This is a genomic window from Streptomyces sp. NBC_00440 (assembly GCF_036014215.1).
Lineage (GTDB): Bacteria > Actinomycetota > Actinomycetes > Streptomycetales > Streptomycetaceae > Streptomyces.
The window spans coordinates 7,748,135-7,863,477 of the sequence record NZ_CP107921.1 but is presented as its reverse complement, the minus strand read 5'-3'; the positions used below and the strand labels follow the sequence as shown (position 1 = coordinate 7,863,477).

The following is a 115,343-nucleotide window of genomic DNA, read 5'->3' as shown; positions in this document are numbered from 1 at the left end:
ATCCGACCAGGTCCTCGGGGAACTGGAACGCCACCACATCATGGCGCGCCGACGCGGCGCCCGGGTCACCTACTTGGTGGCGCGCCGCACCTCCGGTGCCGCTCTCGGCCTGCTCCCCCTCTATCAGTTCTCGCGCCCCTACGAGTCGTCCCTCGCCCCGGAGAGCATCTTCGAAGGCGAGGTGCCTTCGACCGGCTCCCGACTGTGTTCGGCCGGTGGTGCCGGCGGCTACCGGAATCATCTGTTCCTGAGGTCTCCGCTCACGCCCGCGTGCGGCGCCGACGCCGCACGCGCGTTACTGTCGGCTGCCCGGGAGGTCGCCTCGACGGCCGGCTGTCCGCAGGTCCTGATCCCGGACCTCGACCCGGCACAGGCACGCTGGCTGGCGGAACTTGAGACGGACGCCATCGCGGTCGCCACCCGCGACAAGGCCGTGATGCCGATCGGATGGGGCCACTTCTCCGAGTATCTGGCCGCTCTGCCGCGCAAGCGCAGATGGCAGGTCCGCCAGGAGCGCCGCGCCTTCGCGGACAGCGGGATCGTCGTACGCGACGAACCACTGTCGGCGGTCGCCGCCGAGGTCGCCCCGCTGCTCGCGCAGACCCAGCAGCGCCACGGTGACACCGCCGGCCCTCACGAGGCGGAGTTCTACCTGGCCATGCTCGCGATGACGTCCGGTTCCGAGGTACGCGCGCTGGTAGGACACCTGTCCGGGAGACCGGTGGCGTTCTCGGTGGTCCATCGCCTCGGCGGTACGTGGACGATTCGTGCGGTGGGCCGCGACTACGCAGCACCGGACCACGGTCAGTACTTCAACTTGACCTATTACGAACCCATTGCCCGCGCCATCGCCGACGGCGCCACACTGATCGACTTCGGTGCCGGATCCCTCCGCGCCAAACGCTTCCGCGGCTGCCGGCTCCAGCCCCTTCGATCCCTGCTCATCGAGACCGCACCGTCCCGAGGACGGTGATCGGTCGCCTGTTTCGGCGACAGGACCGATCCCCACCCGGGCCGTAGCTTCCAATCCATCGCACGTCGTTGGTCGAGGAGGCCTCTGTGGACGATGACGACAAGATCGCGGTGGTCGGGGTCGCAGCGAAGGTCCCCGGCGCGTCTTGCGTCGACGCCTACTGGCTGAACCTCATCCGGGGCAAGGAGTCCGTGGCAGCGCTGAGCGACGAGCACCTGCGCGACCACGGTGTCTCCGAGGAGCTGTTGACGAACGCCGCGTACGTCAAGGCGGCCGCCCTGGCGCCGGACGCCCAGTACTTCGACGCCGGCCTGTTCTCCATGACCCCTCGGGAAGCGCAGACCTGCGACCCGCAGATCCGCCTGTTCCTCGAAACGGCCCACGCCGCCATCGAGAACGCCGGCTACGACCCGACCACCATCAGCGCGGGAACCGGAGTCTTCGCCTCAGCCGGCGCGCCGCTCTACCACGAACACCACCTGCGCCCTCAGAAGGACGCCCTGGGTTTTCCGCTCGCCGATGTATCGACCCTCAACCTCGGCGGCTACATCGCCACCATGGCTTCGTACAAGCTCAACCTGCACGGACCCAGCATGACCGTGCAGACCGCCTGCTCCAGCACCTTGGTCGCCTTGCACCTGGCATGCCAGTCGCTGCGCACCGGGGACTGCGACACCGCGCTCGTCGGAGGGGCCAGCATCGACTTCCCGTACGGGCACGGCTACCTCTGGTCGGAAGGCGGAGTCCAGTCCCGCAGCGGCCACTGCCGGCCCTTCGACGCGGCGGCCGACGGCACCGTGTTCGGCGGGGGCGCCTGTGCCGTCCTGCTGAAGAGGCTTCCCGACGCGCTCGCCGACCACGATCACATCCGCGCCGTGATCCGCGGGAGCGCGATCAACAACGACGGGTCCGACAAGGTCAGTTTCGGCGCGCCCAGCGCGGCCGCGCAGCGGGCGGTCGTGAGCGAAGCGCTGGCCGTGGCCGACGTACGGCCGGGCGACATCTCGTACGTCGAGGCGCACGGGACCGGCACCGTCGTGGGAGATCCGATCGAGATCAGCGCGCTGACCGACGCCTTCACCTCCCTCGCCGAGGAACCGCTCCCGGTCGGCAGCTGCTCCCTCGGGTCGGTGAAGGGCAACATCGGGCATCTGGGGCCAGTGGCCGGCCTGGCGGGATTCATCAAGGCGGTACTCGCGCTGGAACACGAGCAGCTGCCGCCCAGCATCAACTACCGGTCGCCCAACCCCCGGCTCGGCCTCGGATCCTCGCTGTTCCGCGTACAGGACCGGCTCACCGCCTGGCCGCGGGACCCCCGGCAGCCACGCCGTGCGGGCGTCAGTTCCATGGGCATCGGCGGCTCCAACGCCCACGTCGTACTGGAGGAGCCCCCCGCCGTCCCCGCCGCCCTGCATCAAGGGGAACCGCGTCTGGTGGTCTGGTCGAGCCCCACCGCGGAAGCCGAGCGGGCCGTCCGCGCCGGCCTCGCCGATGCCTTCCTGCAACTGGGCGAAGAGGTGTTCGCGGATGCGGTCGCGACTCTGCAGCACGGCCGCCGGACCCACCCGGTCCGAGCGGCGGCCGTATGCGTCGGCGCGCACGACGCGGCCACCACCATGACGGCGGCCGAGACCGGCCGGATCCTGGTCTCGCGTCGGCCGCGGACGAGCCCGCCCTCTGTCTGTCTGCTGTTCCCCGGCCAGGGTTCCCAGCATGTGGAGATGGCGCACGGCCTCTACCGGAGCGTGCCGGGTTTCGCGCGGGCATTCGACGAGTGGCTCGACCGACTGGATGCCCCTGACCTGCCGCTGCGCGACTGCTGGCGCGGTGCCGCCGGGCTCGACATCACCGGGACTTCCCTCGCCCAGCCTCTGCTGTTCGCCGCCGAACTCGCCCTGGCGCAGATGTGGCAGCAGGCGGGCGTTCGCCCCGCCGCCCTCCTCGGCCACAGTCTGGGCGAGCTGGCGGCCGCCACTGTCGCCGGGATCCTCGAACCGGACGCGGCCGCCACGCTCGTCCTGGCCCGCGCCAGGGCGATGCGCGATCACCCGGCCGGTGGCGGCATGCTCGCTGCCGCGACCGGTGCGGACGCGCTCCGCGACGTTCTCACCGGGACGGTCACCGTGGCCGTGATCAACCGGGCGGATCAGGTGGTGCTGGCCGGGTCCGACGACGACCTCGCCGACGTGGCCGAGGAGCTGACCGACCGCGGTGTCGCACACACCCGGCTGCCGACGTCGAGTGCCTTTCACACGCCTCTGCTCCGGGACGCCGCCCGGGCGTTCGAGAAGGCCTTCACCGGCGTGACCCTGTCGCCGCCGGCCCTGCCCGTCTACTCGGCCGCCACCGGACGCCTCATCTCCGCGGACGAGGCCGTCGACCCGGCCTTCTGGGTGCGTCAGCTCGTGGAACCCGTACAGTTCGCCACCGCCCTCGACGCGCTGGTGGAGACCGGGCCCGGCGTGCTTCTAGAGGCCGGTCCAGGGCAGGTACTCACCGAGCTGGCCCGCCGCCACGAGCGGGCCCGGGACGCCTCCGTCGCCGTGGTGCCGACGCTGCCGAGGCGTGGCGGGACGGCTGCGGCCGACGATGCCGATCCAGACATGACCGCCCTGCTGACCGCCGCGGCCCACCTGTGGGTGGCGGGTACCGATGTCTCCTGGGAGGCTGTCGGGCAGGCTCCGCTGCGCCACCGGATCCCGCTGCCCGGCTACCCCTACCAGCGAAAGCAGCACTGGGTCGAGGCGCCGCAGGCAGCTGACCTCGTGACCGGGCCGGATCCGACCGCCGAAGCCCACGCCGCGCCACCGCCGACTGCCACGGGACCCGGCACCGGCACCGACACGGGTCGGCCCAGCCCGTTCTCGACCCTGCGCTGGACCTCCTCCGCTCTGACACCACCCCCTCTCATCCGCGCGGGGGCAACAGCCGTCGTCCTGCTCCCTGCCGCCGCAGACCGCGCGAACGACGTGGTGGCCGCGCTCGAACACGCCGGGACGCACACGATCCGGATCCGTCCGGCCGACGCCTACCGCCACAACGGTGACGAGTTCGGCATCCGCCCCGGTGCCACCGCCGACATCGAGCGGGTCTTCGCCGCGCTGGCCCGCCACGGGACCGAGGCCGACCTCCTGGTACATGCCATCACGGCTGCTCCATGGCCGCCGGCGTCGACGGCCACCGTCCGACAGCAGCTGGACGACAGCTTCTTCAGCGCCCTCGCGCTCGCCCAGCACGGTCTGCGGACCGGCACCACGGGCCGCGTCCCCGAGCTCATCACGCTCACCTCGGGCGCGGTCGACGTCTCAGGAGCCGACCCGGTCGACCCGGTGAAGGCGAGCGTCCACGGGGTCATCCGCACCCTGGCCGCCGAACTGCCGCGGCAACGCTGCAAGGTCATCGACTTCTCCGCCAACACTCCCGTCGACGCACTGAGCGATGAACTCTGCCGTGCCGGTGAGGACCTCGTCGTCGCGCTGCGCGGGCGTCACCGCTGGGTGCCCCGGGAGACACCGCTGCCCCTGCCCGCGAACCAGGCACCGGCTCTTCGTTCCGGAGGTGTGTACGTCATCACCGGAGGGATGGGCGCACTCGGCCTGGCGACTATGCGCAGCATCGCCGCGACCGGCATCCGGCCACGTATCGCGCTGCTGGGTCGCACCCTTCCCGCCACCGAAGAGCCCGTGGACACCTGGTCGGCCGACGTCACGACCGCCGTACGGGACGCCACCGCGCTCGGGGCCGAGGTGCGCCTGCTCGCGTGCGACGTCGGTGACCCGCGGCAGGTCCGGCGCACGCTCGACATCGTCGCGGCCGCCTTCGGGCCGGTCCAGGGGCTGCTGCATCTCGCGGGGGTCGCGGGCAACGGGATTCTGCAGGTCCGCGATCCTGAGCGGGCCGCCGATGTGCTCCGCCCCAAGGTGCACGGGACGCTCGCCCTCGCGGAGGCGCTCGCCGGCCGGCCGGCACTCGACTGGATCGTGTTCTTCTCAAGTCGTGCCGCCGTCGACGGCCTCGTAGGCGGCGGCGACTACGCCGCAGCGAACGCGGTCATGGACCTGTGCACGCGCCTCGACCGGTTCCCCGCGGACCGGGTGCTGAGCATCAACTACCCGAGCTGGACCACCGTCGGCATGGCCAGCCGACCCGACGGCGCGCCCGCGGCCGGCACACTGCACTGGACCACCACGCTCGATGCCGAGAACACCTGGGCGCTCGACGAGCACCGGCTCGACGGCACTCCCATCCTGCCCGGAACCGCCCATATCGACCTGGTCATCTGCGCGTTCGGCCGGACCGTGCCGGAGGGCACCGACCGTGCGCTGGTGCTCTCCGATGTGGCTTTCGTCGCGCCCTTGACCGCGCGGCGGCCGAGGCGCGTGACAGTCGTGTTCGCCGCCGACGGTGCGCGCCACCGCTTCGAGGTCCGCTCCCAGCCCGCGGACGACACGACCGCGCGGTGGGTCACGCACGCCACCGGACGGATCGAACGCCGGAGTGCCGAGGCGCCCGCCTGCGATCTCACGGCACTGCGCAAGGCCACCCGTCCGACGGAAGGATCCGCTGTCGGGGCCTTCGCACTCGGAGCACGCTGGGACTCCGTCGTGGAGGTCCGCGACAGTGCGCACGAGAGGCTTGTCGAGCTGCGGCTCCCCGCGCAGTTCACCGACGATCTCCGCACGCATCCGCTGCATCCGGCACTGCTGGATCTGGCGACCTCCGCGCTGCGGGGGTGCCCGGGTCCCGGCCCCGAGGACCGGGCCGACGAGGCGTATCTGCCCTTCCTCTACCGTGCGCTCACGGTCTTCGCCCCGCTTCAGCAAGAGGTCTCGGCCCGCGTCCGGCGGAAGGAGAGCCACCACGGACAGCTCGTGGCGGACATCGACGTCATCGGCGCCGACGGCATCCTCCTCGTCTCCGTGGAAGGCTTCACGATGCGGAGGATCGACCGGACCGCGTTCGACGCCGACCACGGTGGCCACGAGGCTGACACCCAGGACCACGCCGGCATCGACCCGTCCGTCGGAACCGACATCCTGATGCGTCTGCTCTCCACGAGGACCTCCGAGCAGATACTTGTCCGCCCGCACCGGAACGGCCGACCGGTGCCCGTACCGTCCACCGCAGACCCCACGACCGGACTGCCGACTTCCGAATCCATGCGCGCGGAGTCTTCCCGGCCACGACCGAAAGCAGAGCCCGTAAGCGCGCCAACGAGGCCCACGGCACCGGCCGTTGAGTCCCCCACCGATACGCCGGACTCGACCTCGGACCGCCTTCGCGGCCTGTGGACGCGCACCCTGGGGCACGACCAGTTCGCACCCGACGACGACTTCTTCGACCTTGGGGGCAACTCGCTGACCGCGATTGAACTGATGGCCCAGATCCGGGAGGCGTTCGACATCGAGCTGACCGTCGGGTTCCTCTTCGAAGCCCCCACCTTGGCCGAGCTCGCCGAGGTCATCGACCAGCGGGTGCGGTGATGACAGCCGCGCCGCACACCTCCACCGCCCCCGGGGCGCCTTCGGCGGATCCCGCACACCGCCTCACACTGCACGCCGACTGGTCGCTGTGGCGGCTGGCCGCCCTGCGCAGCGCCGGCATGCCGATCTCATGGCTCGACGGTTTCGCGGTACCCGACTGCGCGGACGACGAGTCCGACACCCGCAGCCGCGAGACCTCCGCAGCGGCCGTACGCTCGGTCGTCGCGCAACCCGCCTTCCTCGAAGCTGTCACCTGGCAGAACCCGGCACTCATCCGGAACTGGATGGGCCGCTTCGCCGCCGATCTCGCCGCGGACGGAGACGGACGTCTCTCCCGCAGGGACCAGCGCGAAGCCCTCGTCGCCTTCCTCGCACAGCGCTACTGCGCGAAGAACGAGACCATCGGCTTCTTCGGCCCCGTCGCCTGGGCCCGGTTCACCGACGACCAGGCCGGGGTCACGACACGCGGCACGGCCGGGCTGCGCAGCCGCACCCTCTTCCGCGAGCACTGGGCCGTCGACGCGATCGCCCGTGCCTTCGCGGAGCGGCCGGCCCTCCACACCCACCTGATCGCCCGGCGGCACCCGGCGTGCTCCTTCGACGGCGGAGTGCTGCGCCGGCCGCGACGCCGACCGCAGCCCCTGGACCCCGACGAAGCCGCCCTGGCCGCCGCCCTCGACCGCCCGCGCCGGGTGGGTGAACTGCTCAGCGCCTACGGACCTCCCGAATCGGCTCCGGCCACCGCGCGGGCGCTGGAGCGGCTCACGGCGACCGGAGCGGTCCTCGTCGGATTCCCGGTGCCGGTCACCGATCAGCCGGAAGACGCACTGCGCGCACACCTCTCACAGATCCCGGACGAGAAGCTGCGCGACAGCCTGCTGGCCGAACTCGCCCCCCTCGACGAAGCCGTCGACGCCGTCGCGGCCACGGCCGGCGACCCGGTGGCGCTGCGCGGCGCACTGGACCGGCTCGGGGCAGAGTTCCGGTCCCTGACCGGGGTCGGCGATCAACGCGCCAAGCCCGATCGTGACCTCGGGCGGTGCATCGTGTACGAGGACTGCCGACGGGACCTCGACGTCGACATCGGCACGGACCTGATCAAGGATCTCCGTGCCCCGCTCGGACTCCTCCTGGACACCGCCCGCTGGCTCGTGTGCGAGAACGGAGCGGAGCTGGAGCGAGACCTCGCGGCCCGCGCGGAATCCCTGCACGCCGCCTCCGGACGTCCGGTAGGACTGTGCGACCTGGTGATGGCCTCCGGAGACATCCTCAGCGGACTGCCCGGCAGCGCGGTCTCGCGGGTCGCCGCGGACTTCCGGGCCCGCTGGGCGGAACTGCTCGCCACCGCCACCGAATCCTCGGCGTCCTCGGTCCGGCTCAGCACCGCGGTGACGGCCCCGCTGGTGCGCCTGCTGTTCCCTGCCGGCCCGGTCCGGTGGCGCGCCGCCCGGCAGCACAGTCCTGACCTGATGCTCCGCGCTCGCCCCGGCCGCCGTCCGCAATGGGTGCTCGGCGAACTGCACCTCGCCGTCAACACGCTGGAGAACCGCGCCTTCGCCACCCAGGCCGACGATCGTGCGGAGCTGCTCACGGCCACCGCGGCCGACTTCCCCGACGGCCGCTTCGTGCCCGTGTACCCGGCCGCTTCACCAGCGGTCACCTCACGCACCTACCCACCGCCTGCTCTCGACCTTCCCGAGCTCTACCAGTACTGGTCCTGGACCGCGGACGAGGGGCATCCCTCGGGCAGCACCGTTCTGCCCGGCGCCGGTCTGCTCGTCGAACAGGACGACAGCAGCCGACTCGTCGTCCGCCCGGCCGACGGCAACTGGCGGGCGCCGCTCACCGAAGTGCTCGGCGAATTCCTCACCGCAGTCGTCGCGAACCAGTTCAGCATCCGGCCCCTGGCCGCCCATCAGCCCCGCCTGCTGCTCGACGACGTGGTCATCGCACGGGAGACCTGGCATCTGCCGGTGTCCGAGCTCCCGTATACCGTCGACAACGACTACCGGCACCGCGCGCTGCGCCGGCGGTTGCAGGAGCTGGGCATGCCGCGCTGGGTGTTCGCCCGGACCCCGGACCAGCCGAAGCCCTACCTCGTCGACCAGGACGCGCCGCTGTCCCTGCGCAACCTCGCACGTGGCCTGCGCCGGAGCGCCGCCTCCGAGGCCTCCACCGCCGTCACCTTCACCGAGATGCTCCCCGCCCCCGACGAACTGTGGCTCGCCGGACCCGACGGCCGGCCGCACACCAGCGAACTGCGCGTCGTCGTCCACGACGACGCCCAGGTCACGTCCCCGCTGACCACGCCAGATCGGACGGCCTCCGCATGACCGCATTCTCGTCAGCCTGGTTCAGCGACGTGGTCAATCCGGACGGGGACGGACCTCTCGTGATCGCGCTGCCCTACGCCGGTGGCTCGGGGCGCGCGTTCCGTCAACTGCACCCGTACCTGCCCGGCGACAGCGTTCTGGTGATCGTCGACCTGCCAGGACACGGCCCCCGGCTGTCCGAACCCTGCCTGCGCGACGCGGACGACGTCGTCACCGGGCTGCTCGGGGCGCTGGAAGAACTCCCGGCGGAACGGTTCATCCTCCTCGGATACAGCATGGGCGGGTGGCTCGCCTACGAGGCGGCCGCACGACTCACCGACGCGGGAACTCCCGCCATGGGCCTCGTCGTGTGCGGCACTCGCGCTCCCCAGACCGGGATCGGGCACCCTTCGGTCACGACGCACCCCCCTGGCCGGGACTTCCTCCGGGCCGCCGTCGAGATGGGGCTCGCCGCCCCGGAAATGCTCAAGGTCCCGGGCATGGCCGAACTCTTCGCCGAGCCTCTGCACGCGGACTTCGCGGTCGTGCAGAGCTACCGCCACCGGCCGCGCCCCGCGCTCCCCGTGCCGAGCTGCGTCGTCGGCTTCGACTCCGACTGGCTGGTGCCCGAGCCGTCACTCCGGGCCTGGGACGACGTGTGCGCGCATCCGCTGCACCGCCGCGTCGAGGGCACCCATCTCGCCCTGCACGAGGACGAAGCGGCGTTCGGCGCAGCGGTGGCGGCAGGAGTGGCGCACATCATTGCCTCCTGTCCGCCGCGGCCGGTCGCCTCGGGCAGGCCGGCCCCGGCTCGGCGGCCCGGCGAGGGGGACCCCGCGGAGCGGCCCGTCCCCGACGGCGTCACCGCGGTGGGCCTCGTGGCGCAGACTGCGCGGCGGGCACCGGACGCACCGGCCGTCGTGGACAAGGGCCGCGTCGTCTACACGTATCAGGAGCTCCTGAAGCTCTCGGCGCAGGTCGCCCGGCTTCTCCACGAGCAGCGCATCGAAGCGGGCCACCATGTGGCGTTCATCGGACGGCGCGATCCGGGATCCGTCGTCGCGATCCTCGGCATCGCCCTGGCGGGTGCCGCGTTCGTGCCCATCAGCGACAAGTGGCCGCTCGAACGGACGGCGTACGTCCTGCGCTCGACCGGGGTGCGCTGCCTGCTCGGTTTCGCCGACGACCTGGCCCTGTTCGAGCAACTCGGTGCCGCCTGTCCCGATCTCACCGACGTCGTACTCCTCGATGTCGCCACGGAAGACCCGCCACGGCCACACCCCACCCGACCGCCCACCGAACAGGCCGCAACCGAAGCGGACTTCACGGAGGTCGCCGACCGCGTCATCGCCGAAGAGCCGCGCACCGTCCTGCAGATCGGTCTGGGGCAGGGCGAACTGCTGAAGCGTGTCGCACCTCATGTGGACCTGTTCACCGCCGTCGACGCGGACCACGACGCGATCCGCACGGCCACCGCATGGGCCCAGGACCACGGCGTGTTCGCCGATCTCCAGGTGGGCCACCCGGACCACCTCGGTGAACTGGTGTCGACCACCGTCGACGTGGCCGTCCTGCCCGCGGGTCCCTCCCCAGCACTGCTGAGCGCCGTCGCCGCCGTCGTGCGGCCCGGCGGTGCCGTACTCCTGCCGGGTCCCGCACCGCACGAACCCGGCTCCGCCTGGGCGGTACAGCCCCCGGCGCAGGACTGTCACACGACTGTGCTGCGCCGGACAGACCTGCCACCGGATACGGCGGGAGGACCCACCCAGCGCGTGCACACCAGGTGGCACCTCGCCCGGCAGCCCGATTCCCCGCCACCCGTCTCGGCGGGTCCGGGCGATGTCGCCTACGTGATCTACACTTCCGGCTCCACCGGCCATCCCAAGGGCGTCGCGGTCAGCAACAGCGCACTGCTCACCACACTCTCGGGCTCCGCCGAACAGTTCGCCGTCCAAGCCGACGACACACTCCTGCAAGTGACGTCGTTCTGTTTCGACCTCTCCGTCTTCGACGTCTTCGGGGTACTGTCCGCAGGGGGCGCCCTGCGCATCGCCGACGACACCGAGATCGACGAACCTCGCCTGCTGGCAGCGGTGTTGCTCGGCGAAAAGATCACCGTGTGGAACTCGGCCCCCTCGATGTTCTCCTGGCTCCTCCTGTTCCTCACCGGAAGCGAGGCGCCGCCCGAGCAGCGAACGTCGCTGCGCCTGATGCTGCTCGCCGGCGACTGGATCCCGGTGTCCATGCCCGACGAGACGCGTGAAGTGTTTCCCAAGGTGCGGATCGTCAATCTGGGCGGCGCCACCGAGACCGCGGTCTGGTCGTGCTTCTACGAGATCGACTCCGTGGACCCGGAGTGGGCGAGCATTCCCTACGGGCGCCCGCTGAAGGGCTCGCACTACTACATCCTCGACGAGCAGCGACAACCCGTCGTGCTCGACGAAGTCGGCCAGATCTACGCGGCCGGGGACTCGCTCGCGCTCGGCTACCACGGCGACCCCGCGCAGACCGCGCGGAGCTTCGTCCCCGACCCGTTCCGGCCCGGGCAGCGTATGTACGCCACCGGTGACCGCGGCCGCTGGCGGGCGGACGGGCAGATGCAGTTGCTGGGCCGGATCGACCACCAGGTGAAGATCCGCGGATACCGCGTCGAACTCGGGGAGATCGAGGCCGTGATGGCCAGTGCGCGGAATGTTCGCTCGGCCGTCGTCGTCACCTGCTACCGCGGCGGCAACCGGACGCTCGCCGGCTTCTACACCTGCCGCGGATCCGGGACATCCAGCGCCGAGATGCGCGAGCTGCTGGCCTCCCGTCTCCCGCCGTACATGATCCCGGGCCATCTCGACCACCTGGACGCACTCCCCCTCACCACCAACGGCAAGGTCGACCGGGACGCGCTGGCGCGGCGCGTGCTCCAGGTCGGTTCTGCCACCTCCACCGGAGAGCAGCAGTGACCGGCCCCGACAGCGGTCTCGCCCGCCGGCTGCACGCCATCTGGACCGACCTGCTCGGCGGCTCCGACCCGGATGCCGGATTCCTCGAAGCGGGCGGACACTCGGTGCTGGCGGCCCGGCTCATCGCCCGTATCGGCACCGAGCTCGACGCCACACTCAGCCTCGCCACTCTCATCAGGGACAACCCTTCGTTCCATGACCTCGTCGCTCTTGTCGAACGGACCAGGCGCGATCCCTCTCCTGCCGGACCACGTCCCGCCGCCCCGGAGCCGACCGCCGACAACCACCCGGGACCGGCGCCCATCTCTCCCGCCATGCGCAGAATCTGGACGTGGCACCAACTCCACCCGGACTCCCCCGCCTACAACGTGGTCCGGGTCCTCACGCTCGACGCCCAGCTGCAGCCGGCGACACTCCGCGCCGCCCTGGCGGACCTCGCAGAGCGTCATGACGCCTTGCGTTGCCGCGTCGTCGAACCCGCGCCCGCCCGCGCCGAGATCGTCATCGACGAGGCAGTCCCGGTACCACTCAAGATCGACGTCGTGCACGGCACATCACACGACGACGTCGCCTACCAGGTCGACGCCGCACTGCGCCGGACCGCCGACCGGCCGATCCCCCTCGACACCGCACCCCTGTGGCGGTGCGGCCTCGTCTGGTCGCCCGGCACCGGGCGCACCTGGATCGCCCTGGTGATGCATCACCTCATCAGCGACCTGCGCTCCTCGGACATCGTGCTCAACGACCTTGCGACCGCCTACGCCGCACGCCAGGACGGAACCGCACCGCAGTGGCCGCGCCCGGCCCCCGGTCTCCTGCCCCACCTGCGCCGCCAGGCCGGCCACGCCGACTCCGCGCGGTGGCAGGCCGACCTCGACTGGTGGGGTCAGCGGCTGGCGGCCCGCGCCCGCATCCCGCTGGCCGGGCCCTCGCCATACGCAGCCGGACCTGACGAGCACCGGGCCACCACCCACACCTTCGACCTGCCGGCCCGGGCCGCCCGCGCGGTGGACTCGATGGTGCGCGGCGCCGGAATCACACCGGCGGTCTTCTTCCTGACCATCGCCACCACGATCCTCGCGGCACGCTCCGGAGGCGACTCGGGTGTGGTCGGAGTGCCGAGCCTGCGGATGGCGGAGCCCTCCGACGAACGGACCGTGTCCTTCCTCCTCGACACCTTGCTGCTGGACCCCGGCGATCCCGCCGCGGACCGGCGCACCGTCGTCGAGGCATGTGCGGCGACACGCCTCACGCTCCTCGACGCCGTGGACCACGCGACGCCCACCTACGACGAGATCCTCGACCGCCTGCATCTCCCCCGCACGTCCCGCAGTCCACTCATCCGGCTCTGGTTCAACGACCTCACCGGGGCAGCTCCACCGGCGCGGTTCGCCGACCACGCGAGCGCGGAATACGACCTCCCGCCCGGATGGGCACTGTTCGACCTCAGCCTGTACGTCAAACGCACGGCCGACGGCTACCGCCTGCACCTCGCCGCCCCGCAGCGATCGGCGCACCACGACGTCGTCGATCTCACCGATCTCGCCGAGCAGGTGGCACGGGTCTGCTCAGCTGCCGCAGCCGACCCGCAGGGCCGGCTCGCCGACCTCTTGCCGCCGGCGCGGAACGACGCACACCGCACCGAACCACCCGCCCCCGGCCACGTACCGTCGACGGTCGAGCTCCTCACCCGTACGGCGGCCGAACAGCCCACCGCCCCGGCTCTCGACACCGGCGGCGGAGTCGTCGACCGGCGCACATTCGATGACGCCGTCACCGCCCGCGCCGCCCAGGTGCGGGCAACGGCCGATGCCGGAGACCTCGTCGTCCTGCCCGCCCGCCGGGACCGTCTCTTCGTCGAGCGGCTCCTCGCCTGTCTGCGTGCCGAGGTCACCCCCGTACTGATCGATGCCGCGTGGCCGAAGGCACGCCGCGACGCAGCGGCTCAGGGCAGCCGCGCCTCCCATGGGTTCCCCGACGACGACGGCCCCCTGCAAGCCCTTCCCGCCCCGCCCCCGCAGGCGCACGGCCTTCCCGCGCCGGCCCATGTGCTTTTCACCTCCGGCACGACCGCCGACCCGCTCCCGGTACTCGTACCGACACCGGTCACCGACGCCGCGATCGCCGACCTCGCGGACCGGCTCGGAGTAGGCGGCGAAGACCGCATCGCCCTGCTCAGCGGACCGGCCCACGACCCTGCCCTGCGCGACATCGGCCTCGCGGTCAGGACGGGAGCGTGCCTCTGCCTGCCCACGCCCAGTGAGCAGGCCGACCTCACCACGCTGGCCCCGTGGCTGCACACCCGGAGGATCAGCGTCCTCAGCGCGACCCCGAATCTGCTGGCCCTGGCCCTCGGTGCGGCTCGCAGCCCCCAACTCCTCCCCCACCTGCGCCTCGTCATCTGCGGGGGCGCCCCGCTCACCACCGCAACGGCGGCACTGATCAGGTCGCGGGCGCCGAAAGCCGTCATCGTCAACGGCTACGGATGCGTCGAGACCCCGCAACTGGTGGTCGCTCACCGCCTCGATCCCGACGACCCGCTCCCCGACACCTCACACATACCCATCGGTCGTCCGCTGCCCGGCAGAAGGGTCGAGCTCCGCACCGCGGACGGGCGCCGGTGCGCCGACGGAGAGCGCGGTGAACTCTGGGTCGGCGAACCGTGGATCGCGTCCGGCTACCTCACCGACGCACCCGAGCGGTTCGTCACCGGCTCCCGCCGCCTGGTGCGCACCGGCGACCTCGCGCAGCGGGACTCGACCGGGCTGCTCCACCTGGTCGGCCGCCTCGACCGGCAGGTTCTGGTCAATTCCCACCGTGTCCTGCTGGACGAGGTGGAGGCCGCGGCACGCGGCTGCCCCGAGGTCGCGGACGCGGTGGCCGAACTCGTCGGCGACGAGGGCCACCAGGCGCTGCGACTGTGGGTGCAACCCATGGCTGCTGGGTCGCGTCCGCAGGAGGCGGCCGTGCGCACGCATCTCACCGAAGTGCTCGCCGCGCCGGCCCTTCCCGCCACAATCACCTTCGTCGACCGGCTTGACCTGTCCGCGAACCTCAAGCCTGCCGCCCCAGGCGCGGGAGCACTCACCACCTCTTCCCCCATGTCACTCGACGCCCGGCTCCACGACACCGCGGCCGCGGTGCTCGGCCACCCCGTCCCCGCCACGGCCAACTTCTTCGACGCCGGCTTCACCTCGATCACGCTCCTGCAATTCGGGGCAGAACTGAGCACCGTCCTCGGTCGGCGGGTGGAACCTCTCTGGCTGTTCCAGCACCCGAACCTGCGGGCGCTCACGGTCGCTCTCGACCTCACCGCCCACCCTCCTGCCGGGGCCGACGACTCCCGTCACGTCACTCCGCCGCCTCACCACCCCAGAAGGCCCGGACGGCAGGAGAGCCGCGAGCGACTGCGTGACGCCCGGCGCCGGGCCAGGCAGCAGCCCCCCACGTCCACGGACCAGTGACCGGAGGCCGGTTGGTGAGGGTGGATCAGGTGACGCTCAGACTCGGCAGTCTGACGGAGGTCGCCGTATCCGGGCGTCCGGCACCGGGGCCACTGCCCCGACCGGTGCGGCGCGATTGACTTCGCAGCATCAGGCACGCCTCCCGGACAGGAAGGCAGACCCCACCTACTGGTTGCTGGTGCGGGCACCCGTGTCGCAGAGTTCGAGGACGACCTCGCCGGCCTTCGGCTCCCCGCCGCCATCGGCACCGACGACGGGACGCACGTGGGCACCCACCCACACGAGGTGCGGTGCGGCGCCCACGACGCGGCACCGGAACACGAAGCCCTCCGGGAACCGGACGACGGACTCGTTGCGTGCCACCTCGGTGTACCGGTGCACGACGGTGGACCGCACCACTACCCCGTGGCCGTCACTGCGCTCCGCATCCATATCGCTGGACGCGCACACCGGACACAGAAGCCTCCGGAACGAAGCGGTGCCGCACCAGCGGCAGCGCTGATACGACAACCCGGCTTCCTGTTGCGCCCCCGACGGGGCACTCATCTCTGACTGGGACACAGCTCGGCCCTCCGCACTCGACGGATGCGCCCGCATCGCGCGCCGGCGCATCCGCACCATATGGCACTGAGTGCCGAGCAGTAAAGGTACTGAGTGCCAAATATGGTCAGTCCTCGCCGAGAGCCGACTCGATCCTCTGCACCACACGCCACATGGGCGCGTCCTTCGAGGCGACCACGACGACGATGTCCTCGCCCGCGGACCGGTCGCCGGCCTCCTCTCCCACCTCGGCCCAGGCCCGGCGTACGAGCCCGAGCGCATGGTCCACCGCCGCCTCGGGGTCTCCCTCTCCGCCCGAACGCAGCCATGAACGCAGGCCGTTGTTGTGCGCGGCGACCACCGCGGCGGCAATCACCTCGGCCCGCAGCGCACTGTCCGGGGCACCCTCGTAACGGGCCCTGAGGTATCCCGCCATCGTCCGCTCGTAGCGGCGTACCACTGACAGCTCATAGGTGCGCAGGCCTGGGACCTCACGAGTGAGGCGGTAGCGCTGGAGGGAGAATTCCGGGTTCTTCGCATACAGCCGCAGCACGAGCTTGGCCCCGTCGCACACCACCTGCACCGGGTCGCCGTCGGCCGCCTCCAGGAGTGCGGTCATGTCGGCGAGACAGCGCTCGTGATCGGGAAAGACCGCGTCCTCCTTGGAGGGGAAGTACCGGAAGAACGAGCGCCGTCCGACTCCCGCCCGAGCCACGATGTCGTCCACGGTCGTCTCTTCGAAACCCCGCTCCAGAAAGAGCTGGAACGCCGCCTCGGCCAGCACCTCCCGCATGGATGCCTTCTTGGCTGATCTGCGCACCTCGGTCATGCCGGGAACCTAACACCAGGCGGCCCGGAGAGCACTGCGTACCTTTACAGAGGGTACTGAGTGCCATATGTTCTCTTCAGATGGTGCCCCCAGCTAGGAGAGCCGGCGTGAGCTTGAGGATCGTTGTCTGTGTGAAGTACGTGCCCGATGCCACTGGTGACCGGCATTTCGCCGATGACCTGACGCTGGACCGTGAGGATGTCGACGGGCTGCTGTCGGAGCTCGACGAGTACGCGGTGGAGCAGGCGCTCCAGATCGCGGGCGAGGCCGACGACGCGGAGATCACTGTTCTGACGGTGGGTCCTGAGGATGCGAAGGACGCGTTGCGCAAGGCGTTGTCGATGGGTGCGGACAAGGCTGTTCATGTCGAGGACGACGATCTGCACGGTACGGATGTGATGGGTACGTCGCTGGTGCTGGCGAAGGCGATCGAGAAGACCGGGTATGACCTGGTGGTCTGTGGGATGGCGTCGACGGACGGCACGATGGGTGTGCTTCCGGCGCTGCTGGCCGAGCGGCTCGGGGTTCCGCAGGTGACGCTGCTGTCGGAGGTGTCGGTCGATGGCACCACGGTCAGGGGCCGTCGTGACGGTGACACGGCCAGTGAGCAGCTGGAGGCGTCGCTGCCGGCTGTGGTGTCGGTGACGGACCAGTCGGGTGAGGCCCGCTACCCGTCGTTCAAGGGGATCATGGCGGCGAAGAAGAAGCCGGTTCAGTCCCTGGATCTGGAGGATCTGGACCTGGAGGCCGGTGTGGTCGGTCTGGAGGGTGCGTGGACCCGGGTCGATTCGGCGGCGCAGCGTCCGGCGCGTACCGCGGGCACGATCGTCAAGGACGAGGGCGAGGGCGGCAAGCAGCTGGCTGAGTACCTCGCGGGCCAGAAGTTCATCTGAGGCCCTCCCGTCCCCCTCATCCGCCCTCTGACTCATCCGCCCCTGATTCTTCGTATGCGCAGGAGAGCAATCCCATGGCTGAAGTTCTCGTCTATGTCGATCACCTCGACGGTGTTGTCCGCAAGCCCACTCTGGAGCTTCTGACGCTGGCGCGCCGGATCGGTGATCCGGTCGCTGTCGCGCTGGGCGCGGGCGCCCCCGACACGGCTACCGTGCTTGCCGAGCACGGTGCGGTGAAGGTCCTGACCGCTGAGGCTCCCGAGTTCGCCGACTATCTGGTCGTGCCGAAGGTGGACGCCCTGCAGGCCGCGTGTGAGGCGGTGTCGCCGGTCGCGGTGCTGGTTCCGTCCTCGGCCGAGGGCAAGGAGATCGCTGCGCGTCTCGCGGTGCGTATCGGCTCCGGGATCATCACTGATGCCACCGATCTGGAGGCCGGTGACGGTGGCCCGGTCGCCACGCAGTCGGCGTTCGCCGCGTCGTTCACGACCAAGTCCCGTGTCTCCAAGGGCACTCCGGTGATCACGGTCAAGCCGAACTCGGCGCCGGTCGAGGCGGCCCCGGCCGCGGGCTCGGTGGAGGCGCTGAGCGTGTCCTTCGGTGAGAAGGCCACCGGTACGAAGGTCGTCTCGCGTACTGCGCGGGAGTCGACCGGGCGTCCGGAGCTGACCGAGGCCGCGATCGTGGTCTCGGGCGGGCGTGGGGTCAACGGTGCGGAGAACTTCCACATCATCGAGGCGCTCGCCGACTCGCTCGGTGCCGCTGTCGGTGCTTCGCGCGCGGCGGTGGACGCGGGCTGGTACCCGCACTCCAACCAGGTCGGCCAGACCGGCAAGTCGGTATCCCCGCAGCTCTACATCGCCAACGGTATCTCCGGCGCGATCCAGCACCGGGCCGGTATGCAGACCTCGAAGACCATCGTCGCCGTCAACAAGGACGCCGAAGCCCCGATCTTCGACCTCGTCGACTACGGCATCGTCGGCGACCTCTTCCAGGTCGTCCCGCAACTCACCGAAGACATCACCACCCGCAAGGGCTGAATCCTCACCGACACGGGCCGCCGCGGTCCGTGTCGGTGAAGTCCTGCCGGACGTCCATGTCGTACCGGGCGCCCGGCATCACGGCGGCCCGTCAACTGTCGCAGGTGCCCCGGTCCGTGGCCTCCAGGGCGAAGTCGGCCACCAGGTTCTGCTCGTCCACGGCGAAGCGGTAGCGCTCACCGGGCGTGCCGCCGGGGACGGGGGTCTCGAAGATGAAGTCGCCGACCTTCGTCAGCCGCGGGTAGGCGGCCTTGACCCGGGCCAGGCCGGTGCCCATGGTGATCCCTTCGGGCGTACGGATCAGGTTCGTCCCGGTGATCACCACCACCCCCTTGCGGGGCTCGATGAAGACGCCGCCGCCCAGGTTCGGCTTCCCCTCACTGGCAGCGAGGCGGTAGAAGTCGCAGCCGGAAGTGGTCTGCTTGTTGACCAGCAGGCCGGTCTTCTCCGCATCGCGTTCGGACTGTCCGAGCTGGATGCCCTTGTAACCGTCCGGGCCCAGGACGCCGCCGGGCGCCGTGGCCGTCCCGGACGTCCCTGTCGCGGCCGTGGCCGTCGCGGTGCCGAGTGTTCCGAGCAGCAGCAGACCGGCTGCCACCGCGGTCGCGGTCCTGGTGAGGCGCTTCATCGTGAGAGCTCCGTCCATCTCGGGGCGCGGGCCGTGCGGCCGTGCACGACCGTGTCGCCGGTGACCTGTGCCGGAAGGAGTCCGGGGGCCCGGCGCGCAGCGGACACCATCTGCTCAGTATGGGCACGACTGATCACGTGATAGTGGCATTTAGGCCATCCGGAAGCCGGGGCCGATGAGGGGTCGTGGACCGAGCGGCCGGTGGAAACCGGCGATCCGGCCCGATCGGAACCAGAGGCTCTAGACTGTCTGGTGCAACTGGTTCGCCCCGTCCGCCAGGCGGGATGCGTCGTAAGAGGGAACCCGGTGGAATTCCGGGACTGCCCCGCAGCGGTGAGTGGGAACGACCGCCGTCATACGCACTGGGCCCGGCCGGGTCTGGGAAGCGACGGCCAGTAGGTGGATGCCCTTCCGAGGGTGACCGCGCCCGCAAGTCCGAAGACCTGCCTGTTGCCCGTGCGCGACCGATCGCGTGCGGATACCCCGGTGACCTCGTGGGCGGGTCGGCGTACATACCGGCGGACGGCCGTGCCTCGTGGCACGCGCGGACCGCCCGGTTCGTCACCCCTTCGCGCTCGCGTCCCGTCTCCGGGATCTCAAGGAGTCATCTCGCGAAGGAGATTTCCGTGACAACGAAGCCCGCAGCCGCGGCAGCACGGGCCACCGTGTACGGCTACCCCCGACAGGGCCCGAACCGGGAACTGAAGAAGGCCATCGAGGGCTACTGGCAGGGCCGCACCAGCGCCGACGACCTCCGCGAGACCGCCGCAGGTCTGCGCCGGTCGAACTGGCAGCGTCTGGCGGAATCCGGCATCCATGAGGTGCCCACCGGTGACTTCTCGTACTACGACCATGTCCTGGACACCAGCGTGATGGTCGGCGCGGTCCCGGAGCGGCACCGCAAGGCCGTCGAAACCGACGCGCTCGACGGTTACTTCGCGATGGCACGCGGGACCCAGGAGCTGGCGCCGCTGGAGATGACCAAGTGGTTCGACACCAACTACCACTACCTGGTACCCGAACTGGGCCCTGACACGGAGTTCGCCGCGGACTCCACCCAGCAGACCGGGCAGCTCAAGGAGGCGATCGCCCTCGGGCTCGCCGCCCGTCCCGTACTCGTCGGCCCGGTCACCTATCTGCTGCTGGCCAAGCCGGCACCGGGCGTCGCAGCGGACTTCGAACCGCTGACCCTGCTGGACCGGCTGCTGCCCGTCTACGCCGAGGTGCTCGCCGATCTGCGGGCGGCGGGCGCGGAGTGGGTCCAGCTGGACGAGCCGGCTCTCGTCCAGGACCGCACCCCCGCAGACCTGAACGCCGCCGCACGCGCCTACCGTGAACTCGGCTCGCTCACCGACCGTCCCAAGCTGCTGGTCGCGTCCTACTTCGACCGCCTCGGCGATGCGCTGCCCGTCCTGGCCAAGGCCCCGGTGGAGGGCCTCGCGCTGGACTTCACCGGGGCAGCCGCGGCCAACATCGGCGCGCTCGCCGCCGTCGGCGGACTGCCCGGCAAGCGCCTGGTCGCCGGCGTGGTCGACGGGCGCAACATCTGGGCCAACGACCTGGAGAAGTCGCTCACCACGCTGGGAACCCTGCTGGGGCTGGCCGACCGGGTGGACGTCTCCGCCTCCTGCTCGCTCCTGCATGTACCGCTCGACGCGTCCGCCGAACGGGACATCGACCCGCAGATCCTGCGCTGGCTCGCCTTCGCCCGGCAGAAGACCGCGGAGATCGCGACCCTCGCCAGGGGAATCACTCAGGGAACCGGCGCGATCACCGCCGAACTGGCCGTCAACCGGGCCGCCCTGGCCTCCCGGGCCGACTCGGCGATCACTCGCGATCCTGCCGTACGGGCCAGGACCGCCGCGGTCACGGACGCCGACGCGCACCGCCCCCAGCCGTACTCCGAGCGGGCCGTCGCCCAGCGCGCCCACCTCGGGCTGCCGCTTCTGCCGACCACCACCATCGGCTCCTTCCCGCAGACCGCGGAACTGCGCACGGCCCGCGCGGACCTGCGGAACCGGCGCATCGATGCCGCCGGCTACGAGGAGCGCGTCAAAGCCGAGATCCAGCATGTGATCGCCTTCCAGGAGAAGACGGGCCTTGACGTCCTGGTGCACGGCGAGCCGGAGCGCAACGACATGGTCCAGTACTTCGCCGAACGGCTGACCGGCTATCTGGCCACCCAGCAGGGCTGGGTGCAGTCGTACGGGACCCGCTATGTCCGCCCGCCGATCCTCGCCGGCGACATCTCCCGCCCCGAACCGATGACGGTCCGCTGGACGACGTACGCCCAGTCGCTGACCGGCCGCCCCGTCAAGGGCATGCTCACCGGCCCGGTCACCATGCTCGCCTGGTCCTTCGTCCGGGACGACCAGCCGCTCGGCGACACCGCACGCCAGGTCGCCCTCACCCTCCGCGACGAGGTCAACGACCTTGAGATGGCAGGGACTTCGGTCATCCAGGTCGACGAGCCGGCCCTGCGCGAGACACTGCCGCTGCGGGCCGCCGACCGGCCCGCGTACCTGGACTGGGCCACCGAGTCCTTCCGGCTCACCACCAGCGGCGTCCGCCCGGACACCCAGATCCACACCCATATGTGCTACGCGGAGTTCGGCGATATCGTCCAGGCCATCGACGACCTCGACGCCGACGTCATCAGCCTGGAGGCCGCCCGCTCCCACATGCAGGTCGCCCGCGAACTCGCCGAACACGGCTACCCGCGCGAGGCGGGACCCGGCGTGTACGACATCCACTCCCCGCGCGTGCCGAGCGCCGAGGAAGCAGCAGCCCTCCTCCGCAAGGGCCTTGAGGCCATCCCGGCCGAGCGGCTGTGGGTGAACCCGGACTGCGGGCTCAAGACCCGCGGCTGGCCCGAGACCCGGACGTCGCTGGAGAACCTCGTCACCGCCGCCCGCGCGGTCCGTTCCGAACTGGCCACCGGGGGCGCCTGACCGGACACGGGGCCGGGCCGGACACCCTGCTGTCCGGCCCGGCCCCGGCGTACGGGCGCGCGGCTTCTCCCGGCACCCCCACAGGTCAGGCGGCGGAGCGCTCGCCGGCCGGGCGGCGGCGCAGGACGGGCTGCTCGATGGCGGGAGGGTTGTAGATCGCGTCCAGCGTCCCGATGTCCGTGCCCGGGGGCACGATGGCGTCGATCCGGTCGAGGATGTCGTCGGTCAGGGTGGTCCCGGCGCCGGCGAGCAGGTCGTCCAGGTGGTTCATGGTGCGCGGGCCGATGATCGCGGAGGTGACGCCGGGGTGGGAGATCGCAAACGCCGTCGCCAGATGGGTCAGCGGCATTCCGGCCTCCTCCGCGAGCGGGATGAGCTGCTCGACCACGTCGAGCCGCCGCTCGTCGACCAGGTGCTTGAAACCGAAGCCGGCCCGATGGGTGTCGGCCCGGTGGCCCTTGCGGTAGCGGCCGGTGAGCATGCCGCCCGCGAGCGGGCTCCAGACCAGGGCGCCCATCCCGTACCGCTCGCAGACCGGCAGCACCTCGCGCTCGATGCCCCGGTTGAGGATCGAGTACGGCGGCTGTTCGGTGCGGAACCGCTCCAGGCCGCGCCGCTCGGCGACCCACTGCGCCTCGACGATGTCCGAAGCGGGGAAGGAGGAGGCTCCGATGGCGCGGACCTTCCCCGCGCGTACCAGGTCGGTGAGGGCCGAGAGGGTCTCCTCCACGTCGGTGTCCGGCGCGGGCCGGTGGATCTGGAACAGGTCGACGTGATCGGTCTGCAGCCGGCGCAGCGAGTCATCGAGTGCGCGCACCAGCCAGCGCCGTGAGTTGCCCCGCTGGTTGGGGTCGTCCCCCATCGGCAGGTGGGCCTTGGTGGCCAGTACGACGTCGTCACGGCGCCCCTTGAGGGCCTTGCCGACGATCTCCTCGGACTCGCCTCGTGCGTAGGCATCGGCGGTGTCGACGAAGTTGATGCCCGCGTCCAGGGCCTTGTGGATGATGCGGACGGAGTCGTCGTGGTCGGGGTTGCCCAGGGCTCCGAACATCATCGCGCCCAGGCAGTAAGGACTGACCTTGATTCCGGTCCGTCCCAGTGTGCGGTACTTCATGGTTCTCCTCCGGGGTTGGGACGTCCGCCGCAGCGCGATACGCTGACATAAGCGGAACAGCGTTCCGCCGAAAACAATACGGAACGTCGTTCCGGTTGGCAATCCGGCCGGCAGAAGGAGCACTCATGAATGACGGCCCGACGACAGGAGAGGCAGCGGAAGAGGCGACGGAAGAGCGGCCCCGCCAGCCGGTGCGCGCCGACGCACAGCGCAGCATCGACGCCCTGCTCGCCGCGGCCGCGGAGGTGTTCTCCGCCTCCGGCGTGGACGCCCCCGTCCGGCAGATCACCGCCAGGGCGGGAGTCGGCGCGGGCACCCTCTACCGGCACTTCCCGCAGCGGTCGGACCTCATCGCCGCCGTCTTCCGCAAGGAGGTCGACGCCTGCGCGGCCGCCGCCCCCGCCCTTGCCGCCGAGCATGAACCGGTCGAGGCCCTGACCAGGTGGCTGCAGCGCTTCGCGGGCTTCATCGCCACCAAGCGCGGACTGAGCGCCGCCCTGCACTCGGGAGACCCGGCGTACGACAGCCTGCCGTCCTACTTCCAGCGACGCTTCGAGCCCGCGCTCGGAGAGCTCCTGGACAGCGCGGCGAAAGCCGGCGAAGTCCGCTCCGACGCCAACCCCTGGGACCTGCTGCGCGCCATCGGCAACCTGACCGTGCCCGTCGGGGACGACAACGACGGCCATACGCAGCGCATGATCGCCCTGCTGGTCGACGGGCTCCGCTACGGCACGTCGAACAGCTGACGACTCACAGCCGCGGGGCTGCGGCCGCGTCAACCACCCTTCCACTGTTGGAGGTTCGACCAAGGCCTACGGGAATGGGGCAGGGCCCCTTTGGGCGGTCGGCCAGAATCCGGGGCCGGGCATTTACATGCTCGCAGCGCTTCCGCCACTGTGTGACGCACCGTCAGTCAGTGGAGAGATCCGCTGTCCCCCCACCCGCACGGACGGAGGCGCCGCGATGGCCGAAGGCCCCGCGCCCATGACGACTTCGACGTTCCCGCCATCGATGTCTCGCGCTGGGCCGAGGGTGGCGCGACGGAGCGCGCCGCACTCGCCTCGGCCGTCGACGCGGCAGCCCGAACGGTCGGCTTCATGCAGATCACCGGCCACGGCATTCCCGCCGCGGCCGGGCGGGGTCTGGCCGACGCCATGGATGCCTTTTTCGCCCTCTCCCAGGAGGAGAAGCGCACGCTGGTGGCACCGCCCGAGATCAACCGGGGCTACACGCCGCCCAGAGCGGAGAAGCTCAGCCTCAGTCTGGGAGTGACCTCGCCGGAGGACCTCTTCGAGGCCTTCAACGTCGGCGTGGACGGCGCCGGGCACACCGGCGGGGCCCTGCCGGCCACGCATTTCGCCGCGAACCGCTGGCCCCATCCGCGTCGTGTCCCCGGCTTCCGGGCGGCCGTGGACACCTGGTTCCGGCACGCGGGAGATCTGGCGCGGCTGCTGACCGGGGTATTCGCTCATGCGCTGGGGCTCGACGAGAACTTCTTCCGCCCCTACACCGACCACTCCGTCGACGTGCTGCGTATGAACAACTACGCGCTGCCCGCCGGGGAGACGCGTGTGGACCGGGGCAGGATGGGCATGGGCGCGCACACCGACTACGGCATCGTCACCGTGCTCTGGGCCGACCAGGTGCCCGGGCTCCAGATCCTCGGCGCCGCCGGGGAGTGGCACGACGTACTGCCCGCCGAAGGGGCGCTGCTGGTCAACCTCGGTGACGCACTGGCCCGTTGGACCAATGACCAGTGGCGCTCCACGCTGCACCGGGTGCTGCCGCCGACCGATGCCGAGGGGCGGCTGGTGCGCCGCAGGTCCGCCGCCTACTTCCACGACGGCAACCACGACGCCGTGATCAGCCCGCTGCCCGGCTGTGTTCCCGCGGGCGCCGAACCGCTCTACCCTCCGGTCACCATCGGCGACCACATCACGGCCAAACTGGCGGGCTCACGGGCACTGCGCCCTCACGACGACGCCGAGCGGGAGAGCGCACGGCTGCTCGCCGCCACCGAATCCGCCACCGGATCGGCCACCGGATCCGCTACCGCGTCCACCGCCGATTCCGCCTCCGGACCGGGCGGCCTCGCCGGCGATCGCTGACCCACCCGCGGACGGGCGCCCGGCGAAGGCCGCCCGCCGGGCTGCGCATGGAGAGGTCCCGTACCGTGGAAGAGCCCTGCACGCCACAGCCCCACCCCGTCGACCAACGCCCGGCGTGGGGTGCGCTCCTGTTGCTGGGTGCCCAGCATGTGCTGGTGATGTACACGGGGTCCATCGCCGTACCACTGCTGTTCGGCGCGGCGACCCATCTGTCGCACGCCACGGTGACCCTCCTCATCGACGCCGATCTGCTGGTGGCCGGGGTCGTGACGCTGCTGCAGAGCGTGGGGGTGGGCCGGGTCCTCGGCGTGCGGCTGCCGATCGTGGCCGGTGCGGGCTTCAGCGCCGTATCGCCGATGATCCTCATCGCGCAGCAGTACGGCATGGCAGCGGTCTACGGCGCGATGCTGGCCGGAGGTGTGTTCGGCGTGCTCGTCGCGGCACCCTTCGCCCGTCTCGTGCGCTACTTCCCACCGCTGGTCGGCGGCACCGTGATCACCGTCATCGGGCTTTCGCTGCTGGGCGTGGGCACCCAGATGGTGGCCGGCGACGACCCGTCGGCCCCCGCCTACGCGGCGCCCGTACGGCTGCTGCTGGCCGGCGGGGTGCTCGCCCTGATCGTCGTGGTGATGCGGCTCTCGCGTGGCTTCCTCGGCCAAGTCGCCGTACTGGTGGGCTTGGTGGCGGGCACCGTCGCCGCCGTCCTGCTCGGGCAGGCCCACTTCTCGGAAGCTGCCGGAGCCTCCTGGGTCGGGCTGCCGGAGCCGTTCCACTTCGGCGCTCCGCACTTCCCGGTGGCCGCGGTGGTCTCGATGTGTGTGGTCATGCTGGTGATCTTCACCGAGTCGACGGCGAGCATGCTCGCGGTGGCGGAGATGACCGACCGCTCCCTGACCACCGGTGACCTCGCCCGCGGGCTGGCCGCCGACGGGCTCTCCGGGGTGCTCGGCGGGGTCATGAACTCCTTTCCGGACACTGTCTTCGGGGAGAACCTGGGGCTGGTCGAGATGACCCGGGTCCGCAGCCGCTGGGTCACCGCCGTCGCCGGAGCCCTGCTGATCGTGCTGGGCTGTGTCCCGCGACTGGGCTCCCTCGTGGCCATGCTGCCCGATCCGGTGGTGGGCGCTGCGGCGCTGGTGATGTTCGCCATGGTGGCCGGCGTCGGGATCCGCATCCTGCGCCACGTCGACTTCGAGGGCACATCGAACCTGCTGATCGTCGCCGTCTCCCTGGTCGCCGGGATGGTGCCGGTGACCGCACCGCACATCTACGACCGGCTGCCCGCCGGTGCGCGCATCGTCTTCGGCAGCGCCATCACCTGCACCGCGGTCTGCGCTTTCGGCCTGAATCTGCTGTTCAACCACGTGCCGCGCCGCCGTACCGGCCACCGGACCGCCCCCTGATGCCCACCCAAGAACACCGAAGCACCGGAGCACCGAAGAGAGGAACGACCGTGCCGGCCAACCGACTTGTCATCGAGAACTGCGCCCTCGCCACCATGGACGCGAGCGGCACCGAGTACACCTCCGGCCACATCGTGGTCGCCGGTCACCGTATCGAGTCGGTGGGGCCGGGACCCGCGCCCGCGGACCTGACGGACGTCGTCCGGCGCATCGACGGCGACGGGCATCTGGTGACCCCCGGGCTGGTCAACACACACCACCACTTCTACCAGTGGATCACCCGCGGTCTCGCCCAGGACTGCAACCTCTTCGACTGGCTGGTCAGCCTCTATCCCGTCTGGTCCCGGATCGACGAGCCGATGGTGCACGCCGCGGCGCAGGGCTCACTGGCGGCCCTGGCGCTGTCCGGGGTCACCACCGCCGCGGACCACCACTACGTCTTCCCTCGCGGCGCCGGTGATCTGCTCGGTGCCGAGATCCGCGCCGCAGCGGACATGGGCGTACGTTTCTCGCCCACCCGCGGCTCCATGGACCGGGGCGCGTCGGACGGCGGGCTGCCGCCGGACTTCGCGGTGGAGAGTACGGAGGAGGCGCTGCTCGCCACCGAGGCGGCGATCGACCGCTGGCACGACCCGTCCCCCGCTTCGATGCTCCGCGTCGGTGTCGCACCCTGCTCGCCCTTCTCGGTCTCGTCCGAGCTGCTGCGTTCAGCTGCAACGCTGGCCCGTTCCAAGGGTGTTCGGCTGCACACCCACGGCAGCGAGACCCGCGAGGAGGAGGAGTACTGCATGTTGCGGTACGGCATGACGCCGACCGAGCTGCTGGCGTCCACCGGGTGGCTCGGCCCGGACGTGTGGATGGCCCACTGCATCCATATGTCCGACTCCGACATCGCCCGCTTCGCCGACACCGGTACCGGCGTCGCGCACTGCCCGTCGTCCAACGCGCGGGTCGCCGCCGGCCTCGCCCGCGTCCCCGACATGCTCACGGCCGGAGTCCCGGTGGGGCTGGGCGTGGACGGCTCCGCGTCCAACGAATGCGGCCAGCTCGGCTCCGAGCTGCGCAACACCCTGCTGATCAACCGTCTGGGCGACCACCGGGAGAAGGCGCTCACCACCCGCCAGGCACTCCGGATGGGCACCATGGGAGGTGCGCGGGTACTGGGCCGGGAGGACGAGATCGGCTCGCTCGAAACCGGCAAGCTGGCGGACCTCGCGCTGTGGAAGCTCGACGGTCTGCTGCACTCCTCCATCGCCGACCCGGTCGCCGCCCTCGTGCTCGGCGCCCCGGCCCCGCTGACTCTGCTGCTGGTCAACGGCGAGCCGGTCGTGGAGGACGGCCATCTCGTCACCGTCGACGAGGACGCCGTCGCCCGCGACACCCGCACACAGGCGCGGCGTCTGGCCGGGCTCGCCGGACTCGGTACACCGGCACGGAGCACCTAGCCTCAGCCGGTGCCGGTGCCGGTGCCGGTGCCGGTGCCGGTGAGATGGGCGTAGACGACGACGTTGCCGAGGTAGTGCTGGTGCTTCTTGTCGAATCCGCCGCCGCACGTGATGAGGCGCAGTTCCGGCCGCGAAGCCGCGCCGTAGACCTGCTTGTTGGGGAAGGCCTTCGCCGGGTAGGCCTCGATCGCGTCGATGGTGAATACGGCGGTCACCCCGTCGGTCCGTACGACGTGAACGGTGTTTCCCTTCTTGAGCGATCCCAGACCGTAGAAGACAGCCGGGCCATGCCGGTTGTCGACGTGGCCGGCGATGACGGCTGTGCCCGTGGCTCCGGGGCTGGTCCCGTCCTTGTACCAGCCGGCGAGATTGCGGGCGTTGTTTGACGGGGCCGCAAGGCTGCCGTTCGCCTCCAGGCCCAGCGGCATCAGCGGTGCGTCGACCCGCAGCGCGGGAATGCGCACGCGCTCGGGTACGGAGGGCGGCAGCGGCGCGACCGCCGGCGAAACGGAACCGTCCCCGCCGGGTGGGCGGCCTGCGGCGGCGAACCCCTGGGCGGCCCCGGGTTGGGGCGGTGGTCCCGGTGTCCGCAGGCCGTTGCTGATCAGCGCGACCGCCAGACAGACGGCCAGGGTGACCAGCATCGCTACGCCGCCGCGGCGCACCGTGCCGGTGGTCTCCGTGGGTGGGGGGCGGACGCCGGCCGGGACGTATCGGTCCACGTTTTACCTGCCTGATGACGTACGGGCCGGAGCGCGCGGCGCCTCCTGTGCCCCAGGAGTGTGTCCCAGGGCTGTGTCCCAGGGCTGTGTCCCAGGCTGCGCCGGGGCACAGGAGGCGGTGTGGCTGTGTCCGGCGGACGGACCCTGGTCAGCGGTGGCTGTCGCCGCGGCGGCGCAGGAGCAGCGAGCCTGCCGCGACGGCGGCGAGCAGGCCGGCGCCCAGCACGATGTCCGTGCTGTTGACGCCCTGGCTGGTGCTGCCGCTGCCGGTGCGCATGGTGCCCGACGGTATCTTGGCGTCGGGGCAGACACGGGCGGCCTCCGAGGCCAGCGCGTTCGCGTTCGACTGGAGCTTGTCGACGTTGTCCTGCTCGGCCTTGCCCGGGTGGCCGCCGTCGGCGAGCTGGTCCTTGTAGTCCTTGAGCGCGGCCTGGTACTCCGCCTCGGCCTTCTGGGCGTCCGATGTGGCCTTCGAACAGGCTGCGCCGGTCTGCGGAGCGTGCACCACCGCGGCGTGGGCCGAGGGCGCGGTCAGTGCGACGGCCGCGGCGAGAGCGGCCGTACCCAGAAGCGTGTGTATACGACGCATGATCCAACCTTCCGCGAGTACGGATGCGGCACCGGTGCGCCACAGACGATCGGGTCCGTACCCACAGAACCGATCACAGCGCAGCCACCGCCGCGAATCTCGCTGACCACCCATCAGGCGCAACGGCCTCCCGTGGGGACCACACCAGCACCAGGTCGATCGTCGCAGTTCAGAGGGGTGCGCAGAGCCCGGTGAGGACACCGGCAGCAGCCCGGCCGAACGGGTGACCACACGGCCGGCGGGGCATGGACGACGCGGCGACGGGTGCGGGGCCGTCGGCGGTACGAGGGTGGGGACGGCAGCGCCGTGACATACGGGGGTGGGTCTCACACCTCACCGGGACGGGGCTCCCACCGGGGTGGCGGGATACGTGAGGGGTGGTGCCCCCGCCCGGCGGACTCCGCCGCCTGCCGTTGGGGTGCATTGCGGATGGCCGGTGGCGTGGCGCACGAGGGAGCGGAGCGCAGGTTCCTAGGGTCGCCGCCTACGGACCGCGGCCGGCACACGGACTGGCCCGACCACCCCCCGGCCGCTGTCAATTGACGGAACGTCACACAGGTGATGCGTCCTCGCCCTTCCGTGTCTGCGGCGCGAGCGGGGTCGCAGTCCCTGCCGACCGGTACGGCACCGAGCCGACCGTCCAGAACGGATGGGTGTGTCATGAACCGCTCTTCGCTGCCTTCTTCCCCCGACCCCTCATCTGCCCCGCACGACCCCTTCACCGCGCGCAGGCACTTCGACCGGAGCGTGCCCGGTGACCCGCACGCAGGAGAACACTCCACCCGCAACAGACATCGGCCGCGGTGGCGGCCGATGACAGCGACGGCCGGAATCCTGCTGTTGTGCACGGCCGGACTCGGCTCAGCGCATTCGGCGGAGGCTGCTGTGACCGCGGCCCCCGCGCCCGGGAGTGCGCCGCTGTACGTCTCCGACTACACCGCCGGCAAGGTGCTGCGGCTCGCCGCGGACGGCGGTTCGCAGACGGAGGTCCCGGCCACCGGGCTGACCCGCCCGACCGGGATGACTCTCGACGCCGCGGGCAATCTCTACATCGTCGACACGGGCGACAACAGGGTGGTGCGGGTGCCCGCGGACGGCGGACCGCAGACCGATGTCCCGACCACCGACCTGAACCGTCCGATCGGGCTGGCACTCGACCGGGCGGGCGACCTCTTCATCGCCGACAGCTTCAACGACCGGGTGGTCGAGGTACCGGCGGACGGCGGATCCCAGCGGACCGTTCCCACCACCGGGCTGCTCCACCCGAGCGGGCTGGCCCTCGACGCCGCCGACAACCTCTACGTAGCCGACTTCAGCAACGACCGGGTGGTCGAAGTGCCGGCCGACGGGAGCGGGCAGACCACCGTCCCCGCTGTCGGACTCTCCCAGCCGACCGGCCTGGCCTTCGACACCCGCGGGGCTCTCTACATCGCCGACTCGGGCAACGACCGGGTGGTGAAACTGCCGGCCCGGGGCCGCCGGCAGGTGACCGTCCCCACCACCGGTCTGCGCGGCCCGCAGGGGCTGACGCTCGACGGTGCCAGGAATCTGTTCGTCGCCGATTTCGGCAACGACCGTGTGATCGAGGTGCCCGCCGACGGCCGGCGGCAGACCACCGTCCCCTTCACCGGCCTGAGCACCCCGGCCGGCGTAGCGGTACCGCCGTCCCCGGCGCCGCCCACCAACGTCAGGGCTGTCCCCGGCTTCGGGCGGGCCACGGTGTCGTTCGCCGGGAGCGTCTCGCCCTCGGTGAGCCGCTACACCGTGACGGCCATCGACCTCACCCGTTCCTCCCACGGCGTCCGTACCGCGCCGGGCCGGGACACTCGCATCACGGTCACCGGCCTCACCCCTGGTGACACCTACCGGTTCACGGTCACCGCGACCAACGCGGCCGGGGCCACCAGCCGCGCGTCCGCCCGGTCCGAAGCCGTCACCATCCTCCCGGCGGCCCGGCGCATCGCCACCCGGCTCAGGGCCGAGCCCGCCACCGCAGTCCAGCACCTGCGACCGCCGGTCCTCCGGGTCAAGGGGCTCTCGGCCACTCTGACCAGGGCGGACGGCGTACCGGTGACCGGCCGGACCGTCTCGTTCACCAACACCGCCAGGACCCGGAAGCTCTGCTCCGCGGTCACCGACCGCAAGGGCGTGGCGCGATGTGACGCCACGGTCCGGGACCGGACCCGTGGGGCCGGCGGTCTCGCCGCCGACCTGCGCTGCCACGGGTACCTGGCGACGTTCGCCGGAACCGCCGCGTACCGCCCCAGCAAGGACACCGCACCGGTGCGCTTCGAGCACCGTCGCTGACGCCTCTCCCTCCCCTCCCCCGGCACCGCGCCGGGGGAGGAACCGCTCGTCGTCGACGAGCCGACCGCCGGGCGCGGGGACACACTGGCCGGGCCGGATCGAGCAGAACGGTCAACACCGTACGGAGACAGGAGCCAGAGATGCCCCGGACCCCCGACACCGCACACGGTCCGGCGGACGCCGGTCGCCGCTCGGTCCTGCTGAGCGCGGCGGCGCTCGCACTCACCGCCTCCGGATGCTCGGGCCCGGCCACCCGCAGCCCGCAGCTCTCGGCCCCGACCGCCTCGGGATCCGCCCCGGGAAGCGCCACACCGTCGGCTGCCGCACTGCCGCACACGACGCCCTGGCGGCCGAACGCGGCGGACGTGGACCCCCAGGTGAAGCTGCGCGCCGTGCAGCTCATCGAGGCACTGGGCACCTGGCGGCCGGGGGGCGGCCGCGTGGCGAAGGCCCGGGCCAAGGTGACCGCGCTCGGGCTGCACGGCGCGCTCGCGGATCAGGCCGGGCCGTTGCTGTCCGGTGCCGACGAAGCCGTCCTGCAGGTCATCGACGCGCAGTACGGCGGCATCCTGACCAACTCCGCCAGCGTCCTGGTCGTGTGCAGGCAGTGGACCCGCTCAGGCGGCGGGCCGGTGACCGCCGGCGGTACGACGGTGGACGTACGGCTCAGCCGGGCGCAACCGCGCTGGTCGGTCACGGCGCTCCACCCGGCCGCCCCGGGACCGGCCTCGTCCGCGCTGTCCGACACGGCCCGCAAGATCCTCGCCGACCACCGCATCAGCCTGCCACCGGCCTCCGCGGCCGACATCCGCAGCGGCGCCGTCCACCCCACCGCGCTCACGGCACTGCTCCGGCTGGCGGGCAGTTACCGCATCGATGTGAGCGTCGTACGCTCCGGGCATCCACTGGATGTCTTCGGCACCAGCCGGCCCAGCGACCACCCGCTCGGCCGTGCCTTCGACGTATGGCGGATCAACGGCCGGCCCGTGGTCGCCGCGTCGACCCCGCGCTCGCTGATCGAGTCCTTCATGCGCGACGCCGCGGCGGCCGGTTCGTACAACGTCGGCGGCCCCGTCCAGCTCGGGGGCGGCGCCACGGCGAACCAGTTCTTCTCGGACGCCACGCACCACGACCACGTCCACGCCGGCTTCAACAGCTGAGCCGAGCCGACGGGCCGTCACCGGGCCCCGTTTCGGGGCCACTTGAATCCCGCACGACCCGTGTGTGCGTGTCAGTCCAGGGAGTCCGCGAGGCGATCGAGGGCGACGACCGTTTCGGACGGCAGACGCACGCTTCCGGCCGCGATGTTGTCGTCCAGGTGGTCCGGATCGGAGGTCCCCGGGATGAGGAGGGTCTGCGCGTAGTGGGCCAACTGCCAGGCCAGGCCGACCTGGGCGGGCGTCACTCCGAGAGAAGCCGCCGCCTGCACCACGGCGGGGTGCTCGGTCACCTTGGGGACACCGGGAAAGGCGGAGCCGAGCGGGAAGAACGGCACCCACGCGATCCCGTGCTCCCGGCACAGGTCCAGCAGCGGTTCGCTCGACCGGTCGAGGACGCTGTACGCGTTCTGTACGCAGGCGATACCGGCGGGCAACGCCTGGCGCAGTTGCCCGGGGCCGACACTGCTCAGCCCGATCGCGCCGATCTTGCCCTCGTCCCGCAGGGCGGTGAGCTCCGCGAGCTGGCTGTCGAGATCGACAATCTGGTCACCCTCGGCACTCAGCCCGGGAGGCACGTCGAGGCGGCGCAGGTTGACCACGGCCAGCTGTTCGACATCCAGGCCGGTGAGGTTGGCCTCCACCTCGGCGCGCAGTTCCTCGGGCCGCTGGGCAGCAACCAGTCCCGTCCCGTCGTCCCGGGCACCGACTTTGCTCACGATCACCAGGTCGTCGGGAAAGGGATGCAGCGCATCGCGGATCAGCGCGTTGCAGGCTCCGGCGCCGTAGAACTGCGCCGTGTCGAGGTGGTTGACGCCCTTCGTCACGGCGTCGCGCAGCACCGTCATCGCCCTGTCCCGTCCGGCGGCCGACTGGTCGCCGGGCCGCAGGGCGAGCTGCATGGCGCCGAACCCGATCCGGGCGACGCGCCGCCCGCCCAGCGTTGCGGTGCCACCGGGTGCCTGCTGGGATCCGTCTGCTGTCGTCACGTGCGCACTCCTGGCTGTGATGGCCTATTCTCGACCGAGACCAACCGGAGGACCCTCCGGCTCAGGAGCAGACTAACAGGAATACGGAGGATCCTCCGGTTAGCCATGACTGAATCCGACTCGAAGCCTCTGCGCGCGGACGCACACCGCAATCGGCAACATCTGCTGGAGGTCGCGCGCCGCTCGTTCTCGTCCGCCGGGGGCAAGGTGTCACTGGAGGCGATCGCCCGGGAGGCCGGTGTCGGCATCGGTACGCTCTACCGGCACTTCCCCACCCGTGAGGCGCTGGTCGAGGCGGTCTACCGCGCCGAGTTGAGCGGCCTGTGCGGCAGTACGGGTGAGCTGCTCGCCTCCCGGAGTTCAGACCGGGCACTGCGCGACTGGATGGACCGGTTCGCCGACTACGTGGCGACCAAGCGGGAGATGGCCGACGCCCTGCGCGCGGTGATCGCCTCGGGGGCCGTCACCAGCTCGCAGGCGCGCCACGACCTGTCGGCGGCCGTACGCATACTGCTCGACGCCGGGGCGGCCGACGGCACACTCCGGGAAGACGTACGCGCCGAGGACGTGGTCGCCGGCCTGGTCGGTATCTTCCTCGCCTGCGGGCGACCCGAAGAGCGCGACCAGGCCGGGCGGATGCTGGACCTGCTGCTGGACGGTCTGCGCTACGGCCGGTGAGCATCGGCGGGCCTGCGGCCGCGCCAGATGTCGGTGAGCCGGGCGACCACGACCAGAGCGGCGAAGAGGACACCCACCCAGGAGATCCAGCTGCCGTGAGTGGTGAACTCCCCGTTGGTACCGGGGAGTTCGTGGTTCAGCACCCGCGCCTGCCAGAACAGCCAGGCGAGCGGTACGGCTCCGGCGAGCGTGAGCGCCGTGCCGATGACAGCGGTCACCGGGCTCCAGCGGCGCAGCCGTACCTCGACCGTCCGCAGTACGACGGCGAGCACGACGAGGGTCATGAACCAGGGGATCCAACCGCCCCACAGCGCCGGGTTGATGACAGGCACGGCCTTACCCGCACCGTCACTCACCGGGGAGACCCATCTCTGCACCAGAAGCAGCCCGATGACGAGCGCGGCCTTGCCGACCAGCCCGATCAGGTCCCGTCGGACGGTCTCCCGGCGCACCTGGACCGGCGCCAGCCGGTCGGGCGTCCACCCGGTGTCCGCCGCAGTCCCGGACTTGGCTCCCACGGCCCGGTCGACGGCCGCGAACAGGACGGTTACACAGACAAAGAGATAGACCGCCACGTTGACCGTGTCCCCGAGCGGCCGGAACAGCGTCACCCAGACGTTCTCCCCGCGGGCGCGGAAAACGATCGCGAGCACCACGTACACCGCGGGCAGCACCGCCAGAGCCACCCCGCGCAGCGCCTGCCGGTACTCCGGGTACAAGTCGGCGCCGATGAGCGCGACGGGCCGGTGGACGTAACGCGCGGCGAGTCTCGCCGGGTTGCCCAGGTCGCTCAGTGCCGCGAACTCGGCCTCGTCCGGGGCCTGCCCGCGATCGACGCGGGCGTCGATGTCGTCGCCGATCGCGGCGCGCAGCTCCCGCTCGATGTCGCTCCGCTCCTTGTCCGGCACGCGTCGCGCGACGCTGATGACATAGCGGTCGGTCAAGGTGGCGGTCACGGCTTTTCTCCCTTCGTGGTTTCCGGGTCGAGATGTGCCAGGGCCATACCGATCGCCTGCCACTCGTGCTGGAGGGCCTTCGCCAGGAGGACGCCGTCGCCGGTGGTCCGGTAGATCTTCCGGGGCCGGGCCTGACTCGTGTCCCACTCGCTCAGCAGCAGTCCCTGACCCTCCAGCCGACGCAGCAGCGGATACAGCGTGTTGGCCGCCACCGGCACTCCCGCGCGTTCCAGCACATCCAGCAGCCGGTAGCCGTACTCGGGTTCTCGTAGTGCGAGCAGGCTCGCCAGCACCACGGAGCCGCGACGCAACTCCTGCCGGTGCGAGTCGAGCAACTCAGATTCAGTCACGACTGACACGGTACTGTGTGACACACACTATTGTCCATCGACGATGATGGATGACAGACAGCCCAACCATCACAACGAGTGACCCACCAGGGATGGGAAGCCTGCCGGGCCGCCGACCGCGTAGGCTCGACGGATGGCGAAGTATTTTGACGTGCACCCGGACAATCCGCAGCGGCGCACCATCAGCACGGTGGCCGAAAGTCTCCGCGCCGGTGCGCTCGTCGCGTACCCGACGGACTCCTGTTACGCGCTGGGCTGCCAACTGGGCAACCGTGACGGCATCAGCCGGATCCGTTCGATCCGGAACCTCGACGATCGCCACCACTTCACCCTCGTGTGCCAGGACTTCGCCCAGCTGGGGCAGTTCGTACACGTCGACAACGACGTGTTCCGCGCGATCAAGGCAGCGACCCCCGGCAGCTACACGTTCATCCTCCCGGCGACGAAGGAAGTACCGCGTCAGCTGCTGCATCCGAAGAAGAAGACGGTCGGTGTCCGGATTCCCGATCATGTCGTCGCTCAGGCGCTGGTCGCCGAGCTGGGTGAGCCGCTGCTCTCCAGCACCCTGCTGCTGCCCGACGAGGACGAGCCGATGACGCAGGGCTGGGAGATCAAGGAACGGCTCGACCATGTGCTGGACGCCGTGGTCGACTCGGGCGACTGCGGGACCGCGCCGACCACGGTCATCGACTTCTCCGACGGCGAGCCCGAGATCGTACGCCGCGGGGCGGGCGACACCGCGCGGTTCGAGTAGCAACGGCGTTCAGGCGGTCACCAGGACCGCCAACACCGCTCCCCTGTCACACAGTTGGCGTCAGCACCCCCGCCACCAGCGCGGCGGCCCTGGCCACCAGCGCGTCGTCCGCCGGCGCCTTCGGGTCGTGCTTGGTGGAGAGCACCGACAGCACCAGCGGCGGCCGCTTCGGCGGCCATACGACCCCCACGTCGTTGGTGACGCCGTAGTCCCCGGTCCCCGTCTTGTCCGCAAGGATCCAGTCGGCGGGCAGTCCGGCCCTGAAGCGTTCGCCGTCCGTGGTGTTCGCCGTCATCCAGCCGGTCAGCTTCTCGCGGTGACCGGGCGTCAGCACACAGCCGACGACGAGGCGGCCGATGGTGGACCCGATGGCGCCGGGGCTCGTGGTGTCCGTGACCCGCCACGGCTCCGCCGAGTTCAGCTCGGGCTCCCACCGGTCGAGCCGGGTCGTGGTGTCCCCGATGGAACGGCAGAAGCGGGTGACCGCTGTCGGGCCGCCGAGTTCGGCGAGCAGGAGGTTCACCGCGGTGTTGTCGCTCTGACCGAGAGCGGCGGCGCACAGCTCGGCGACGGTCATGCCGTTGGCGATGTTCTCCGGCTTTCCGGTGACCGGGGCGTTGCCCGACTTCTTGACGAGCGCCTCGGTGTACCGGATGCGCTTGGCCAGGAACTCGCCGTCGTGGTCGAGGTCGCGCAGGACGGCCCCGACGGCCGGGGCCTTGGACACCGAGCACACCGGGAAGCGTTCGCGGGCGCGGTACAGCACTGTCGCACCCGTGGCCATGTCACGGGCGAACACACCCAGCCGGGCCGAGTGTTCCTTTTCGAGCGCCTTCAGCCGACCGGAGATGTCGTCACCCGGCGATACGGCGTAGGCCCGGCCTGCGGGCGCCAGGGCGGCCAGGGCCGTACCGGCGCCGAGTGCCAGTACGGTCCGGCGGGACGGAGCGGATTCGGTGATGTGCACGGTGGCCTCGTTCCTTGTCGCGTCGTCAGGGAGATACGGGCCGCCGCGCAGGGGGTACGCGGCGGCCCGGCTCCACACGGCACACAGTCAAGTCGGCCGCCCGGATCCATGTCGAATACACTCTCGGCCTCAGGGTGATTCGAGATGGATATCTGCGCACGTCGGAGGGCACGTTGCTGACCGAACGGCATCTGGAGATCTTTGTCGCGCTCGCGGAGGAGGAACACTTCGGCTCGGCCGCGCTGCGCGTGGGAATCACCCAGCCGCCACTGTCCCAGGGGCTGCGCCGGCTGGAGGCCCTGCTGGGCGTCCGGCTGTTCGACCGCGACCGGGGCGTCACGCTCACCGATGAGGGATCACTGCTGCTGCCGCACGCCCGCCGGGCGCTGATGGCGCTCACGGAACTCCGGGAGGCGGGAGCCCGCGAGCAGGCGGACGGCCGCCGGCTCAGGCTGGGTCTGACGCCCGAGGTACCGGCGAGAGTCGCGGCCGCGGTGGCGGCCGCGCCCGTCCGTGCCGGGGAGCGGAGCCGGATCGCCGTGACGACCGCGCCGACCGTCACGCTGCTGTCCGAGACCGCAGCGGGGCGGCTCGACCTCGCGGTGATCCGGCACCCGGCCGTACTCCACGGCCTGGCGGCGGACCGGGTGGTGCTCTTCCCCAGCTGGATCCTCTCGCCTGCGGACCAGCACGCCGGGGCCAGGGGAACGGCCGGACGCCTGCCCGTCGCCGTGCGCCCGCGGGACGAAGCCCCCGCGGCGCACGACCTGTTCGTCGACACCCTGGCCAGCCGAGGGCGCCGGGTGGAGACCCTGGTGGTGTCCGACGAACGCGCCGGGCTGGCGCTCGTCGCGGCGGGGCAGGCGGTGCTGGTCACGGCCGACGAGACACTGGCCGCCGACGGCGTCGAGCGCGTCAGGGCCACCGATCCGCCCCTGCCCCTGCGCCTGCGGGTCGTGTGGGACGCGCGGCGCCCGGACCGCGAATGGGCGGCGCACACAGCGCAGTTGGTGGTCGAGGCCCTGTCTCTGCAGGCGGCGAAATGAGCGCGTCCCGGCGCGAGAGCGGTGTACAGCGCACGATCCGCGGACTGTTCGCCGACGCGGGGGTCCGCGGCTGGCTGCACGTGGCGGAGCTGCGGCGTCCGGCTGCGTACGTCGCGGTCGATCCCGACGAGGCGGTCCCCGTCGGCTCCGTCTACAAGATGCCGCTGATGGCCGCGTTCTGCCGGCTGGTGGACGCGGGGGCGGTCGACCCCTGCCTGCGGGTGACACTCGAACCGTCGGACCGGATGCCCGGCCCGACCGGCATCTCCGTCCTGCGGGACACGGTGTCCATGTCACTGCGGGACCTGGTCGCCCTGATGATGACCATCTCCGACAACACCGCAGCCGACGCGGTGCTGCACCGGGTCGGGACCGCGGCGGTCGACGAGCTGTGCCGGGACCTCGGCATGGAGGACACCACCGTGCACGGCGGGGTGGCCACCACGTTCGCGCAGCTGGTGACGGAGACCGGGGCCGGTTCGCTGCGCGACGCGATGGAGCGGATCTCGGACAACGACACAACGGTGCCGCCGGTCGTCTACGACCCCCTGTCCAAGGCATCCGCCACACCCGCGGACATGGCCCTGCTGCTGCGGGCCATCTGGACCGGCCGGGCGGCCTCCGCCGAGAGCTGTGCGTTCATGCGCGACGTCATGGGAAAGCAGCCGTGGACGCACCGGCTCGCTTCCGGATTCCCCTACGACGACGTGACCGTGTCGGGCAAGACCGGGACGTTCGGGTCGATGCGCCACGAAGCCGGAGTGGTCGAACTCGCCGACGGCAGCGCTTACACCGCCGTGGTGTTCACCCAGGCGGCCCGCGCCGACAGCACACTGCCGCGGGCCGACGCGGTCATCGGCGCGGCCGCCCGTACCGCGGTGGAGGAGCTGCGCGGTAACGAGGGCCTGTGACGGCCGCGGTACGACACTGATCTCCCGGCCCGATGTATCCGCCCCCTGAAGGGCGAGAAGCGCAACTTCGGGCGTCGCAAGGCGTGTTGACATCCGATGTTTTTCCGCGCAGGGGGTTCCGCTCCCGCGGATGCACCTGCACTATGCCGGAAGCGGTTCAGAGACAGGAACGCCTGTCACACACGTGACCGCACAGCCTTCTGACGCCTGCCCGGGGATCGGCCCCGAAGTGAGGATGACGGATGAGCAACAGGCAGTCATTACCCCGCAGAACGCTCCTCGCCGGCGCTGTCGGCGCCGGGGCGGCGGCCGCGCTGGGCGGCCGGGCAACCGCCGCCGCGCTCCGGATGTCCGGTGCGGCGGAGGGCCGCTGCCCGGGCCCCTACGAACCCACACCCGGGTCGCTCTCCCAGCACCCCACCGCACGCTGGTTCTCGGACGGCAAGTTCGGCATCTTCATCCACTGGGGTGTGTACGCGGTGCCCCACTGGGGCGACGACGCGTGGAGCAGCGAGTGGTACCTGTACGGCTTCAACGCCTTCGAGAAGGGCACGCTCCACGACCACCACCGCGCCACCTACGGGGCGGACTTCCCGTACGACGCGTTCATCCCGCGCTTCCGTGCCGAACGGTTCGACCCGCACGACTGGGTACGGCTCTTCGAGCGGGCCGGCGCACGCTACTTCGTGCTGACCTCCAAGCACCACGACGGCTTCCAGCTCTTCCCCAACAGGGCGTCGAACCGCAACTCGGCCGCCATGGGACCCAAGCGCGACCTGGTGGGCGAGCTCTTCGGGGCCGCCCGGCACACACAGCTCAAACGCGGTCTCTACTACTCGCTCGGCGAGTTCTACAACCCGGCGCTCGGCACGCCGCCGCTCAATCCGTACACCCGCGAGCCCGTGCCGTACACCGGGTACAAGCCGGTCCGTGACTACGTCGCGGAGTACGAGCACGTCCATCTGCGCACCCTCATCGACCGCTACGACCCGGACGTCCTGTGGGGCGACGGCCAGGGCACGCACAACTTCGACGGCGGCGCGGGACATATCTTCCGGCCCCCGGAGTGGGACTGGCGCAGCGACGAGATCATGGCCGACTTCTACAACCACGCGGTGAACCGGGCGCGTCCCAAGGACGTCATCATGAACGACCGCTTCATCGCCTCGCACGCCGACTACCTGACGGTCGAGGGCGACAAGTCGTACACGCTGCAGGCCGCCCCCTGGGAAGCCTGCGTGACGATGAGCAGGTCCTGGGGGTACATGGACCCCACTTCGAAGATCAAGACCAAGGAGAAGCTGGTCCAGCTTCTCGTGGACATCGTCGCCAAGAACGGCACTCTGCTGCTCAACATCGGTCCACGGGCCGACGGCACCATCGCCGACTGGCAGCGCGAACGCCTGCTGGCGATCGGTGCCTGGCTGGACGTCAACGGTGAGGCCGTCTACGGATCCACACCGTGGTCCCGCGCGGACGACGGCGAGCTGCGTTACACGGTCGGCTCCGACGGCGCGTTCCACATCGTGCCGCTGAGCTGGCCGGGCACCCGGCTCACGGTGCCGGCCGACCTTCCGGTGGCCGATGGCTCGGTGATCCGGCTGCTCGGTCACCGCGGCGGCCCCCTCGCCTGGCGGCGTACGGCCGGCGCCATCGAGATCGACCTGCCCGCGTCCGGACCGCCGGGAGCCGGGCCGGGCTATCCGGTCGTACTCAAGGTGCAGCGGGAGGGGACCCGATGACGAGGACGGCTCTGATACTGCGGTTGGGGAGACTCCGCCTCAGGCGCTCCGCGGCTGCTGTCGCCGCGTTGCTGCTGATGGGGGTGGCGGTGGACGCGCGGGCAGCGGACGTGAGTTCACCCGGCCGCCCCGTACGGTCGGCGGCCGATGCGACGACCGTGCCGGCGCGGTCCGTACTCCCCGACACGCACCCGGCGCCGTGGGTGGGGGCCTGGACGACGGCCCTGACACCGCCCGGCAGCAGCGGGCAGTCGGCGGAGGGTTTCACCGACCGGACCCTGCGGATGGTCGTCCATCTGTCCGCAGGCGGCGATCAGTTCCGGCTGCGGTTCTCCAACGCGTACGGTGAACGCCCCCTGGACGTCGGTCCGGTGACGGTCGCGCGGCGCGCGAAGGACGCGGCGGTCGTGCCCGGAACCCTGCGCCGTGCCACCTTCCTCCATGAGCCGTCCACCACGGTGCCCGTGGGGGCGGAAGCGGTCACGGATCCGGTCCGGCTGTCCGTACGGGCGGATACGGACCTGGTGGTCAGCTTCCGGCTGCCGACCACCACGGGTCCCACGACATGGCATCCGTGGGCGAGTCAGACCAGCTACATCTCGACCTCCGGCGACCACACGGCGGACGCGAGCGGGGCCGCCTTCCCGGAACGGACCACGTCGTGGTTCTTCCTGCGGGCGGTGGATGTCGCGGGAGCCCGGGCGGCAGGGACGGTCGTCGCCTTCGGGGACTCGATCACCGAGGGCGGGGCGACGACCACCGACACGAACCAGCGCTGGCCTGACGTACTCGCCCGGCGGCTGGCCCAACTGCCGCCGTCCCGGCGCCTTTCGGTGGTCAATGCCGGGATCGGCGGCAACCGGCTGCTGACCGACGCGGGACCGACCGGCGCGGGCGCCAACAACCTGGGGCGCAGCGCCGAGTCCCGCTTCGACCGGGACGCCCTCACCCTCCCGGCGGTGCGCGATGTGATCGTCTCGCTGGGCAATAACGACCTCGGCAGCAACGCCGGTGTGCACCCCGGCGAGCCGCTGACCGCATCGCAGCTCATCGCGGGGTTCGGCCGGCTGGCCGCTCGGGCCCGGGCCGCGGGCGCGCGGGTGCATCTGGCCACGATCACGCCCAACGGCAAGCTCGACGCGCGTGCGGAGAAGATCCGCACCGAGGTCAACCAGTGGATCCGGAGCGGCGACGCCGACGGGTCCGTCATCGACTTCGACGCCGCCGTACGCGATCCGGCCGACCCGCACCGCCTGCTGCCGGCCTACAACAGCGGCGACACGGTGCACCCCAACGATGCCGGGCTCCGCGCGATGGCGGAGTGCGTGCGGCTGTCCACGCTGTGAGAGCAGCCCACTGACCTGAACTGACCTGATCCCGCTCTGACAGGTATCGGCGCCCGGCTACCGGCCGGGCGCCGATATCGCAGTGCCGGACAGCCCCTAGTAGGGCTTTGTTAGGTGGTGTCGTAGGTCTGCCATGGGGTGGGTTGTCGGCAGGTGGGGCAGGTTCCGGTCCAGGTGGCTAACAGGTGTTGGAGGAGTGCCAGGGCCTGGTAGAGGGTCAGGCCCTGGCAGGGGCTTTTGGGGAGGACCGCTGTTCGGTCAGGAAGAGGTGGGCGGCGGTGACGAGGGTGACGTGGCGGTGCCAGCCGGTGAATGAGCGGCCCTCGAAATGGTCGAGTCCGAGCGTCGTTTTCAGCTCGCGGTAGTCGTGTTCGATGTGCCACCGTAGTTTCGCGAGGCGGACGAGGTCCCGGGCCGGAATGTCGGCCGGAAGGTTGGAAATCCAGTACTTGACCGGCTCGTTCTCCCCTTCGGGCCACTGCGCGATCAACCACCGAAGAGCGATGGCACCGTCCGGGGCGGGTTTCGGGCGGCGGCCGGCTAGGCGGACGCGCAGGAACACGAAGCGGGCGGACATGGCTGCTTTGGAGCCCTTGCGCCAGGTGACCGTGACCGCTCGTGCACGTCCGGCGGCCAGGACGTGTTCGCGCAGGCTGATGGGCCGGGTCCGGTAGCGGGGCAGCGGACGCGGTCCGAGCCCGCCGTAGGGCGGCTGGTGTGGCACGGCCGATTCGGTATGGGCGGTCATCTCGCCCTTGACCTGCAGGGCGTAGGCGAGGCCGCGGTCCTCCAGGCCGTGGCGGAAGTCGGCGTTCGCTCCGTAGCCGGCGTCCGCGACCAGCACCGCGGGCCGCAACCCCAAGGCCGCCAGTTCGTCGAGCATGTCCAGCGCGAGCCGCCACTTCGGCCGGTGCTGTTGCTCATCAGGAATGCGGCAGCGGGCCCGACGGCCGGCAGCTTCGGCCCCGTCCCAGCTGCCGGGCAGGAACAGACGCCAGGACAGTGGGCACGACGCGGTGTCGGACGCGGCGTGGACGCTGACCCCGATCTGGCAGTTCCCGACCTTGCCCAGGGTGCCGGAGTACTGCCTGGCTACCCCGGGCGAGGACGTCCCGTCCTTCGGGAACCCGGTGTCGTCCACCACCCACACCTGCGGACGCACCACCGCCACCGCCCGGCGGGCCAATCCGGCACGAACCGTGTCCACCGGCCAGGTCGACGACGTCATGAACTGCTGCAACTGCTGATGGTCCACCCCGAGTCGCCCGGCCATCGGCTGCATCGACTTCCGACGCCCGTCCAGCAACAGACCCCGCAGATACAGCCCGCCCTTCACCCGCTGATCAGCACGCGCCAAAGGCGCGAACACCTCCCCAGCGAACTCCTCCAACCGGCCCCGGCACGCTGCGAGTTCATTCGCCCTCATACCAGCAGGAAACCACCAACGCGCCCACTTGCCTAGAGACGTAACAAAGCCCTACTAGGCAGTGTCTTCAAATGATCACCGCTGGTGGATCATGGTGTCGTGATACGTCGCCATGAACTGTCGGATGCCGAGTGGGAGTTCGTCCGGCCCCTGCTGCCCAGGCCGCTGCGGGGTAGGAAGCGGCTGGACGATCGCATGGTGCTCAACGGGATCGTGTGGAAGTTCCGGACGGGGGTGGCCTGGCGGGATGTGCCCGACCGGTACGGTCCGTGGGCCACACTGCACACCCGGTTCCGGCGGTGGGCTCTGGACGGAACGTTCGAGCGAATGCTGCAGGCCGCCCAGGCCGGGGCGGACGCGGACGGGGACGTCGACTGGCTCGTGTCGGTCGACTCCACCGTCGTCCGCGCCCACCAGCACGCCGCCGGGGCACGAAAAGGGGGCTCCGCAGCCCCGCACTCGGACGTTCCCGAGGTGGCCTGACCAGCAAAATCCATCTGGCCTGCGACGGTGCCGGCCGTCCGCTCGCTTTCACGCTCACGGGCGGCAACACCAATGACTGCACCCAGTTCACTGCGGTGATTGAAGCGATACGAGTGCCTCGCATCGGCCCGGGGCGGCCCCGAGTACGACCCTCCCACGTGCTGGGCGACAAGGGCTACAGTTCCCGGGCCATCCGCACCTGGCTGCGACGACGCAGCATCGGTCACACCATCCCCGAGCGGGCCGACCAGGTCCAAAACCGGCTCCGGCGCGGCAGTCGCGGCGGGCGCCCACCGGCCTTCGACAAGCAGCGCTACAAGCAGCGAAACGTGGTGGAACGCTGCTTCAATCGGCTGAAGCAGTGGCGCGGCATCGCCACTCGCTACGACAAGACCGCGGAGTCCTTCCATGCAGCCGTCACTCTCGCGTCGCTCCTGATGTGGGCGTGATGTTCTGACGGTGAACGCCGGGTCATCAGAGATGGAGCTCCGTCTCCCAGGCATCGAAGGGCGGCTCGACCCGATAGCTCGGGTCGCAGCACACTCGGACCCACTGCGCGACCCGGTACTGCGCGTCTCCGTCGTTCAGCACCATGCCGTCGGTGTCGATTTGCAGCACATTGCTATAGATCGCGAAGACCTGTTCCAACGAGGAGCCGGAGTGAAAAACGGTCGAGCGATAGTCAAACCCTTCGAGCAGGTCCAGGTCGAGGGTGCCGTTCGCCAAGTAGAAAGCGAAGAGCCGGAGCGAAGCGCGCACGTCGACAGAAAGATGTTCCACCAAGGCATCATGCTCAGCTACCGCGCCATCTTGGCAAGATCTTTGAAGACACTGCCTAGGCGGACGGTGCCCGCGCGGCCGGCGGGCGCTGATATGTCTCGCCGGTCATCGACTCCAGTTCCCGCTGCTTCGTCTCCGGGACCTTGCCGCGTACGAAGAAGAACGAGGCCAGGGCGAAGAAGGCGAACGTGCCGTACAGCCAGGAGAGGCCGACCTGGCGGGTCATCGGCTCGAAAGCGAAGGTGACGATGAAGTTGAAGACCCAGTTCGACGCCGTGCCGATGGCCAGTGCCATCGCGCGCATCCGGTTCGGGAACATCTCAGCCAGCATGATCCACAGGATCGGGCCCCACGAGAGCGCGAAGAAGACGACAAAGGCGTTCGCACCCACCAGCGCCAGCGGCCCGTAGGGGCTGGGCAGCGACACATGGTCTCCGCTGCCGTGCTGCTGGGAGAAGGCCACCGCGGTGAGCAGCAGCGACAGGAACATGCCGAGCGAGCCGACGGTGAGCAGCCGGCGGCGGCCGACCCGGTCCACGAAGAGCATGGCGACCACGGTCATCACCACATTGATCCCCGCGGTGATCACCGAGGTGGTGAACGAGCTGGACTCGCTGAATCCGACCGACTTCCAGAGAGTGGTCGAGTAGTAGAAGATCGCGTTGATGCCGACCAGTTGCTGGAACGCGGCCATGATGATGCCGACCCAGACCAGCGGGTGCAGGCCGAACCGCTTGCCGCGGATGTCGGCGAACGTACTGCGGTGCTCCTTGTCCAGGGTCTCCCGGATCTCCTCGACCTTGCCCTCGGGGTCGCTCTCACCGGTCACCCGCTGGAGCACTCCGGCCGCCTTGCCGTACTCGCCCTTCAGTACCAGGTAGCGGGGCGATTCCGGGATCAGCATGGCCAGCAGGCCGTACACCAGTGCCGGGATGACACCGACCAGGAACATCCAGCGCCAGGCCGCCATGCCGAACCACAGGTTCTGCGAGGCGCCGCCCGCGGCGCCGGCCAGGCCCTTGTTGGAGCTGAGCACCACCAGCTGGCCGACGGTGATCGCCAGCTGCTGCAGGGACCCCAGAGCGCCGCGCCCCTTCGCGGGCGCCACCTCGGAGATGTACGCCGGTGCGATCACGGAGGCGACGCCGATGGCCAGCCCGCCGACCACCCGCCACACCATGAGGTCGGCCACGGAGAAGGCGGTGGCCGACCCCACGGAGCTGATGATGAACATCACCGCGCCCAGCACCATCACACGCCGGCGTCCCCAGCTGTCCGCCAGCCGCCCCGCGTACCAGGCACCTACCGCGCAGCCCAGCAGAGCGATGGAGACGACAAAGCCGGAGAGGAACGTGCCGAGATGGAAATGTGAGCCCAGTGCGTCGACCGCGCCGTTGATGACGGACGAGTCGAAGCCGAAAAGAAAACCGCCGACCGCGGCGGCAATGGAGATGCCTACAGCTTTACCGCCACGTTGGGGTGCGTCTGTGAGGGGAGCCGTCTCCGCCATGAACACAATCACCTGACTGACATCGTTGTCTGCTGCCGCTTCACTGTGCGTGAATGCGCCCTTTACTTCGGTGTACGCGACACCGTGCGCCACCTTTACGGCGACGCGACACCTTTACGGCGCTCGCGTACCCACGCAGAAACGCGGCAGTCCCCCGGAAACCTGTGAGGTCGGTCAAGCCCTGGCGGTGAGCGGAGAAGCGGATTGTGAATGAGACGGCGAGCCGTGGCGTACGGTCGCCGGACCCCCGGTCAGCGTCGGCGGTGCGTGATCTTCAGCCGGCCGTACCCCATGGCACCGGAGATCCGGATGTGCGGACCGCCCGTGGCGGCACGCCGGGGGGCCCGGTGGACGGGCTGTTTCCAGTCGGCGCGGAGTCCCTCGTAGTCGACCGTGGCGTGGTGCGGCAGCACGATACGGGCCCGGCCGCTGCCGAGCCGCAGCTCGATGTCGACCACCGGGTACTCGATCACTGCCCGCGACAGGTCGAGCTCGACCTTGCCGAAGGCCGACTCGACCCTGAGAGTGCGGGGCACCCGCCAGCCACGACCGCGCTCGATCCGCCCGCCGACGGCCTCGATCTCGACGGTGCTGTCCGCGGCTCCGGAGGGCAGAGCGGCCAGGGCGGGTACCAAGTCGCCCTGTGTTCTGGCGGTCAGCGCCGTCTGGAGGCGTTCGTCCATCTCCTCCGACGAGAGGTGCCCCTCGGAGAAAGCCTCCTGGAGGCGCTCGACGGCTGCGTCACGGTCGCCGTCCGAAATCAGTGACGTCAGGTCTTCCGGCAGTAGGGCCACGCGGTCACTTTAACGCTGACCGCCCTGTCGCCCCAGGCCCGGGGCGGTCAGTTCCCGCAGAGTTCGGCGAACCGGCTGGCGCCGATGTTGCCGCCCGAAATGATCACCCCGACGCGCTGCGGGAGGCGGTCGACGCGGCCCGCCAGCAGAGCGGCAAGCCCGGTGGCGCCACTGGGCTCGATGACGATCTTCAGGCGTTCGAACGCGAACCGCATGGCGTCACGGATCTGGTCGTCGGTCACCAGGTCGATGCCGTCGACCAGCCGCTGGTTGACGGAGAAGGTCAACTCGCCGGGGATGTCTGCCGCCTGGCCGTCGGCGATGGTGCGCGGAACGGGGATGGACACCCGCCTGCCCGCCTCCAGGGACCTCTTCGTGTCGTCCCCGGCCTCCGGTTCCACTCCGATCACCCGGATACGGTCCCGCAGGCCCTTGGCGACGGTCGCACTGCCCGCCATCAGCCCACCACCGCCGACCGGCACCACCAGGGCGTCGAGATCGCCCGCTTCCTCGATCAGTTCGAGTGCGGCGGTGCCCTGTCCCGCGATGACGTGCGGGTGCTCGTACGGAGGGATGAGCGCGAGGCCGCGGTCGGCGGCCAGTGCCTCACCGATGGCGACGCGGTCGCCGGTGTAACGGTCGTAGGTGACGACCTCGGCGCCGTAGCCGGCGGTGGCGTCCAGCTTCGACTGCGGGGTGTCCTCCGGCATCAGGATCACCGCGGTGGTGCCCAGCTCCTTCGCGGCGAGGGCGACGGCCTGCGCGTGGTTGCCCGAGGAGTACGCGGCGATACCCTTGGCCACCTGCTCCGGCGACAGCCGGGAGGCCGCGTTGTAGGCGCCACGGAACTTGAAGGCGCCGATCCGCTGGAAGTTCTCGCACTTGAGGTGCACCTCCGCGCCGACGAGCCGGTCCAGGGTGCGTGAGCGCAGCACGGGGGTGCGGTGGGCCACGCCCTTGATCTGCGCGGCGGCGTCGCGGACGTCGTCGAGGGTGACCGGCAGTGCGTTCGTCATGCGGGGGCTCCATCGGGGCTCGCGGGGATCAGGTGGCCCGTCAGGTATGGCCGGCGCCCCGCCGGGAATCCGGACGAACGGTCTGGACGATCAGTCTAAGAGGCGGACGGAACGTCCGGACGCCGGGTCCGGGGTCAGGGCTTACGGGCCACTCCCGCGTACATGTTCGTCCCGTTCTCCGGCGGGACCACACCGTCGGCCGGCCGCCAGGACGTCATCGGCACCACGCCCGGTTCGGCCAGGTCGAGCCCGGTGAACAGGGCCTCCACCTCGGCCCGGGTGCGCAGATACATGGGGATGCCCCGCTCGGTGTATTCGCGCGCCAGTGCCGCGGATTCGGGGGCGAGGTCCCCGGTGGCGAGGGTGAGCGCCAGGTAACTGCCCGGCGCCAGCGATTCCATCAGCGTCTCGATGAGACCTTGCGCGTCCTTCACGAACTGCAGCATGGCGATCACCGTGAGGCCGACCGGCTGGTCCAGATCGAGCGTCTCACGCAGGGCGGGGTCGGCGAGGAGCGTGTCCGGGACGGTCATGTCCGCCTGGATATAGGCGGTCCGGCCCTCCGGGGTGCTGCGCATCAGCGCGTCGGCGTGCGCGAGGACGATCGGGTCGTTGTCCACGTAGACGATCCGCGCCTCCGGGGTCTGCCGCTGGACGACCTGGTGCAGATTGGGTTCCGTCGGGATGCCCGTACCGATGTCCAGGAACTGGCGTATCCCGGCCTCCGCGGCCAGCCAGTGGGCCATCCGCCGCATGGTCGCCCGGTTCGCCAGCATGCTCGTCCGCAGCCCTGGCCAGGCACGGAGCGACGCTTCGGCAGCCACCCGGTCCACTTCGTAGTGGTCCTTGCCGCCCAGGATGTAGTCGTACACACGCGCAGAGTTCGCCCGGTTGCCCCGCACGTCCGCTCGGCCGTTCCGCTCGCCCATCCTCTACCGCCCTTTTCGCTTATCGGTGCTGCGCCCGGTGTCCGGAGAGCATAGACGCCGCAATCTCCGAATGATCTCGCCTCGTCGGACCCATCGCCCTTGGGGCCGACCGGAGTTGGGCCCTCACCCGGCGTACGAGCGCCACGGTCCGGACGGGTACAGGTCGGCTCGGCCCGCTGGCGGCCCCAGGCACGCGACCGTACGGATTCCCCTGGATCCGAACCGTAGTTGGTTGCCCGACCGAGGGGAGAATCGGTACATTTTGCGCATTCAGGGTGGGGCGAACCTATAATTGCTGCAAAGGTCACTACGGAAGGACTTCCGATGACTGAGTTGCAGGACAAGGCTGAGTTGCAGGACAAGGAGTTCTACGCCAGTGACAGGCCCGCGCATCCGGTGCTCCCGGAGGACCGGCCGCGCGGCGGCGGTCCGAGGGCGCCGATGAAGCACCGGGGACCCTGGGTCGGCGCGGCCATCGTCGTCGGCATCATTGTCTTGATCATGGTGGGAGTGGCGCTCTTCCCGTGAGGCCTGCCGCACGACGATGAGCACAGTACGGCCCACCCTGGCGGGCCGTACTGTGCTCATGCGCAATCGCAACCGCCTCCCCTCCCGGACTCGCGTCCAGCAGGCCATCGCGCACCTCACCCCGCCGCACCGGGCGCGAGCCGCTCCCTGATGCCGTCGAAGTGGGTACGCATCGCGGTGCGGGCCCGCGTGCCGTCACCCGCCGCGACCGCGTCGACGATCTCCCGGTGCTGGGCGACCGTGGCGGCCGGGTCCTGGTGGCCGTCACCCGTGTCGCCCCGCACCTGGTCGAGGGCGGCCCAGAACGCGTCGAGCACTTCGCTGAGCAGGTGGTTGCCGAGGGACCGGTACAGCACCAGATGGAAGGCGCGGTCCGTACTGCGGGCGATACGCCCCCGCGCGGCCTCCCCCTCCATCTCCGCCACGATCCCCCGCAGCACCACGAGGTCCTCGCCGGGCACCGACGCCGCGACGCTGTCGATCAGTCCGGCCTCCAACGCCTCGCGCACCCGCATGAGTTCGTAGAGGCTCGCCTCGCCGTTGCGGTGGCGTACCGCCGCACGGAACGCGAGGCCCTCCACCAGCGGGGCCAGGGAGAGCGAGCCCACGAAGGTGCCGGAACCGCGGCGGATCTCCACGACCTGCAGGGCCTGCAGCGCCTTGAGCGCCTCCCGGACCGTGACCCGGCCGACCCCGAAGAGTCCGGTCAGTTCGGTCTCCGTGGGCAGCGGGCCGCCGGGCGAAAGGCCGCGGTCCAGGATCAGCCGGCGGATACGGGCCTGGACGTCTTCGGACGCCGTACTGCGGACCACTGAGGCTCCTCCCGGGGCCCGCTCCCGGGCCTGAAGTGTGACCGGGGTCACTTTGACGATTCGCACCCCGTGGGGACTATTCTAACCGCAAGACATAGGACATCTGATGTCTCATGTCGTGGAGAGAATCTCCAGCCCTCACTTGCACCAGGAGTAACCCCATGGCCCTGACCGCCCCCCTTCGCGGGGTCGTACCGCCCGTCTGCACCCCGCTCGACGCCACCGGGGAGATCGACACCGATTCGCTCTCCCGCCTGGTCGAGCACCTCATCGGCGGAGGTGTGCACGGTCTGTTCGCGCTGGGGTCGACCAGCGAGGTCGCCTATCTCACCGACGCTCAGCGCGCGACGGTCCTGGAGACCGTGGTCCGCGCGGCCGCCGGCCGGGTCCCGGTGCTCGCCGGTGTCATCGACACCACCACCGCCCGGGTGATCGACCACGCACGGGTCGCGGCCCGGCTGGGCGCGGACGCACTGGTCGCCACGGCGCCCTTCTACACCCGCACCCACCCCAAGGAGATCGCCGGCCACTTCCGGCGCATCCGGGCGAGCGTCGACCTGCCACTGTTCGCGTACGACCTTCCGGTCTCGGTGCACAGCAAGCTCTCCGCGCCCCTCGTGCGCGAACTCGCCGAGGACGGCACGCTGGCCGGGCTCAAGGACAGCAGCGGCGACGAGGGCGGGCTGCGCCGTCTGCTCGTCGAACTCGGCGGCCGGGACGGCCGGAGCCAGGGCCCCGTCCCCCACTTCAGTATCCTCACGGGCTCCGAACTCACCGTCGACGCCGCGCTGCTGGCCGGCGCCGACGGTGTCGTACCCGGCATCGGCAATGTCGACCCCGCGGCCTATGTGCGGCTGTACGAGGCCGCACGCGCCGGCGACTGGACGCTGGCCGCCAAGGAACAGGAGCGGCTCGTCTCGCTCTTCGACATCGTGGACGTGGGCCCCGATGCCGACATGGGGCGCAGTTCCTCGGCGCTCGGCTCCTTCAAGGGCGCACTGCGGCTCCTCGGTGTCATCGCGTGCGGCGACACGGCGTTCCCGCAGATCCAGCTCGACGCCGAATCCGTCGCGCTCATCGCCGCGCGGCTGCGCGCGGCCGGACTGACCCCTCCCCGATGACGACACGGACGACCCACCGCGGTCCACGTTCGGCGGCGGGTCCCGTCATCGGGCTTGACCTGGGCGGCACGAAGATCGCTGCCGCCCTGGTCGGGCCGGACGGGGCGGTGCTCGCCCGGCACACCCTGGCGACTCCGTCGACCGCCGGCGCCGACGCCGTGCTCGACGCGCTGCGCGACGCCGCCCGCGCCGTCGACCGCGGTGCGGTGGCGGTCGGTGTCGCCGCGGCCGGTGTGGTGGACCCGCGTTCGGGCACCGTCACCAGCGCGACGGACTCGATCCGCGGATGGGCGGGCACCGCGCTGGGCTCCGGCCTCGCGGACCGCACCGGCCTTCCGGTCGCCTGTGACAACGACGTACGCGCTGCCGCGGGACCCGAACTCACCGCGATCGGCGGCGAGTCCGCTTCCCTGCTGTTCGCGGCCGTCGGAACCGGGGTCGGCGGCGCGCTCGCCTGCGACGGGCGGATGCTGCACGGTTCCGCGGGCATCGCGGGCCATCTCGGGCATCTGCCGAGTCCCGAAGCGGCCGGGCTCGACTGCACCTGCGGTGGCGCCGGGCACCTTGAGGCGGTCGCATCCGGGCCCGGCATCACCGCCCTGTACGAGCGGCTCACGGGACGGACCGCCGACCGGCTCCAGTCCGTGGCCGAGCGGGCCGCGGCGGGTGACAGCGGCGCCGTACGGGCCATCACCACCGGCGCGCGGGCCATGGGCCGTGCGCTCGGCGGCCTCGCCAACACGCTGGGCCCCGACCGGGTCGTCGTCGGCGGCGGCGTACCGGGAATCGGCCCGCTCTACTGGGACGCCCTCACGGCCGCCTTCGCGGGCGAGCTGATGCCGCCGCTGCGCCGGCTGCGCCCCGTGGCGCCGCTGTACGGCGCCGACGCCGCCGTACTGGGCGCCGCCGCTCTGACCACCACCGTCCCCCTGCACAGACCGGGAGCCCTCCTGTGACCACACCGTCCCGTACGCAGCCCCGTACGCCGTCCTCAGCGCTGGCCGGCGCGCTGCGGGGCCGGCTCATCGTGTCCTGCCAGGCACCTCCCGGCGACCCGATGAGGGAGACCGGCACCCTGGTCCGGCTGGCCAGGTCCGCGGCGGCGGGCGGCGCGGCAGCCGTACGTGCCAACGAGCCCGAAGTGGTGGCGGCGATCCGGGAATCCGTGGACCTCCCGCTGATCGGCCTGTGGAAGGACGGCGACACCGGTGTGTACATCACGCCGACCGTCCGGCACGCTCTGGCGCTCGTGGCGGCGGGGGCCGATGTGGTCGCCGCCGACGCCACCGCCCGGCCCCGCCCCGACGGCGGCACCTTCGCCGCTCTCGCCGAGGCGGTCCACGCGGCGGGCGCCCTGGTGATGGCCGACGTCTCCACCCTTGAGGAGGGCATCACCGCCGCCGCCGACGGCGCGGACCTGGTGTCGACCACCCTCTCCGGATATGTTCCCGGCTCACCGCAGCAGGACGGCCCCGACCTCGAACTGGTCGCCGCCCTCGCCGGTGCGGTGGACGTCCCCGTCGTGGCCGAGGGCCGTATCCGTAATCCGCACGAGGCCGCCGCAGCACTCGCGCACGGCGCCCACAGCGTCGTCGTCGGTACCGCCATCACCGCTCCCACCGCGCTGACCGCCGCGTTCGTCTCGGAACTTGCCCAGCGATAGCGCATCACCGCCTGCCGGCCGGCCTCAGTGCCGAGTCCGTCCGGCATTCTGGAGGCATCGTGCACAACAAGACCCAAGCCCCGCTCCCCTGGTACCGCGAGGTATCCCGCACCCAGTGGAAGTCGTTCTTCGCCGCCTGGATCGGCTATGTCCTGGACGGCTTCGACTTCGTGGTGATCACCCTGGTCCTCACCGAGATCAGCGCCGACTTCCATCTGAGCACGGTGCAGGCCGCCAGCCTGGTGTCCGCCGCGTTCATCACCCGCTGGCTCGGCGGGGCCGTACTCGGCGCCCTGGGCGACCGGTACGGGCGCAAGCTGTCGATGATCGTGAGCATCCTGCTCTACTCGCTGGGCACCTTCGCCTGCGGTCTGTCGTGGGACTACACCAGCCTGTTCGTCGCGCGCCTGGCGATCGGCATGGGCATGGCCGGTGAGTACAGCGCGAGCGCCACGTACGCCATGGAGAGCTGGCCCGCGCGGCTGCGCAACCGGGCGAGCGGCTTCCTGATCTCCGGCTTCTCCGTGGGTTCGGTGCTGGCCGCCCAGGCGTACAAGTGGATCGTCCCTGCGCTGGGCTGGCGCTGGATGTTCTACATCGGCCTGGTGCCGATCGTGGTCGCCCTGTGGCTGCGGCGCGCCCTGCCCGAGGCCCCCGAGTGGAGCGAGTCGGTCAAGGAGAGGACCGCCAGGCCCAATCCGTTCCGCCCGCTCTTCGCCACGCCGGTCCTGGCCACGGTCAACATGGTGCTGGTGGCCGTCGCGACCGTAGCCCTGTTCGCTGTCTTCACTCCGGCCGGTGCGGGGATGGTGCCCGTCCTCTCGGTCCTGGCGGGGATCAGCCTGCTCGCTCTCGCGGTGCAGCTGGGCGGCCGGCGCAGCTGGCTGCTGTACGTGTCCATGATCGTGACCGTCTTCTTCGCCTTCCTGTACACCTGGCCCATCCAGGCGCTGCTCCCGACGTATCTCAAGACCGACCTGGGTTACTCGCCGAGCCAGGTGAGCGACGCCCTGTTCTTCGCCGGGTTCGGCACGATGGCGGGCTGCTGGCTGGCCGGCTTCGTCGGCGACTGGATCGGTACGAAGAAGGCGTACGCGTTCACACTGCTGGCCTCGATGGTCTTCGTGTTCCCGGTGTTCGCCGTGCACGACAACCTGCTGCTGCTCGGCGTCCTGCTGTTCGTGCTGCAAGCCCTGAGTTTCGGTATCTCCGGGCTGCTGCCGCGCTACATCGGCGGCCACTTCCCGACCGAGGGCCGCGCCGCCGCGCTCGGTTTCACCTACAACGTCGGCGCGCTCGGCGGTGCGGTGGCTCCGGTCCTGGGCGCGCACCTGGCTTCGGGCATGCCGCTGGGCCGGGCCCTCGCCGTGCTGACCTTCGCGGGCACGGTCCTGGTCGTCCTGCTGGTCGGCTTCGATGTGCCGGCGCGGCTCAACCGGCTGACGGACCCGGACGGCATCCATGACCATCTGGCCGCCGATCTGCCCGCTGTGCCGTCCTCCGCGCTGCCGGTGCAGGAGCAGACCCGGGCCTGACACCCTCCGTACGCGGAACACCCCGGCGGGGCAGTCGTCGTCGACTGCCCCGCCGGGGTGCCGGCGGTCACCGGGACTGCGGCCCCGGTGTGCACGCTCAGGTGGTGAGCAGGACACCCGCGTAGCTCACCCCCGCGACGACCACCCAGGACGCAAGCCCGAGGGCGGCCGTCTTGGCTCCGGAGCGGGCGAGCGACGGCAGATGGACGGCGCTGCCGAGGCCGAAGAGCGCCATGGCCAGCAGCAGCTGCTGCGCGGTGTCGGCGGCGTCGAGCACCCCGGTGGGCAGCACGCCGGTGCTGCGCAGGGCGGTCATCGCCAGGAAGCCGATCACGAACAGCGGCACGATCGCCGGACGGCGGGTGCCCAGCGCCTCCTTGCCGCCGGCCTCCTCGTGGGCGCGGCGCCGCCGGTGGGCCATCGCGACCCCGGCGACCAGCGGTGCGAGCATCGCCACCCGGATCAGCTTGACCATCACGGCCTCGCCGAGCGCGGTCGGGCCGGCGGTCTGCGCGGTGGCCACGACCTGGCCGACGTCATGGACACCGGCGCCGACCCAGCGGCCGAACTGCAGATCGTTCAGGCCGAGGGGGTGGTGCAGCAGCGGAAGGACCGCGATGGCGAGGGTCCCGCACAGGGTGACCAGGGCGACCGAGGTCGCCACGTCGGCCGCCAGCTGCTCGTCGTCCTCGTCCTTGCCGAGCGCACCGCTGACGGCGCTGATGGCGGAGGCGCCACAGATCGAGTAGCCGGTGGCGATCAACAGCGGCTGGTCGCCGGGCAGTCCCATCTTCCGGCCGAGCCACCAGGTCCCGAAGAAGGTCGCGAGGACCACGCAGAGCACCATGGTCACCGTCGCCCAGCCGAGGCCCAGGACATCGCCGATGCTGAGCTTGAGTCCGAGCAGCACGATGCCGCCGCGCATCAGCCGCTTGCCGGCCGTCGTGAGCCCCGCCTTGCCCCGGCCCCGTACGAAGGAATGCACCCCGGGGACGTGCGCCGCCACGACGCCGAGCACGACGGACGCCGTCAGCATCGGCACGGCGGGCACCAGCGCGTGCACGCCCTCGGCGAGGCCGAGTCCGACGACGGCGAGCGCGAGGCCGGGTGCGTTGCGGCGCACCGGCCCCGGTGCGGACGCGCCGCCCGGGGACGGCTTCGACGGCTGTCCGCCGGGTCCGCCGGGGGACGACGAGTGGGTGCTTTCCGTACTCAGTGTCATGATCACCAGCCTGTGGGCGATCGGCACAGCCCGGTAGACGCGAATCCGGGACCAGGTCATAGGGTTCCCCTATGAAGGTTTTCCTATGAGGCCATGCCGTACGAGGAGGCACCGGTGAGCGAGCGCGGGGAGACCCAGGACAGCGGGCAGCGGCCGCTGCCCGATCTGCAGTCGCTGCAGCTGCTGGTCACCGTGGCGGAGACCGGCAGCCTGGGCAGGGCCGCGGCCCGGATGCTCATCAGCCAGCCGTCGGCCAGTGCGCGGATGCGCACGCTGGAACGCCACCTCGGGCTCCAGCTCCTGGACCGCTCCACCGCGGGGTCCCGGCTCACCCCGGCCGGGGCGGTGGTGACCGACTGGGCGCGTGCGGTGCTCGAACAGGCCGCGGCGCTGGTCGAGGGGGCCGCGGCACTGCGGTCCCGGCAGGACAGCCGGCTGCATGTCGCCGCCAGCCTGACCATCGCGGAGGAGCTGATGCCGGGCTGGCTCGTCACCCTGCGGGACAGTGCGCCGGACGCCCATGTCGGGCTGACGGTGACCAACAGCTGGGGTGTGGTCGAGGCACTGCGCCGCGGCGGCTGCGACCTGGGATTCGTCGAGGGCCCCCGGATCCCCGACGATCTGCACCGCTCAGCGGTGGGACGCGACCGGCTGGCCGTCGTGGTGGCGCCCGGCCATCCCTGGACACACCGGCGCAGCGCCCTGAGCGGGCGCGAGTTGGCCGACACCCCGCTGCTGCTGCGGGAGGCGGGCTCCGGCACCCGGGAGACGCTTGAGCGGGCGCTGCGCCCGTACGACGGAATCGCCGTCCCGGTCCTGGAGCTCGGTTCCACCGCCCCGCTGCGCAGCGCGGCAGCCCGCGGTCTGGCACCCGCGGTGCTCTCCGCTCTGGCCGTACGCGAGGACGTGGCGTCGGGCCGTCTGGTCGAGGTCGAGGTCGACCCCTCCGTACGGCTGCACCGCGTCCTGCACGCGGTCTGGCCCAAGGGCCGCGAACTGCCGGAGCCGGCGCTCCACCTGCTCCGGGTGGCCAAGCACCGGTAGGGCGTGTCCGGGTCGCGCCGTCCGCCCGCGCTCCGAAAGGCGGGTGGACGGCGCGGCCTCGGGTCCGGCGAGGGCTTTGCGGGTGGCGGCCGTCAGCGCTCCTGGCGGAGATCCAGCATGCAGAGCACCTTGTCGTAGCGGCGCTGCCGGAAGGCGACGAAGTCGGGCAGACGGCCGTACTCGGCGAAGCCCAGCGAGCGGTAGAGCCGCAGGGCATTGGCGTTGTCACCGCGGGCGTCCAAGGTGAGCACTTCGATGCCGGCCGCCCGGGCGTCCTCGACCAGGGCGGCAGTCAGCGCCCGGCCGACGCCACGTCCATGGACACCGCGGTCCACCGCGAGCTTCTCCAGATCGGCGTGCGGCCTGTGGGTCGGTCTGGCGTACCGCAGCCAGTACCCCAGTCCGACGAGGCGGCGGTCCAGATAGGCGACGCGCAAGGCCCCGTCCCCCTCCCGGACCGCGTGCAGCACGTGGTCGAGCAGTTCCGCGACCTCGTCGGGCGAGGGTGGTTCGACCCATCCCAGCGCGGCGCCCCGGCCGACCAGGTCCGCCAGAACCCGGTGGGCCGATGCCGCGAGCCCGGCGCCCAGCTCCGGATCGCGAGTCAGCTCCGAAGCGTCGAGTACGGCGAGCTCGCCGGCGGTCTCACCGTTGATCGGTTGCGCATTCATGGCGGGCAGCCCAGGTCCTGTCCGGTCCCCGGCCCTGGGCCGGTCCCGACCCGGATACGCGCGGTGGCGCGCGGTTCAGCAGCCACGCAGGACGTCCGGAAGACGGCGGACGGAGTCGATGACGTAGTGCGCTCCGGCGGCGCGCAGCTGGGGTTCCGTGTGGGCGCCGGTCAGCACGGCGACCACGAGACCCGCACCGGCGCGCAGGCCCGCCTCGATGTCGTACGGGGTGTCGCCGACGACCACGGTGTGGTGGACGGAGGGCGTCTCGGTGCGCAGGAGCGCGGTGAGCACCATGTCGGGGTAGGGGCGGCCGCGGCCCGCGTCGGCGGGTGAGAGCACCGCGTCGGCGAGGTCCAGCCAGCCGAGGGAAGCCAGCAGGCTGTCCCGGGTCCGGGGCGAGAAGCCGGTGTTGAGGACGACGGCGACGCCGGATGCGCGGAGCGCCTCGATCGTCTCGCGTGCACCCGGGATCGGCTTGCAGCGGCCGGCGGCGACGAGTTCGGCGTAGGCGCGCTCGAAGACGTCGTTGGCCCGCTCCGCCGTGTCCTGGTCACCGAAGAGATGGCGGAACACGGAGATCTTGGACTCGCCCATGGTGGCGCGGACGTGCTCCATCATGCGGGTGTGGGCCGGGCCGCCCTCCGGTACGTCCAGGTGGCACAGCGCCTGGACGAAGGCATCCTCCACGGCGCCCGCGTCGGTGACCGTGGTACCGGCCATGTCGAGTACGGCGAGGCAGATTCCGTCGCGCGAGCCGTCGCCGGCCCCGGCGCGGTGATCAGCCTGGGCGGCGTGGCGGGGCGCGGCGGTCGGGGGTGTCAGGGGCACGGTGCTTCCTCCGGTGCTTGAGGGCGGCGGGCGCTGTCCGTCTGCAGGGCGGCTGCCAGCGCGAGAGCCGCGATGTCCGATCCGGTGCAGCCGCGCGAGAGGTCGTGCAGGGGTGCGGCTGGACCCTGGAGCAGGGGGCCGACCGCCGCGGCGCCACCGGCCCACTGGGCGATCTTGTAGCCGATGTTGCCGGCGGCAAGGCCGGGGAAGACAAACGTGTTCGCCCGGCCCGCGATGTCCGACTCGGGCGCCTTGGACCGGCCGATCGCCGGGACGGCCGCCGCGTCGTACTGCAGCTCGCCGTCGACGGCGAGACCGGGCTCGGTGGCACGGACCAGGCTCAGCGCCTCGCGCACCCGGTCCACCTGCGGGTGGGACGCACTGCCCTTGGTACTGAAGGACAGCAGCGCCACCCGGGACGGCTCGCCGGTGAGGGCCCGGTAGGTGGCAGCGGTGGCGAGGGCGATGTCGGCGAGTTCCCTGCTGGTCGGGTCGACCACCACGGCGCAGTCGCCGTAGCCGAGGAGGCGGCCGTCGGGCATCACCATGAGGAAGCTGCTGGAGAGGGTACGGATGCCGGGGGCGAGGCCGACGACGTACAGCCCCGCCCGCAGGACGTCGGCGGTGGGGCGGTTGCTGCCGGCCACACAGGCATCGATCTCGCCCAGACGCAGCGCCGTCGCGGTGAGGTAGAGAGGGTCCGCGGCCAGGGCGCGCCGCCCGTCGGGGGTGAGGCCGCGCCGGGCGGCCAGCGCGTCCGCGAGGGTTCCGGCGCAGCGGTCGTCGGCGGCGAGCGCCGCCGGGTCGAGTATGCCGAGCCGGTCGGGGTCGTCGGGCAGTTTCAGACCGAGCTCGGCCGCGCCCGCGTGGATACGCGCCGGATCGCCGACCAGGACCGGGGTGACGGCGTGCTGTTCGGCGAGGTGGACCGCGGCCCAGAGCGCCCGTGGGTCGGTCCCCTCGGCCAGGGCGACGCGGGGCCGCCGGGCGGCGGGACGCAGTCGCTGGGCCCAGGTGTCGAGCAGATGCTGGACGGCGGCTCCGGCCGGTCCTGCGGGAGGCCGCGCCGGGGCGAGCGGGTCGATGAGCATGGGGCTGTTCCCTTGGCGTGGGCGGTGCGGGAGGAGTGGGGAGAGCTACGTGGAAGAGGGGCCCGGGATGAGGAATCCGGCCGGGTGAAGCGGGAGATGGACCGGACATGCGGTCCAGGGCGCCGGGGTCCGGAGGGTCCAGGGCGCGCCGGGGTCCGGAGGCGCCGTGCGCACGAGGGGCGTGCACGGCGCCTCAGGACCCGTCGGGTGCGGAGGCCCCGGGACCGGGCAGGGCAGCCGGGACCGGGACCCCCGCGGTCATGGAGCCGGGAGGCGCGAGTGCCTCCCGGCTCGGGTCGCTCAGACGTAGTCCTGGTACTTCTCCAGGTAGCGCACCGGCTTGGAGAGCGCGTCGCGGCGGAACGGGTCGCCCAGCTCACGGGTGCACATGATCTCGATGACCGTGGTCCGGCCCTCGTTCATCTGGGCGTCGACGGCCTTCTGCAGGGCCGGGCCGACGTCGGAGAGCTTCTCCACGACGATGCCGTCGGCGCCCATGGCCTCGGCGATGGCGGCGAAGCTCTCGTTCTCCAGCTCCCCCGCGACGAAGCGCCGGTTGTAGAAGTCGACCTGGTTCTTCTTCTCCGCCCCCCACTGACGGTTGTGGAAGACGACGGCGGTGACGGGGATGTCGTGCCGTACCGCGGTCATGATCTCGCCCATGCTCATGCCCCAGGCGCCGTCTCCCGCGTAGGAGATGGCCGGGCGGTCCATGGCGGCGGCCTTGGCCCCGATGATGGTCGGCAGGGCGTAGCCGCAGTTGCCGAAGCTCATCGGCGCGAAGAAGGAGCGGGGCTCCTCGAAGCGCAGATAGCTGTTGGCCACGGAGTTGATGTTGCCGATGTCGGTGGAGACCATGACGCGCGGCGGCATGGCGCGCTCCAGCTCCCGCAGCACCTCGCGCGGGTGCAGCCAGTCGCCCTCCTCTTCCTCCTGCTCGGCGATCATGTCGAGGCTGAACGGGTCCTTCTCGTGGGTCCAGGCGCTGAGCTCTTCCTCCCACGCGTCCTGCTCGGCCTTCATGACGGCGGCGCGCCGCTCGCGGGTGGCGTCGCAGTCCAGGGTCCGGCCGGTGAGCCGTTCGGTGAGGGCGGCCGCCGCATCCTTGGCGTCGCCGCAGATGCCGACGGTGATCTTCTTGACCAGGCCGAGCATCTTGTGGTCGGCGTCGATCTGGATGATCTTCGCGTTCTTCGGCCAGTAGTCCATGCCGTGCTGCGGCAGGGTGCCGAACGGGCCGAGGCGGGACCCCAGCGCGACCACGACGTCGGCCTGGGCGATCAGCTTCATCGCGGCCTTGGAGCCCTGGTAGCCCAGGGGTCCGCACCACTGCGGGTGGCTCGCCGGGAACGAGTCGTTGTGCAGGTAGCTGTTGACGACCGGGGCGCCGAGCCGTTCGGCGAGCGCCTTGCACTGGTCGACCCCGTCGGCCATGACGACACCGCCGCCGGAGATGATGACCGGGAACTCGGCGGTGGCCAGCAGTTCGGCCGCCTCGTCCAGGCTCTTCTCGCCGCCCGCGCCGCGGTCGAGCCGGTTCGGCCGCGGGATCTCGGTGTTGATGTCACCGTAGAAGTAGTCGCGCGGGATGTTCAGCTGCGTCGGGCCGATCTCCGACATGGCCCGGTCGAAGGCGCGGCCGGTGAACTCGGCCATCCGGTTCGGGTTGTTCACATGGGCCTGGTACTTGGTGAACTCCTGGAACATCGGCAGCTGGTTGGCCTCCTGGAAGCCGCCCAGGCCCATGCCCATGGTGCCGGTCTCCGGGGTCACGATGACGACGGGGCTGTGGGCCCAGTACGCGGCCGCGATGGCGGTGACGCAGTTGCTGATGCCGGGGCCGTTCTGGCCGATGACGACCCCGTGCCGGCCGCTGACCCGGGCGTATCCGTCGGCCATGTGGCCGGCGCCCTGCTCGTGGACGACCGGCACCAGGCGGATACCGGCCGGCGCGAAGATGTCCATGGCGTCCATGAACGCCGAGCCCATGATGCCGAAGATATCGGTGACGTCATTGGCCACCAGCGTCTCGACGAACGCCTCCGACGGGGTCATCCGCTGCGGGCCTGCCGCGACAGTACGGCTGGTGTCCGCGGGGTTCTCGCTCATGGTTCCACTCCTTCAGCACACCGGATCATAAAGAATCGGTACGTGGCGTTCCTGAAATCAGGATCTGAGTGGACCATAGGAGCCCTGCCCCGCCCCGTCAACGGTGAGTTCCGAAAATCGATACCTGATACGCTACTTTCCGGAATCTGGACCGACCTGGAGCTACCGTGGACCTGTCACGCGCATCCGACCCCGCCGCACTCAACGGCGACACGCCGACCATGCGGCTCTTCGCGCTGCTCGAACTGATCGCGTCCAAGGACCAGTTGGTCTCGCTCCAGGGCCTGGTCGAGGAGACCGGCATGCCCAAACCGACGCTGCACCGGATGCTGCAGCAACTGGAGAGTGCGGGACTGCTCATCCGCCAGAGCGACGGCAGGCACTACGGCACCGGATCGAGGCTGCGGCGGCTCGCCGAGAACCTGCTGCTCAACGCCACCCACCACGGCGCACGCCACGCGGTGCTGCGCAGTCTGGTGGACGAGCTGGGCGAGAGCTGCAACATCACCACGCTCTCGGGCAACGAGGTCGTCTATCTCGACCGGGTCGAGACCCCCGAGCCGCTGCGCTTCTATCTGACCGCCGGTTCCCGGGTGCCCGCACACTGCTCGGCCAGCGGCAAGATGATCCTCTCCCAGATGCTCCCGGCGCAGCGGCGCAAGCTGCTCGCCCACGCACCGCTCAAGCGGTGCACCCCCAACACCGTGACCGATCTCGACACTCTGGAGGAGGAGTTCCGGCGCGTGCGCCGCGACGGATTCTCGCTGGACGACGAGGAGTTCCTGCCCGGCCTGGTGTGCGTGGCCGTCCTCGTGCCGGCCGCGGGCGGCGCCCGTTCCAACATGTGCGTCGCCGTGCAGGCACCCGCCGTACGGCTCACCGCGGACAAGGCCCTGCAGGTCCTGCCCGCGCTCCAGCGCGCCGCCGCGGCGATCAGCCGTATCGAGGCGGAGGGAACGCCGGAGGACCCCACCGACTCCCCCTGACGAAGGGAATTCCCCATGACGACCTGTACCGCGACCGCGGGCCGCACCGACGGCGCGGCGGAGGCCGGGCCCGCCACCCCGACGCGAGGACCGGACGTCCGGCTGGCCGTGAAGGACGTGTTCGGTATCGAATCGTCCCTCACGGTCCCCGCGTTCGCCGAACCGTCCGAACACGTCCCCGAGACCGACCCCGCCTACCGGTTCAACCCCGATGTGACCCTGGCGCTGCTGGCCGGCTTCACACACAACCGCCGGGTGCTGGTCCAGGGGCTGCACGGCACCGGCAAGTCCACCCATGTCGAGCAGGTGGCGGCCCGGCTCAACTGGCCCTGCGTACGCGTCAATCTGGACGGCCACCTCAGCCGTCTCGACCTCGTCGGCAAGGACACGGTGGTGCTGCGCGAAGGCCGCCAGGTGACCGCCTTCCAGGAAGGGATCATCCCGTGGGCGCTGCGCCGGCCGGTCGCCCTGATCCTCGACGAGTACGACGCGGGGCGCCCGGACGTCATGTTCATCATCCAGCGCCTGCTGGAACGCGAGGGCAGGTTCACCCTGCTGGACCAGAACGAAGTGCTGCGCCCGCACCCGCAGTTCCGGCTGTTCGCCACGGCGAACACGGTGGGTCTGGGCAACCTCAACGGGCTCTACCACGGGGCGCAGCGCCTCAACCACGCCCAGATCGACCGCTGGAACATCGTGGCGGCCCTCAACTACCTGCCCGCCGACGAGGAAGCGGCCATCGTACGGGCCAGGGTCCCGGCCTTCGCCGACGAGGCGGGACGTGAACTGGTGACCGCGATGGTGGCGGTCGCCGCACTGACGCGTGCGGGGTTCCGCGCGGGCGATCTGTCGACGCTGATGTCTCCCCGTACGGTCATCACCTGGGCGGAGAACACCGAGATATTCGGCGACTGCGCCGCCGCCTTCCGGCTGTCCTTCCTCAACCGCTGCGACGAGGACGAACGCCATGTGGTGGCCGAGTACTTCCAGCGCTGTTTCGGCCGGGAGCCCGAGGAGCCGGGACGGGTCTCCGGTCACGGCCCGCTCGCCGGCGATCCGGTCCGGGGCGCCTGACATGGGCGGTACCCAGGCAGCGGTCCGCCACCGGCAGCAGGTCCAGGAGCTGTGCGGGGCGGCGGTCCGCGCCCTGTGCGGTGTCCCGGATCTGCACTTCCGCGGCGGGCGGCCGCACCGCGGGCGGCAGGCACTCCCGGTGTTCGCACCGCATCTGTATCCCTCCGCGCAGGACGACTTCGGCTCCTTCCGGGGTGCGGCGGACGGCCTGGCGCTGCGGCTGGCCCACTCCGACCAGGAGCTGCACCGGCGGCTGTGCCCGGACGACCGGACGGCGCGGCTGGTCTTCGAGATGCTGGAGCAGTTCCGGGCCGAGTCGCTGGCGCCGGCGCACCTGCCCGGCATGGAGCACAACCTCCAGCACCGCCACGAGCAGTGGTCGCTCGCCTTCCACCAGTCGGGGCTGACCGAGACGGCGACCGGTCTTCTCCTCCACACGGTCGCGCAGGTGTGCCGGGCCAGGATCACCGGCCGCCCGGTGATCGAGGAGACCGAGGGGATCATCGAGGCCACCCGCGGCGCCCTGGCCCCGGTGATCGGCCACGAGCTGGCGGGGCTGCGCCAGGACCGCTTCGACCAGGCGCGGTTCGCCGTGCACGCGCTGGCGATCGCCCGTGCCGTGGCGGAGTTGACCGCTTCCGCCGGGGCGGCCGCCCACCGGGGCCGCGCGGAGCGCGCCGACGACGTACGGCCCGCTCCCCCGCGCAACGGATTCACCCTGCTGACGGATTTCGACGACGGCCCGGCGGGCAGCGCCGCCGCGCTCCACGGCGCGGACACCGGCGAGGGCGACGGCTACCGCGTCTTCACCACCGCCTACGACCGGCAGCGGCGTGCGGGCACTCTGGTGCGCCCCGCTGCGCTGACCGGCTACCGAGAGCGGCTCGACCGGCGGATCGCCTCGCAGGGCATCAACCTGTCAGGTATCACACGGGAGTTGACGGCGCGGCTCGCAACGCCCGTGACCCGGGGCTGGGACGGCGCGCAGGAGGAGGGGTACATCGACGGCCGGATGCTGGCCCGGCTGATCGGATCCCCCACCGAGCGGCGGGTGTTCAGGTCCGAGCGGACCGAACCGGCGACCGACGCGAGGGTGACGTTCCTGATCGACTGCTCCGGCTCCATGAAGGAGTACGGCGAATCGCTCGCCCTGCTGGTCGATGTGTTCGCCAGGGCACTGGACCGGGCCGGGGCCGAGTGCGAGATCCTCGGCTTCACCACCGGAGCCTGGAACGGCGGCCGGGCCAGGCGTGACTGGCTGCGCGCCGGACGGCCTCCGCGCCCCGGCCGGCTCAACGAGCAGTGCCACCTGGTGTTCAAGGACGCCGCAACCCCGTGGCGCACCGCTCGCCGGGATATCGCCGCCCTGCTGAAACCGGATCTCTTCCGCGAGGGAGTGGACGGCGAAGCAGTGGCCTGGGCGGCCCGCCGCACCGAGGGCACGGTGGCGGAGCGCGGGCCGGGCAGCCGGCGGCTGCTGTTCGTGCTGTCGGACGGCGGCCCCATGGACACCGCGACCCAGCTCGCCAACGACGACCACTTCCTCGACCGCCACCTCAAGGACGTGGTGGCGCGGTACGAACAGTCCGGGGCGGTCGAGGTCCACGGAGTGGGGCTGGGCCTCGACCTGAGCCCGTACTACCGGAGTTCACGTGTCCTGGACCTCTCGCGGGGCCCGGACAACGGGGTGTTCCGGGAGATCCTCGGCCTCATCGGCTGAGCGGCGCGCAGCGGGGACGCGGCTGCCCGGGTCGATCATGATGTGCAGGCGCACTACCAAAGATCCCCGAGTCCGCGCAGGGGCGCACCGCCACCGAGCGGACTGCGATGTCAGTGAGTGTTGCGATGTCAGCTGGCGTCCCCGGTCGCCAGCAGGCTGCCGACGGCGTGTTCGAGGTCGGCGATACGGTCGGCGAGTCGGCCCGGTTCGGGACTTTCCGCGTCGCGCAGCAGCAGTTCGATCTGGGTGAGTTGTTCGGCGATTTCAGCCAGCTCCTCCCCCCGCGCGAGGGCCGGGCCTGCACCTGTGGTCCGTCGCTGTTGTTTGTCCCGCATCCTGTCAGCGGGCTCCACAGATCCCCCGGGTTGGGCGTGTGCCGTGGAATGGCTCTCGGTAACCAGGAGCCGCCTCAACTGCTCGGCCTGTGCGGAGATCTGACGCTTCTGGCGGTGCAGGTCCAGGAAGACGCTGACCTTGGTGCGGAGCAGCCATGGGTCGAAGGGCTTGATCAGGAAGTCGGCGATGCCGACGGAGTATCCCCGGTACGCGTAGTCCGAGTCGGCTTCGGCCCCGGTCAGCAGGATGATGGGCACATCCTTGGTCTGGTCCAGCCGCTTGATGTTGGCGGCGGTCTCGAAGCCGTCCATACCCGGCATCAGGACATCGAGCAGCACGACGGCGAACTCCTGGCGGAGCATCGCCTTCAAGGCCTCCTCCCCCGAGCGTGCGAGGACCAGGGGCTGACCGAGCGGGCCGAGCACGGCCTGCAGCGCGACCAGGTTTTCCTCCATGTCGTCGACGATCAGGATGCAGCTGTCATCTGCGGTAGCGCTCATGTGTCCTCCCTCGGAGGAGAGGTCTCGTTGTCTTCCTCGGCGATATCCGGGCCTTCTGCGGAATCCGGCTGGTCCTCGGAGTCGTCCCGCGGGTCCAGCAGTTCACAGATCACCGACAGCAGCCGGTCGACGTCCACGGGTTTGGGAACGTAGTCGTTGGCGCCGCTGTCGATCGCCTTCTCGCGGTCGCCCGGCATGGCCTTGGCGGTGAGTGCGATGATCGGCAGGTGGGCGAGGCGGTCTGTGCTCCGGATGGCCCGGACCGTCTCATAGCCGTCCATCTCGGGCATCATGATGTCCATCAGGACCAGCGACACGTCCGGGTACCGGTCGAGGACATCGAGGCCCTCGCGGCCGTTCTCGGCGTATTTGACAGTGATGCCCACGCGTCCGAGCACGTGCGTGAGGGCGAAAACGTTCCGGATGTCGTCGTCGACGATGAGGATGCAGCGCCCTGCCAGTACGCGACCGGAGCGTCCGCTCAGCCACCCTTTGAGCCGTGTCGTCTCCGGCCATGTCTCGTCGCGGCCGTCGGCTGTCTGATCCTCCGTGATGGTCAGGCTGCCCGGTGTGTCCAATGGTGCGCCCGGGGGGCGATCAGCGGCGGCGTTGAACGGTCCGGCACGTCCGGACAGCGCGGCCGGGGCTTCGGGTGTGGCAGCCACAGCCGGGAGCCCCGCTCGGCCGGGTGCGGGCGAGACGCCGGGGAAGCGCGAGGGAATGTACAAGGTGAACCGGGAGCCGACGCCGTGCTCGCTCTCGGCGACGATCCGGCCCCCGAGCAGCCCGGCCATCTCCCGGCTGATGGAGAGACCGAGCCCGGTGCCGCCGTACTTGCGGTTGGTGGTGCCGTCGGACTGCTGGAACGCCTCGAAGATCCCCGCGAGCTCCTCGGGCGGGATACCGATGCCGGTGTCCTTGACACAGAACGCGACGACCGCCTCGGCACTCCGTAGTGTTTCTTCCTCGAACTCCGTTCCCGGCACCCGCTCGACACGTAGCTCCACACCACCCGACGGGGTGAACTTCACCGCGTTGGACAGCAGGTTGCGGAGGATCTGCTGGAGCCGCTGTTCGTCCGAGAAGAGTTCCGACGGCACGTCGGGGCCGACCGTGACATCGAAGGTGAGGTCGCGGTCGACGGCGAGGGGACGGAATGTCGCACGCACGTAGTCGAGCAGTGTGATCAGTGGCAGCTTCTTCGGATGCACATCCATCCGCCCCGCCTCGATCTTCGACAGGTCCAGAATGTCGTTGATCAGCTGGAGCAGGTCGGAGCCCGAGCGCTGAATGGTGGCCGCGTACTCCACTTCCTGCTCCGAGAGCCGGTTCTCGGGGTTGTCGGCGAGGAGCCGGGCCATGATGAGGAGGGAATTGAGCGGAGTGCGCAGCTCGTGCGACATGTTCGCCAGGAACTCCGACTTGTACTGCGACGACGTGGCCAGCAGCGCGGCCTTCTCCTCCAGCGCGGCATTGGTGCTCTGCAGCTCGTTCGAGCGCTGGCGCAGCTCGGAGGTGAGTCGCTGGGACTCCGAGAGCAGGGATTCCGTCCGGGAGTTGGCAATGATGGTGTTGATCGATACGCCGATGGTGTTCACGAACTGGTCGATGAAGGCGAGGTGAACCTCGCTGAATCTGCTGAACGAGGCCAGTTCGATCACGCCGAGGACCTGGTCCTCGAAGAGAATCGGCAAGATGACGACGCTGGCCGGCAGCGCCTCGCCGAGACCGGAGCTGATGGTGATGTAGTCCGGGGGCACGCTCTCGACAAGGATGCGCTTCTTCTCCAGAGCGGCTTGGGTGATCAGGCCACGGCTGGGGGTGCCGGACCGAGGGAGCAGGCCGCTTTCATCGGCCTGGCCGCTGCCGTATCCAGCGATGAACTCCAGCCCCTCGCCCGGATTGGCGCCGGCTTCGGCCAGGAAGAACGCCCCGAACTGCGCGTTCACCAGCGGGGTCAGTTCGCGCAGGATCAGGTCGGCGACTTCGACCAGGTCGCCGCGGCCCTGCATGAGGCCGGCGAGCCGGGTGAGGTTGGATTCCAGCCAGTCCTTGGCACGGGTGGTCTCGCGAAGGTTGGTCACCATGAGGTTGACGTTGTTCTTCAGCGCTGCGACCTCGCCCTCGGCCTCGACCGAGATGGAGCGAGACATGTCACCCTGGGTGACGGCATTGGCCACCTCGGCGATCGCGCGGACCTGCGTGGTCAGGTTCAGAGCGAGCACGTTGACGCTGGTGGTCAGCTGCTTCCAGGTTCCGTACACGCCCTCGACGCGGGCCTGGCCGCCCAGTCTTCCCTCGCTGCCGACCTCACGGGCGACACGCGTCACCTCGGAGGAGAAGGAGGACAGCGTGTCGACCATGGTGTTGACGGTCGTCTTCAACTCCAGGATCTCGCCTCGCGCGTCCACGTCGATCTTCTTCGACAGGTCACCGTTGGCGACGGCGGTGGCGACCTGGGCGATGTTGCGAACCTGGGAGGTCAGGTTGGCGCCCATGAAGTTGACGTTGTCGGTGAGGTCCTTCCAGACACCGGAAACACCCCTGACCTGCGCGCGTCCACCCAGCTGCCCCTCGGTGCCGACCTCACGGGCCACCCGTGTCACCTCGTCCGCGAACGCCGAGAGCTGACCGACCATGGTGTTGACGGTGTCTTTCAGTTCCAGGATCTCGCCTCGTGCGTCCACGTCGATCTTCTTCGACAGGTCGCCGTTGGCGACGGCGGTGGTGACCTGGGCGATGTTACGAACCTGGGCGGTCAGGTTCGATGCCATGAAGTTGACACTCTCGGTGAGGTCCTTCCAGACACCGGAAACGCCCCTGACCTGCGCCTGTCCGCCCAGCTGCCCTTCACTGCCGACCTCACGGGCCACCCGTGTCACCTCGTCCGCGAACGCCGAGAGCTGGTCCACCATCGTGTTGATCGTCGTCTTCAGCTCCAGGATCTCGCCCCTTGCCTCCACCGTGATCGTCTTGCCGAGGTCCCCCTCGGCGACGGCGGTGGCGACCTGGGCGATGTTACGAACCTGGGAGGTCAGATTCGATGCCATCAAGTTGACACTCTCGGTGAGGTCCTTCCAGACACCGGAGACACCCCTGACCTGCGCCTGTCCGCCCAGCTGCCCTTCACTGCCGACCTCACGGGCCACCCGTGTCACCTCGTCCGCGAACGCCCGCAACTGGTCCACCATCGTGTTCACCGTGAGCTTCAGCTGCAGGATCTCGCCCCTCACGTCCACCGTGATCTTCTGGCTGAGGTCGCCGTTGGCGACGGCGGTGGTGACCTGGGCGATGTTACGAACCTGGGCGGTCAGATTCGATGCCATGAAATTGACACTCTCGGTGAGGTCCTTCCAGACACCGGAGACACCCCTGACCTGCGCGCGTCCGCCCAGCTGCCCTTCACTGCCGACCTCACGGGCCACCCGTGTCACCTCGTCCGCGAACGCCCGCAACTGGTCCACCATCGTGTTCACCGTGAGCTTCAGCTCCAACAGCTCGCCGGTGGCCTCGACTGTCACCTGCTGGGTGAGGTCGCCCTTCGCCACAGCCGTCGTCACGACTGCGATATCACGCACCTGAGCTGTCAGCCGCGACGCCATCGTGTCGACGGCCTCCGTCACGAGCCGCCAGTCACCGGACAGCCCTCGGGCCTTGGCCCGCCCGCCCAGCCGCCCCTCGGTGCCAACCTCCCGGGCGACGCGTGTCACCTCGCCGGTGAACAGGGAGAGCTGGTCCACCATGCGGTTCACGCCGCGCCCCAGGCGCCGCAGATCACCGCGGAGCTGGCGGCTTCCGTCGTACAGGTCGACGTGCTGCGTCAGGTCCCCGTCGGCAACGGCGTTCAGCACTCGCGTCGCCTTCGTGACCGGTACCACCAGTGCGTCGAGCAGTGTGTTCGCTGCGTCGACGCTCGATGCCCATTCCCCCTGGCCGGGGCTCACCGCGATCCGTTCGTCCAGTCGGCCCTGCTGCACCAGCGCGTGCCGCACCCGCTGCAGCTCTTCGGCCAGATGATCGTTGCGCGCGACGATCCGATTGAACACCCCCGCCATCTCGGCCAGGATGCCCTCGCCCGCGCTCCCTACCCGCACGCTGAAATCCCCGTCACACAAGGTATTCATCGCTGTCAGCAGCGGCCGCAGGTCACCCTCAGGTACCCACTGTCTGTCACTGGCGCCCCCCGGGCGGCCAGCGTACTCGTCGGATTCGGGATTTTCGGGTGATTCCGGGGCGGGCGAAGCGGAATCAGGCCGGACCGGATCGAGTGCCATGGCAGCCCATTTCCAGTGGTCTATTTATGCCGGTATGTCACAGTGTAAACGTCAGCAGATCTTCGTGTCCGGGCATGCCCAGGGGGCGCAGATGGGCCCAGTTCCTTCGCGCACAGATGAGTCCGTGTCGCGGACGAGCCTGCCCTCGAACGCGCTCGCGGCCGGTGGGGCCCGTAGGTTCGTTCGCTCCGTACTCGCCGGACGAACCGCCGCCGCTGCGGTTCCCGAACGGATCGTCGACGACGCCCTGCTGCTCGTCAGCGAGCTGGTCACCAACGCAGTCATGCACGCGGGTACCGATATCGAGGTCGTCTGCCGCCTGGAGACCAGGCAGGCCCCTCCTGCTCCGGCAGCTCCCGAGCGTGCGGGGACGGGAGCCGGCTCCCCAGCACCGGGCGAGCGGATGGGCGTGGTGGTCGAGGTGGCTGACCGGCACCCCTCCAGCGTGGTGCGCGCCCCGATGGATGCACAGCGCCGGGGGCGTGGCGTCGGACTTCAGCTGGTGAGTGCACTGGCCGAGTCGTGGGGTGTGACCTACCGGCACACCGAGAAAGCGGTCTGGTTCCGCCTTGAGAACACGAAGGAGGAGCCAGAGTTCGCCGGCCTTCTCACGAGTGCCACGCCCGCCGAACCGCGTGTCGTCGAGCCACCCGCACCGCTGGGTGACCGCCGCGGAAGCACTGCCGAGTGGAGCGACCGCGGGGGGCCGTCGTTCCTCGACGAGACCAGCGAACTCCTCGCGGGACAGCTCGACGAGGACCTGGTCGCCGCGCTGGCAGGGCAACTGCTGGTGCCCCGGCTCGCCGACTGGTGCGGCGTGTGGCTGAGCACCGACGCGGGGGGCATGCGGCTCTCTCGCGTCTGGCACGCGGACGAGCGGCGCATCAGAGCGCTGCGGCACGATCTGGAAAAGGACCAGCCACCCGACAGAGTCCGTACGACGGCCGTTCCATGGCCCTGGCCGGAGAGCGCGGACACCAGCGGGTCGGGTGGTGTAGCACTCGCCTTCCCTCTCCTCGCGGGCGGTGCCAGCCTGGGCGTGTTGCTGCTCGGCCGGGAGGGACATCTGCAGATGACCGACGCAGTGGCGCAGATGGTGGAGCACCTGGCACGGCGGGTGGCCCAGGCGGTTGTCACGGCCCGCCGGTATACGCAACAGGCCACCATCAGCCAGGCGCTCCAGCGCGGCCAGCTGCCCCTTTCCCTCGCCAGCATCCCCGGCGTCGAAACGGCGATCGTCTACGAGCCGCACGGCGAGGGCCAGACTGTCGGCGGCGACTTCTACGACCTGTTCCCGATGGGAGACCGCCGCTGGTGCTTCCTCCTGGGGGACGTGCAGGGCAAGGATCCGGAGGCGATGTCCGTCACCGGCCTGGCTCGGCATCTGGTGAGGCTGCTCGCCCGGGAGGGCCACGGCGTCGCGTCGGTACTCAGCCGGCTGAACACGGCCTTGGCAGAGGAGAGCGAGGAGGCGGTGGCACTCGGCGGCGAGCAGGCGAGGCCGCGCTTTCTGAGCCTGCTGTACGGGGAGCTTGAGATCCGCCCCGATATGGGTGGCGCCAACTGCACGGTAGCCAGTGCCGGACATCCATTGCCGCTGCACTTGTCCGTCGCCGGTTCGGTCGAGCCGGCGACGGACCCCCAGATGCTCCTCGGGATTGTCGAAGGCACCGAGTTCAACGCTACCGACTTCATCCTGGCACCCGGCGAGACGCTGCTGTGCGTGACCGACGGCGTCACCGAACGCCGGAGCGGAAACTGGCAGTTCGACGATGACGACGGTCTGGCCGAGGTACTGCGAGAGTGTGCCGGGCTGGGCGCCGAGGCCGTAGCGGAACGGGTGCGGCAGGCGGCGCACGACTTCGGCAACACGCCGGTCGAGGACGATCTCTCGGTGCTGGTGTTCCATGCGCTTCGGGTGCCGAGCGCAGGCAGGTCACATCAAGATCAATAGGACAGGTTGAAGGTCTGGACAGCCCCTAAGCCCCCGCCAGCATCCGCTCCACCAGGCCGCCCAGAATGCTGATGCCCGGGTCGATCGCGCGTACCTGCGGGGCCGCGAAGCCGATCCGGAAGTGGTTCAGCGGCGGCTGCCCCGAGAGGAAGTAGATGTCGCCGCGCTCGATGAGCACACCGCGCCGCTGAGCCAGCTCCACCAGCCTGCGGCAGTCCAGTTCGCGGGGCCCGGTCATCCACAGGCTCACCCCGCCCGGCGACGGCGTGGTGTGCCAGGGCAGATGGGTGTTGACGGCGGCGGTGACGGCCTCCCACTTGCGCATCAGCTGGCCCCGGTAGCGGCGTACGGCGCGGTGGTACTCACCGGACTGGATGAGCAGCGCGAGGGCGCGCTGGATGTGCCCGGACGGATGCCGTACGGAGTAGCGCCGCAAGTCCCGCAGTTCCCTGATGAGTTCACGGGAAGCCACCACGTACCCCATGCGCAGTCCGGGTGCCAGGAACTTCGAGAACGTGCCCAGATAGACGACCTGGCCGGTGCTGTCCAGTCCCTTCAGTGCGGGCGTCGGGCTGCCCTGGTAGCGGAACTCGCTGTCGTAGTCGTCCTCGACGATGACCGTGCCGCTCTCCCGTACCAGCGAGAGGAGTTCCCTGCGCCGTCCGATGCTCAGTGTGACGTTGGTCGGATGGTGGTGGGACGGCGTCACATGCAGCAGGTCCACCCCGGCCAGACCGGCCGGCGGGACGACCCCGGCGGAGGTGACCGGCAGCGGGAGCAGCCGGGCCCCGGCCCGTACGAAGATGTGCCGGGCGTCCAGATAGCCGGGGTCCTCCACGGCCACGGTCGAGCCGGTCCCCAGCAGGGCCCGGCTCAGCAGGTCGAGCCCCTGCTGGGAACCCACGGTCACCAGGACCTCGTCCGGTGCGGCCTCCACCCCGCGCGCGGGCAGCAGTTGGCGGCAGAGCATCTCGACCAGCAGCGGGTCGTCGGCGGCGATGCTGTCCTGGAGGCTGTACTGGGCGTGCGGCTGGTAGAGGGCCTCGTTGAGCGCTCTGGACCAGTCACGGGCGGGAAAGGCCCGCAGGTCCACCTGCCCGGCGAGGAAAGGATAGGGGTAGTCGGCCCAGTCGGGCAGCTTCTCGATGTGCGGCAGCCGGTCCTCGGGGTGGCCGCGCAGCCGCGCCCCCCAGTCGAAGCGTTCGGCCGGCGGGCGCTCCTCCACCGCGCAGTAGGGGCGCATCTCGCGGTTGACGAAGATCCCCTGCCGTTCGCGGCTCTCCACGAACCCCTCGGCGACCAGCTCCTGGTAGGCCGCGTTGACGGTGTTGCGGGACAGGCTCAGCTCCCGGGCCAGCTCTCGCGACGAGGGCAGCCTCCGCTCGGCGTCGATGGTGCCGACGGCGATGCCGTGTTCGAGCGCTTTGCGGATCTGCCGGTAGAGCGGCTCCCCCGACGTCCGGTCGATCTCGATCAATGTACGTGGCATACGCGCCTCCTGCGGATCACGTGGGCCGCGCGCGGCCCACCGGGCCGGGCCCCGGGCGCGGTACTCCGCTGTCCCCATCCGGCAGGCCGCTTCCGGGCCGCTCGGGGGTACCAGCTGACCGGGAGCGTAGCCGTACAACAGCCTTTACTCCAGAGGTCGGACCGGGTGAGATGCCGGCATTCCGTTTCCGTGCTGGACCTGTCGGACGGGGCAGAACTGGCGCTTTCCCCCGGACCAGCCGGTCGGCACTCTGGTGGTGCACTCAGCACGGTGTGCCCGGTCGGGGCACCCGTCCGTACTGCGAGTTCAGCCGTTCTCCGGGTCTGTCCGGCACGGCTCAGGCGCTCCGGCACGAGCCGCAGGCGCCCCGCATCACCGAGGGGAGATCATCGTGAAGATCGGGATTCCGCGCGAGGTCAAGAACCACGAGTACCGGGTGGCCATCACTCCCCCCGGCGTCCATGAGCTGGTCCGGGCCGGCCACTCCGTCCAGGTCGAGAAGGACGCCGGCACCGGCTCGTCGATCGCGGATGCCGACTACGTCAGGGCGGGCGCCACGATCGTGCCGACCGCCGACGAGGTCTGGGCGGACTCGGCGCTGGTGCTGAAGGTCAAGGAGCCCGTCGCGGAGGAGTACCACCGCATGCGTGCCGACCAGACCCTGTTCACCTACCTGCATCTGGCGGCCTCCAAGGAGTGCACCGACGCGATGCTGGAATCCGGGATCACCGGGGTGGCGTACGAGACGGTGCAGGCGGTGGACGGCTCGCTGCCACTGCTCTTCCCGATGTCCGAGGTGGCCGGCCGGCTGGCGCCGCAGGCCGGCGCCCACCACCTGACCCGGGCGGCGGGGGGACGCGGTGTGCTCATGGGAGGCGTATCGGGGACCCGCCCCGCCAAGGTCGTCGTGATCGGCGCCGGAGTGTCGGGGATGAACGCGGTGGCGGTGGCCACCGGTATGTGGGCCGATGTGGTGCTGCTCGACAAGAACATCGACAAGCTCCGGGCCGCCGACCGGATGTACGGGGGCCGGATCACCACCGTCGCCTCCAACGCGTACGAGGTCGAGGCGGCGGTTCTGGACGCCGATCTGGTCATCGGCGCGGTGCTGGTCCCGGGCGCCAGGGCGCCGAGGCTGATCTCCAACGAACTGGTCTCGCGCATGAAGCCGGGGTCGGTCCTCGTCGACATCGCCATCGACCAGGGCGGCTGCTTCGAGGACTCCCGGGCGACCACCCACGCCGACCCGGTCTACCGCGTGCACAACTCGGTCTTCTACTGCGTCGCGAACATGCCGGGCGCGGTGCCGAACACCTCCACCTACGCGCTGACCAACGTCACGCTTCCGTACGTTCTGAACATCGCGAACAACGGGATCGCCGCCGCCGCGCAGTCGGACGCCGCCATCGAGCGCGGCATCAACATCGTGGGCGGCCAGGTCACTTACCGCCCGGTGGCCGAGGCGCACGGTCTCAAGTACGTCGACGCCGCCCAGGCGCTCGTCTGATCCGAACCGCCACGGCGCTCGTCCTGGCGGCACCGCGGGCCAGGCTCAACTGCCGCCGCGGCCAAGCACATCCGCAGTCCACCGCACACCACCCGCCCGGCGGCCGCCGGGCCAGGAGGGGAGATCCATCGTGACCACCGAGTCCGCGTTCCGTGCCAGGGCGCAGCGCCATCTGGGCCAGCACTTCACCCGCCAGGACGTCTGGCAGAGCGATGAACTGCCGGTCTTCGTCCGCGGCGAGGGATGCTATCTGTACGACGAACAGGGCCGGCGCTTCCTCGACGGTCTGGCGGGCCTGTTCTGCGTGAACATGGGGCACAGCCGCGGGGACATCGTCACGGCAGCCACCCGGCAGATGGAGACACTGGCCTACTCGACCAACTGGGGCGCCGCGCACCCGCCCGCCGTGGAAGCGGCGAGCCTGATCGCCGAACTGGCCCCGGGCGACCTGGATGTCACGTGGTTCGTGAACTCCGGCTCCGAGGCCGTCGAAACGGCGATCAAGTTCGCCCGGCAGTACCACCGCAGCCAGGGCCACTCCGAGCGTACGAAGATCATCAGCCGTGACATGTCGTACCACGGTGTCACCCTGGGCGCCCTGTCCGTCACCGGCCTTCCGAAGATCCGCGATCCGTTCCTGCCGCTGCTGCCCGGTATCCGGCATGTGCCCAACACGCTTGGCCACACCGGCGACTGCGGGCCCGCCGACGAGCTGGAGTGCGTGCGGGCGATCGAGGCCGCCATTCTGGAGGAGGGCCCCGAAACCGTCGCGGCCGTCTTCGCCGAGCCGGTGCAGAACGGGCGCGGCGCGCTGGTCCCGCCGGACGGGTACTGGCGCGAACTGCGCAGGATCTGCGACCGGTACGGGGTCCTGCTCGTCGCCGACGAGGTCATCTGCTCCTTCGGACGGCTGGGCCACTGGTTCGGCAGCGGATACTTCGGCGTGGTGCCGGACATGATCACCTTCGCCAAGGGCTCCACTTCCGGCTACGCCCCGCTCGGCGGCATGATCGCCCGTGAGCCGCTGGTCCGCGGGCTCTACGAGGCTCCCGGCGGCGGCACGTTCACGCACGGCGCCACCTGGGGCGGCCACCCGGTGTCCACCGCCGTCGCGGTCGCCAACATCACCGCGATGCGGGACGAGAAGGTCCTGGAGAACGTCGGCAGCCTCGGCCCCGAACTCCGCGCCGGACTGGACGAGATCAAGCGGCGCCACCGCGTCGTCAAGGACGTGCGGGGCATGGGCTTCTTCTACGCGGTCGAGTTCACCGCCGACCGTGACTCCGGGCGCGAACTCAGCCCGGAGCAGTCGCAGAAGGTGCTGCGCGAGGTGCTCCCGCAGGCGTTCAGGAAGACCGGGGTCATCCTGCGCCCGGACGACCGCGGCGCGACGATGCTGATGATCTCGCCGCCGCTGGTGGCCGACCGTGAGGTGCTCGACGAACTGCTCGCGGCGGTCGATGTGATGGTCGGCGATGTCGAGAAGAGCGTCACCGGCTGACGAGAAGCAGCCGTACGCCGGTGCGGGGAGGGGACTGACCCCTCCCCGCACCGGCTGCCGCGCTGTGCACACTCCGTGCACCCTCGGTGAGAACTCCGTGCGCCTTGTGAACACCCGCATACGTTTTCACCGTCCCATGGCCGGAATTCCCACCCTCATGCCCCGCGTGGCTACGCTGGGGCACTTCCCGTGGAACAGGCGCGGGACCGGAACCCAGGGCCTGGTACCCGGTAGGCGGCCCGTTCTGGATCTTCCTCACACATCCACTTTTCGGCCAGCATTCCGGGCACTGCTGAATTCCCGACGGCAGCTCCACGCACTTTCCGAAGTAAGGGGTCCCCGTGGCAGAGAACAACGGGTCCGGCGAGATCGGACGCGAAGAGACCGGAGGGGCCGGACTCCGGAGCGAACTCAAACAGCGGCACATGACCCTGATCGCCCTGGGCGGGGTGATCGGAGCAGGGCTCTTCGTCGGCAGCGGAGTGGTGATCGACGAGACCGGGCCGGCCGCGATCATCTCGTTCCTGCTGGCCGGCGGACTCGTCATCCTGGTCATGCGGATGCTGGGCGAAATGGCGGTGGCGCGCCCGGCGGTCGGCTCCTTCTACGCGTACGCCCGGCTCGCCCTGGGCAACTGGGGCGGCTTCACCATCGGCTGGCTCTACTGGTACTTCTGGGTCAACGTGGTCGCTCTGGAAGCGGTGGCGGGCGCCAGCCAGATCCATGCCTGGCTGCCCGGGGTCCCGCTCTGGGTGGTCAGCCTCTGCCTGATGGTGCTGCTCACCGGGGTCAACATGTTCTCGGTGCGGTCGTTCGGGGAGTTCGAGTACTGGTTCTCCTCGATCAAGGTCGCCGCCATCACCGTCTTCCTCGTCGTCGGCCTGGTCTTCGTCCTCGGTCTGTGGCCCGGGGCCCATGCCGACGTCAGCAATCTGACCCAGCACCACGGGTTCGCCCCGCACGGCGTCGGCGCGGTGCTCACCGCCGTCATTCCGGCGGTCGGGTTCTTCACCGGCGCCGAGATCGCCGCGCTGGCCGCAGCCGAGTCCAAGAACCCGCAGCAGAGTGTGGCCAGGGCGACCCGCTCGGTCGTACTGCGTGTCCTGCTGTTCTACGTGGGCTCGATCTTCCTCGTCATCGCCATCGTGCCGTGGAACGATCCGTCGGTGGCGCAGGGCCCGTACGTGGCGACGCTCCAGCACATCGGGATCTCCGGCGCCGGCAACCTCATGCGCGTGCTGATCCTGGTCGCGGTGCTCTCCTCACTCAACGCCGGCCTCTACAGCGCCTCCCGGATCGTGTTCGCCCTGACCAGGAACAACGACGCCCCGAAGAGCCTGACCAAGCTCAGCAAGCGGGGCGTGCCCCGCCGCGCGATCCTGCTCGCGACGGTGCTCGGCTATGTGTCGGTGGTCATCGCGTATGTCTCGCCGGACGCCGTGTTCTCCTTCATCGTCCACTCCTACGGCGCGGTCGCGCTCTTCGTCTATCTCCTGGTCGCCCTCTCCCAAGTGCGGTTGCGGCGGCGGCTGGAGCGCGAGGACCCGGGGTCGCTCACCCTGAAGATGTGGTGCTTCCCGTATCTGAGCTGGTTCGCCATCGCCGCGATGGGCGCAGTGATCATCACGATGGCCGTCCTGCCGTCCACCCGCTCCGACTTCGCCGCCAGTGTGCTGACCCTCGCCGTGGTACTGGGCGCGTACGGAATCCGCGCGTACCGGGGCCGCCGTCAGGCGCGTACGGACGGCGGTCCCGCCGACGCCGGCCCGGAGGAACCCCTGTCCCAGCCCGTTCTGGACTCCCAGAAGTGACCGCGAACTGGTCCTGCCGCGATCACCGCCGAACGGGGAGCATGGCGAGAATTCAGCGTCGTCGCATCTCGGCGCCGCTGACCTTCTCAGCCCGCTCCGCGCAGCCGGGTCCGCCCCTCGACCGGCTGCCGCTACGCAGGTGTTGACCTGCTTCAGGTGGTGATCGTTCGATGTCCGACGTCCCCCGTACCGCCGATCCCCTCGCAGCCGCCGATCTCGTACTGCTCAACGGAACGGTGCGCACCATGGACCGGGGCGGTACGACCCGGACCGCCCTGGCCGCCCGGGACGGGCGGGTACTGGCGGTGGACTCCGACGCCGCGGTGCTCGGCCTGGTCGGCCCGCAGACCCGGGTGCTCGACCTGCGGGGCCGCTGCGCGGTGCCGGGGTTCATCGAGACGCACAACCACCCGACGTTCTTCGGGCTCACCCTGGCAGCCGATGTGGACGCGGGCAGCCCGCCGAACGCCACCGTCCGCGACATCGTGGACCGGGTGGAACAGGCGGTGGCCGGTGCGGAGCGCGGCAGCTGGATCCGCGGCTACCGGTACGACGACACGCTACTCGCGGACGACCGGCACCCCACCCGCGGCGATCTGGACCCGGTGTCCCCGGACCATCCGGTCTGCCTCCAGCACATTTCCGGCCACTTCTGCGTACTGAACTCCGCTGCGCTGCGGCTGCTGGGGATCCACCGCGGCTCCCCCGACCCGGTCGGCGGGGCGATCGGCCGTGACGAGGACGGCGAACCGACCGGGGTGCTCGCCGAGACCGCCGCGTTCGCCGCGTACGCGGCCATGCCCAAGCCGGGCTCCGCGGATCTCGCGGGGGCGCTCGGGCTGGCGGGTGACGCCTATCTGGCCGCCGGGGTCACCACCGTCCACGACACCGGGCTCGGACTGGTGGGCGGGGCCGGTGAACTGGACGCCTACCGGCTGGCGCGCGCCTCCGGGCGGCTGCGCAACCGGATCCGGGCCTATCTCGTACAGGATCTGTTCCCCGGCCTCGGCGACGGCTCGCTCAGCCCCGTGGAATCGGGCATCTCGGGCCTCGGCGACGACCTGTTCCGGGTGGCCGGGGTCAAGCTGTTCGCCGACGGGTCGCTCCAGGGGCTGACCGGATGCGTCTCCGAGGGGTATGCCTGCGCACCGGACACCAACGGGCTCCTGATCCATCCCCAGGAGGATCTGAGCCGGCGGGTCGCGACGCTGCACGAGGCCGGCTGGCAGGTCGCCGTGCACGGCAACGGGGACGCCGCGATCCAGGCGATTCTGGACGCCTACGCGACACTCGGCCTCGACCCCGGCGAGGCCGACAGGCGGCACCGGATCGAGCACTGCCAGATGGTCAGTGAGAAGCAGCTGGACACGATGGCCGGGGCCGGTGTGCTCGCCTCGTTCTTCATCAAGCACGTGTACTACTGGGGTGACCGGCACCGCGACCGGTTCCTCGGTCCGGAACGGGCCCGGCGCATCAGCCCGCTGGCCTCCGCACGGGCGCACGGCGTCCTGTTCGGCCTGCACTCCGACACCCCGGTGGTGCCGGTGCCGCCGCTGGAGGGCATCTGGTGCGCGGTGCGCCGGATGACCCGCGACGGCGAGGAACTGGGCCCGGAGCAGCGGGTGGACGTGGACACCGCGCTGCGCGGCTACACCAGCCAGGCCGCCCATCTCGGCTTCGAGGAACAAACCAAGGGCAGCCTCGAACCGGGCAAGCTGGCCGACATCGCGGTGCTGTCGGCGGACCCCGCAGCGGTCGACCCGGCCGCCCTCGACACGCTCCGGGTGGACGCCACCGTCATCGGCGGTGAGGTGGTCTGGCGAGGCGCCACCGATCTGGAAGCGGGGCGGCCGCCGTCCGACGGGGGTCCGCGATGACGGCGAACCACCGGAGTCTGGCCATCGGTCTCGGGCTGCCGTCCGTCGCCGTCCTGGTGGTGATGCCGCTGCTCGCCGACACGTCCGTGTACGTACTCGGCATCCCGCTGCTGTTCTTCTGGATGTTCCTCTGCTTCCCGCTCACCAGCCTCTGTCTCTGGGTGGCCTGGCGGATCGACCGGCCGCGCTACCCGGAGGATCCGCCGCCCGCGCGCCGGGAGGAGGTGAGCGGGGCATGATCGCCGCGATCTTCTTCGGTGTGCTGGCGCTGTCCGTCCTGGTCGCCTTCAGCGCCCGGCGCGGGATGCGGAAGATGTCCATCGGCGAGTACCTGGTCGGCGGCCGCTCCTTCGCCCCCTGGCTGCTGTACTTCCTGGCCGTCGGCGAGGTCTACAGCATCGGCACCATGATCGGTTTCCCGGCTGGTATCTACGCGGGCGGAGCGAGCTACGGGGTCTGGTTCCTCGGCTACATCCTGCTCGCCTATCCCCTGGGCTACTTCGTCGCACCACTGATCTGGCGGGCGGGCGTGCGGTACGACGCGATGACCGTCCCGGACGTGTTCGGACGGCACTTCCGCAGCCGGTCCCTCGAACTGGTCACGGCGGGCGCCGTGCTCGTCGCGCTCGTGCCGTGGGGGCAGTACCAGTTCATCGGGATGCAGGTGGTGCTCGGCGCGCTCGGGCTGCCCATCAGCCCGGTCCAGGCCGTCGTGCTGGCGGGTGTCATCTCCTTCCTGTACCTCGCGGTGTCGGGCGTGCGGTCGCCCGCCTTCGTCGCGATCCTCAAGGACGTCCTGATGATCGTCGGCATCGTGGTCGCCGGGGTGGTCGTGGTCGTGGCCGCCGGGGGCACCTCGCAGATCTTCGGATCGGGCTCCGTGCCGCACGCGCAGGTCACCATGGGCGGCTCACCGATGGTGTTCGCACTCACCACCATCGTGTTCCAGGGCGTCACCTTCTATCTGGGCTTCTCCGCAACCTATATCTTCACGGCCCGGTCGGAGCGCGCCATCAAGTCGTCGACCGTGTGGATGCCGGTGTACATGCTCGTGTACCCGTTCCTGGTCGCCACCGCGTACTTCGCCTTCGCCGACGGCACCAGGGTCAAGGACCCCAACACGGTCTTCATGGCCATCGTCCAGGACCGGCTGCCCGACTGGCTGGTGGGTGTGGTCGCGGCGGGCGCCGGTCTCTCGGGCATCCTGGTGCTGGCCGTCACCGCGCTCTCCATCGGGGGCATCGTCTCCCGGAACCTGGCGCCGAACGTCCGGCCCGAGGCCCAGCGCCGGTGGACGACGGCCGCGGTCGCGGTCTTCCTGGTCGCCGCTGCGGTCCTCACCCTGACCGCGTCGACGCTGATGCTGACCGTGCTGAATCTGACGTACTACCTGCTCGGCCAACTCATCCCCGGCTGGATCGCGTTGATGTTCTTCCGCCGGGTGCGGGGCTGGGCGGTGTCGACGGGGATCCTGGGCGGGGTCGCGGTCTCCATCGTCCTGTACGCGACCGACCCGGACCTCGCCGGCATCAACGCGGGCCTGATCGCTGTCCTGTTCAACTTCGCGCTCACCTTCGGTCTGAGCCGGCTGCGTCCGGGGCCGTCCCTCACCCCCATCGCCGCCGTGGACGCCGGACCTGGTCCCGAAGCCGGACCCGCTCCCGGATCCGGACCTGGTTCCGACGCCGGATCCGCCCCCGTGCGACCGGTCGTCGCCGGCCGTGAGGAGGACGGATCGACGGCGTCGGTCGGCTGATCCGGCTCACCGGATGTGCCGGGCCAGGAGCTGGGCGAGGTGGTCACCCGAGCGGTCGGTGAGGCTGTCGAGCTGGGTGCGGCAGCTGAAACCGTCGGCGAGGATCGTGTCGTCGGGGGCGGCCCGGCCGACCGCGGGCAGCAGCTGCTGTCCGGCCACCGCGACGGAGACGTCGTGGTGGCCCTCTTCGACACCGAAGTTGCCCGCGAGCCCGCAGCACCCACCGAGCCGCTCGACCGTGGCGCCGGCCGTGCGCAGCAGTTCGGCGTCCGTCTCCCAGCCCATCACGGCGTGGTGGTGGCAGTGCGGCTGGGCGACGACGGTGGCGCCGGTCAGGTCGGGCGGGGTCCAGTCCGGGGTCCCGCCCAGCAGTTCGGCCAGCGTACGGGTGGCCGCGGCGACCTCCGCCACTGCTTTCCCGTCCGCGTCGCCGTCGCCCTTCCCCTCCGCGTCTCCGAGGAGTTCGGCGGCGTCGGCGCGGAGCACAGCGGTACAGGAGGGCTCAAGGCCGACCACCAGCGCGCCGGCCCGGACGTACGGCGCCAGCGCTCGCACCGTGGCGCGTATCTGCCGCCGGGCGCCGTCCAGTTGGCCGGTGGAGATCCAGGTGAGACCGCAGCAGACGGGCCGTTCGGTGACGGTGACCCGGTACCCGGCGTCTTCCAGGACGGCGACGGCCGCGATCCCGGTACCGGGAGAGAAGGCGTCCGTGAAGGTGTCGACGAAGAGGACCACATCACCGTGGCGCGGGGTACGGGACTCCGCGGGTCGCCGGGCGAACCAGCTGCGGAACGTCTCGGGGGCGAACACGGGCAGTTGGCGGCGCGGGTCGACTCCGGCGGCGCGGACGAGGAGCGGGTGCAGAGCCCGCGAGCGCATCACCAGGTTCGCCAGCCGGGTGAGGCCGGGCAGACTCCGCACCAGGCGCGCCCAGCGGGGCAGCCAGCCGAGGGCGTAGTGGCTGCGCGGGCGCGGCCGGTGGCGGTATTTCTGGTGCAGCGCCTCCGCCTTGTACGCGGCCATGTCGACCCCGGTCGGGCAGTCGGACGAGCAGCCCTTGCAGGACAGACAGAGGTCGAGGGCGTCGTGCAGGGCCGGGGAACGCCAGCCGTCCGGCCCGAGCCGGCCGGAGACGACGTCCTGGAGGACCCTGGCCCGGCCGCGGGTGGAGTCCTTCTCCTCGCGCGTGGCGAGGTAGCTGGGGCACATCACCCCACCGGTCGCGGTGGTGTCGGCGCGGCATTTACCGACCCCGGTGCAGCGGTGGACGGCCATGGACAGATCGCCCCGGTCGTGCCGGTGGGCCAGCCCGAGGGTGGGCAGTTCCTTCCGGCGCAGCGGCCGTGCGCCGGCGGCGCGGACGGCGTGGTCCACCGGGTCCGGCCGCACGATGACTCCGGGGTTGAGCAGGTCATCGGGGTCGAAGACGCTCTTGACCCGTTCGAACAGGCCGATGGCCTTCGGGGAGTACATCAGCGGCAGCAGCTCGCCGCGGGCCCGTCCGTCACCGTGTTCGCCGGACATGGACCCGCCGTGCCGGGCGACCAGTTCACCGGCCTGGAAGAGGAACTCCCGCAGGGCGCGCGTCCCGTCGGCGGAGCCGAGAGGGAAGTCGATGCGGATGTGGACGCAGCCGTCGCCGAAGTGCCCGTAAGGCAGCCCGGTCAGCCGGTGCTCGGCCAGGAGGCCTTCGAACTCCCGCAGATAGCCGCCCAGTTGCTCCGGCGGGACCGCCGCGTCCTCCCATCCGGAGTGGGCGGGGTCGCCCGCGGGGGTACGGGAGGCGAGCCCGGCGCCGTCCTCGCGGATGCGCCACAGCGCGGCGGCGTGCGCGGCGTCGACGACGATACGGGAGTCCAGGGCGCCGGCGTCCGCGATCAGCCGGCCCGCGTCGGCGACCAGGGCCGCGGAGCTCTCACCGGCCAGCTCGACGAGCAGCCAGCCTTCGCCCCTGGGGAGTTCCGGGACCGAGGCGGCTCCCTTCCGGTCGACGACCACGCGGACGATCCGCGCGTCGAGCCCCTCGCAGGCCACCGGGGCGTACGGCAGGATCGCCGGGACGGCGTCCGCCGCGTCCGCCATGGTCGGGTAGCCGAGAGCGATCAGGATGCGCTGCGGTTCGTCGCGTACGAGCCGGACCCTGGCCGCGAGGGTCAGCGCCAGGGTGCCTTCGCTGCCGACCAGGGCACGGGGCACGTCGAAGCCGCGCTCCGGCAGCAGGTGTTCCAGGCTGTAGCCGGACACCTGCCGGGGGAAGCGCCCCAACTCGGTCCGGATGACTTCGAGTTCGCTCGTGGTCGCTGCCCGGAGGCTGTCGAGCAGGGGGGAGGCGCCCGTGGTCTGCGGTACCGCGCCGAGACGCAACCGCTCCCCCGTACCCGCGAGGACGTCGAGGCCCAGGACGTTGTCACTGGTGCGGCCGTACCCGAGGGCGCGCGAGCCGCAGGCGTTGTTGCCGATCATGCCGCCGAGGGTCGCGCGGTTGTGGGTGGAGGGGTCGGGGCCGAAGCGCAGGCCGTGCGGTGCCGCGGCCCGCTGGAGGCCCGCCTGGATCACGCCTGGTTCGACCAGGGCGGTCCTGGCCTCCGGGTCGATCTCCAGCACCCGGTTCAGATGGCGGGAGGTGTCGATGACGACGCCGGGGCCCACGGCGTTTCCCGCGATGGAGGTGCCCGCGCCCCGCATGGTGAGCGGGATCCGCTGTTCCCGGCACACCGCCAGCACCGCGGCGATCTCCGCGGCGTCGTGGGGGAAGACGATCGCCCGGGGCTCCACCCGGTACAGGGAGGCGTCCGAGGCGTAGAGCGAGCGGGCCAGCGGGGAGTCGTCGACCTCCGCCACTGAGGCGCGGCGGAGCGCGTCGGTGATCTCCGCCGCGTTTCGGGTCTGGGGCGTGTGCACAGCGCTACCTCACGGTGGGTCAGGGGCGCCCCGTGCGAGGGGGGCGCGGCGGGCAGATGTACGGGGTGCCGGAGGGGCGGGACGGGACACGGCGGTCCGACGGAACCCGGCGTCCGGCGGGACACGGCGGTCCGGCGGGACAGAGCGGGGCCGCGGGTCCGGCCCGCCCCTCCCCCGTACCTTGCGGTTCAGCTCTGCAGCACCGGTACCGGCTGCGGTGTCTGCGCGCCGATTCTGCGGCGCAGTACGGCGATGAGGACCACGGACACCAGGCTGAGCGCGGACATGGCCACGATGTAGACGGACATGAGCCACGGCCTGCCGCCGCCGGACGCGAGCAGGCTGGTGAGGATCATCGGGGTGAGCCCGCTCGCGAAGACGCCGGAGACCTGGTAGACGCAGGAGACGCCGCTGTAGCGGACGTTCGCGGGGAACAACTCGGCGTACAGCGCCGCCTGCGGGCCGTACATCGCCCCGTAGAACAGGCCGAGTGTCACGACGAGCACGCCTCCGATGACCAGAGCGGAGCCGGTATCGAAGAGCGCGAACGCCGGGAAGGCGGACAGGCCGAAGAGGACCGTTCCCAGCCCGAAGATCCGCAGCCTCCCGTACCGGTCGGAGATCGCGCCCCACACCGGGATCATGGGGATGCAGACGCCGGCGCCGACCATCACGCCGATCAGCGCGTGGGTCCGCGACACGTTCAGTTCGCCGGTGGTGTACGCGATGGCGAAGACGCCCCAGGTGTTGAAGGCGATCCCTTCCGCCATCCGCGTGCCCATGCCGAGCAGCAGATTGAGCTTCGAGGTGCGCAGCAGCTCGACGATCGGGATCCGGGCCTGGTCCTGCTTCTCCTGTACGGCCTGGAAGGCGGGGGTCTCGTAGACCTGGAGGCGGATGTAGAGCCCGATGACGACGAGCGCGCCGCTGAGCAGGAAGGCGATGCGCCAGCCCCAGTCGAGGAACTGGGCCGTGGACAGGGAGCTGGACAGCAGCGCGTACACACCGGTGCCGAGCATGAGGCCCGCGGGTACGCCGATCTGCGGCCAGCTCCCGTAGTAGCCCTTGCGGCCTTCGGGGGCGTGTTCGACGGACATCAGGACCGCGCCGCCCCACTCACCTCCGACCCCGATGCCCTGGACGATGCGGAGCACGATCAGCAGGACAGGGGCCCAGATGCCGATGCTGTCGAAGGTGGGCAGCAGGCCGATGAGGAACGTACCGGCCCCCATGATGAACATGGTGACGATGAGGGCCGTCTTGCGGCCCACCCGGTCGCCGAAGTGGCCGAAGACCACCCCGCCGAGCGGGCGTGCGACGAAGCCGATGGCGAAGGTCGCGAAGGCCAGGAGCGTGCCGGTGAGGCTGTCGAACCTGGGGAAGAAGAGTTTGTCGAAGACGATTCCGGCGGCAGTCCCGTAGAGGAAGAAGTCGTACCACTCGATCGTCGTGCCGATGGCGCCGGCCAGGGCGACCTTGCTGATCGGCGTCTGCGCTGGTGCGGGCATGGGGATGCCTCCGGGTCGAGGGCGCAGGGGGTCGTGTGCCAGAGGCACCGGGGGACGCGGCACGGGACCGCCGCCCCGCCTGCCGCCCGGCGTGCGGGCGGCAGGCGGACGCGGATGCCGGCCGCGCGCCGTTACCAGTTGCGGAGGGACTCGCGGAAGATCTGTTCCGCCGCTTCGGTGGTCAACGGACGCGGGACCACGCTCAGTTGACGGGACTGCTTCATGGTGCCCGAGACGAGTTCGCCGAGCTGGGCCTCGGAGTAGCCGAAGGCGGAGATGCCGTTGGGCATCCCGATGTCGCGGAGCAGTTCACGCAGCACGCGGGGCAGGGCTTCGGCGCCCTCGTCCGGGTCGACGGGCCGTCCGCCGATCAGCTCGGCGGCCCGCAGATGGCGCTGCGGGTTCGACGGGTAGGTGAAGCGGAAGGCGGCCATGGCGGTGGAGGCGACGGCCTGGCCGTGCGGCACCATCGGCATCTCCGGATAGCCCTGGGCGCGGTAGTTCTCGACGGCGCCGGCGATGGGGTAGGCGTTGGCGTGCGGGATGTGGGTGCCCGCGTTTCCGAAGCCCATGCCGGTGACGGCGGATGCGTACGCCATGCCGTAGCGGGCGGAGAGGTCGTTGCCGTTCATCACGGCCCGGCGCAGGTGGACGCCCACCAGTTCCATGGCCTTCTCGCACCACACGTCGCTGATCGGGTTGGCGCCGCAGAACGCCGCGCGGGCCTTGGCGCTGGGGAAGGCGGGCCGCGCGTCGAAGGAGAGCGCGGTGTAGCTCTCGGCGGCGTGGGTGAGGACGTCCATGCCGCTGGCCGCCGTGACAGCGGCGGGGACGGTCATGCTGGTCAGCGGGTCGACGACGGCGAGCGACGGGCGCAGCCGCGGGTGGCTGATGCCTGCCTTGAGACGCAGGTCCAGGAGGTCGACGACGCAGATGGTGGTGGCTTCCGAGCCGGTACCGGCGGTGGTCGGCACCGCGATCAGGGGTTTGACCGGCAGGGTGGGGACCTTGCCGCCGCCGATCGGTGCGGCGATGTAGTCCATGAGCGTGCCGGGCTGGGTGGTGAGCAGGTTGACCGCCTTGGCGGTGTCCATCGAGGAGCCGCCGCCGACCGCGATGTAGCCGTCCCAGGACCCCGACCTGGCGAATTCGACGGCTTCCCCGATGCTCACGTCCGTCGGCTCGACGGCGACTCCGTCGAAGATCCGGGCGTCGAGTCCGGCGGCCTTCACCGCGTGGGCGACCCGGTCCGGTACGCCGGTCGCGGCGACGCCGGGGTCGGTGATGATCAGGGCGTTGGTGACGCCGAGTGCCTGCAGGTCCTCGCCGATCTCGGCGATGGCGCCGAGCCCGAACTTGAGCGGGGGCGCGGCCCAGGTGAAGACGGACTCGGTGGGGTTGTCGAAGCTGGGCATGAAATCTCCTGGCGTGTGGGGCGTTGCGGCGGGGTGCGGCGGGCCGCTGTCCGCCGGTGGATCCGGGGCCTGAGAAGAATTTTGGAAGGACATCCACATTGTGGAGTGCCGTCACGCTAGGACGTCCCCGTGCGGCCGGTCAATGCCCATGACAGGAAATCCTCTTCCGCCCGGCGCCCAGTCCGCTCCCCGCACACCGCCCTGACCTGCACCGGCGAAACTCCCGCGGCGTGCCCGTCGACGGCACCGGTAGGCTGCACGAAAATTGTGGCCAGAGCCGAAAGGACCAACACCAGGTGACTGCCGGCACTCCTCCCGGACGACAGGACCCGGCCGAACGGTCGGCCAAGACCCCTGACGCGCGTGCGGGCACCCAGGCCATCGACCGGGCGATGGCTGTCCTGCGGCTGCTCATCGAGGCGGACGGGGACGTCCAGGTCACCGAGATCATCCAGCGCCTCGGACTGACCCCCGGCACCGCCCACCGGGTCGTGGGAGCCCTGGCGGCCGAGGGGTTCCTCAGCCGCAATCCCGTGACGGACGGTTACTACCTGGGCAGCACGGCCATACTGCTGGGGCAGGCGGCCCAGCGCGCCCTTGGCACCGACCGGGCCCTCCCACTGCTCCAGCAACTCAACGCAGAGACCAACGAGTCGGTGAATCTCGCGGTGCGGGACGGCGAGGAGTCCGTCGTGGTCATGCGCGTCCCCTCACCGCTGCCGCTCCGTTTCGAGCAGCACCCCGGCGCCCACTTCCCCCTGTACTCCACGGCGTCGGGCAAGGCGCTGATGAGCTTCGCGGAGCACCCCGGGGACTATCTCAGCTCGCTGCCGGCCGAACTGCGCGCCGTCACGGCGCACACCATCGGAAGCCGGGAGCGGTTCGCCGAGGAGCTGGAGCTGACCCGCGAGCGGGGGTACAGCATCGACAACGAGGAGAACGTCGAGGGCGTGCGCTGCATCGGCGCCCCGGTGCTGGACGCCCGGGGCTACGCGCACGCGGCCGTGGTGGTCCAGGTCCCGTCCGTCCGGCTGCCGGACACCCGGATCCGTGAACTGGCCCCGCGCGTGGTGGAGATCGCCACGGAGGTGGCCCGTGTCGTCCCGTCCGACCGCACCATGCGGCCGAGCCGGGGTACGTACTGAGGCAGCCGGGGCGTTCCGTGCAACCTCCTCGCAACGTTGCGGGGAGTTGACTGGGCGGAGCCTGGCCGCCCGATGAGCCGGCCGAGCGACAACCGGGAGAGTGCGATGTCCGACGCCCCGCGGGTGGAGTTCACCCCCGCCGCCGCCGATCTGATCCGCCGGCTGCGCGGGATCCACGGCCCGCTGATGTTCCATCAGTCGGGCGGCTGCTGCGACGGCAGCGCGCCCATGTGCTACCAGGCCGGGGAGTTCCGTACCGGAGGCTCGGACATCCTCCTGGAGTCGCTCGCCGTGGAGGGCGTGGCCGAGCCCGTCCCGTTCTGGATCTCGGCGAGTCAGCAGGAGGTGTGGGCGCACACCCGGCTGATCCTCGACGTCGTGGCGGGACGGGGCGGCGGCTTCTCGCTGGAGGCCCCGGAGGGCGTCAGGTTCCTCATCCGGTCCCGGCTGATCCGGCGGGCGGACCCGATTCTCGGTTGCGACGGCCCCGGCCCCCAGTCGTAAGCTGCCGGACATGATGACGTTGGAGCGGCTGCGAGCCGGTCATGCGGATGCCCTGCTGGCCTTCGAACGGGAGAACCGGACGTACTTCACACGGTTCATATCGGACCGCGGGGACGCGTACTTCGCCGGGTTCGCCGACGAGCTCCGCGCCCGGCTCGCCGAACAGGACGCCGGCGTGTGCCACTTCCATGTCATCGTGGACGACCACGGCGAGTTGGCCGGCCGCGTCAATCTCGTGGACGTCGAGGAGGGGGCCGCCGTACTCGGCTACCGGATCGGCGAGCGCGCCGCGGGCCGGGGCATGGCGACGGCCGCGGTCGACGAGGTGTGCCGCCTCGCTGCCGATGTGTACGGGCTGTCCGCACTCAGCGCGGTCGTCACCCTCGACAACCCGGCGTCCACGGCCGTGCTCCGGCACAACGGATTCACCGCGGTGGCAGACGCCAGAATCGGTGAACGCCCCGCCACCCGTTACCGGCGCCGCCTCACACCGGGCGAGGGTCACCCGCCGTCGGCCTGATCACCCGGCCGAGGCCCCGGAGGCGGTCAGGGCTTGATGTTGGCGACCATGTCCGCGGTGCCCGTGACCCCTTGCTGGATGGTCGGGGCGAGGCTGGTGCTGGCCAGCATGAAGCCGAGAAGAGCACAGACGATCGCATGGGAGAGCTTGAGTCCGCCGCCGCGGAGGAAGATCCCCGCGAGGACAACAAGCAGCAGCACAAGTGAGATCGAGATGGCCATGGTCGTCCTCCTCCGCCACACCGGGTATGCGGCATTCGGCCGTAAGTGTGGCGGAGGAGACACCCGTTTCCGGCATAAGACCTGTAAGCCGTACGGGTGTTGACTCGCTGTAACGGTCGGGCTCCGGCTACCGCGGCCCCGCCAGGTCGGCCAGCTCCGCCAGCGCCTCCCGGTGCATCCCCGCCGAACCGAGCGCCACCGCATCGGACTTGGCGCGCTTGAGGTAGAGATGCGCGGGGTGCTCCCACGTCATGCCGATACCGCCGTGCAGCTGGATGCACTCCTCGGCGGCGTGCACCGCGACGCGGCTGCAGTACGCCTGAGCGACCGAGACAGCGAGCGCCTTCTCGCTGCTGTCGGTGGCGAGCGCGTCGGCCGCGTTGCGTGCGGCGGCGCGGGCGGAGACGATCTCCAGCCAGAGCTGCGCCATCCGGTGCTTGAGCGCCTGGAACCCGCCGACGGGCCGGTTGAACTGGTGTCGTTCGCGCGTGTACCGGACGGTCTCCTCCAGGCACCACTCGGCGAGCCCCAGCTGCTCCGACGCGAGCAGCCCGGCCCCGGCGAGCAGCCCCCGGTGCAGGGCCACCCGTGAATCCTCGGGCCCGGCAAGGAGGTTGCCCTGCGCACCGTCCAAAGTGACGGTGGCCGGCGGGCGGGTGAGGTCGAGCGGGACCAGCGGCTCGACGGTGACGCCGGGGTCGCGCGCCCCTACCGCGTACAGCCCGTCGGCCGTGGGGACGAGCAGCACCTGCGCCGCCGCCGCGTCGGCGACCGCGCTCACCGTGCCGGTCAGGCCGGGGAGCACGGGCACGGAACCGGGCGCCGTGGTCAGCGGCACCGCGAGCACCGCGACGCACTCTCCGGAGGCGAGGGTCGCGAGCAGTTCGGTGGCCGCGGTGTTTCCGGCACCGAGGCCGGTGAGCACCTCCGTGGCCACGACCGAACTGGTCAGGTACGGCACCGGGGCGACGCTGCGCCCCAGCTCCTCCAGCACCACGGCGGCCTCGCGGTGCGTGGCGCCCTGGCCGCCCGACTTCTCGGGTACGAGCAGCCCCGCCAGCCCCATCTCCGCGGCCAGGGCGGGCCACAGCTGGAGGTCGCCCGGCGTGCCGGACTCCACAGCGGCCAGCAGCTCCGGTGCGCCGCAGCGGTCCGTGAGCAGGGAGCGGACGGCGGAGCGCAGGTCGTCCTCGGTCTCGGAGTACAGGAGGTCGGTCATCGGGCCAGGTCCTTCCAGGCGGCGTCCTTGTCGTTGCGTGGCTCCGAAGGCAGCCCGAGCACCCGCTCGGCGACGATGTTGAGCAGCACCTCGCTGGTACCGCCCTCGATGGAGTTCCCCTTGGAGCGCAGATAGCGGTAGCCGGCGTCGCGCCCGGTGAAGTCGACCAGTTCGGGACGGCTCATCGTCCAGTCGCTGTACAGCAGCCCTTCCTCGCCGAGGAGTTCGACTTCGAGGCCGCTGATCTCCTGGTTGAGGCGGGCGAAGGTGAGCTTCATCCCGGAGCCCTCGGGTCCTGGCTGGCCCGCGACGAGCTGCTGGCGCAGCCTCTCGCCGGTGAGACGGGCGACCTCGGCCTCCACCCAGAGGGCGAGAAGGCGCTGGTGGAGATCGTGCGTGCGCAGTTCGGGCCGCTCGCGCCAGGTCTTCACGACCGGGCCGATCATGCCGCCCTCGCGCGGGATCCGGGAGCCGCCGATGGAGACCCGCTCGTTCATCAGCGTGGTCTGGGCGACCTTCCAGCCGTCGCCCACCGGGCCGAGCCGGTGGGTGTCGGGGATCCGTACCCCGGTGAGGAACACCTCGTTGAACTCGGCCTCGCCGGTGATCTGGCGCAGCGGCCGTACCTCGACCCCCGGGTCGGTCATGTCGCAGATGAAGTAGGTGATCCCCCGGTGCTTGGGTACGTCGGGGTCGGTGCGGGCGATGAGGATGGCCCAGCGGGCGAGATGGGCGCTGGACGTCCAGACCTTCTGCCCGGTGACGGTCCAGTGGTCGCCGTCGCGCACGGCCCGGGTCGCCAGCGCCGCGAGGTCGGAACCGGCGCCCGGCTCGCTGAAGAGCTGGCACCACACCTCGTCGCCGACCCAGAGGGGGCGCAGGAAGCGGCGCTTCTGCTCGTCCGTGCCGTAGCGCAGGATCGTCGGCGCGGCCATGCCGAGGCCGATGCCGATCCGGCGCGGGTCGTTGTCGGGCGCCCCGGCGGCCTCCAGCTCGGCGTCCACGACGGACTGGAGCGAGCGCGGTGTGCCGAGACCGCCGAGCCCGGCCGGGTAGTGCACCCAGGCGAGCCCGGCGTCGAACCGGGCGCGCAGGAAGTCGGTACGGCCGGTGGACGCCGGAGGGTGGGCCGCGAGCAGTTCGCGGGTACGCAGCCGCAGCGCTTCGGCGTCCGGCTGCGCGGTGTTGTCGGGCTGCGGGCTGTTCTCCGTCATCGGGCCGCCCCTTCCGGGACGATCACGACGCGGCCGGTGGTGACGCCGTCGGCGACCCGCTGGACCGCGGCAGCCGCGTCCTTGAGCGCGACCCGCTCGGAGACCAGCGGTTTGACGGTTCCCTCGGCGGCGAGCGCGGTCAGCTCGGCATGGCAGCGCCCGATCGACGCAGGCTCTTTCTGCGCGTACAGGCCCCAGTGCAGGCCCATGATCGTGTAGTTCTTCACCAGTGCGTGGTTGAGCGCAGGGGTCGGGATGGTGCCGCCGGCGAATCCGACGACCACGATCCGGCCCTCGAAGGCCACGCACTTCGCGGACTTGGTGTACGCGTCGCCGCCGACCGGGTCGTAGACGACGTCCGCGCCCCTGCCCGCGGTGAACTCCTTGACCTTGGCGACGATGTCGTCGGCGCGCCGGTCGATGACCAGGTCGCACCCCAGCTCCGCGGCGATGCGGGCCTTCTCCGGGCCGCCGGCCACGCCGATGACCGTGGCCCCGGCTGCTTTGCCCAGCTGTACGGCGGCGCTGCCGACGCCGCCCGCCGCCGCGTGCACGAGCAGCGTCTCGCCGCTCTGGAGACGCGCGCGGCGGTGCAGGCCGAACCAGCCCGTCTGGTAGCCGATGTGCATCGCGGCGGCCTCGGCGTCGTCCAGGGCGGGGGGCGCCGGGAGAACGGCGGCCTCGTCGACGACGACGTACTCGGCGAAACCGCCGTGCGGGAGCGCCGGGTTGGCGATCACCCTGCGTCCGTCGGCGGTCTCGCCGCAGACCTCCACGCCGGGGGTGAAGGGCAGCGGCGGGCGTACCTGGTACTCGCCCCGGCAGAGCAGCGCATCGGGGAAGTTGATGTTGGCCGCCAGGACTTTCAGCTTGAGCTGACCCGGGCCTGCCTGCGGTTCCGCGACCTCGTCGAGGCGCATGACCTCTCCGGGCTCGCCGTTCTCGTGCACTCGCCATGCCTGCATCAGGGGCCTCCATACACCATAGGCTGTACTGCGCTCAGCGCATACTAAGCGGTCGCTTGCCTCGCTGTGAACCGTCCCCGCCGACCGGTTCCGCGCCGCCGCCCCTCTGGAGGTTTCAGGGCGTACGGGGTATCGATGCCCCATGACGGACGACAGGTACCCGGGACTGCCCGCTCCTCCCCCGCCCGGCGTGACCGCACTGCCGCCGGGCACCTATGCGGAGAGCACGGTGATGGTGACGGGTGGTGGTTCGGGGCTCGGGAAGGCGATGGCCGCGGAGTTCGCGCGGCTCGGCGCCTCGCTGGTCATCGTCGGACGCGACGCGGGACGGCTGGAGAGGGCGCGGGACGAGCTGGCAGCGCTGGGCGGGCGCGTGGTGAGCGCCGTGTGCGACATCAGAGAGCCGGAACAGGTGGCCGGGGCGTTCGACGCGGCCGAGTCGGCTGCCGGACTGCCCGGTGTGCTGGTGAACAGCGCGGCGGCCAACTTCCCCGTCCCGGCCGAGGACATGTCGCCGAACGCCTGGCGCGCCGTGCTCGACACCACCCTCACCGGCACCTGGTTCATGACACGTGAGTTCGGCCGCAGGCACCTGGCGGCCCGGACCGGCGGATCGGTGATCAATGTGGGCGCTTCCTACGCCTGGACCGGTGGCCCGGGATTCGCGCACTCCGCCGCCGCCAAGGCCGGAGTGAAGAACCTGGTCGAGACCCTGGCGGTCGAGTGGGGACCGTACGGCATCCAGGTGAACGGCCTGGTGCCCGGACTCTTCCCGCACGCGGACCTGCCCGGGGCAATCCGCGGCCACCTCGACAGCGCCGACGACAAGGCCGTACGCCAGCCGGCCCTGCGGGTCGGGCAGCCCCACGAGCTGGGCTGGGCCGCGACCTTCCTGGCCTCGCCGTACGCACGCTTCATCTCCGGGCACACCCTGGTCGTGGACGGCGCGAACTGGCAGCGGCGGGGGCTGGTCGGCGCCCCGGTGGTGCCGGTGCGCGAACAGCTCGGACGGGACCCGTTCACCCCGTGAAGCACCGGTGGGCCTCCCCTTGACCGACACTGATGCGGACGAGCGCCTAACGGCCCTCGAATCCGGGCCGGCGGCGGGCCGCTCCGGCCGCGTACCCCTCCCGGACGTCCTCGGAGGTCAGCGTGAGAGCGGCGGACATGGCCGTACGGTCCAGGGCGGATGCGAGGCCCGCGTCCGCGAACGCGTCGATGTCGCGCTTCACGGCGCGGACCGCGAGCGGCGCGTTGGCCGCGATCTCGGCCGCGACCTCCCGTGCCGCGGTGTCCAGTTGCGCCCGCTCCACGACCAGTTGGACGAGCCCGAGGCGTTCGGCGGTGCCGACGTCGATACGACGCCCGGTCAGCGCCAGGAACTTGGCCCAGCCCGCCCCGGCCTCCCGGGCGATCCGCAGATCCCCGCCCGCGTCGACGGCCACCCCCAGCTGCGCCTCCGGGAGCGCGAACACCGCGTCGTCGGCCGCGACCCTGATGTCCGCCAGCAGGGCCAGCTCGAATCCGAAGCCGAGGCAGTACCCCTGCACGGCCGCGACCACCGGCTGCGGGAGCCCCGCGAACACCGCGAACCGCTCGTGCACCCAGCGGATCCCCTCGTAGTACCGCTGGGTCCGCTCGGCCGGGGAGCGTCCGGTGATCGCGCCACCGGGGGCCGTCACGTCGATGCCCGCGCAGAAGGCCCGCCCGTCCGCGCGCAGCAGCACGGCCCGGACCGCCGGGTCGAAACGGATCCGGTCGGCCAGCAGCCCCAGCTGGCGGCTCGACTCCCAGCTCCAGCCGTTGAGCCGCTCGGGGCAGCAGAGCGTGAGGACCGCCACCCCGTCATCGACCCGCAGCGTGATGCGCTCCTCGCCGTCCGGGATGTCCGTGCTCAGTGTGTCGATCATCCGCACCCCCTGGGCCTTGCCCCGCCCCACCCGGCCCGGGACGCCATAACTGACGGCCCATCAGACTAGGGGGTGCGGTTCAGCGGGGGAAGAGCTCGAAGGTGACCGCGGGCCTGCCGCCGAACCGTGCGGCCGCCGCCGTGGCGTTCCCGGTCAGGAAGGTACGGCAGTACGTCTCGGGGTCCTCGTCGGTCAGCGCCTCGATATAGGTGCGGTGTTCGAGCAGGGAACGCACCGAACGCTCAAGACCACCGGTCACGTCCACCGCGTGCGTCGGTGAGGACGATCCGGCGACCGCCACCCAGCGCACACCGTTCCACGGCTGGAGCCCCCGCGCGGCAAGCTCGGGGAAGATCCAGCGGTTCCCCGCGTCGCCGGTCGCGTCCAGCACTGCCCGGCCGACCGCCACATGGTCCGGCGTGTTCCAGGCGACACCGCCCCAGGTGTCCCGGTGGTTGAGCGTGATGACCAGCTCGGGACGGTGTCCGCGGATGGCGGCCGCGATGTCCCGGCGCAGCCCCGGGCCGTACTCGATCACTCCGTCGTGGTGGTCCAGGAACTCGACCGACCGCACGCCGACGACCGCGGCGCTCGCCCGCTGCTCCCGCTCGCGCAGCGGGCCGCACCGGGCGGGCTCGACGCCGTCGATGCCCGCCTCGCCGCGCGTGGCGAGGAGATACGAGATCTCACGCCCCTCGTCCGTCCACCCCGCGACGGCGGCGGCGCAGCCGTACTCCAGGTCGTCGGGGTGGGCGACGACGGCGAGTGCGCGCTCCCACTGGTCGGGCATGGGCTCCAGCTGCTCGGTCATGACCGCATGATCGCCCACCCGGCCGTCGGCGGCAACGCCTCAGACCTCGCCCCGGACCAGCGCGAGCAGCCGGTCGAGCACCCGCGGCCCGCCGGCCCTGACCCCGTCGTGCTCGAACTCGTCGGTGACCCAGGTGCGCAGCCCGCGGATGGCCCGCGCGGTGCGCAGCGCGTGTTCCGTGTCGACGTACATGTCGTCGTGGTAGACGGCGGCGGCGACCGGCACCTCGTTCGCCGCGAGCCGGTCCCTGTCGTACAGCCGGGGCCAGTCCGTACGGGCGGCGAGCAGCTCGGCGGTCTCGCGCAGCGGGCGAAGGGCCGGGTCCACCTCGAAGTGCCAGGGGTGCACGGACTCGCCGGTGAAGGGCAGCGGAGCGTCACCGGCGAGGGCCCGCTCGGCGTCGAAGGCGGGGAATTCGGCGCGCACCCGCTCGGCCGACCAGTCGGTGGGGCGGCTGTCCTGGCCGTAGATCGCCTCGTGGACGAGCGCGTACAGCGGGTGCGCGGCGAAGGAGAGCGCGGCGTGCACCCGCTCCTGGAAGGAGTCCGAGAGCTGCGGGCCCTGCGGGGTCTCGACGAAGGCGTCCTCCAGAAGGTAGTGCAGGGCGTGGCTGCCGTCGCCGCCGCCCAGCGCGATGCCCAGGGACTGGAAGGCCTCGACGGTGAGGGTGTAGCCGCTGTTCAGCACCGGGCGGTTGGCGCGCAGGAAGGCGGCGATGCGGCGGGCGTTGGCGACGTCCTGCGGGTAGCGGGCGTAGTGGGCGGCCGTCTTGCGGGCGATCCGCGGGTAGGCGGCCCGGTAGACGTCGTCGGCGTGCCCGTCGAGCGTGGGGAGCCCGCCGGTGATCAGCGCAGCGGCGAGACCCTCGGGCGCCGCGGAGAGGTAGCGGACGGCGCAGAACCCGCCGAAGCTCTGGCCGAGTACGGTCCACGGCGCACCGCCGGTGAGCCGCGGGCGGACGATCTCGCAGTCCCGGACGATGGAGTCGGAGCGGAAGTGCGTCAGATAGCCGGCCTGCTCGGCGGGGCCGCCGCGCAGCGGAAGCGTCTGGCGGTTGACGGGTGTGGAGGATCCGGTGCCGCGCTGGTCGAGCAGCAGCACCCGGAACTCCCGCACGGCGCGCCCCAGCCAGGCCTGCTTGCCGTGGAACCGGTTCGCGCCGAATCCGGGCCCGCCCTGGAGGTAGACCAGCCACGGGAGTCCGGCGTCCTCCTTGCCGGATGCGACGACCTCGCGGGCGTACAGCTCGATCTGCTCCCCGTCCGGCCGCTCGTGGTCCAGGGGGACCTGGAACCGGTGATCGGTGAGGACGAGGCCGGGCTGGTGGTAACGGGTCATCGGTGCTCCTGATCGGACGTGCGGCACCCTTCGGACGTGCGGCACCCTCATGATCCACCATGTCCGGCGGTCGGTGTCGGGCGGTCGGCCGACTGCGTCGGGCGGGCTGTCAGGCGGTGACCTCCACCAGTTCCGGGCCGCCGAGACCGGCCAGCGCCCGCAGGTCGGGCAGCAGCCGCCCGGTGGCGAGCGCCCAGTGGTGCCCGACACCGCTCGCGCTCCAGAGGTCGGTCCACTCCCCCGGGTCCACCCCGAAGTCGACCCGGGACGTGGTGTTCCCGATCTTCAGCCGTGGACCGCCGACGACCTCGCCCTCGGCGGCGACGATCCGGTAGCGGCCGTCCCGGGTCTGCCCGAGTCCGACCAGGGTGACCGGACCGTGCCGGACGTCGAACTCGACGGAGACACCCCAGCCGCGCTTCCCGTGGAACACCCCGAGACCGCGCAGCAGCGGGCGTCCTTCGCTGAGGGCTGGATGACCCGGGCCGTCGTGGCCCATCTCGACCACACCGGCCCGGAAGTCCAGCGCCTGGAGTTCGGTGAAGGAGCCTCCGGCGCCGAGCCGGTCGGCGATCAGCATGGCCAGCGATGTGCGCAGTTCGTACTCGCCGCAGGCCGGTATCCCGCGCGCGGTCAGCAGCGAGGCGCCCAGGATGAGCCCGGCGCCCAGCCGTTCGTGGATGTCGCCGTCTAGGCCACGGTGGTAATACGCGAGCGAGTCGAGGTCGAAGTCGGCGACGAGCCGGTCGAGCCCCGCGGAGACCCTGGCCGCCCAGAGCAGGTCGTCGGTTGCGACGGATGGATCGATGTCGAAGAGCCGCCGGGTCTCGGCGAGTCTCGCCTCGGTCTCGTCGTCACCGGCCTGCGCGACCCGTACCCGCAGGTCGTCGATCTCCAGCACCTCGACATGTCCGCCGAGGCTGCCCGGGACCATGGTGAGGTCGGTGGACACGTCGTACATCCCCGGATAGAGGTGTCCCAGCAGTCCGTGCCGGCCGTGGCGCAGCACGGCCCGCACACCGGCCGCGCGGACCCAGCGGCCGATCCGCTCCCAGGCCCGCTCGTCCTCCAGGTGACCGGAGACCGAGCGGAACTCCACCCCCACCCGCTCGAAGGTGTTGGCCATCTCGGGGAGCGGACAGGCGCCGCAGTACGCGAGCCAGTCACCGGTACCGAAGGAGTCGTGGTCCATCGACTCGGTGGGCTGGAGGTTGACGAGCAGGACGGGAGCACCGCTGCGCCGGGCCACCGGGACCAGCATGGTGGCGGTCAGATACGTCGCGAGGAAACAGACGATGAGGTCGCATCCCGCGGCACGCAGCCGCTCGGCCGCTTCCGCGCCCTCCTGGGCGTCGGAGACGAACCCGGCGTCCACCACCTCCGCGTCGAGCCCGCGCAGCCGCTCCGCCACCCTGGCCGCGGAGCGGCGCAACTGCGGGAGCAGTTCAGGGAACTGCGGCCAGTACGCGCCGAGCCCGCCCGATACGAGTCCGACCTTGGGCCTGCGGGCGACGGCGGGTGTCCGTGCGGTCCTGGCGGTCATGGTGTCCAGTGCTCCCGTCCTGTCCGTGCTGCGTGCGCTGTGTGCTCGGGTTGCGGGGCTCAGAAGTTGAACCGGTCGATGTTCGCCTTGTCGAAGACGGTGGGCGGGCCGAGGATGACCTCGCCGTCCTTCCCGACGGTGTAGTCACCCAGGTCACCGGCCTTGAACTTCTCGCCCTCCGCCCCGGTGATCTGCCCGGAGGCGAGCGCCGCCGCCGCGTACGACGCGAGCTTGCCGAGCTTCTTGGGGTCCCAGAGCGCGAACTGCGCGACGGTGCCGTCCTTGACGTACTTGCGCATCTGATTGGGCGTACCCAGACCGTTCACGACGACCTTCCCCTTGTAGGAGGAGGCACTGATGTACCGGGCGGCCGCGGCGATACCGACGGTCGTGGGCGAGATGATGCCCTTCAGCTTCGGGTACGCCTTGAGCAGCCCCTGCGTCTCCTGGAAGGACTTCTGGTCGTCGTCGTCCCCGTAGGCGACCTTCACGAGCTTCATGTTCTTGTACGCCGGTTTCTTCAGCTCGTCCTTCATGTACGAGATCCAGGTGTTCTGGTTCGTCGCGTTCTGGGTGGCCGAGAGGATCGCGATCTGGCCCTTGTAGTGCAGCTGTTCGGCGATGTGCTGGATCTGGGTGCGGCCGATCTGTTCGGAACTGGCCTGGTTGATAAAGATCTGCCGGCAGTCCTTGGCGGTGTCCGAGTCGTACGCGACGACCTTGATGTTCTGCTTCATGGCCTGTTTGAGCGGGCCGCACACCGCGTTGGGGTCGTTGGCCGCGATGAGGATGGCGTTCTGCCGCTGCTGGGTCAGGGTGTTGATGTACGAGACCTGGGAGGACGCCTTGGCGTCGGACGGGCCGACCTCCTTGCCGCTGGAGCCGAACCCCTTGGCGGCGGCGATCCCCGCGTTGTCGACGATCTGCTCGTACGGGTTGTTGATCTGCTTCGGCAGGAAGGCCAGTTTGAGCCCCTTCTTCAGCGGGGCGTCCGGGTTGGCCTTCTGACCGCTCTCGGCCGGCTTGTCGTCGTTCTTCACCGAGTTCTTGGTGGTTCCCGAGCAGCCCGCGAGAGCGAGGGAACAGACCACGGCGGTGACCGCGAGCGCGCGGATGCGTGGCCCCGTGCTGCGGGCTTCCGGGGCAAGAGCTTTCCGGGCAAGGGGGTTCGCGACAAGGGACTTCATGATGTGGAGGGCCTCTCAAGTCGTGTCTGGTCGGGGAGTTGGCCGGGGGTGAGTTGGTCGGGGGTGCTGCGCCGTTCCGATACCGCGCTGATGACGCGCGGAGTGAGGACGGACGCGATGAGCAGCAGGCCGGTGACGATCACCTGGACCTCGTTGGACACATCGTTGAGGGTGAGCAGATTGCCGAGCAGTCCGATCAGCAGGACCCCGGCGACCGCGCCGCCGAGCGTTCCCTTTCCGCCGTCGAAGTCGACTCCGCCGAGCAGGACCGAGGCGATGACGGTGAGTTCGAGGCCGATGCCGTTGTCGGCGCGTGCGCTTCCGTAGCGCAGCGTGTAGACGATCCCGGCGAACGAGGCGACGAGTCCGGACACCGCGAACAGGGCGATCTTGATGCGCTTGACGCGGATGCCCGCGAAGTACGCCGCGTCCTCCTGGGCGCCGATGGCGAAGAGCGAGCGGCCGAACCCCGTGCAGTGCAGCACCACGGCCGTGATCACGGCGAACACGATGAACAGGGCGACCGGGTACGGCACGAACGTGCCGGGCACCGTCCTGGTGTAGGCCGCCCACTTCGCGTACGCGTCGGGGAAGTCGGCGACGGCCTTGTCCCCCAGGACCACGGACGCCAGTCCCCGGTAGAGGGTGAGCGTCCCGATGGTCACGGCCAGCGAGGGCAGTCCGATCCGGGTGACCAGCCAGCCGTTCAGCACACCGCCCGCCGCACCCACCAACAGACAGACGGGAACGATCAGTTCGAAGGTCCAGCCCGCGTCCCACAGGGCCCCGGCCAGGGCGCTGGAGAGCCCGAGCATCGACGCCACCGAGAGGTCCACCTGTCCGGCGACGACCAGCAGTGTCATCGGCAGGGCGATCAGGGCGATCTCCGCGGTGTCGTCCAGCGCGGCGGAGAGGTTGGAGGTGTCGGCGAAGCCGTCGGTGGTGCCCGCCCCCGCCAGGAAGACGGCGACCAGGAGCACGGTGACGACGGTGTCCCAGCGCACGTACTTGGTGAGAGTGGTCATCGCCTGCTCCTCTTCCGCAGGGCACTGGTGGTGCGCACCTGCACGATGCGGTCGGTGGTGATGGCCGCCAGCAGCAGCACGCCGGTGATGGCCTGCTGCCAGAAGGAGTCGACCTTCAGCACGACCAGGGCGCTGCCGATGGTGGTGAGCAGCAGCGCGCCGAGCGCCGCTCCCCAGACCGCGCCGGTGCCGCCGGTGATGGCGACACCGCCGACGACGACGGCGCTGACCACGGTGAGCTCCCAGCCGTTGGCCGCGTCCGCGACGACGGTGCCGAAGCGGGCGAGCCAGAGCGCCCCGGCGAATCCGGCGACCGCACCGGAGAAGGCGTACGCGCCGAGGATCCGGCGGCGGACCGGAATGCCCGCGAGCCGGGCGGCCTCGGGGCTGGAGCCGATGGCGTACAGCTCGCGTCCGCTGCGGTAGCTCCGCAGGTAGTACGCGGTCCCGGCGAGGACGGCCGCGGAGATCAGCGGCAGATAGGGGATGCCGAGGACGCTGCCGGTGCCGAGCGAAAGCACGCCGTCGGGGACGTTGACGGCGTTGATCTGCTCGCCGTGCGCCCAGGCCTGGTCGACGCCCTGGACGACGTACAGCATGCCGAGCGTGACGACCAGCGCGGGCACCCGTCCGAAGCTGACGAGCGCTCCGCTGACGAGGCCGCAGACCACACCGAGCCCGAGCCCCAGCAGGACGACGGTGACGGCGCTGTGGTCGGTGCCGGACACGAAGTGGCCGCAGGCGAAGGCCGTAAGACCGGTGACCGAGCCGACCGAGAGGTCGATGTTGCGGGTGATGACGACGACGGACTGGCCGACGGCGAGCAGGACCAGGATCGAGGAGTTGAGCAGCAGGTCCTTGATGCCCTGGTCGTCGAGGAAGCCGTGGTTGGTGAGCCAGGTGCAGAGGATGAGCAGCACCAGCGCGCCGCCGATGCTCAGTTCGCGGGCGCGGAAGACGGCGTCGAGCAGGGAGCGCGCGGAGTCCGGTGCGGGCAGAGGCTTGTCGAGCGTGGTGGTCATGCCGCCGCGTCCTCCTCGGTACCGCTGCGTCCCGCCGCCGCGGCCATCACCGACTCCTCGGTGGCGCCGGAGCGGGGGATTTCGGCCACCAGCCGCCCTTCACGCATGACCAGCACCCGGTCCGCCATGCCCAGGACCTCCGGCAGATCGGACGAGACCATCAGGACGGCGAGCCCTTCGGCGGCGAGCCCGGAGAGCAGCCGGTGGACCTCGGCCTTGGTGCCCACGTCGATACCGCGGGTGGGTTCGTCGATGATGAGCACATCGGGTTCGGTGGCCAGCCACTTGGCGAGGACGACCTTCTGCTGGTTGCCGCCGGAGAGCACTCCGACGCCGGCGCCGAGCCTGCTGTACTTGAGCTGGAGCCGTACCGCCCAGTCAGCGGCCCGCGCGGTCTCCAGCCTCCGGCGCACCAGGCCCGCGCGGCCGAGGCTGCCGAGTCCGGTGAGGCCGATGTTGCGCTCGATCGACATCTCCATGACGAGACCGCGCTGGCGCCGGTCCTCCGGGACGAGGGCGATCCCGGCGTCCATCGCCGCGGTGGGTGAACCGGGGGGCAGCCGCCGCCCGTTCACCGTCACCTCGCCCGCGTCCGCCCGGTCGACACCGAAGACCGCTTGGACGACCTCGCTGCGCCCGGCGCCGACGAGCCCGGCGAGCGCGACGATCTCGCCGCGGCGCACGTCGAAGCTGATGTCCCGGAAGACGCCTTCGCGGGTCAGCCTGCTGACGGACAGGGCGGTCTCACCGAGCGCGGCCGGCTGCTTGGGGTAGAGCTCGCCGAGGTCACGTCCCACCATCCGGCGTACGAGGTCGTCCTCGGCCAGTCCGTCGAGGAGCTCGGTGGCGACCAGCCGCCCGTCGCGCAGGGTGGTGACGCGCCGGCAGAGCCGGAACATCTCCTCAAGACGGTGCGAGATGAAGAGCACCGCTGCTCCCTCGCCGCGCAGCGTCTCGACCACCGCGAAGAGCCGGGCCGCCTCGCTCCCGGTGAGGGCGGCGGTCGGCTCGTCCATGATCAGGACCCGGGCGTCGAAGGAGAGTGCCTTGGCGATCTCGACGATCTGCTGGTCCGCGATGGACAGTCCGCGTGCGGGCCGTGCGGGGTCGAGTGCCACGCCGAGCCTGCGCATCAGCGCGGCGGTCGCCTCGTGCACGGCCCTGCGGTCGATACGGCGCAGCGCCCGGCGCGGCTGACGGCCCATGAAGATGTTCTCGGCGATGGACAGATCGGGGAAGAGCGTCGGCTCCTGGTAGATGACGGCGACACCCGCGTCGCGGGCGTCGGCCGGTCCATGGAACTCGACGGGTTCGCCGTCCAGCAGAATCCGGCCTGCGTCGGCTCTGTGCACGCCGGCGAGGATCTTGATGAGGGTGGACTTGCCCGCCCCGTTCTCCCCCGCGAGGGCGTGAGCCTCACCGGCGAACAGGTGCAGGGAGACGTCCTGGAGGGCCCGAACCGCGCCGAAGGACTTGGAGACGTCCTCCAGCGCGAGCACGGGAGCAGGGCCCGCGCCCGGGTCGGACTGGGTCATGGAAGCTCCTCGGTGGCTGAGGGTACGCGCCTCGAACACATGAAAGGTTTCAACTCGATTGCACGGAAGCTAGGGGCGCCGTTCGCCCCACGTCAATGGGCGTGCAGCAGAAAATTTCGCCGCGCCTGACAGCTTGGGCCACCCATGGAATCCGCCCTGGACAAACAACCGCCCCCTCGGGATACTGAAACGATTCATCGCTCGTTTCAGTATCTCGACCAACCCTCCCGGTTCACCGGATGTGGCCCCGCCGGTGGCCATCACGCGCCCAGGGGCGCCCGTTCCCCGCAGGTGCCGCTGGTGAGCGCGGTGCGGCCCCGGCGGTTAGCGTTGATCCATGATCGAGTTCGAGCAGGTCGGCAAGGTCTACCCGGACGGCACGGCGGCTGTGGACGATCTGTCGTTCGAGGTCGCGGAGGGCGAACTGGTGACCCTCGTCGGCCCGTCGGGCTGCGGCAAGACGACCACGATGATGATGGTGAACCGGCTCATCGAACCGACCTCCGGCCGGATCCTGGTGGACGGCAAGGACATCTCCGGCATCGACCCGGTCCGGCTGCGGCGCGGAATCGGCTACGTCATCCAGCAGGTGGGCCTCTTCCCGCACCGCACGGTCCTCGACAACACGGCCACCGTGCCGGCCCTGGTCGGCTGGAAGAAGGCCAGGGCCAGGGAGCGCGCCGCCGAACTCCTCGATCTGGTCGGACTCGACCCCGGTACCTACGGGTCGCGGTACCCGTCGCAGCTGTCCGGGGGCCAGCGGCAGCGGGTCGGGGTTGCCAGGGCGCTCGCCGCCGATCCGCCCGTCCTGCTGATGGACGAACCGTTCGGCGCGGTCGACCCCGTGGTGCGCGAGCGGCTGCAGAACGAGTTCCTCAAGCTCCAGGCGACGGTGCACAAGACGGTGCTGATGGTGACCCATGACATCGAGGAAGCCGTGCGGATGGGTGACCGGATCGCGGTGTACGGGGAGGGGCGCATCGAGCAGTTCGACACCCCGGGAGCGGTGCTCGGTACGCCGGCGACTCCCTACGTGGCCGAGTTCGTGGGCGCCGACCGCGGGCTGAAACGGCTCTCCGTCACCCGGATCGAGACGGACGACCTGGAACAGCCGCCCGTGGCCCGTCTCGACGAGACGGCCGGGACGGTTGCCGGACGCCTGCGCGCCGATGGGGCGCGGTGGGCCGTGGTCCTGCGGCAGGACGGCGGGCTGCACGGCTGGGTGGCCACCGACTCGCTCCTGGGGGCGAGCGGCGCGGTGGGACCGCTGGCCCGCCGGATGGAGGCCTGGGTTCCGGTGGGGGCGCCGCTGAAGCAGGCGTTCAGCGAGATGCTGCAGCACGACGCCGGGTGGGTGGCGGTGCTGGACGGGGACCGGTTCCTCGGTGTGCTGACTCCGGCCAAACTGCACGAGGCGCTGCGGCGCTCGGTGGACGCGGACGCGCACGGGCTCACGCGGGACGAGGTGGAATTCACCTCCATCGCAGACGTGTGAGCGCGCTGACGGTTACGCAGCTGTGAGGCGGTGCGGCTGACTGTGCGGCGGTGCGGCTAACGTGCGGCGGCGCGGCGGCGGGCCGTTCAGAGCAGGTGCTTCGAGCGCAGGTAGTTCCTGGCGACGTCCTCGGGCAGCCGCCGCCAGCTGTCCACCTGCTCATTGAGCGACGCCAGGTCCTTGGTGGTCAGTACGGCGTTGAGCCGGTCGAGCGCGCCGGTGACACCGCGGCTCCCTGCGCGGGACCGGTTGACGACGGGCACGATGCAGTCGGCGTTCTGCAGGTGCTTGTCGTCCCGGAGGATGACGAGGCCGAAGGCGCCGAGGGTGGCGTCCGTGGTCGTCGTCAGCACCATCTGGTCCTGCCCGTTCTGCACCGCCTGTTTGGCCGGGGTGGTGCCGACGCCCTTGGGGTCGATCCCGGTGATGCGGATGCCGTACGTCTTCTTCAGCCCGGGCTCGCAGTAAGGACGCTGGACGCATTCGTCACCGGCGGCGAGCCTCACCGGGAGTCCGGACTTCCCCAGATCGCTGAGGGTCTTCAGATGGTGCCGTGCGGCATAGGCCGCGGTGACCGCGTAGGCGTTCTGGTCGACGGCCCGTCCCGGATTCAGGACCGTGAGACCGCGCGGTGTCGCCAGGCCGCGCAGAGCCTTCATGGTGGCCCTGCGGTCGGGCGATCCGGCGGGCGGCGCCCCTGAGCCCTTCACCTTGGTGTTCAGCCAGTCGGCGAAGGTGGCGGCGTACTCCGGCACGACGTCGATCTGTCCGCTCTCCAGGGCCGGTTCGTAGAGTTCCCTGTTGGTCACGGACAGGATGCCGGTGCGGTATCCGGCCCGGTGCAGCAGCAGCGCGTACATCTGGGCGAGCAGATCGCTCTCGGTGAAGCCCGCGGTGCCGATGGTCAGCTGCTTGCTGTCGCCGGGCGGCGCCGTGACCGTTCCGCGGTTCTCCAGTGCGGGGCCGGTGGTGCAGGCCGTGACTGTGAGCAGGAGCGATCCCAGCAGCAGCCGGGTTCCGGCCCGGCGCGCCCTCACTCCGTACTGCCTCTCGCCCACGCGGGCGCCAGCCGCTGGCCGACCACGAACACCGCCTCCACCAGCAGCGCGAAAACGGCTACCAGCAGCGCGCCCGCCACCACCTGCGGCGTGGAGGCGAGATTGAAACCGGCGGTGATGATCCGTCCGAGACCGCCACCGCCGGCGAGCGCCGCGAGGGTGGCCGTGGCGACCAGCTGTACGGCGGCGATCCGCATCCCGGTGAGGATCAAAGGCGACGCAAGCGGCAGTTCCACGTGAAACAGCAGTTGTCGCCCTGTCATGCCCATCCCCCGGGCCGCACTGACCACGTCCTGGTCGACCTCGCGCATCCCGACATAGGCGTTGGTGAGCAGCGGCGGTACGGCGAAGAGCACCAGCGCGATAATGGTCGGCCATTCACCGTGCATACCGAGCGGCGTGAGCAGCAGCAGGACGAGCACGGCGAAGGTGGGGACGGCACGTCCGACGTTGGAGATGTTGACGGCGAGCGCGCCTCCTTTGCCGATGTGACCGAGCACCACGGCGACCGGCAGCGCGATCAGGCAGCTCAGCGCGAGGCAGACGACGGTGAGGAAGATGTGCTGGGTGATCCGGTGGGTGATTCCGTCGCTGCCGGACCAGTTGGCCGGGCTGGTGAGCCAGGACCAGGCGGAGGAGAGCGTGTTCATACGCGGGTCCATGGTGTGAGCAGCCGTTGCACACCGAGGAGTACGAGGTCGGCGGCGACGGCGATGAGCACGCAGAGCACGGAGGCTGTCAGCACCTGGGCCTTGAAGTAGCTGTTCATCCCGCTGTAGATGAGGTTGCCGAGACCGCCGTATCCGACGATGGCGCCCACGGTGACGAGTGAGACGGCCGAGACGGTCGCGATACGCAGTCCCGCCATCGCGGCGGGGAGCGACAGCGGCAGCTCGACGGCGAGCAGCAGCCGGATCGGCCCGTATCCCATGCCCCGGGCGGCCTGCCGCGTCTCCTCGGGCACGGCGCGCAGCCCGGCGAGGATGTTCCGCACCAGCAGGGTGAGCGAGTAGAGGACGAGCCCGGCGATCACCAGCGAGGCGGAGAGCCCGTACACCGGCAGGAGCAGCGAGAACATCGCGAGGGACGGGATCGTGTAGAGCACGGTGGTGATCCCGAGCGCCGGACCTGCGGCCCACCGCCAGCGGCGCGCCGCTACGGCGAGGGGGACGGCGAGCAGCAGCCCGACCAGCACGGAGACGGCCGTCAGCTGGACGTGCTGGAGGGCCGCGTCCCACAGGATGGACTTGCGGGTCGACAGATACGCACCACAGATCCACTCATTGCGCGCGAGGCAGTCGTGCGGAGGCGCGGTCATCCGTCCATTGGAGTCCGACGCCGGGGGCGGTGCCCGCCCTGATGGCCCGTTCGGGTGTGCGGAGCGGGACGGTCAGGAGCCCGGGACACCCGGGGCCGTAATCCGTCCGGGGCGTCCGGGGCGTCCGGGGCGTCCGGGGCCAGGATGAACGCGGTTCTCAGCGACCTGTCAGGGCCACAGCAGGCACTTGTCCCATCCCTCCCCGTTCCGGTGGTAGTTGAGCCGGGTGTGCCGGCGGTCGCCGTCCCCCTGCCAGAACTCGACGCTCTCAGGGCGCAGTGCGTAAAGCGTCCACTCCGGCGGGACGAGCCCCGGTTCGCGGCCGACCCGTTCCAGCGACTGACGGGTCGCCTCGTCCCGCTCCACCAGGTCCTGGAGCGGCCTGCTCTGCAGACCGAGCAGCGCCTCGGCACGGGCCGCCGGGGAGCGCGCGAGGAAGTCCGCCGCGCTCCGCTCGGCGGACTCGCCGGCCACCGGGCCCCGTACCCGTACCTGCCGCGCCTGGAGGGGCCAGTAGAAGGTGAGCGCGGCGCGCCCGCGTCCGGCCAGCTCCCGGCCCTTCGGACTCTCGCCGTGCACGGCGAACTTCCAGCCGTTCGCGTCCAGGCCCTTGAGGATCAGCACACGCGCGGCGGGATCCCCCTGGGCGTCCACGGTGGAGAGGGTCATCGCGTGCGGTTCGGGAACGCCTGCTGCCACTGCCCCCAGAAGCCATTCGGTGAAGAGCGCAGTGGGATCCGCCGGGGCGGCGCCCGGGTCGAACTCGGGCAGTTCCCCCGACAGGACGTCCAGGCCCCGGAGCAGCTCACGCAGCGCGTCCGCAGGCAGACTGCCCGCTCCCGATACGTCCGTGCCGCCGGCCTCCGCCGCTGTATCCGCGAGGTGCTGACCCACTGTCTCTCCATCCGTCCGCGTAGCCGTGCATTTAGTTCCGTAATTGAACATAACGCTGCCGGCGGTGGTTTCGCACGCCCTTGGCCACGAAGCCGCAACTCTCGTGCCGAGCAGATCACTTGCGGTCGCGCCGGAGCGTACTTGCGGCCGCCTTCGCGTCCAGAGGTGTCATCGGATGTGCGGCGCCCCGCCCCGGGTCTAGGTTGGGCAGCATGAGCAATCTCGATCGCCAGGCGACCCTCTCCGTCTGCGGCGGCCGCGGCTTCGTCCCGGGCGAGCCGGTCCGCGAACTTCTCAGCCCACGCAAGGTGAAACTCGGCGAATCGACCGAGGTACGCCGACTGCTGCCCAATCTCGGCCGCCGCATGATCGGCGCCTGGGCCTTCGTGGACCACTACGGACCCGACGACATCGCCGGCGAACCCGGAATGCAGATCCCGCCGCACCCCCACATGGGCCTCCAGACGGTGAGCTGGCTGCACGAGGGGGAAGTGCTGCACCGGGACAGCACGGGCAGCCTGCAGACCGTGCGCCCGGGCGAGCTGGGACTCATGACGTCGGGCCGGGCGATCAGCCACTCGGAGGAGAGCCCCGCCAAGCACGCCCGCTATCTGCACGGCGCGCAGCTCTGGGTCGCACTGCCCGGAGCCCACCGCACGGTCGAGCCGCACTTCCAGCACCACGCGAACCTGCCGACCGTGCAGGCCCCGGGTCTCACGGCAACGGTCATTCTGGGCGAACTCGACGGCACCCTCTCCCCCGGCACGACGTACAGCCCGCTGGTCGGCGCCGACCTGGCCCTCGCCGCGGGAACGGAGGCGGCCCTGCCACTGGATCCGGACTTCGAGTACGCGGTCCTGGCGATGTCGGGCGAGGCCTCCGTGGACGGCGTACCGGTCCAGCCCGGCTCGATGCTCTATCTCGGCTGCGGACGCAGGGAACTGCCGTTGCGCGCTGTCTCGGACGCGGGCCTGATGCTGCTGGGCGGCGAGCCGTTCGCGGAGGAGATCGTCATGTGGTGGAACTTCATCGGCCGCTCCAACGACGAGATCACACAGGCCCGTTCGGACTGGGAGGAGGGCACCCGCTTCGGTGAGGTCAAGGGCTACGACGGCGATCGGCTGACCGCCCCCGAACTGCCCCCCGTGGCCCTGAAGCCGCGAGGTCGGGTGCGTTGACCTGCACACATTCCGAACCTCGGACCGAAAAAGAGCGCCGAACACCGACTCCGGCGACAGACGCCCACGTGAAGTCCGGTCACGTCGCGGGGCGCACTCGTCGTCGAGCGGAGTGAATCCCGCGCGATCGGCCTCCGTGGTCCAGGCTGTCACTTCGAGACGCTGCCCAACGGGCGGTCAGATGCGACCGACCGGGACGTGGGGCCGCTGGATGTCCTCCGGGCAGGCCGTGTACGACACGGCGTCCTCGTAGGCGATGGTGCCTGCCGCGACGAGGGCGTTGATGCTGGTCTCAAGAGTCTGCATGCCTTCACGGTGGCCGGTCGAGATCATGTTGCGGATCTGGCGAGTCTTGCCCTCGCGGATCAGGTTGCGGATCGCCGACGTGCCTACCAGCACCTCGAAGGCGGCCACCCGGCCCCCGCCGACCCGGGGGATGAGCGTCTGGTTGAGGATGCCGACCAGGGTATGCGCCAATTGCAGCCGGATCTGCGGCTGTTGCTCGGCCGGGAACACGTCGACGATGCGGTCCAGCGTCTGCGACGTGTCGTTGGTGTGCAGGGTCGCGAACACCAGGTGCCCGGTCTCGGCGATGGTCAGGGCCGCGGAGATGCTCTCCGGGTCGCGCATCTCGCCGAGGAGCAGGACGTCGGGATCCTCGCGCAGGGCCGAGCGCAGCGCGGCCGGGAATGAGTCGGTGTCGGTACCGACCTCACGCTGGTTGACCGCCGAGCGCTTGTGCCGGTGCAGGTACTCGATCGGGTCCTCAATGGTGAGGATGTGCACCGACCGGTGCGTGTTGACGTAGTCGAGGAGCGCCGCCAGGCTTGTCGACTTCCCAGAACCGGTCGGCCCGGTGACCAGCACGAACCCGCGCGGCATGCCCGCCCATCCGATGACGACCGGGGGGAGCCCGAGCTGCTCGGACGACGGCACGTCGAACGGGATGATCCGCAGCGCCAGCGCCGACGCGCCGCGCTGCACGAAAGCGTTCCCGCGCAGCCTGGCCTTCTCCCCCCAGCTGAACGCGAAATCGACCTGCTTCTCCTGGCGGAACCGTTCCGTGAGTTCCTCGCCCAGCACCCCGGTCACCAGGCGATCGACCTCCGGCTCGGTCAGCGCGGCCCCCTCGACCGGTCGCAGGGCGCCGTCGACGCGGAGGAACGGCGCCGATCCGGCGGTGAGCAGCAGGTCGCTGCCGCCCCGCTCCCACAGCTCACCGAGCAGGTGGTCAATGTTCGCGGAACTCGGCCCGGGCATGGTGGCCTCCAAGGTGGCGTGTTTGCTCATGGCAGGACCGTCCACTGCTTGACGGTGCCGGCGTGGCCGTCGAAGGACACGGCGGCCTGGACGAGCGGGCCGGACAGCAGGTCGATCCGGGTGCCGCCGAGGTGCTCGGTCGCGCCGCCGCTCCCGGCGGTGACGGTACAGGTCACGGTCAGCCCGGCCAGCTGGGAGGCTTTGGTCAGGCCACACGGTGCCAGGTCGACCTGGTCGGTCACCGGGCCGCTCGAACCGAGATGGACCGGCACGTCCAGTGAGTTGTTGACGCCGGAGCAGGTGCTGCCGGTGAAGTCCACCGACATCTTCACCGACTCCACATCGCCGTCGTCGTGGTGCGCCACCCGCAGGACGACGTGGTCGAGCGGTCCGGTCGTGGCCGGTGCCGGCTGGGCGTAGCCGCCCAACGTGAGGGACGCCTGGCCACCGCCGGGGATGGTGGCGTCCGTTACGTCGACGGGCGCGCCGGGAGCCGGGGGTGTGAACCTGGTGATCGCGGTGACCGACGCCGGTTTCGCGGTCACGGCCGGATAGGTCGTGAACAGCACCGGCTCCGGTGGGATTCCGATCACCGGACGGAGGTATCCGGTGGTCGGGCTGATGCCGAGATCGATGGTCCGGGCGATGATGCCGCGGGTGACGACCTGCGAGCTGACCTGGCTCATCGACAGGTCGACGGCAGCGGTCGGCGCGTAGACGGTGCCGTTGATCACCAGGCGGCTGTGATCGGTCGTCGTGTCGGCGTCGTCGGCCGACTTCAGCACCGCGCAGCCGCTGCTCGCGGTGACGCAGCCGGACAGGGCCCTGATGGACGGGGCCCGGAACACGATGTCGAGCTCGACGCCGTCGAGCTGGTCGGTGGCGTCGGTACTGCCCTTGCCCAACGTCGCCGCATAGTCGACAGCGAGCTTGGACAACTGGTCGTCCTTCGTGACCCCGCAGGCTCCGAGGTCGACCACGTCGACACCGAGTGCCCCTTCATGGGCGGTCAGGGCATGGTCCGCGTCGCAGGCGGTGCCGGTGCCGGAGACGGTCAGCGCGGCTGTGGGTGGCTCCGTCGGCGAGTGCGGTGCCGGGGTGGTGTCGTCGTCCTGGTGGGATACGCGTAGCTCGACCCTGTCGATCACCGCCCCCGCCGGCAGGGGCAGCGTCGCGAACGCGTCGAGCCGGATCGACGCCGACGGGGTGACCGTGGCAAGCGTCGAGGTCGAGGTGGTGGTGTCGATCGCTTGCGCGTTCTTGGGGTTGAGGAACGCGGCGGCGGTGGGCGTCGCGGTGCTGGTCGCCCTGGTGGGCCGTACCGGGGTCGGGGGGCGGTAGGACAGTTCCAGGCTGACGCCGTCGAGCTGATCGGTGGCGGTGGTGCTGCCGGCACCGAGGGTGGCGGTGTAGGTCACGACCACGCCGGTCAGCTGGGCGGGGTCGGTCAGTCCGCAGGTGGCGACCAGGTCCAGGGTGTCGGTGGTCAGGGCGTCCTGGTGCGCTGTGAGCTTCTGCGAGGTGGCGCAGGAGTGGGGTATGCCGGGCCCGGTCAGGGTGACCGCGACCTTCGGCGGCGGTCCTCCGGCCGCCCCGGGATCGTCGCGATGCGCGACGTGCAGCAGGGCCCCGTCCAGGACCGAGCCTGCCGTCACCGCAACGGTGTCGTAGCCGCCGAGGTCGATGGTGGCGGTCGGCCTGGTGACCGAGTCGAGTGTGGCGTGGGCCGTGTTGGCGCCGTCGATCGCCTTGGCGCTGCTCGCGGAGGTGAACGTCGTCGACTCCGCGCTCGTCGCCGGCCGGGGCGGCGGCGGGTCGTAGACGACTTCGAGCCATATGCCGTCCAGGGAATCGGCGCCCGCTGCGCCGCCCGCCTTCAGTCCGGCGGCGTAGGTCGCGGTCAGGCCGGTCAGCTGTGCGGGGTCGGTGATACCGCATGTCTTCAGGTCGACACGGTCGTCGCCCAGGCCGGCCCGCGCGGTGAGCGGCAGGTTGGTGCAACCGCCACCGCCGTCCCCGGGGGTGACGGTGATTCTGGGCGCCGCTGCGCCTCCGGTCTCCCGATGGGCCACCCGTAGCACGGCGGAGTCGATCGTCGACCCCGGCGGCAGGGGCGGCCGGCCGAACCCGGCCAGGGTGATCGAGGCGGACGGGGCCGCCGTGGTCAGATCGGCGCCGGCCACCGACGGTGCCGGCTGCTCGCCGATCTCCAGGGCGTCGTTGGGATGGGTGCCGGTAGCGGTGAACCCGGTCGATGCGGTCACGGCGGTCGGCTTGAACGTGGTCGGTGTGCGGTAGGCGACCTCCAGCCAGATGCCGTCCAGGCGTTCCTTGGCGGAGGTGCCGTCGGTGTCCAGGGTGGCGGCGTAGGTCACTGCCAGGTCGGTGAGCCGAGTCGGGTCGGCGAGCCCGCACGCACCCAGCAGGTCGATCGGAGGATCCGTGGCGAGCGCCGTGTGCCGGGGCAGGTTGTCGGTGCGGCAGATGTCTCCGCCGACGGCGGTGGTGACCTTCACCGCGCCGGGGGCGGTCAGGTCACCGTCGTCCTCGTGCCTGACACGCAGCTTCGCGCTGGTGATGACCGAGCCGGGCGGCACCTGCGGGGTGAAGCCGGCGAGCTGCATCGAGGCCGACTGACGTTTCGCCGGGTCGAGGACAGCGTCGGCCGTGCAGCCCGCGGTGCCCGTTGGCTGCGAACACCCGGGCAGGGTCGGCTGTTCGCCACTGGTCAGAGCGTGGCCCGGGTTGGCGAAACCGATGTTCGTGACCACCGCTGTCGGCTTCAGCGTGTGTGACGGCTTCGGCGGCTGGACCCCGTACACCGCCACCTGCTGCGCGTCCGGCGTCACCGGGGCGCACAGTTCGGCGTGTCCACGGTCGACCTGGAATCGGCTGCCGCCGCCCATCATGACCTCGACGCCTTCGGGCCGCGTTCTGTCGCAACCGCCCGGGTCGGGGATGGCCGGGCGGGCGGGGGCCCCGGGATCCCAGCCTGCCTGCGTGCCGCCGACCACGCTGACCGTGGGGTCGTCGACCGTCCAGACCGCGGTGCCGCCGGTGAAGGTGAAGTCGAAGTAGTAGATGCCCGGTTGCAGCCACACGACGACGTTGTGGCAATCGCCACCGGTGAGGCGGGTGAGAGCGCGGGCGTCGTCGTAG

The 115,343-nt window shown here is 70.8% G+C and carries 88 protein-coding genes, 1 pseudogene and 1 riboswitch (2 of these 90 running past the window's edge); of the genes and pseudogenes, 43 read left to right on the top strand and 46 right to left on the bottom strand.

Annotated features, from left to right (window positions below; translation table 11 throughout):
- The 5 genes from OHB13_RS34930 to OHB13_RS34910 form a co-directional block, all read left to right on the top strand.
- Nucleotides 1-973, top strand: partial view of a GNAT family N-acetyltransferase gene (locus OHB13_RS34930; RefSeq protein ID WP_328379828.1) — the 3' portion only. Its footprint begins 62 nt before the window's first position; only the last 973 of its 1,035 coding nucleotides appear in the window; its start codon lies off the left edge, out of view; its stop codon occupies nt 971-973.
- Nucleotides 974-1,059: 86 nt separating this feature from the next.
- The gene (locus OHB13_RS34925; protein ID WP_328379827.1) at nt 1,060-6,456 is read left to right on the top strand and encodes a type I polyketide synthase; all 5,397 of its coding nucleotides are present in this window, start codon (nt 1,060-1,062) and stop codon (nt 6,454-6,456) included.
- Nucleotides 6,456-8,789: a lantibiotic dehydratase gene (locus OHB13_RS34920; RefSeq protein WP_328379826.1), complete on the top strand. Its 2,334-nt coding sequence runs from the start codon at nt 6,456-6,458 to the stop codon at nt 8,787-8,789. The genes OHB13_RS34925 and OHB13_RS34920 overlap by 1 nt, the downstream gene beginning before the upstream one ends.
- Entirely contained in the window at nt 8,786-11,722 is a 2,937-nt protein-coding gene (locus OHB13_RS34915; RefSeq protein WP_328379825.1) for an AMP-binding protein, read from the top strand. The genes OHB13_RS34920 and OHB13_RS34915 overlap by 4 nt, the downstream gene beginning before the upstream one ends.
- Entirely contained in the window at nt 11,719-15,186 is a 3,468-nt protein-coding gene (locus OHB13_RS34910) for a condensation domain-containing protein (protein WP_328379824.1), read from the top strand. Before OHB13_RS34915 ends, OHB13_RS34910 begins: the two co-directional genes overlap by 4 nt.
- 165 nt (nt 15,187-15,351) lie before the next feature.
- Here the strand turns inward: OHB13_RS34910 and OHB13_RS34905 are convergent, their stop codons facing one another.
- Together OHB13_RS34905 and OHB13_RS34900 are read right to left on the bottom strand one after the other, a co-directional pair.
- Entirely contained in the window at nt 15,352-15,732 is a 381-nt protein-coding gene (locus OHB13_RS34905) for a Zn-ribbon domain-containing OB-fold protein (protein WP_328380462.1), read from the bottom strand.
- Nucleotides 15,733-15,853: 121 nt separating this feature from the next.
- Nucleotides 15,854-16,555, bottom strand: a complete 702-nt coding sequence (locus tag OHB13_RS34900; protein ID WP_266861841.1) for a TetR family transcriptional regulator — start codon at nt 16,553-16,555, stop codon at nt 15,854-15,856.
- A 107-nt stretch (nt 16,556-16,662) separates the two neighbouring features.
- Between OHB13_RS34900 and OHB13_RS34895 the strand changes: the two genes are divergently transcribed.
- Nucleotides 16,663-17,448: an electron transfer flavoprotein subunit beta/FixA family protein gene (locus OHB13_RS34895; protein ID WP_266859725.1), complete on the top strand. Its 786-nt coding sequence runs from the start codon at nt 16,663-16,665 to the stop codon at nt 17,446-17,448.
- Between the two features lie 74 nt (nt 17,449-17,522).
- Entirely contained in the window at nt 17,523-18,485 is a 963-nt protein-coding gene (locus OHB13_RS34890) for an electron transfer flavoprotein subunit alpha/FixB family protein (RefSeq protein WP_328379823.1), read from the top strand.
- 91 nt (nt 18,486-18,576) lie between these two features.
- On the opposite strand, the gene OHB13_RS34885 is transcribed toward OHB13_RS34890, so the two are convergent.
- Nucleotides 18,577-19,113: a hypothetical protein gene (locus OHB13_RS34885; protein ID WP_328379822.1), complete on the bottom strand. Its 537-nt coding sequence runs from the start codon at nt 19,111-19,113 to the stop codon at nt 18,577-18,579.
- A 242-nt stretch (nt 19,114-19,355) separates the two neighbouring features.
- Nucleotides 19,356-19,578, top strand: a riboswitch (cobalamin riboswitch).
- A 161-nt stretch (nt 19,579-19,739) separates the two neighbouring features.
- On the opposite strand from OHB13_RS34885, the gene metE reads away from it, so the two are divergent.
- Nucleotides 19,740-22,064, top strand: coding sequence for a 5-methyltetrahydropteroyltriglutamate--homocysteine S-methyltransferase (gene metE / locus OHB13_RS34880; protein WP_328379821.1), 2,325 nt, complete (start codon nt 19,740-19,742; stop codon nt 22,062-22,064).
- 85 nt (nt 22,065-22,149) lie between these two features.
- Here the strand turns inward: metE and OHB13_RS34875 are convergent, their stop codons facing one another.
- Complete coding sequence (locus OHB13_RS34875) at nt 22,150-23,178, bottom strand: aldo/keto reductase (protein ID WP_328379820.1); 1,029 nt, start codon at nt 23,176-23,178, stop codon at nt 22,150-22,152.
- A gap of 125 nt (nt 23,179-23,303) precedes the next feature.
- Here OHB13_RS34875 and OHB13_RS34870 point away from each other — a divergent pair, with 125 nt between their 5' ends.
- The 4 genes from OHB13_RS34870 to OHB13_RS34855 all read left to right on the top strand — a co-directional run bounded on the left by OHB13_RS34870 (nt 23,304) and on the right by OHB13_RS34855 (nt 28,134).
- Nucleotides 23,304-23,924: a TetR/AcrR family transcriptional regulator gene (locus tag OHB13_RS34870; protein ID WP_266861850.1), complete on the top strand. Its 621-nt coding sequence runs from the start codon at nt 23,304-23,306 to the stop codon at nt 23,922-23,924.
- 183 nt (nt 23,925-24,107) lie between these two features.
- Nucleotides 24,108-25,286 (top strand): isopenicillin N synthase family dioxygenase, encoded by a 1,179-nt coding sequence (locus OHB13_RS34865; protein WP_328380461.1) that lies wholly within the window; start codon nt 24,108-24,110, stop codon nt 25,284-25,286.
- Between the two features lie 65 nt (nt 25,287-25,351).
- A complete protein-coding gene (locus OHB13_RS34860) occupies nt 25,352-26,689 on the top strand; it encodes a nucleobase:cation symporter-2 family protein (protein ID WP_328379819.1) in 1,338 nt (445 codons plus the stop codon).
- The gene (locus tag OHB13_RS34855; RefSeq protein WP_405755109.1) at nt 26,689-28,134 is read left to right on the top strand and encodes an 8-oxoguanine deaminase; all 1,446 of its coding nucleotides are present in this window, start codon (nt 26,689-26,691) and stop codon (nt 28,132-28,134) included. Before OHB13_RS34860 ends, OHB13_RS34855 begins: the two co-directional genes overlap by 1 nt.
- Before the next feature lie 2 nt (nt 28,135-28,136).
- Here the strand turns inward: OHB13_RS34855 and OHB13_RS34850 are convergent, their stop codons facing one another.
- Nucleotides 28,137-28,778, bottom strand: a complete 642-nt coding sequence (locus tag OHB13_RS34850) for a class F sortase (RefSeq protein WP_443063008.1) — start codon at nt 28,776-28,778, stop codon at nt 28,137-28,139.
- A 226-nt stretch (nt 28,779-29,004) separates the two neighbouring features.
- Complete coding sequence (locus tag OHB13_RS34845) at nt 29,005-29,445, bottom strand: hypothetical protein (protein ID WP_328379816.1); 441 nt, start codon at nt 29,443-29,445, stop codon at nt 29,005-29,007.
- Between the two features lie 885 nt (nt 29,446-30,330).
- Between OHB13_RS34845 and OHB13_RS34840 the strand changes: the two genes are divergently transcribed.
- Nucleotides 30,331-31,752, top strand: a complete 1,422-nt coding sequence (locus tag OHB13_RS34840) for a virginiamycin B lyase family protein (RefSeq protein ID WP_328379815.1) — start codon at nt 30,331-30,333, stop codon at nt 31,750-31,752.
- A 140-nt stretch (nt 31,753-31,892) separates the two neighbouring features.
- Entirely contained in the window at nt 31,893-32,912 is a 1,020-nt protein-coding gene (locus OHB13_RS34835) for a hypothetical protein (protein WP_328379814.1), read from the top strand.
- A gap of 71 nt (nt 32,913-32,983) precedes the next feature.
- Here OHB13_RS34835 and OHB13_RS34830 read toward each other — a convergent pair whose 3' ends face one another.
- On the bottom strand, nt 32,984-33,898 hold the full coding sequence (locus tag OHB13_RS34830; protein WP_328379813.1) for an aldo/keto reductase: 915 nt from the start codon (nt 33,896-33,898) through the stop codon (nt 32,984-32,986).
- A 105-nt stretch (nt 33,899-34,003) separates the two neighbouring features.
- Here OHB13_RS34830 and OHB13_RS34825 point away from each other — a divergent pair, with 105 nt between their 5' ends.
- Complete coding sequence (locus OHB13_RS34825; protein WP_266861861.1) at nt 34,004-34,576, top strand: TetR/AcrR family transcriptional regulator; 573 nt, start codon at nt 34,004-34,006, stop codon at nt 34,574-34,576.
- Here the strand turns inward: OHB13_RS34825 and OHB13_RS34820 are convergent.
- Both OHB13_RS34820 and OHB13_RS34815 read right to left on the bottom strand, forming a co-directional pair.
- Entirely contained in the window at nt 34,564-35,532 is a 969-nt protein-coding gene (locus OHB13_RS34820; protein WP_328379812.1) for a permease prefix domain 1-containing protein, read from the bottom strand. The two genes, OHB13_RS34825 and OHB13_RS34820, sit on opposite strands and share 13 nt — an antisense overlap.
- Entirely contained in the window at nt 35,529-35,882 is a 354-nt protein-coding gene (locus OHB13_RS34815; protein ID WP_328379811.1) for a PadR family transcriptional regulator, read from the bottom strand. Before OHB13_RS34815 ends, OHB13_RS34820 begins: the two co-directional genes overlap by 4 nt.
- Before the next feature lie 133 nt (nt 35,883-36,015).
- Between OHB13_RS34815 and OHB13_RS34810 the strand changes: the two genes are divergently transcribed.
- A complete protein-coding gene (locus OHB13_RS34810) occupies nt 36,016-36,636 on the top strand; it encodes an L-threonylcarbamoyladenylate synthase (protein WP_328379810.1) in 621 nt (206 codons plus the stop codon).
- Nucleotides 36,637-36,682: 46 nt separating this feature from the next.
- Here OHB13_RS34810 and bla read toward each other — a convergent pair whose 3' ends face one another.
- On the bottom strand, nt 36,683-37,603 hold the full coding sequence (gene bla / locus OHB13_RS34805) for a class A beta-lactamase (protein WP_328379809.1): 921 nt from the start codon (nt 37,601-37,603) through the stop codon (nt 36,683-36,685).
- 134 nt (nt 37,604-37,737) lie between these two features.
- On the opposite strand from bla, the gene OHB13_RS34800 reads away from it, so the two are divergent.
- From OHB13_RS34800 to OHB13_RS34785, 4 genes are all read left to right on the top strand, one after another.
- Complete coding sequence (locus tag OHB13_RS34800) at nt 37,738-38,649, top strand: LysR family transcriptional regulator (RefSeq protein WP_328379808.1); 912 nt, start codon at nt 37,738-37,740, stop codon at nt 38,647-38,649.
- Entirely contained in the window at nt 38,646-39,560 is a 915-nt protein-coding gene (locus tag OHB13_RS34795; protein ID WP_266861869.1) for a serine hydrolase, read from the top strand. The genes OHB13_RS34800 and OHB13_RS34795 overlap by 4 nt, the downstream gene beginning before the upstream one ends.
- 242 nt (nt 39,561-39,802) lie before the next feature.
- Nucleotides 39,803-41,302 (top strand): alpha-L-fucosidase, encoded by a 1,500-nt coding sequence (locus tag OHB13_RS34790; protein ID WP_328379807.1) that lies wholly within the window; start codon nt 39,803-39,805, stop codon nt 41,300-41,302.
- Nucleotides 41,299-42,648 (top strand): SGNH/GDSL hydrolase family protein, encoded by a 1,350-nt coding sequence (locus OHB13_RS34785; RefSeq protein WP_328379806.1) that lies wholly within the window; start codon nt 41,299-41,301, stop codon nt 42,646-42,648. Before OHB13_RS34790 ends, OHB13_RS34785 begins: the two co-directional genes overlap by 4 nt.
- A gap of 217 nt (nt 42,649-42,865) precedes the next feature.
- Here the strand turns inward: OHB13_RS34785 and OHB13_RS34780 are convergent, their stop codons facing one another.
- Nucleotides 42,866-44,074, bottom strand: coding sequence for an IS701 family transposase (locus OHB13_RS34780; RefSeq protein ID WP_328378665.1), 1,209 nt, complete (start codon nt 44,072-44,074; stop codon nt 42,866-42,868).
- 102 nt (nt 44,075-44,176) lie between these two features.
- On the opposite strand from OHB13_RS34780, the pseudogene OHB13_RS34775 reads away from it, so the two are divergent.
- Nucleotides 44,177-45,006, top strand: a pseudogene (locus OHB13_RS34775) (IS5 family transposase).
- A gap of 25 nt (nt 45,007-45,031) precedes the next feature.
- Here the strand turns inward: OHB13_RS34775 and OHB13_RS34770 are convergent.
- From OHB13_RS34770 to OHB13_RS34750, 5 genes are all read right to left on the bottom strand, one after another.
- A complete protein-coding gene (locus tag OHB13_RS34770; RefSeq protein ID WP_328374641.1) occupies nt 45,032-45,337 on the bottom strand; it encodes a DUF7677 family protein in 306 nt (101 codons plus the stop codon).
- A gap of 55 nt (nt 45,338-45,392) precedes the next feature.
- The gene (locus OHB13_RS34765; RefSeq protein WP_328379805.1) at nt 45,393-46,847 is read right to left on the bottom strand and encodes a sugar porter family MFS transporter; all 1,455 of its coding nucleotides are present in this window, start codon (nt 46,845-46,847) and stop codon (nt 45,393-45,395) included.
- A gap of 251 nt (nt 46,848-47,098) precedes the next feature.
- On the bottom strand, nt 47,099-47,641 hold the full coding sequence (locus OHB13_RS34760; RefSeq protein WP_328379804.1) for a DUF1707 SHOCT-like domain-containing protein: 543 nt from the start codon (nt 47,639-47,641) through the stop codon (nt 47,099-47,101).
- A 47-nt stretch (nt 47,642-47,688) separates the two neighbouring features.
- Nucleotides 47,689-48,657, bottom strand: coding sequence for a pyridoxal-phosphate dependent enzyme (locus tag OHB13_RS34755; RefSeq protein WP_328379803.1), 969 nt, complete (start codon nt 48,655-48,657; stop codon nt 47,689-47,691).
- Between the two features lie 134 nt (nt 48,658-48,791).
- Complete coding sequence (locus tag OHB13_RS34750; protein ID WP_328379802.1) at nt 48,792-49,586, bottom strand: SAM-dependent methyltransferase; 795 nt, start codon at nt 49,584-49,586, stop codon at nt 48,792-48,794.
- Between the two features lie 324 nt (nt 49,587-49,910).
- Here OHB13_RS34750 and OHB13_RS34745 point away from each other — a divergent pair, with 324 nt between their 5' ends.
- Nucleotides 49,911-50,114, top strand: coding sequence for a hypothetical protein (locus OHB13_RS34745; RefSeq protein WP_266861880.1), 204 nt, complete (start codon nt 49,911-49,913; stop codon nt 50,112-50,114).
- 116 nt (nt 50,115-50,230) lie between these two features.
- Here the strand turns inward: OHB13_RS34745 and OHB13_RS34740 are convergent, their stop codons facing one another.
- Entirely contained in the window at nt 50,231-50,926 is a 696-nt protein-coding gene (locus OHB13_RS34740) for a FadR/GntR family transcriptional regulator (protein ID WP_328379801.1), read from the bottom strand.
- Between the two features lie 161 nt (nt 50,927-51,087).
- Between OHB13_RS34740 and OHB13_RS34735 the strand changes: the two genes are divergently transcribed.
- Genes OHB13_RS34735 through OHB13_RS34720 form a run of 4 tightly spaced genes read left to right on the top strand, consistent with a single transcriptional unit; the run spans nt 51,088 to nt 55,245 of the window.
- Complete coding sequence (locus tag OHB13_RS34735) at nt 51,088-52,047, top strand: dihydrodipicolinate synthase family protein (RefSeq protein WP_328379800.1); 960 nt, start codon at nt 51,088-51,090, stop codon at nt 52,045-52,047.
- Nucleotides 52,044-53,003, top strand: coding sequence for an ROK family protein (locus OHB13_RS34730; protein ID WP_328379799.1), 960 nt, complete (start codon nt 52,044-52,046; stop codon nt 53,001-53,003). The genes OHB13_RS34735 and OHB13_RS34730 overlap by 4 nt, the downstream gene beginning before the upstream one ends.
- Nucleotides 53,000-53,710, top strand: a complete 711-nt coding sequence (locus tag OHB13_RS34725; RefSeq protein ID WP_266861885.1) for an N-acetylmannosamine-6-phosphate 2-epimerase — start codon at nt 53,000-53,002, stop codon at nt 53,708-53,710. The genes OHB13_RS34730 and OHB13_RS34725 overlap by 4 nt, the downstream gene beginning before the upstream one ends.
- A gap of 59 nt (nt 53,711-53,769) precedes the next feature.
- The gene (locus OHB13_RS34720) at nt 53,770-55,245 is read left to right on the top strand and encodes a sialate:H+ symport family MFS transporter (protein WP_328379798.1); all 1,476 of its coding nucleotides are present in this window, start codon (nt 53,770-53,772) and stop codon (nt 55,243-55,245) included.
- Nucleotides 55,246-55,342: 97 nt separating this feature from the next.
- On the opposite strand, the gene OHB13_RS34715 is transcribed toward OHB13_RS34720, so the two are convergent.
- Nucleotides 55,343-56,467 (bottom strand): YeiH family protein, encoded by a 1,125-nt coding sequence (locus OHB13_RS34715; protein WP_328379797.1) that lies wholly within the window; start codon nt 56,465-56,467, stop codon nt 55,343-55,345.
- Between the two features lie 114 nt (nt 56,468-56,581).
- On the opposite strand from OHB13_RS34715, the gene OHB13_RS34710 reads away from it, so the two are divergent.
- Complete coding sequence (locus OHB13_RS34710) at nt 56,582-57,511, top strand: LysR substrate-binding domain-containing protein (protein WP_328379796.1); 930 nt, start codon at nt 56,582-56,584, stop codon at nt 57,509-57,511.
- Nucleotides 57,512-57,603: 92 nt separating this feature from the next.
- Here the strand turns inward: OHB13_RS34710 and OHB13_RS34705 are convergent, their stop codons facing one another.
- The 4 genes from OHB13_RS34705 to xsc form a co-directional block, all read right to left on the bottom strand.
- Nucleotides 57,604-58,182, bottom strand: coding sequence for a GNAT family N-acetyltransferase (locus OHB13_RS34705; protein WP_328379795.1), 579 nt, complete (start codon nt 58,180-58,182; stop codon nt 57,604-57,606).
- A gap of 75 nt (nt 58,183-58,257) precedes the next feature.
- On the bottom strand, nt 58,258-59,007 hold the full coding sequence (locus OHB13_RS34700; protein WP_406072587.1) for a phosphonatase-like hydrolase: 750 nt from the start codon (nt 59,005-59,007) through the stop codon (nt 58,258-58,260).
- Nucleotides 59,004-60,104 (bottom strand): phosphate acyltransferase, encoded by a 1,101-nt coding sequence (locus OHB13_RS34695; protein WP_328379794.1) that lies wholly within the window; start codon nt 60,102-60,104, stop codon nt 59,004-59,006. The genes OHB13_RS34700 and OHB13_RS34695 overlap by 4 nt, the downstream gene beginning before the upstream one ends.
- 300 nt (nt 60,105-60,404) lie before the next feature.
- Nucleotides 60,405-62,213, bottom strand: coding sequence for a sulfoacetaldehyde acetyltransferase (gene xsc, locus OHB13_RS34690; protein ID WP_266861894.1), 1,809 nt, complete (start codon nt 62,211-62,213; stop codon nt 60,405-60,407).
- Nucleotides 62,214-62,380: 167 nt separating this feature from the next.
- Here xsc and OHB13_RS34685 point away from each other — a divergent pair, with 167 nt between their 5' ends.
- Genes OHB13_RS34685 through OHB13_RS34675 form a run of 3 tightly spaced genes read left to right on the top strand, consistent with a single transcriptional unit; the run spans nt 62,381 to nt 65,993 of the window.
- Nucleotides 62,381-63,199, top strand: a complete 819-nt coding sequence (locus tag OHB13_RS34685) for an IclR family transcriptional regulator (protein WP_266861896.1) — start codon at nt 62,381-62,383, stop codon at nt 63,197-63,199.
- A 15-nt stretch (nt 63,200-63,214) separates the two neighbouring features.
- Nucleotides 63,215-64,273, top strand: coding sequence for an AAA family ATPase (locus OHB13_RS34680; RefSeq protein WP_266861898.1), 1,059 nt, complete (start codon nt 63,215-63,217; stop codon nt 64,271-64,273).
- Nucleotide 64,274: 1 nt separating this feature from the next.
- Nucleotides 64,275-65,993 (top strand): cobaltochelatase CobT-related protein, encoded by a 1,719-nt coding sequence (locus OHB13_RS34675; protein ID WP_328379793.1) that lies wholly within the window; start codon nt 64,275-64,277, stop codon nt 65,991-65,993.
- Nucleotides 65,994-66,121: 128 nt separating this feature from the next.
- Here the strand turns inward: OHB13_RS34675 and OHB13_RS34670 are convergent, their stop codons facing one another.
- Both OHB13_RS34670 and OHB13_RS34665 read right to left on the bottom strand, forming a co-directional pair.
- Nucleotides 66,122-66,829, bottom strand: a complete 708-nt coding sequence (locus tag OHB13_RS34670; RefSeq protein WP_328379792.1) for a response regulator — start codon at nt 66,827-66,829, stop codon at nt 66,122-66,124.
- Entirely contained in the window at nt 66,826-71,103 is a 4,278-nt protein-coding gene (locus OHB13_RS34665; protein ID WP_328379791.1) for a HAMP domain-containing protein, read from the bottom strand. The genes OHB13_RS34670 and OHB13_RS34665 overlap by 4 nt, the downstream gene beginning before the upstream one ends.
- 91 nt (nt 71,104-71,194) lie before the next feature.
- Between OHB13_RS34665 and OHB13_RS34660 the strand changes: the two genes are divergently transcribed.
- The gene (locus OHB13_RS34660) at nt 71,195-73,057 is read left to right on the top strand and encodes a SpoIIE family protein phosphatase (protein WP_328379790.1); all 1,863 of its coding nucleotides are present in this window, start codon (nt 71,195-71,197) and stop codon (nt 73,055-73,057) included.
- A gap of 25 nt (nt 73,058-73,082) precedes the next feature.
- On the opposite strand, the gene pdxR is transcribed toward OHB13_RS34660, so the two are convergent.
- Entirely contained in the window at nt 73,083-74,546 is a 1,464-nt protein-coding gene (gene pdxR / locus OHB13_RS34655) for a MocR-like pyridoxine biosynthesis transcription factor PdxR (protein WP_328379789.1), read from the bottom strand.
- A gap of 391 nt (nt 74,547-74,937) precedes the next feature.
- Here pdxR and ald point away from each other — a divergent pair, with 391 nt between their 5' ends.
- The 6 genes from ald (at nt 74,938) to OHB13_RS34625 (ending at nt 82,998) form a co-directional block, all read left to right on the top strand.
- Nucleotides 74,938-76,053 carry an alanine dehydrogenase gene (gene ald, locus OHB13_RS34650; RefSeq protein WP_266861907.1) on the top strand — a complete coding sequence of 372 codons (1,116 nt, stop codon included), beginning with the start codon at nt 74,938-74,940 and terminating at the stop codon, nt 76,051-76,053.
- 130 nt (nt 76,054-76,183) lie between these two features.
- Nucleotides 76,184-77,554, top strand: coding sequence for an aspartate aminotransferase family protein (locus OHB13_RS34645; protein ID WP_328379788.1), 1,371 nt, complete (start codon nt 76,184-76,186; stop codon nt 77,552-77,554).
- Nucleotides 77,555-77,895: 341 nt separating this feature from the next.
- Nucleotides 77,896-79,365, top strand: coding sequence for an amino acid permease (locus OHB13_RS34640; RefSeq protein ID WP_328379787.1), 1,470 nt, complete (start codon nt 77,896-77,898; stop codon nt 79,363-79,365).
- Between the two features lie 170 nt (nt 79,366-79,535).
- Nucleotides 79,536-81,242 (top strand): amidohydrolase, encoded by a 1,707-nt coding sequence (locus OHB13_RS34635; protein WP_266861912.1) that lies wholly within the window; start codon nt 79,536-79,538, stop codon nt 81,240-81,242.
- On the top strand, nt 81,239-81,481 hold the full coding sequence (locus OHB13_RS34630; RefSeq protein ID WP_266861914.1) for a DUF3311 domain-containing protein: 243 nt from the start codon (nt 81,239-81,241) through the stop codon (nt 81,479-81,481). Before OHB13_RS34635 ends, OHB13_RS34630 begins: the two co-directional genes overlap by 4 nt.
- Nucleotides 81,478-82,998, top strand: a complete 1,521-nt coding sequence (locus OHB13_RS34625) for a sodium:solute symporter family protein (protein WP_328379786.1) — start codon at nt 81,478-81,480, stop codon at nt 82,996-82,998. The genes OHB13_RS34630 and OHB13_RS34625 overlap by 4 nt, the downstream gene beginning before the upstream one ends.
- A gap of 6 nt (nt 82,999-83,004) precedes the next feature.
- On the opposite strand, the gene OHB13_RS34620 is transcribed toward OHB13_RS34625, so the two are convergent.
- The 3 genes from OHB13_RS34620 to OHB13_RS34610 form a co-directional block, all read right to left on the bottom strand.
- The gene (locus OHB13_RS34620; protein ID WP_328379785.1) at nt 83,005-85,899 is read right to left on the bottom strand and encodes an FAD-binding and (Fe-S)-binding domain-containing protein; all 2,895 of its coding nucleotides are present in this window, start codon (nt 85,897-85,899) and stop codon (nt 83,005-83,007) included.
- Between the two features lie 188 nt (nt 85,900-86,087).
- On the bottom strand, nt 86,088-87,407 hold the full coding sequence (locus tag OHB13_RS34615; protein ID WP_328379784.1) for an MFS transporter: 1,320 nt from the start codon (nt 87,405-87,407) through the stop codon (nt 86,088-86,090).
- A gap of 131 nt (nt 87,408-87,538) precedes the next feature.
- Nucleotides 87,539-88,822 carry a hydroxyacid-oxoacid transhydrogenase gene (locus tag OHB13_RS34610; RefSeq protein WP_328379783.1) on the bottom strand — a complete coding sequence of 428 codons (1,284 nt, stop codon included), beginning with the start codon at nt 88,820-88,822 and terminating at the stop codon, nt 87,539-87,541.
- 296 nt (nt 88,823-89,118) lie between these two features.
- Here OHB13_RS34610 and OHB13_RS34605 point away from each other — a divergent pair, with 296 nt between their 5' ends.
- From OHB13_RS34605 to OHB13_RS34595, 3 genes are all read left to right on the top strand, one after another.
- Nucleotides 89,119-89,967 (top strand): IclR family transcriptional regulator, encoded by an 849-nt coding sequence (locus OHB13_RS34605; RefSeq protein WP_328379782.1) that lies wholly within the window; start codon nt 89,119-89,121, stop codon nt 89,965-89,967.
- 105 nt (nt 89,968-90,072) lie between these two features.
- On the top strand, nt 90,073-90,471 hold the full coding sequence (locus OHB13_RS34600; RefSeq protein ID WP_328379781.1) for a DUF779 domain-containing protein: 399 nt from the start codon (nt 90,073-90,075) through the stop codon (nt 90,469-90,471).
- Nucleotides 90,472-90,481: 10 nt separating this feature from the next.
- Complete coding sequence (locus OHB13_RS34595; RefSeq protein ID WP_266861927.1) at nt 90,482-90,991, top strand: GNAT family N-acetyltransferase; 510 nt, start codon at nt 90,482-90,484, stop codon at nt 90,989-90,991.
- 26 nt (nt 90,992-91,017) lie between these two features.
- On the opposite strand, the gene OHB13_RS34590 is transcribed toward OHB13_RS34595, so the two are convergent.
- The 4 genes from OHB13_RS34590 to OHB13_RS34575 form a co-directional block, all read right to left on the bottom strand.
- The gene (locus OHB13_RS34590) at nt 91,018-91,212 is read right to left on the bottom strand and encodes a hypothetical protein (protein WP_266861929.1); all 195 of its coding nucleotides are present in this window, start codon (nt 91,210-91,212) and stop codon (nt 91,018-91,020) included.
- Between the two features lie 127 nt (nt 91,213-91,339).
- A complete protein-coding gene (locus tag OHB13_RS34585; protein WP_328379780.1) occupies nt 91,340-92,431 on the bottom strand; it encodes an acyl-CoA dehydrogenase family protein in 1,092 nt (363 codons plus the stop codon).
- Nucleotides 92,428-93,645, bottom strand: coding sequence for an acyl-CoA dehydrogenase family protein (locus OHB13_RS34580; protein WP_266861931.1), 1,218 nt, complete (start codon nt 93,643-93,645; stop codon nt 92,428-92,430). Before OHB13_RS34580 ends, OHB13_RS34585 begins: the two co-directional genes overlap by 4 nt.
- Nucleotides 93,642-94,610: an NADPH:quinone oxidoreductase family protein gene (locus OHB13_RS34575; protein WP_266861933.1), complete on the bottom strand. Its 969-nt coding sequence runs from the start codon at nt 94,608-94,610 to the stop codon at nt 93,642-93,644. Before OHB13_RS34575 ends, OHB13_RS34580 begins: the two co-directional genes overlap by 4 nt.
- Before the next feature lie 142 nt (nt 94,611-94,752).
- On the opposite strand from OHB13_RS34575, the gene OHB13_RS34570 reads away from it, so the two are divergent.
- On the top strand, nt 94,753-95,640 hold the full coding sequence (locus OHB13_RS34570; protein ID WP_328379779.1) for an SDR family oxidoreductase: 888 nt from the start codon (nt 94,753-94,755) through the stop codon (nt 95,638-95,640).
- Between the two features lie 46 nt (nt 95,641-95,686).
- Here the strand turns inward: OHB13_RS34570 and OHB13_RS34565 are convergent, their stop codons facing one another.
- From OHB13_RS34565 to OHB13_RS34530, 8 genes are all read right to left on the bottom strand, one after another.
- On the bottom strand, nt 95,687-96,520 hold the full coding sequence (locus OHB13_RS34565; protein ID WP_266861937.1) for an enoyl-CoA hydratase/isomerase family protein: 834 nt from the start codon (nt 96,518-96,520) through the stop codon (nt 95,687-95,689).
- A 79-nt stretch (nt 96,521-96,599) separates the two neighbouring features.
- The gene (locus tag OHB13_RS34560; protein ID WP_328379778.1) at nt 96,600-97,331 is read right to left on the bottom strand and encodes a PIG-L deacetylase family protein; all 732 of its coding nucleotides are present in this window, start codon (nt 97,329-97,331) and stop codon (nt 96,600-96,602) included.
- A gap of 39 nt (nt 97,332-97,370) precedes the next feature.
- Nucleotides 97,371-98,669 (bottom strand): alpha/beta fold hydrolase, encoded by a 1,299-nt coding sequence (locus OHB13_RS34555; RefSeq protein WP_328379777.1) that lies wholly within the window; start codon nt 98,667-98,669, stop codon nt 97,371-97,373.
- 109 nt (nt 98,670-98,778) lie between these two features.
- The gene (locus tag OHB13_RS34550) at nt 98,779-100,212 is read right to left on the bottom strand and encodes an L-fucose/L-arabinose isomerase family protein (RefSeq protein WP_328379776.1); all 1,434 of its coding nucleotides are present in this window, start codon (nt 100,210-100,212) and stop codon (nt 98,779-98,781) included.
- 59 nt (nt 100,213-100,271) lie between these two features.
- Nucleotides 100,272-101,399 carry a rhamnose ABC transporter substrate-binding protein gene (gene rhaS / locus OHB13_RS34545; protein ID WP_328379775.1) on the bottom strand — a complete coding sequence of 376 codons (1,128 nt, stop codon included), beginning with the start codon at nt 101,397-101,399 and terminating at the stop codon, nt 100,272-100,274.
- The gene (locus OHB13_RS34540) at nt 101,396-102,424 is read right to left on the bottom strand and encodes an ABC transporter permease (RefSeq protein WP_328379774.1); all 1,029 of its coding nucleotides are present in this window, start codon (nt 102,422-102,424) and stop codon (nt 101,396-101,398) included. Before OHB13_RS34540 ends, rhaS begins: the two co-directional genes overlap by 4 nt.
- On the bottom strand, nt 102,421-103,446 hold the full coding sequence (locus tag OHB13_RS34535) for an ABC transporter permease (RefSeq protein WP_328379773.1): 1,026 nt from the start codon (nt 103,444-103,446) through the stop codon (nt 102,421-102,423). The genes OHB13_RS34540 and OHB13_RS34535 overlap by 4 nt, the downstream gene beginning before the upstream one ends.
- Entirely contained in the window at nt 103,443-104,981 is a 1,539-nt protein-coding gene (locus OHB13_RS34530) for a sugar ABC transporter ATP-binding protein (RefSeq protein ID WP_328379772.1), read from the bottom strand. The genes OHB13_RS34535 and OHB13_RS34530 overlap by 4 nt, the downstream gene beginning before the upstream one ends.
- Before the next feature lie 337 nt (nt 104,982-105,318).
- On the opposite strand from OHB13_RS34530, the gene OHB13_RS34525 reads away from it, so the two are divergent.
- Nucleotides 105,319-106,476, top strand: a complete 1,158-nt coding sequence (locus OHB13_RS34525) for an ABC transporter ATP-binding protein (RefSeq protein ID WP_266861949.1) — start codon at nt 105,319-105,321, stop codon at nt 106,474-106,476.
- Between the two features lie 86 nt (nt 106,477-106,562).
- Here OHB13_RS34525 and OHB13_RS34520 read toward each other — a convergent pair whose 3' ends face one another.
- The 4 genes from OHB13_RS34520 to OHB13_RS34505 all read right to left on the bottom strand — a co-directional run bounded on the left by OHB13_RS34520 (nt 106,563) and on the right by OHB13_RS34505 (nt 109,746).
- Complete coding sequence (locus OHB13_RS34520) at nt 106,563-107,513, bottom strand: ABC transporter substrate-binding protein (protein ID WP_328380459.1); 951 nt, start codon at nt 107,511-107,513, stop codon at nt 106,563-106,565.
- Nucleotides 107,510-108,184, bottom strand: a complete 675-nt coding sequence (locus OHB13_RS34515; protein WP_328379771.1) for an ABC transporter permease — start codon at nt 108,182-108,184, stop codon at nt 107,510-107,512. Before OHB13_RS34515 ends, OHB13_RS34520 begins: the two co-directional genes overlap by 4 nt.
- On the bottom strand, nt 108,181-108,852 hold the full coding sequence (locus tag OHB13_RS34510) for an ABC transporter permease (protein WP_328379770.1): 672 nt from the start codon (nt 108,850-108,852) through the stop codon (nt 108,181-108,183). The genes OHB13_RS34515 and OHB13_RS34510 overlap by 4 nt, the downstream gene beginning before the upstream one ends.
- Before the next feature lie 168 nt (nt 108,853-109,020).
- Nucleotides 109,021-109,746, bottom strand: coding sequence for a pyridoxine/pyridoxamine 5'-phosphate oxidase (locus OHB13_RS34505; RefSeq protein ID WP_405755021.1), 726 nt, complete (start codon nt 109,744-109,746; stop codon nt 109,021-109,023).
- A 212-nt stretch (nt 109,747-109,958) separates the two neighbouring features.
- Here OHB13_RS34505 and OHB13_RS34500 point away from each other — a divergent pair, with 212 nt between their 5' ends.
- Nucleotides 109,959-110,924, top strand: coding sequence for a pirin family protein (locus tag OHB13_RS34500; RefSeq protein WP_328379769.1), 966 nt, complete (start codon nt 109,959-109,961; stop codon nt 110,922-110,924).
- A gap of 177 nt (nt 110,925-111,101) precedes the next feature.
- On the opposite strand, the gene OHB13_RS34495 is transcribed toward OHB13_RS34500, so the two are convergent.
- Nucleotides 111,102-112,214, bottom strand: a complete 1,113-nt coding sequence (locus tag OHB13_RS34495; protein ID WP_323183960.1) for a type IV pilus twitching motility protein PilT — start codon at nt 112,212-112,214, stop codon at nt 111,102-111,104.
- Nucleotides 112,211-115,343, bottom strand: the 3' portion of a protein-coding gene (locus OHB13_RS34490; protein WP_328379768.1) for a hypothetical protein. It continues 695 nt past the right edge of the window; only the last 3,133 of its 3,828 coding nucleotides appear in the window; its start codon lies beyond the right edge, outside the window; it ends in the stop codon at nt 112,211-112,213. Before OHB13_RS34490 ends, OHB13_RS34495 begins: the two co-directional genes overlap by 4 nt.

What these genes read in the sequence shown, in the direction of transcription:
- OHB13_RS34920 (WP_328379826.1), top strand. Translation starts at nt 6,456, where the DNA reads ATGACAGCCGCGCCGCACACCTCCACCGCCCCCGGGGCGCCTTCGGCG.
- OHB13_RS34915 (WP_328379825.1), top strand. Translation starts at nt 8,786, where the DNA reads ATGACCGCATTCTCGTCAGCCTGGTTCAGCGACGTGGTCAATCCGGAC.
- OHB13_RS34905 (WP_328380462.1), bottom strand. Translation starts at nt 15,732, where the DNA reads ATGAGTGCCCCGTCGGGGGCGCAACAGGAAGCCGGGTTGTCGTATCAG.
- OHB13_RS34900 (WP_266861841.1), bottom strand. Translation starts at nt 16,555, where the DNA reads ATGACCGAGGTGCGCAGATCAGCCAAGAAGGCATCCATGCGGGAGGTG.
- OHB13_RS34890 (WP_328379823.1), top strand. Translation starts at nt 17,523, where the DNA reads ATGGCTGAAGTTCTCGTCTATGTCGATCACCTCGACGGTGTTGTCCGC.
- OHB13_RS34885 (WP_328379822.1), bottom strand. Translation starts at nt 19,113, where the DNA reads ATGAAGCGCCTCACCAGGACCGCGACCGCGGTGGCAGCCGGTCTGCTG.
- OHB13_RS34875 (WP_328379820.1), bottom strand. Translation starts at nt 23,178, where the DNA reads ATGAAGTACCGCACACTGGGACGGACCGGAATCAAGGTCAGTCCTTAC.
- OHB13_RS34870 (WP_266861850.1), top strand. Translation starts at nt 23,304, where the DNA reads ATGAATGACGGCCCGACGACAGGAGAGGCAGCGGAAGAGGCGACGGAA.
- OHB13_RS34855 (WP_405755109.1), top strand. Translation starts at nt 26,689, where the DNA reads ATGCCCACCCAAGAACACCGAAGCACCGGAGCACCGAAGAGAGGAACG.
- OHB13_RS34850 (WP_443063008.1), bottom strand. Translation starts at nt 28,778, where the DNA reads ATGCTGGTCACCCTGGCCGTCTGTCTGGCGGTCGCGCTGATCAGCAAC.
- OHB13_RS34845 (WP_328379816.1), bottom strand. Translation starts at nt 29,445, where the DNA reads ATGCGTCGTATACACACGCTTCTGGGTACGGCCGCTCTCGCCGCGGCC.
- OHB13_RS34835 (WP_328379814.1), top strand. Translation starts at nt 31,893, where the DNA reads ATGCCCCGGACCCCCGACACCGCACACGGTCCGGCGGACGCCGGTCGC.
- OHB13_RS34825 (WP_266861861.1), top strand. Translation starts at nt 34,004, where the DNA reads ATGACTGAATCCGACTCGAAGCCTCTGCGCGCGGACGCACACCGCAAT.
- OHB13_RS34810 (WP_328379810.1), top strand. Translation starts at nt 36,016, where the DNA reads ATGGCGAAGTATTTTGACGTGCACCCGGACAATCCGCAGCGGCGCACC.
- OHB13_RS34795 (WP_266861869.1), top strand. Translation starts at nt 38,646, where the DNA reads ATGAGCGCGTCCCGGCGCGAGAGCGGTGTACAGCGCACGATCCGCGGA.
- OHB13_RS34790 (WP_328379807.1), top strand. Translation starts at nt 39,803, where the DNA reads ATGAGCAACAGGCAGTCATTACCCCGCAGAACGCTCCTCGCCGGCGCT.
- OHB13_RS34785 (WP_328379806.1), top strand. Translation starts at nt 41,299, where the DNA reads ATGACGAGGACGGCTCTGATACTGCGGTTGGGGAGACTCCGCCTCAGG.
- OHB13_RS34780 (WP_328378665.1), bottom strand. Translation starts at nt 44,074, where the DNA reads ATGAGGGCGAATGAACTCGCAGCGTGCCGGGGCCGGTTGGAGGAGTTC.
- OHB13_RS34765 (WP_328379805.1), bottom strand. Translation starts at nt 46,847, where the DNA reads ATGGCGGAGACGGCTCCCCTCACAGACGCACCCCAACGTGGCGGTAAA.
- OHB13_RS34755 (WP_328379803.1), bottom strand. Translation starts at nt 48,657, where the DNA reads ATGACGAACGCACTGCCGGTCACCCTCGACGACGTCCGCGACGCCGCC.
- OHB13_RS34750 (WP_328379802.1), bottom strand. Translation starts at nt 49,586, where the DNA reads ATGGGCGAGCGGAACGGCCGAGCGGACGTGCGGGGCAACCGGGCGAAC.
- OHB13_RS34745 (WP_266861880.1), top strand. Translation starts at nt 49,911, where the DNA reads ATGACTGAGTTGCAGGACAAGGCTGAGTTGCAGGACAAGGAGTTCTAC.
- OHB13_RS34735 (WP_328379800.1), top strand. Translation starts at nt 51,088, where the DNA reads ATGGCCCTGACCGCCCCCCTTCGCGGGGTCGTACCGCCCGTCTGCACC.
- OHB13_RS34730 (WP_328379799.1), top strand. Translation starts at nt 52,044, where the DNA reads ATGACGACACGGACGACCCACCGCGGTCCACGTTCGGCGGCGGGTCCC.
- OHB13_RS34715 (WP_328379797.1), bottom strand. Translation starts at nt 56,467, where the DNA reads ATGACACTGAGTACGGAAAGCACCCACTCGTCGTCCCCCGGCGGACCC.
- OHB13_RS34705 (WP_328379795.1), bottom strand. Translation starts at nt 58,182, where the DNA reads ATGAATGCGCAACCGATCAACGGTGAGACCGCCGGCGAGCTCGCCGTA.
- OHB13_RS34695 (WP_328379794.1), bottom strand. Translation starts at nt 60,104, where the DNA reads ATGCTCATCGACCCGCTCGCCCCGGCGCGGCCTCCCGCAGGACCGGCC.
- xsc (WP_266861894.1), bottom strand. Translation starts at nt 62,213, where the DNA reads ATGAGCGAGAACCCCGCGGACACCAGCCGTACTGTCGCGGCAGGCCCG.
- OHB13_RS34680 (WP_266861898.1), top strand. Translation starts at nt 63,215, where the DNA reads ATGACGACCTGTACCGCGACCGCGGGCCGCACCGACGGCGCGGCGGAG.
- OHB13_RS34675 (WP_328379793.1), top strand. Translation starts at nt 64,275, where the DNA reads ATGGGCGGTACCCAGGCAGCGGTCCGCCACCGGCAGCAGGTCCAGGAG.
- OHB13_RS34670 (WP_328379792.1), bottom strand. Translation starts at nt 66,829, where the DNA reads ATGAGCGCTACCGCAGATGACAGCTGCATCCTGATCGTCGACGACATG.
- OHB13_RS34665 (WP_328379791.1), bottom strand. Translation starts at nt 71,103, where the DNA reads ATGGCACTCGATCCGGTCCGGCCTGATTCCGCTTCGCCCGCCCCGGAA.
- OHB13_RS34660 (WP_328379790.1), top strand. Translation starts at nt 71,195, where the DNA reads ATGGGCCCAGTTCCTTCGCGCACAGATGAGTCCGTGTCGCGGACGAGC.
- pdxR (WP_328379789.1), bottom strand. Translation starts at nt 74,546, where the DNA reads ATGCCACGTACATTGATCGAGATCGACCGGACGTCGGGGGAGCCGCTC.
- OHB13_RS34635 (WP_266861912.1), top strand. Translation starts at nt 79,536, where the DNA reads ATGTCCGACGTCCCCCGTACCGCCGATCCCCTCGCAGCCGCCGATCTC.
- OHB13_RS34630 (WP_266861914.1), top strand. Translation starts at nt 81,239, where the DNA reads ATGACGGCGAACCACCGGAGTCTGGCCATCGGTCTCGGGCTGCCGTCC.
- OHB13_RS34625 (WP_328379786.1), top strand. Translation starts at nt 81,478, where the DNA reads ATGATCGCCGCGATCTTCTTCGGTGTGCTGGCGCTGTCCGTCCTGGTC.
- OHB13_RS34615 (WP_328379784.1), bottom strand. Translation starts at nt 87,407, where the DNA reads ATGCCCGCACCAGCGCAGACGCCGATCAGCAAGGTCGCCCTGGCCGGC.
- OHB13_RS34610 (WP_328379783.1), bottom strand. Translation starts at nt 88,822, where the DNA reads ATGCCCAGCTTCGACAACCCCACCGAGTCCGTCTTCACCTGGGCCGCG.
- OHB13_RS34600 (WP_328379781.1), top strand. Translation starts at nt 90,073, where the DNA reads ATGTCCGACGCCCCGCGGGTGGAGTTCACCCCCGCCGCCGCCGATCTG.
- OHB13_RS34595 (WP_266861927.1), top strand. Translation starts at nt 90,482, where the DNA reads ATGATGACGTTGGAGCGGCTGCGAGCCGGTCATGCGGATGCCCTGCTG.
- OHB13_RS34590 (WP_266861929.1), bottom strand. Translation starts at nt 91,212, where the DNA reads ATGGCCATCTCGATCTCACTTGTGCTGCTGCTTGTTGTCCTCGCGGGG.
- OHB13_RS34585 (WP_328379780.1), bottom strand. Translation starts at nt 92,431, where the DNA reads ATGACCGACCTCCTGTACTCCGAGACCGAGGACGACCTGCGCTCCGCC.
- OHB13_RS34580 (WP_266861931.1), bottom strand. Translation starts at nt 93,645, where the DNA reads ATGACGGAGAACAGCCCGCAGCCCGACAACACCGCGCAGCCGGACGCC.
- OHB13_RS34575 (WP_266861933.1), bottom strand. Translation starts at nt 94,610, where the DNA reads ATGCAGGCATGGCGAGTGCACGAGAACGGCGAGCCCGGAGAGGTCATG.
- OHB13_RS34570 (WP_328379779.1), top strand. Translation starts at nt 94,753, where the DNA reads ATGACGGACGACAGGTACCCGGGACTGCCCGCTCCTCCCCCGCCCGGC.
- OHB13_RS34565 (WP_266861937.1), bottom strand. Translation starts at nt 96,520, where the DNA reads ATGATCGACACACTGAGCACGGACATCCCGGACGGCGAGGAGCGCATC.
- OHB13_RS34560 (WP_328379778.1), bottom strand. Translation starts at nt 97,331, where the DNA reads ATGACCGAGCAGCTGGAGCCCATGCCCGACCAGTGGGAGCGCGCACTC.
- OHB13_RS34555 (WP_328379777.1), bottom strand. Translation starts at nt 98,669, where the DNA reads ATGACCCGTTACCACCAGCCCGGCCTCGTCCTCACCGATCACCGGTTC.
- OHB13_RS34550 (WP_328379776.1), bottom strand. Translation starts at nt 100,212, where the DNA reads ATGACCGCCAGGACCGCACGGACACCCGCCGTCGCCCGCAGGCCCAAG.
- rhaS (WP_328379775.1), bottom strand. Translation starts at nt 101,399, where the DNA reads ATGAAGTCCCTTGTCGCGAACCCCCTTGCCCGGAAAGCTCTTGCCCCG.
- OHB13_RS34540 (WP_328379774.1), bottom strand. Translation starts at nt 102,424, where the DNA reads ATGACCACTCTCACCAAGTACGTGCGCTGGGACACCGTCGTCACCGTG.
- OHB13_RS34535 (WP_328379773.1), bottom strand. Translation starts at nt 103,446, where the DNA reads ATGACCACCACGCTCGACAAGCCTCTGCCCGCACCGGACTCCGCGCGC.
- OHB13_RS34530 (WP_328379772.1), bottom strand. Translation starts at nt 104,981, where the DNA reads ATGACCCAGTCCGACCCGGGCGCGGGCCCTGCTCCCGTGCTCGCGCTG.
- OHB13_RS34525 (WP_266861949.1), top strand. Translation starts at nt 105,319, where the DNA reads ATGATCGAGTTCGAGCAGGTCGGCAAGGTCTACCCGGACGGCACGGCG.
- OHB13_RS34515 (WP_328379771.1), bottom strand. Translation starts at nt 108,184, where the DNA reads ATGAACACGCTCTCCTCCGCCTGGTCCTGGCTCACCAGCCCGGCCAAC.
- OHB13_RS34510 (WP_328379770.1), bottom strand. Translation starts at nt 108,852, where the DNA reads ATGACCGCGCCTCCGCACGACTGCCTCGCGCGCAATGAGTGGATCTGT.
- OHB13_RS34500 (WP_328379769.1), top strand. Translation starts at nt 109,959, where the DNA reads ATGAGCAATCTCGATCGCCAGGCGACCCTCTCCGTCTGCGGCGGCCGC.
- OHB13_RS34495 (WP_323183960.1), bottom strand. Translation starts at nt 112,214, where the DNA reads ATGAGCAAACACGCCACCTTGGAGGCCACCATGCCCGGGCCGAGTTCC.